95 protein-coding genes, 3 tRNA genes, 2 rRNA genes and 1 pseudogene (2 of these 101 running past the window's edge) are annotated in these 112,872 nt (G+C 33.9%); 41 read left to right on the forward strand and 60 right to left on the reverse strand.

Annotation, left to right across the window (positions count from 1 at the left end; translation table 11 throughout):
- Positions 1–1,421: the 3' portion of an alpha/beta fold hydrolase gene (locus tag A0O34_RS22105; protein ID WP_082891157.1), read on the forward strand. 226 nt of this gene lie to the left of the window's left edge; the window shows 1,421 of its 1,647 coding nt (coding positions 227–1,647); the start codon falls outside the window, past its left edge; the stop codon is at positions 1,419–1,421.
- 1 nt (position 1,422) lies between these two features.
- On the opposite strand, the gene A0O34_RS12765 is transcribed toward A0O34_RS22105, so the two are convergent.
- On the reverse strand, positions 1,423–2,286 hold the full coding sequence (locus A0O34_RS12765) for a glycoside hydrolase family 25 protein (RefSeq protein ID WP_066755177.1): 864 nt from the start codon (positions 2,284–2,286) through the stop codon (positions 1,423–1,425).
- Between the two features lie 65 nt (positions 2,287–2,351).
- On the opposite strand from A0O34_RS12765, the gene A0O34_RS12770 reads away from it, so the two are divergent.
- The 5 genes from A0O34_RS12770 to deoC all read left to right on the forward strand — a co-directional run bounded on the left by A0O34_RS12770 (position 2,352) and on the right by deoC (position 6,851).
- Positions 2,352–3,614 carry an NAD(P)/FAD-dependent oxidoreductase gene (locus A0O34_RS12770; RefSeq protein WP_066755181.1) on the forward strand — a complete coding sequence of 421 codons (1,263 nt, stop codon included), beginning with the start codon at positions 2,352–2,354 and terminating at the stop codon, positions 3,612–3,614.
- A complete protein-coding gene (gene trmD, locus A0O34_RS12775; protein WP_066755182.1) occupies positions 3,611–4,288 on the forward strand; it encodes a tRNA (guanosine(37)-N1)-methyltransferase TrmD in 678 nt (225 codons plus the stop codon). The genes A0O34_RS12770 and trmD overlap by 4 nt, the downstream gene beginning before the upstream one ends.
- A 373-nt stretch (positions 4,289–4,661) precedes the next feature.
- Positions 4,662–5,591, forward strand: coding sequence for an endonuclease/exonuclease/phosphatase family protein (locus A0O34_RS12780; RefSeq protein ID WP_066755184.1), 930 nt, complete (start codon positions 4,662–4,664; stop codon positions 5,589–5,591).
- Between the two features lie 39 nt (positions 5,592–5,630).
- The gene (locus A0O34_RS12785; protein WP_066755185.1) at positions 5,631–6,101 is read left to right on the forward strand and encodes an Lrp/AsnC family transcriptional regulator; all 471 of its coding nucleotides are present in this window, start codon (positions 5,631–5,633) and stop codon (positions 6,099–6,101) included.
- Positions 6,102–6,104: 3 nt separating this feature from the next.
- Complete coding sequence (deoC, locus tag A0O34_RS12790; RefSeq protein WP_066755186.1) at positions 6,105–6,851, forward strand: deoxyribose-phosphate aldolase; 747 nt, start codon at positions 6,105–6,107, stop codon at positions 6,849–6,851.
- A 56-nt stretch (positions 6,852–6,907) separates the two neighbouring features.
- Here the strand turns inward: deoC and dusB are convergent, their stop codons facing one another.
- On the reverse strand, positions 6,908–7,903 hold the full coding sequence (dusB, locus tag A0O34_RS12795; protein WP_066755187.1) for a tRNA dihydrouridine synthase DusB: 996 nt from the start codon (positions 7,901–7,903) through the stop codon (positions 6,908–6,910).
- Positions 7,904–8,103: 200 nt separating this feature from the next.
- On the opposite strand from dusB, the gene A0O34_RS12800 reads away from it, so the two are divergent.
- Positions 8,104–10,068, forward strand: a complete 1,965-nt coding sequence (locus A0O34_RS12800; RefSeq protein WP_066755188.1) for a T9SS type A sorting domain-containing protein — start codon at positions 8,104–8,106, stop codon at positions 10,066–10,068.
- Between the two features lie 75 nt (positions 10,069–10,143).
- Here the strand turns inward: A0O34_RS12800 and A0O34_RS12805 are convergent, their stop codons facing one another.
- On the reverse strand, positions 10,144–13,341 hold the full coding sequence (locus A0O34_RS12805; RefSeq protein ID WP_066755189.1) for a hypothetical protein: 3,198 nt from the start codon (positions 13,339–13,341) through the stop codon (positions 10,144–10,146).
- Positions 13,342–13,527: 186 nt separating this feature from the next.
- Between A0O34_RS12805 and A0O34_RS12810 the strand changes: the two genes are divergently transcribed.
- Together A0O34_RS12810 and A0O34_RS12815 are read left to right on the forward strand one after the other, a co-directional pair.
- Positions 13,528–14,298: a T9SS-dependent surface endonuclease, AS87_RS02955 family gene (locus A0O34_RS12810; RefSeq protein ID WP_066755190.1), complete on the forward strand. Its 771-nt coding sequence runs from the start codon at positions 13,528–13,530 to the stop codon at positions 14,296–14,298.
- A 199-nt stretch (positions 14,299–14,497) separates the two neighbouring features.
- A complete protein-coding gene (locus tag A0O34_RS12815) occupies positions 14,498–15,364 on the forward strand; it encodes a lamin tail domain-containing protein (RefSeq protein WP_066755191.1) in 867 nt (288 codons plus the stop codon).
- 55 nt (positions 15,365–15,419) lie between these two features.
- Here the strand turns inward: A0O34_RS12815 and A0O34_RS12820 are convergent, their stop codons facing one another.
- The 8 genes from A0O34_RS12820 to A0O34_RS12855 form a co-directional block, all read right to left on the reverse strand.
- Complete coding sequence (locus A0O34_RS12820) at positions 15,420–18,245, reverse strand: gluzincin family metallopeptidase (RefSeq protein ID WP_066755192.1); 2,826 nt, start codon at positions 18,243–18,245, stop codon at positions 15,420–15,422.
- A 57-nt stretch (positions 18,246–18,302) separates the two neighbouring features.
- On the reverse strand, positions 18,303–19,682 hold the full coding sequence (gene pyrF / locus A0O34_RS12825; protein WP_066755193.1) for an orotidine-5'-phosphate decarboxylase: 1,380 nt from the start codon (positions 19,680–19,682) through the stop codon (positions 18,303–18,305).
- Between the two features lie 220 nt (positions 19,683–19,902).
- The gene (locus tag A0O34_RS12830) at positions 19,903–20,250 is read right to left on the reverse strand and encodes a YkvA family protein (protein ID WP_066755194.1); all 348 of its coding nucleotides are present in this window, start codon (positions 20,248–20,250) and stop codon (positions 19,903–19,905) included.
- Positions 20,251–20,332: 82 nt separating this feature from the next.
- On the reverse strand, positions 20,333–20,872 hold the full coding sequence (locus A0O34_RS12835; protein ID WP_066755195.1) for a TlpA family protein disulfide reductase: 540 nt from the start codon (positions 20,870–20,872) through the stop codon (positions 20,333–20,335).
- A 172-nt stretch (positions 20,873–21,044) separates the two neighbouring features.
- Positions 21,045–21,608 (reverse strand): thioredoxin family protein, encoded by a 564-nt coding sequence (locus A0O34_RS12840; RefSeq protein ID WP_066755196.1) that lies wholly within the window; start codon positions 21,606–21,608, stop codon positions 21,045–21,047.
- 14 nt (positions 21,609–21,622) lie between these two features.
- Positions 21,623–22,693 carry a chorismate synthase gene (gene aroC, locus A0O34_RS12845; RefSeq protein WP_066755197.1) on the reverse strand — a complete coding sequence of 357 codons (1,071 nt, stop codon included), beginning with the start codon at positions 22,691–22,693 and terminating at the stop codon, positions 21,623–21,625.
- 50 nt (positions 22,694–22,743) lie between these two features.
- Positions 22,744–24,378, reverse strand: a complete 1,635-nt coding sequence (locus A0O34_RS12850) for an LIC_10190 family membrane protein (RefSeq protein WP_066755198.1) — start codon at positions 24,376–24,378, stop codon at positions 22,744–22,746.
- Positions 24,379–24,433: 55 nt separating this feature from the next.
- Positions 24,434–24,982, reverse strand: a complete 549-nt coding sequence (locus tag A0O34_RS12855) for a YMGG-like glycine zipper-containing protein (protein WP_066755199.1) — start codon at positions 24,980–24,982, stop codon at positions 24,434–24,436.
- A gap of 308 nt (positions 24,983–25,290) precedes the next feature.
- On the opposite strand from A0O34_RS12855, the gene A0O34_RS12860 reads away from it, so the two are divergent.
- Positions 25,291–25,740: a hypothetical protein gene (locus A0O34_RS12860; protein ID WP_066755200.1), complete on the forward strand. Its 450-nt coding sequence runs from the start codon at positions 25,291–25,293 to the stop codon at positions 25,738–25,740.
- A 395-nt stretch (positions 25,741–26,135) separates the two neighbouring features.
- Here the strand turns inward: A0O34_RS12860 and A0O34_RS12865 are convergent, their stop codons facing one another.
- The 9 genes from A0O34_RS12865 to thrA form a co-directional block, all read right to left on the reverse strand.
- Positions 26,136–26,963: a glycosyltransferase family 2 protein gene (locus A0O34_RS12865; protein ID WP_066755201.1), complete on the reverse strand. Its 828-nt coding sequence runs from the start codon at positions 26,961–26,963 to the stop codon at positions 26,136–26,138.
- Between the two features lie 652 nt (positions 26,964–27,615).
- Entirely contained in the window at positions 27,616–27,990 is a 375-nt protein-coding gene (locus A0O34_RS12870; RefSeq protein WP_066755202.1) for a hypothetical protein, read from the reverse strand.
- A gap of 409 nt (positions 27,991–28,399) precedes the next feature.
- A tRNA-Cys gene (locus A0O34_RS12875) sits at positions 28,400–28,470 on the reverse strand.
- 60 nt (positions 28,471–28,530) lie between these two features.
- On the reverse strand, positions 28,531–29,043 hold the full coding sequence (locus tag A0O34_RS12880; RefSeq protein WP_066755203.1) for an RDD family protein: 513 nt from the start codon (positions 29,041–29,043) through the stop codon (positions 28,531–28,533).
- A 35-nt stretch (positions 29,044–29,078) separates the two neighbouring features.
- A complete protein-coding gene (locus A0O34_RS12885; protein WP_066755204.1) occupies positions 29,079–30,443 on the reverse strand; it encodes a DUF4403 family protein in 1,365 nt (454 codons plus the stop codon).
- Between the two features lie 37 nt (positions 30,444–30,480).
- Positions 30,481–30,849, reverse strand: a complete 369-nt coding sequence (gene folB, locus A0O34_RS12890) for a dihydroneopterin aldolase (protein WP_066755205.1) — start codon at positions 30,847–30,849, stop codon at positions 30,481–30,483.
- A 5-nt stretch (positions 30,850–30,854) separates the two neighbouring features.
- Entirely contained in the window at positions 30,855–32,159 is a 1,305-nt protein-coding gene (gene thrC, locus A0O34_RS12895) for a threonine synthase (protein ID WP_066759699.1), read from the reverse strand.
- 25 nt (positions 32,160–32,184) lie between these two features.
- Positions 32,185–33,111: a homoserine kinase gene (locus A0O34_RS12900; protein ID WP_066755206.1), complete on the reverse strand. Its 927-nt coding sequence runs from the start codon at positions 33,109–33,111 to the stop codon at positions 32,185–32,187.
- A gap of 10 nt (positions 33,112–33,121) precedes the next feature.
- The gene (gene thrA, locus A0O34_RS12905) at positions 33,122–35,569 is read right to left on the reverse strand and encodes a bifunctional aspartate kinase/homoserine dehydrogenase I (RefSeq protein ID WP_066759701.1); all 2,448 of its coding nucleotides are present in this window, start codon (positions 35,567–35,569) and stop codon (positions 33,122–33,124) included.
- 65 nt (positions 35,570–35,634) lie between these two features.
- Between thrA and A0O34_RS22355 the strand changes: the two genes are divergently transcribed.
- The 5 genes from A0O34_RS22355 to A0O34_RS22360 all read left to right on the forward strand — a co-directional run bounded on the left by A0O34_RS22355 (position 35,635) and on the right by A0O34_RS22360 (position 36,766).
- Positions 35,635–35,796, forward strand: coding sequence for a hypothetical protein (locus A0O34_RS22355; RefSeq protein ID WP_157886013.1), 162 nt, complete (start codon positions 35,635–35,637; stop codon positions 35,794–35,796).
- Positions 35,797–35,877: 81 nt separating this feature from the next.
- Positions 35,878–36,090 (forward strand): bacteriocin-like protein, encoded by a 213-nt coding sequence (locus A0O34_RS12910; RefSeq protein ID WP_066755207.1) that lies wholly within the window; start codon positions 35,878–35,880, stop codon positions 36,088–36,090.
- A gap of 8 nt (positions 36,091–36,098) precedes the next feature.
- Positions 36,099–36,320 carry a bacteriocin-like protein gene (locus A0O34_RS12915; RefSeq protein WP_066755208.1) on the forward strand — a complete coding sequence of 74 codons (222 nt, stop codon included), beginning with the start codon at positions 36,099–36,101 and terminating at the stop codon, positions 36,318–36,320.
- Positions 36,321–36,384: 64 nt separating this feature from the next.
- A complete protein-coding gene (locus tag A0O34_RS12920) occupies positions 36,385–36,570 on the forward strand; it encodes a bacteriocin-like protein (protein WP_066755209.1) in 186 nt (61 codons plus the stop codon).
- Positions 36,571–36,598: 28 nt separating this feature from the next.
- Positions 36,599–36,766, forward strand: a complete 168-nt coding sequence (locus A0O34_RS22360; RefSeq protein WP_157886014.1) for a bacteriocin-like protein — start codon at positions 36,599–36,601, stop codon at positions 36,764–36,766.
- 53 nt (positions 36,767–36,819) lie between these two features.
- On the opposite strand, the gene A0O34_RS12925 is transcribed toward A0O34_RS22360, so the two are convergent.
- The 4 genes from A0O34_RS12925 to A0O34_RS12940 form a co-directional block, all read right to left on the reverse strand.
- Positions 36,820–37,320 carry a hypothetical protein gene (locus A0O34_RS12925; protein ID WP_066755210.1) on the reverse strand — a complete coding sequence of 167 codons (501 nt, stop codon included), beginning with the start codon at positions 37,318–37,320 and terminating at the stop codon, positions 36,820–36,822.
- On the reverse strand, positions 37,321–38,340 hold the full coding sequence (nadA, locus tag A0O34_RS12930) for a quinolinate synthase NadA (RefSeq protein WP_066759703.1): 1,020 nt from the start codon (positions 38,338–38,340) through the stop codon (positions 37,321–37,323).
- Between the two features lie 93 nt (positions 38,341–38,433).
- Positions 38,434–38,997 carry a guanylate kinase gene (gene gmk / locus A0O34_RS12935; RefSeq protein WP_066755211.1) on the reverse strand — a complete coding sequence of 188 codons (564 nt, stop codon included), beginning with the start codon at positions 38,995–38,997 and terminating at the stop codon, positions 38,434–38,436.
- A gap of 76 nt (positions 38,998–39,073) precedes the next feature.
- On the reverse strand, positions 39,074–39,931 hold the full coding sequence (locus tag A0O34_RS12940) for a YicC/YloC family endoribonuclease (RefSeq protein WP_066755212.1): 858 nt from the start codon (positions 39,929–39,931) through the stop codon (positions 39,074–39,076).
- Positions 39,932–40,147: 216 nt separating this feature from the next.
- Here A0O34_RS12940 and miaA point away from each other — a divergent pair, with 216 nt between their 5' ends.
- The gene (gene miaA / locus A0O34_RS12945) at positions 40,148–41,068 is read left to right on the forward strand and encodes a tRNA (adenosine(37)-N6)-dimethylallyltransferase MiaA (protein WP_066755213.1); all 921 of its coding nucleotides are present in this window, start codon (positions 40,148–40,150) and stop codon (positions 41,066–41,068) included.
- Positions 41,069–41,535: 467 nt separating this feature from the next.
- Here the strand turns inward: miaA and A0O34_RS12950 are convergent, their stop codons facing one another.
- The 4 genes from A0O34_RS12950 to A0O34_RS12965 form a co-directional block, all read right to left on the reverse strand.
- Positions 41,536–42,948: an efflux transporter outer membrane subunit gene (locus A0O34_RS12950; protein ID WP_066755214.1), complete on the reverse strand. Its 1,413-nt coding sequence runs from the start codon at positions 42,946–42,948 to the stop codon at positions 41,536–41,538.
- A gap of 321 nt (positions 42,949–43,269) precedes the next feature.
- Positions 43,270–46,452 carry an efflux RND transporter permease subunit gene (locus tag A0O34_RS12955; RefSeq protein ID WP_066755215.1) on the reverse strand — a complete coding sequence of 1,061 codons (3,183 nt, stop codon included), beginning with the start codon at positions 46,450–46,452 and terminating at the stop codon, positions 43,270–43,272.
- Positions 46,453–46,495: 43 nt separating this feature from the next.
- A complete protein-coding gene (locus A0O34_RS12960; protein WP_066755216.1) occupies positions 46,496–47,656 on the reverse strand; it encodes an efflux RND transporter periplasmic adaptor subunit in 1,161 nt (386 codons plus the stop codon).
- A 363-nt stretch (positions 47,657–48,019) separates the two neighbouring features.
- Positions 48,020–48,616 (reverse strand): TetR/AcrR family transcriptional regulator, encoded by a 597-nt coding sequence (locus A0O34_RS12965; RefSeq protein WP_066755217.1) that lies wholly within the window; start codon positions 48,614–48,616, stop codon positions 48,020–48,022.
- 303 nt (positions 48,617–48,919) lie between these two features.
- Between A0O34_RS12965 and A0O34_RS12970 the strand changes: the two genes are divergently transcribed.
- Positions 48,920–49,474: a thioredoxin family protein gene (locus A0O34_RS12970; protein ID WP_066755218.1), complete on the forward strand. Its 555-nt coding sequence runs from the start codon at positions 48,920–48,922 to the stop codon at positions 49,472–49,474.
- Between the two features lie 233 nt (positions 49,475–49,707).
- Here the strand turns inward: A0O34_RS12970 and A0O34_RS12975 are convergent, their stop codons facing one another.
- Positions 49,708–50,613, reverse strand: a complete 906-nt coding sequence (locus A0O34_RS12975; RefSeq protein ID WP_066755219.1) for an AraC family transcriptional regulator — start codon at positions 50,611–50,613, stop codon at positions 49,708–49,710.
- 122 nt (positions 50,614–50,735) lie between these two features.
- Between A0O34_RS12975 and A0O34_RS12980 the strand changes: the two genes are divergently transcribed.
- The 3 genes from A0O34_RS12980 to A0O34_RS12990 are packed head-to-tail and all read left to right on the forward strand — an operon-like array spanning position 50,736 to position 55,902.
- Positions 50,736–51,965 carry an MFS transporter gene (locus A0O34_RS12980; RefSeq protein WP_066755220.1) on the forward strand — a complete coding sequence of 410 codons (1,230 nt, stop codon included), beginning with the start codon at positions 50,736–50,738 and terminating at the stop codon, positions 51,963–51,965.
- A gap of 2 nt (positions 51,966–51,967) precedes the next feature.
- Positions 51,968–53,440: a trehalase family glycosidase gene (locus tag A0O34_RS12985; protein ID WP_066755221.1), complete on the forward strand. Its 1,473-nt coding sequence runs from the start codon at positions 51,968–51,970 to the stop codon at positions 53,438–53,440.
- 26 nt (positions 53,441–53,466) lie between these two features.
- Positions 53,467–55,902 (forward strand): TonB-dependent receptor, encoded by a 2,436-nt coding sequence (locus A0O34_RS12990; protein WP_066759705.1) that lies wholly within the window; start codon positions 53,467–53,469, stop codon positions 55,900–55,902.
- A gap of 346 nt (positions 55,903–56,248) precedes the next feature.
- Here the strand turns inward: A0O34_RS12990 and A0O34_RS12995 are convergent, their stop codons facing one another.
- Complete coding sequence (locus tag A0O34_RS12995; protein ID WP_066755222.1) at positions 56,249–56,887, reverse strand: MBL fold metallo-hydrolase; 639 nt, start codon at positions 56,885–56,887, stop codon at positions 56,249–56,251.
- 286 nt (positions 56,888–57,173) lie between these two features.
- Between A0O34_RS12995 and A0O34_RS13000 the strand changes: the two genes are divergently transcribed.
- On the forward strand, positions 57,174–58,388 hold the full coding sequence (locus A0O34_RS13000; RefSeq protein ID WP_066755223.1) for a type IX secretion system plug protein: 1,215 nt from the start codon (positions 57,174–57,176) through the stop codon (positions 58,386–58,388).
- Positions 58,389–58,476: 88 nt separating this feature from the next.
- On the opposite strand, the gene A0O34_RS13005 is transcribed toward A0O34_RS13000, so the two are convergent.
- The 5 genes from A0O34_RS13005 to A0O34_RS13030 form a co-directional block, all read right to left on the reverse strand.
- Positions 58,477–58,734, reverse strand: coding sequence for a hypothetical protein (locus A0O34_RS13005; RefSeq protein ID WP_066755224.1), 258 nt, complete (start codon positions 58,732–58,734; stop codon positions 58,477–58,479).
- Positions 58,734–58,964 (reverse strand): hypothetical protein, encoded by a 231-nt coding sequence (locus A0O34_RS13010; protein WP_157886015.1) that lies wholly within the window; start codon positions 58,962–58,964, stop codon positions 58,734–58,736. The genes A0O34_RS13005 and A0O34_RS13010 overlap by 1 nt, the downstream gene beginning before the upstream one ends.
- Positions 58,965–59,582: 618 nt before the next feature.
- On the reverse strand, positions 59,583–60,605 hold the full coding sequence (gene hemH / locus A0O34_RS13020; RefSeq protein WP_066755227.1) for a ferrochelatase: 1,023 nt from the start codon (positions 60,603–60,605) through the stop codon (positions 59,583–59,585).
- Positions 60,605–61,060, reverse strand: a complete 456-nt coding sequence (locus tag A0O34_RS13025) for a hypothetical protein (protein WP_066755228.1) — start codon at positions 61,058–61,060, stop codon at positions 60,605–60,607. The genes hemH and A0O34_RS13025 overlap by 1 nt, the downstream gene beginning before the upstream one ends.
- Positions 61,061–61,069: 9 nt before the next feature.
- Complete coding sequence (locus tag A0O34_RS13030; protein ID WP_066755229.1) at positions 61,070–61,948, reverse strand: NifU family protein; 879 nt, start codon at positions 61,946–61,948, stop codon at positions 61,070–61,072.
- A 153-nt stretch (positions 61,949–62,101) separates the two neighbouring features.
- Between A0O34_RS13030 and A0O34_RS13035 the strand changes: the two genes are divergently transcribed.
- Entirely contained in the window at positions 62,102–62,638 is a 537-nt protein-coding gene (locus tag A0O34_RS13035) for a gamma carbonic anhydrase family protein (RefSeq protein ID WP_066755230.1), read from the forward strand.
- 198 nt (positions 62,639–62,836) lie between these two features.
- On the opposite strand, the gene A0O34_RS13040 is transcribed toward A0O34_RS13035, so the two are convergent.
- Positions 62,837–63,292, reverse strand: coding sequence for a hypothetical protein (locus A0O34_RS13040; protein ID WP_066755231.1), 456 nt, complete (start codon positions 63,290–63,292; stop codon positions 62,837–62,839).
- An 84-nt stretch (positions 63,293–63,376) separates the two neighbouring features.
- On the opposite strand from A0O34_RS13040, the gene A0O34_RS13045 reads away from it, so the two are divergent.
- Positions 63,377–65,503 (forward strand): helix-turn-helix domain-containing protein, encoded by a 2,127-nt coding sequence (locus tag A0O34_RS13045; protein WP_066755232.1) that lies wholly within the window; start codon positions 63,377–63,379, stop codon positions 65,501–65,503.
- 24 nt (positions 65,504–65,527) lie between these two features.
- On the opposite strand, the gene A0O34_RS13050 is transcribed toward A0O34_RS13045, so the two are convergent.
- Positions 65,528–65,983 carry a hypothetical protein gene (locus tag A0O34_RS13050; protein ID WP_066755233.1) on the reverse strand — a complete coding sequence of 152 codons (456 nt, stop codon included), beginning with the start codon at positions 65,981–65,983 and terminating at the stop codon, positions 65,528–65,530.
- Between the two features lie 210 nt (positions 65,984–66,193).
- Between A0O34_RS13050 and A0O34_RS13055 the strand changes: the two genes are divergently transcribed.
- Positions 66,194–67,198, forward strand: coding sequence for an LLM class flavin-dependent oxidoreductase (locus A0O34_RS13055; protein WP_066755234.1), 1,005 nt, complete (start codon positions 66,194–66,196; stop codon positions 67,196–67,198).
- 68 nt (positions 67,199–67,266) lie between these two features.
- The gene (ribB, locus tag A0O34_RS13060) at positions 67,267–68,388 is read left to right on the forward strand and encodes a 3,4-dihydroxy-2-butanone-4-phosphate synthase (RefSeq protein WP_066755235.1); all 1,122 of its coding nucleotides are present in this window, start codon (positions 67,267–67,269) and stop codon (positions 68,386–68,388) included.
- A gap of 46 nt (positions 68,389–68,434) precedes the next feature.
- Here ribB and fmt read toward each other — a convergent pair whose 3' ends face one another.
- The 6 genes from fmt to folK all read right to left on the reverse strand — a co-directional run bounded on the left by fmt (position 68,435) and on the right by folK (position 76,303).
- Positions 68,435–69,382, reverse strand: coding sequence for a methionyl-tRNA formyltransferase (fmt, locus tag A0O34_RS13065; RefSeq protein WP_066755236.1), 948 nt, complete (start codon positions 69,380–69,382; stop codon positions 68,435–68,437).
- A 99-nt stretch (positions 69,383–69,481) separates the two neighbouring features.
- Complete coding sequence (locus tag A0O34_RS13070) at positions 69,482–71,383, reverse strand: RecQ family ATP-dependent DNA helicase (RefSeq protein WP_066755237.1); 1,902 nt, start codon at positions 71,381–71,383, stop codon at positions 69,482–69,484.
- An 83-nt stretch (positions 71,384–71,466) separates the two neighbouring features.
- Positions 71,467–72,921, reverse strand: a complete 1,455-nt coding sequence (locus tag A0O34_RS13075; RefSeq protein ID WP_066755238.1) for an OmpA family protein — start codon at positions 72,919–72,921, stop codon at positions 71,467–71,469.
- A 203-nt stretch (positions 72,922–73,124) separates the two neighbouring features.
- The gene (locus tag A0O34_RS13080; RefSeq protein WP_066755239.1) at positions 73,125–74,669 is read right to left on the reverse strand and encodes an OmpA family protein; all 1,545 of its coding nucleotides are present in this window, start codon (positions 74,667–74,669) and stop codon (positions 73,125–73,127) included.
- Positions 74,670–74,755: 86 nt separating this feature from the next.
- On the reverse strand, positions 74,756–75,865 hold the full coding sequence (locus tag A0O34_RS13085) for a flagellar motor protein MotB (RefSeq protein WP_066755240.1): 1,110 nt from the start codon (positions 75,863–75,865) through the stop codon (positions 74,756–74,758).
- 21 nt (positions 75,866–75,886) lie between these two features.
- The gene (gene folK / locus A0O34_RS13090; protein ID WP_066755241.1) at positions 75,887–76,303 is read right to left on the reverse strand and encodes a 2-amino-4-hydroxy-6-hydroxymethyldihydropteridine diphosphokinase; all 417 of its coding nucleotides are present in this window, start codon (positions 76,301–76,303) and stop codon (positions 75,887–75,889) included.
- Between the two features lie 19 nt (positions 76,304–76,322).
- Between folK and sppA the strand changes: the two genes are divergently transcribed.
- Entirely contained in the window at positions 76,323–78,080 is a 1,758-nt protein-coding gene (gene sppA / locus A0O34_RS13095) for a signal peptide peptidase SppA (RefSeq protein WP_066755242.1), read from the forward strand.
- 76 nt (positions 78,081–78,156) lie between these two features.
- Here sppA and A0O34_RS13100 read toward each other — a convergent pair whose 3' ends face one another.
- The 5 genes from A0O34_RS13100 to rpmB all read right to left on the reverse strand — a co-directional run bounded on the left by A0O34_RS13100 (position 78,157) and on the right by rpmB (position 80,145).
- Positions 78,157–78,411, reverse strand: a complete 255-nt coding sequence (locus A0O34_RS13100) for a GlsB/YeaQ/YmgE family stress response membrane protein (protein WP_066755243.1) — start codon at positions 78,409–78,411, stop codon at positions 78,157–78,159.
- Positions 78,412–78,477: 66 nt separating this feature from the next.
- Complete coding sequence (gene ftsY, locus A0O34_RS13105) at positions 78,478–79,431, reverse strand: signal recognition particle-docking protein FtsY (protein WP_066755244.1); 954 nt, start codon at positions 79,429–79,431, stop codon at positions 78,478–78,480.
- Positions 79,432–79,544: 113 nt separating this feature from the next.
- The gene (locus tag A0O34_RS13110) at positions 79,545–79,697 is read right to left on the reverse strand and encodes a DUF4295 family protein (RefSeq protein WP_066755245.1); all 153 of its coding nucleotides are present in this window, start codon (positions 79,695–79,697) and stop codon (positions 79,545–79,547) included.
- Between the two features lie 19 nt (positions 79,698–79,716).
- Entirely contained in the window at positions 79,717–79,899 is a 183-nt protein-coding gene (rpmG, locus tag A0O34_RS13115) for a 50S ribosomal protein L33 (protein ID WP_027373683.1), read from the reverse strand.
- A 3-nt stretch (positions 79,900–79,902) separates the two neighbouring features.
- Positions 79,903–80,145 carry a 50S ribosomal protein L28 gene (gene rpmB / locus A0O34_RS13120; RefSeq protein ID WP_054511814.1) on the reverse strand — a complete coding sequence of 81 codons (243 nt, stop codon included), beginning with the start codon at positions 80,143–80,145 and terminating at the stop codon, positions 79,903–79,905.
- A gap of 240 nt (positions 80,146–80,385) precedes the next feature.
- Here rpmB and A0O34_RS13125 point away from each other — a divergent pair, with 240 nt between their 5' ends.
- On the forward strand, positions 80,386–82,050 hold the full coding sequence (locus A0O34_RS13125; protein ID WP_066755246.1) for an FG-GAP-like repeat-containing protein: 1,665 nt from the start codon (positions 80,386–80,388) through the stop codon (positions 82,048–82,050).
- Between the two features lie 267 nt (positions 82,051–82,317).
- Here A0O34_RS13125 and lnt read toward each other — a convergent pair whose 3' ends face one another.
- Positions 82,318–83,952, reverse strand: coding sequence for an apolipoprotein N-acyltransferase (gene lnt / locus A0O34_RS13130; protein WP_066755247.1), 1,635 nt, complete (start codon positions 83,950–83,952; stop codon positions 82,318–82,320).
- Positions 83,953–84,007: 55 nt separating this feature from the next.
- Here lnt and A0O34_RS13135 point away from each other — a divergent pair, with 55 nt between their 5' ends.
- Entirely contained in the window at positions 84,008–84,427 is a 420-nt protein-coding gene (locus A0O34_RS13135; RefSeq protein ID WP_066755248.1) for a VanZ family protein, read from the forward strand.
- 42 nt (positions 84,428–84,469) lie between these two features.
- Positions 84,470–85,051 (forward strand): hypothetical protein, encoded by a 582-nt coding sequence (locus tag A0O34_RS13140; protein ID WP_066755249.1) that lies wholly within the window; start codon positions 84,470–84,472, stop codon positions 85,049–85,051.
- Between the two features lie 125 nt (positions 85,052–85,176).
- Here A0O34_RS13140 and proC read toward each other — a convergent pair whose 3' ends face one another.
- The 9 genes from proC to A0O34_RS13185 all read right to left on the reverse strand — a co-directional run bounded on the left by proC (position 85,177) and on the right by A0O34_RS13185 (position 96,223).
- Complete coding sequence (gene proC / locus A0O34_RS13145) at positions 85,177–85,980, reverse strand: pyrroline-5-carboxylate reductase (RefSeq protein ID WP_066755250.1); 804 nt, start codon at positions 85,978–85,980, stop codon at positions 85,177–85,179.
- Between the two features lie 23 nt (positions 85,981–86,003).
- Positions 86,004–86,567, reverse strand: coding sequence for a hypothetical protein (locus tag A0O34_RS13150; RefSeq protein WP_066755251.1), 564 nt, complete (start codon positions 86,565–86,567; stop codon positions 86,004–86,006).
- Between the two features lie 86 nt (positions 86,568–86,653).
- Complete coding sequence (locus A0O34_RS13155; RefSeq protein WP_066755252.1) at positions 86,654–87,802, reverse strand: cytochrome-c peroxidase; 1,149 nt, start codon at positions 87,800–87,802, stop codon at positions 86,654–86,656.
- Between the two features lie 3 nt (positions 87,803–87,805).
- Positions 87,806–89,293: a DUF6850 family outer membrane beta-barrel protein gene (locus tag A0O34_RS13160; RefSeq protein ID WP_066755253.1), complete on the reverse strand. Its 1,488-nt coding sequence runs from the start codon at positions 89,291–89,293 to the stop codon at positions 87,806–87,808.
- Positions 89,294–89,359: 66 nt separating this feature from the next.
- Complete coding sequence (locus tag A0O34_RS13165) at positions 89,360–90,589, reverse strand: DUF4876 domain-containing protein (RefSeq protein WP_066755254.1); 1,230 nt, start codon at positions 90,587–90,589, stop codon at positions 89,360–89,362.
- Between the two features lie 20 nt (positions 90,590–90,609).
- Entirely contained in the window at positions 90,610–93,363 is a 2,754-nt protein-coding gene (locus A0O34_RS13170; RefSeq protein WP_066755255.1) for a TonB-dependent receptor, read from the reverse strand.
- A gap of 144 nt (positions 93,364–93,507) precedes the next feature.
- Positions 93,508–94,521 (reverse strand): UDP-N-acetylmuramate dehydrogenase, encoded by a 1,014-nt coding sequence (gene murB / locus A0O34_RS13175; RefSeq protein WP_066755256.1) that lies wholly within the window; start codon positions 94,519–94,521, stop codon positions 93,508–93,510.
- Between the two features lie 4 nt (positions 94,522–94,525).
- A complete protein-coding gene (locus A0O34_RS13180; RefSeq protein WP_066755257.1) occupies positions 94,526–95,005 on the reverse strand; it encodes a hypothetical protein in 480 nt (159 codons plus the stop codon).
- 12 nt (positions 95,006–95,017) lie between these two features.
- On the reverse strand, positions 95,018–96,223 hold the full coding sequence (locus tag A0O34_RS13185) for a pyridoxal phosphate-dependent aminotransferase (RefSeq protein ID WP_066755258.1): 1,206 nt from the start codon (positions 96,221–96,223) through the stop codon (positions 95,018–95,020).
- 277 nt (positions 96,224–96,500) lie between these two features.
- Between A0O34_RS13185 and A0O34_RS13190 the strand changes: the two genes are divergently transcribed.
- The 7 genes from A0O34_RS13190 (at position 96,501) to A0O34_RS13220 (ending at position 105,418) form a co-directional block, all read left to right on the forward strand.
- Positions 96,501–98,996 (forward strand): fibronectin type III domain-containing protein, encoded by a 2,496-nt coding sequence (locus tag A0O34_RS13190; RefSeq protein WP_066755259.1) that lies wholly within the window; start codon positions 96,501–96,503, stop codon positions 98,994–98,996.
- Between the two features lie 110 nt (positions 98,997–99,106).
- Positions 99,107–100,933 (forward strand): T9SS type A sorting domain-containing protein, encoded by a 1,827-nt coding sequence (locus A0O34_RS13195; protein WP_066755260.1) that lies wholly within the window; start codon positions 99,107–99,109, stop codon positions 100,931–100,933.
- Between the two features lie 129 nt (positions 100,934–101,062).
- Entirely contained in the window at positions 101,063–101,518 is a 456-nt protein-coding gene (locus tag A0O34_RS13200) for a DUF1801 domain-containing protein (RefSeq protein ID WP_066755261.1), read from the forward strand.
- Complete coding sequence (locus A0O34_RS13205; protein ID WP_066755262.1) at positions 101,496–102,152, forward strand: YiiX/YebB-like N1pC/P60 family cysteine hydrolase; 657 nt, start codon at positions 101,496–101,498, stop codon at positions 102,150–102,152. Before A0O34_RS13200 ends, A0O34_RS13205 begins: the two co-directional genes overlap by 23 nt.
- Before the next feature lie 367 nt (positions 102,153–102,519).
- The gene (locus A0O34_RS13210; protein ID WP_066755263.1) at positions 102,520–102,831 is read left to right on the forward strand and encodes an NIL domain-containing protein; all 312 of its coding nucleotides are present in this window, start codon (positions 102,520–102,522) and stop codon (positions 102,829–102,831) included.
- 112 nt (positions 102,832–102,943) lie between these two features.
- Complete coding sequence (locus tag A0O34_RS13215) at positions 102,944–103,498, forward strand: LemA family protein (protein ID WP_066755264.1); 555 nt, start codon at positions 102,944–102,946, stop codon at positions 103,496–103,498.
- Between the two features lie 3 nt (positions 103,499–103,501).
- Entirely contained in the window at positions 103,502–105,418 is a 1,917-nt protein-coding gene (locus A0O34_RS13220) for a DUF2207 domain-containing protein (protein ID WP_066755265.1), read from the forward strand.
- A gap of 105 nt (positions 105,419–105,523) precedes the next feature.
- Here A0O34_RS13220 and murA read toward each other — a convergent pair whose 3' ends face one another.
- Both murA and A0O34_RS13230 read right to left on the reverse strand, forming a co-directional pair.
- Positions 105,524–106,831 (reverse strand): UDP-N-acetylglucosamine 1-carboxyvinyltransferase, encoded by a 1,308-nt coding sequence (gene murA, locus A0O34_RS13225; RefSeq protein WP_066755266.1) that lies wholly within the window; start codon positions 106,829–106,831, stop codon positions 105,524–105,526.
- Positions 106,832–107,515, reverse strand: a complete 684-nt coding sequence (locus A0O34_RS13230) for a DUF4290 domain-containing protein (RefSeq protein ID WP_066755267.1) — start codon at positions 107,513–107,515, stop codon at positions 106,832–106,834.
- Between the two features lie 189 nt (positions 107,516–107,704).
- Here A0O34_RS13230 and A0O34_RS13235 point away from each other — a divergent pair.
- The 5 genes and pseudogenes from A0O34_RS13235 to A0O34_RS13255 all read left to right on the forward strand — a co-directional run.
- Positions 107,705–109,140, forward strand: a pseudogene (locus A0O34_RS13235) (alpha-amylase).
- Between the two features lie 1,297 nt (positions 109,141–110,437).
- Positions 110,438–111,954: ribosomal RNA gene (locus tag A0O34_RS13240) — 16S ribosomal RNA — on the forward strand.
- Between the two features lie 234 nt (positions 111,955–112,188).
- Positions 112,189–112,262, forward strand: a tRNA-Ile gene (locus A0O34_RS13245).
- 82 nt (positions 112,263–112,344) lie between these two features.
- Positions 112,345–112,418, forward strand: a tRNA-Ala gene (locus tag A0O34_RS13250).
- Positions 112,419–112,580: 162 nt separating this feature from the next.
- Positions 112,581–112,872: ribosomal RNA gene (locus A0O34_RS13255) — 23S ribosomal RNA — on the forward strand; it runs 2,473 nt beyond the window's last position.
- The 16S and 23S rRNA genes sit together here with 2 tRNA genes alongside, the layout of an rRNA operon.

Below are 112,872 nucleotides of genomic sequence, written 5' to 3' on the forward strand. Positions count from 1 at the left end.
ACGAAAATTATTCAGAATCTGTTCAAAATTTTTCAAAACAAAATTCTCAGAAAGTTTTTCTAAATGAGAAAGTGAAAAATATTCAGGAAGTAAAACTTGTACCTAAGAAGTTAGTTGATAAAAACTGGGGCGTGAATACTAAGACAAAACATGTGATGTACTCAGTAAATCCACAATTTCGAAAAGAAGATTTCTTAGGAGAAACTGCCTTGGAATTTAATGCCAGCAAAAGATCTAAGATTAAAAATATCAACTTAAATATTGCAAGTTATAAATCAGATAAACCTGTTTTAATGCGTTACAGTATTTACAGCGAGAAAAACGGTTTTCCGGATAAGAATATTTTAGAGGAAGAAATTACGGTTCAATTAACAGAAGATATGATAAAAGACGGAGTTTTTTCGTTAGATGTTAATCATTATAATATTTGGGTTCAGGGAAAATTTTTCATTGGAATTCAATTTTTAAAGGAATTTGAAGGTAAAATAAATATCAGTGCGGCATTATTTCGAACAGGCTTTTTAAGAAAATTCTACGGAGATTGGGAGAAGATAACTTTGGCAGCTCCCGCAATAAATATTGATGTAAAAGTTGATAAAAATGGAAAGAATGTAAAAGATGAAACGGTTGCTTCTGATGAAAATCTTACAGACCTTATTCCTGATTTAAGCAAATATAATATGGAAAAAGAAAATTCTATTTACGGTAAAAATTCTTCTGTAGGAAAGGTTTTAAAGCTGAAAAATACAGATCTGTATTATGAAATATATGGTGAAGGTGAGCCTTTGATTTTACTTCATGGTAACAGTGGAAGTATTCAAGAATTTTATCAACAGATTCCCGAACTTTCTAAATATTATAAAGTAATAGCTATCGATACGAGAGGTCAGGGGAAAAGTACAGATTCATCAAAAACCGATTTTACCTATAAAATTTTCGCGGATGATGTAAAAGCTTTGGTTGATGAATTGGGCTTAAAAAAAGTAAATATCGTCGGATGGAGTGATGGCGGAAATACCGGTCTTGAGTTTGCTTTGAAATATCCAGATCATCTGAAAAAACTTGTAACAATCGGAGCTAATGTTTTCCCAGAAGGGGTAGATTCGCGACTTTTAAATAATATGAAAACTCAGCTTCAGGTTTTTCAGGCTGAAAATGATCCTGCCAAATTCAATGAAATACGTTTGCTGAAAATTATGCTGAAAGAACCGAATATCACGAAAAATTCTTTAAATAAAATTCAAAATTCTGTTTTTATAATTGCCGGAGAAAATGATGTAATCAAAAAAGAACATACGGAATTTATAGCGAAACAACTTCCAAATTCTGAGCTTAAAATCTATAAAAATGCGACACATTTTATTCCTTTAGAAAATCCGGAAGAATTGAATGCAGATATTTTAGAATTTCTGAGAAAATAATTTAATCTATCGTCAATCTTTTCAAAGACCACAAGCTGCCATTATAAATATCCAAATCTACCTTGGTATTGATTCCGTGAACGATTCCGCTTTCTGTAAACTGCCAGAAATCCCAATTGCCTTCTGGAGATGGAGTAGGAACATCATTGTAATTGGCCAGCCAAAGCGGATAATCATCAAATTCACCTTTTAAAAAATCTTTATAATAATGATAATAGGTGTAAATAATCGGCTTTTCGCCGTAAGTTTCCTCGATGATTTTACACCAAACTTTTAAATCTTCAATTAATTTTTTGTTGGTTTTTCGCTTCGGAATTTTCTCAATATCCAAAATTGGGGGAAGATCTCCGCTTTCTAATTTTACATTAGCCAAGAAATTATTCGCTTGAATTACAGGATCTTCATCAGCTCTGTAAAAATGATAAGCGCCACGAATTAATTCATTTTTCTTCGCCTGCTGCCAAAATTCTTCAAAATGTTTGTCGGCATTTCGGTTGCCCATTGTAGCTCTCATCACTACAAATTCCAGCGGAATGGTTTTATTTCCGATACTCAGGCTGTCCCATTTTATATCTTCTCGGTTTTGATAATGAGAAATATCAAATCCGTACGTTTTATCAAGATTATTGCTAAGAATTTTTTGAATTCTTAATGTTTCCTTTTCGTTATTATGGAGTTTTTTATGACTGAATTTATTAAAATATAAAGCGTAATAATAGCTTATCGATTGTTTTAAATACAATCCCGTTCCCAATAAAGCAACAAATAAAATGGCCAAGACAATTTTGCGACGGAAAAAATAATTTTTTCGCCTGTTGTCATGAATCTTTTTGGCAGTTTTTTTGGTGTACTTTTTTTGTGTCATAAAGTTTTGCAAAACTAACTTTTTAACGACTAAAATGCTAAATAAAATCAGTAAATTTGTATAATATGGAAACACGCGAAAAGATCATCATTATAGGAGGAGGATTTGCGGGATTACAACTTGCAAAAACGTTGAATAACAAGAATAAAAAGGTAATTGTTCTGGATAGAGTTAATCATCATATGTTTCAGCCGCTCTTCTATCAGGTAGCGTGTGGAAGGATAGAACCTTCCAATATTTCTTTCCCGTTCCGGAAAATTTTTCAGCAGTCAAGGAATACGCAGTTTCGTTTAACGGAAGTTCGGGAAATTGATGCTGCCAATAATAAAGTGATCACCGATGAAGCTGAATTCACCTATGATAAGTTAATCATCGCGACAGGTTGTAAAACTAATTTTTTCGGTAATAAAGATCTTGCGGGAAGAGCTTTCGGAATGAAAAATACTCAGGAAGCAATCGGAATCAGAAATCATGTTTTGATGACCTTCGAAAAGCTAATTATCGAAAAAAGTCGAAGCGACGACGGAAACTGGAATATCGTTATCGTAGGAAGTGGACCGACCGGAGTAGAATTAGCCGGAGCTTTCGCCGAAATGAAGAAAGAAATTCTGCCAAGAGATTATCCTTACATGAATTTTGATAATCTTAAAATCATTTTAATAAGTTCTACAGAAAAACCGCTTGCCGTAATGAGTCCGGAAGCTCAGTCTCAGTCTGAAAAGTATTTGAAAGATCTTGGAGTAACTTTCATGAGCGAAGAATATGTTACTGATTATGATGGTGATAAAGTTCATATGAAAAGCGGAAAAACTATTCCGTCAAACAACGTGATCTGGGCGGCAGGAGTTACCGGAAATGTTGTAGACGGTTTTCCGGAAGATAAATTAAACAGAAACAGATATATTGTAGATCGTTTTAATAAAATAAAAGGATACGATAATATTTATGCAATAGGAGATATTTCCTACATGGAAACTCCAAAATATCCACAAGGGCATCCTCAGGTTGCGAATGTGGCCATTAATCAAGCAAAAAATTTAGGTAAAAATTTCTTGAAGAAAAACTTCGGTGAATGGCAGGAATATGAATACAAGGATCAGGGATCTTTAGCAACCATCGGAAAACACAGGGCAGTTGTAGATTTACCATTTATAAAATTCCAGGGCTTTTTTGCGTGGTATTTTTGGATGTTTTTACATTTAATGTTGATTTTGAGTGTAAGAAATAAACTTGCCGTGTTCTTCAACTGGATGTGGAGCTACTTTAATAAAGATTCATCTTTAAGACTAATTATTTTACCGAATAAGAAAAACGAAACATTACAATGAGAATTGATATCATAAGCGTACTTCCCGAGTTGATGGAAAGTCCTTTTCAGACTTCTATTTTGAAAAGAGCAGTGGATAAAGGGTTGGTAGAAGTACATTTTCACCAATTGAGAAATTGGTCAATTAATAAGCACAGACAGATTGATGACGAGCCTTATGGAGGTGGTGCAGGAATGGTGATGATGATTGAGCCGTTGGATAAGTGTATCTCGGAACTTAAATCTCAGAGAGAATACGATGAAGTTATTTATCTGACGCCAGATGGAGTTACTTTAACTCAAAAAATATCCAATACGCTTTCTATTAAAAACAATCTGATCTTTTTGTGCGGACATTATAAAGGTATAGACCAAAGAGTGAGAGATCTTCATATTACAAAAGAAATTTCAATCGGAGATTATGTTCTTACGGGTGGTGAATTGGCTGCGTGCGTACTTGCGGACTCAATTATCCGTTTGGTTCCCGGAGTTTTGAATGACGAGCAGAGCGCTTTGACAGATAGTTTCCAGGATGATCTTTTGTCTCCGCCAATCTATACAAGACCTGAAAGTTATAAAGGTTTAGATGTTCCTAAAATTTTATTAAGTGGTAATTTTGCTAAGATTGAAGAATGGCGTCACGACGAGGCGATGAGGATTACTAAAGAAAAACGTCCTGATTTACTCTCGAAATAGTTACTTAAATTCGTTAATCAGAAACATTTTTTTCACTTTTAGAATAATTAATTCGAAAAATGGAATAATAATTGCAATAACTGCGATTAAGATTTAAATATGGTTGTATAATCCTATTTATAATAGATTATTATTCTAAATATTTTAAATTTTATATGCTGTTTTAGTTTTGTTTTATATAGTAAAACTTAAAAAAGATTAAAAATTTTAATTATATATTCGTATTCAGTTATTTTTATTATTAAATTATGGTTGTTTTAAGTATGAAATTAATGTAAATATATTGTAAATAAATTAACCATATTTGAAAAAAAATAATAAATTTACATATTGAAACTAAAGTATAAAAAATAAAGAATAGAAATGCGAGGCGATGGAGTTGTTCAGTTTTTACAATGTTGAAAATTTATTTTTACCCGATCCCACACCAATTCATAAATTGGATCCTACAAAATCAGGATTAAGAGGTTGGGACGACAAAAGATACAGGAACAAGCTTTTTAAAATTGCGCATGTATTTCAATTGATGAAGGAGGAAAATTGGGTATTACCATTTATGATAGGTTTGTCTGAGATTTCCGGAAGGAAAGTATTGGAAGATCTTGTAGAATTGGAACCCTTTAATTCAGAATATGGCATCATTCACTACAATTCTATGGATGAGAGAAATGTAGATGTTGCCTTATTATATGATAAAAATAAAGTAGAAGTAATAGAGTCAGAAACCATTACTTTCTTCTTTGAAATTATAGATAAAAACACAGAAAACTACGACACAACAAGAGATGTATTGTATTCTAAAGTGAAATATAAAGGAGAGATTATTAATGTCTTTATCGCGCACCTTCCCTCAAAGCGAGAAAAAGATATTAATAAACCAAAAAGAGCTTTTATATTGAACGAGGTTCGGGGGCGGATCTTGAATATAATAAATGAAAAGGAGCATGTAATCTTGTGTGGTGATTTTAACGAAAACCCAGATGATGAAAATTTAGTAAAAATTCTCTATGACAACGCCAGCGAAAAGGTATTAGAAAATCCTTTCCAGCAGTTGTTTTCCACAAGAAATTATTCTACTTTTCATTATAAATCCGGATTGCTGTTTGATCAGATTATATTATCAAAATCATTATTTGATAATGTAGGTTTATCATTTCAGGAGGCTGAAGTGTTCAACTCTGAGAAAATACGCAGTAGGAACAGGAATTTTGAAGAAAGACCCTTTCGAACTTATGCCGGTACACGGTATTTGGGTGGGTATAGCGATCATTTTCCGGTTTTTGTAAAATTTAGCGATTTATAACACAATGTAAAAACATAAATAATAAAAAAAGTAGAAAAAATGAAAAATTCAACAAACGCAAACTACCATTTAGATTCAATCGACAAAGAGATCATCTATATGTTGATGGATAATGCTAAAACTTCTTTAGCTCACATTTCGAAAAATGTAGGAATTTCAACAACCGCTGTACACCAGAGAATTAAGAAGCTGGAGCATGCAGGAGTTATTGAAAATTCAATCTCTTTTCTGAATCCTAAAAAGATCGGATATAAAGTAATTTCTTATATCGGTGTATTTTTAGATCAGCCAAGTCATTACCCTGAAGTTGTGAAGGCTTTAAAAGAAATCAATGAAGTAGTAGAAGCGCATTACACCACAGGAAATTACACGATTTTCTTGAAAGTTCTTTGTAAGGATAATGATCATTTGATGATGATTCTTAGCAAACTTCAGAAGTTAAAAGGAGTGACAAGAACAGAAACTTTCATATCTTTGGAGCAAGGTATTTACAGACAATTGAAAGTATAACAGATTATGAATATTGCTCAATATTTGGATTCAACATATTTGAAAACTCCTGCGCAATCAGGGATTTCAAACGAAGAAACTTTACAGAAAGACAAAGAACTTGCTCAGGAAGCTATTGATAATGGTATTCTTGCGGTAATGATCCGTCCGGATTATGTATCTGAGATCAAAAAGTATATTCAGGAAAGGAATTCAGATGTTATTGTAGGAACTGTAATAGGTTTTCATGAAGGAACTTATTCCGTTGATGAAAAACTTGCAGAAGCCTCAAAAGCAATACAAGACGGAGCAGACGAATTAGATTTTGTTATTAATTATAATGCTTATCTGAAAGGAGATCTGGAACTGGTAAAAGAAGAATTTGTAAAGTGTACACAACTGTGTATCGAAAATCAGAAGGTTGCAAAATGGATCATTGAGATCGCAGCTTTAACGGATGAACAGATTGCAGATCTTACTAAAAAGATTTCCAATTGGGCAGAAGAAAATTTCTCTGAAAATAATCTTTCGAATATTTTCGTGAAATCTTCAACAGGCTTTTATGAAACTACCGGTGGAAAGCCTAACGGAGCAACATTTGAAGGTGTAAAAATTATGCTTGATAATGCCGGAAAACTTCCTGTAAAAGCAGCAGGAGGTGTAAGAACTCCAGAAGATGCCGAGAAAATGATCAATATGGGAGTGAAAAGAATAGGAACTTCTTCAGCATTGGGATTAATTAAAAATCAGTCTTCTTCAGAAGGATATTAAAATATTTAATTTTAAATAATAAAAGAAAACCATCAAATATTTGATGGTTTTCTTGTTTATACTTGAGCTTGATGTTCTTCGTAAAAGGCTTGAGTTTGTTTAATTACTTCATCCATTTCTTCCAAAGTATATACTTCTAAGAATTTTCTTCTGAAATCTTTAAAATGAGGAATTCCACGGAAATAATTGCTGTAATGCTGTCTCATTTCGATGAGTCCTAATTTTTCACCTTTCCATTCTGCGCTCCATTCTGCATGTTGGCGAACAGCTAATAATCTGTCGAAGATTGTAGGTTCCGGTAAATGTTCTCCGGTTTTAAAGAAATGTTTTATTTCATTAAAAATCCAAGGATAACCAATCGCTGCACGACCAATCATGATTCCGTCGCAGGCATATTTTTGTTTGTATGCTAAAGCTTTTTCGGGAGAATCAATATCACCATTTCCGAAAATTGGAATTTCAATATTCGGGTTTTGTTTGATTCTTGAGATATGTTCCCAGTCAGCTTCACCTTTGTACATTTGACCACGCGTTCTTGCGTGTATTGTTAATGCCTTAATTCCTGTTTCCTGTAAACGTTCTGCAACTTCATCTATATTGATAGAATTACTGTCCCATCCTAAACGTGTTTTCACAGTTACAGGCAGGTGAGTAGAACTTACAACAGCTTTTGTAAGACGTACCATTAAGTCAATATCTTTTAAAACCCCGGCTCCGGCGCCTTTGCAGACTACCTTTTTTACAGGACATCCGAAATTGATATCAACAAGATCAGGGTTTACAGTTTCTACAATTCTTGCAGACATTGCCATTGCTTCTTCATCTCCACCAAAGATCTGAATGCCGACAGGTCTTTCATAATCGAAAATATCTAATTTTTTTCGGCTTTTCATAGCATCACGAATTAACCCTTCAGAAGAAATAAATTCTGAATACATTAAGTCTGCACCATGCATTTTACACAAGCGTCTGTATGGAGGATCACTTACATCTTCCATTGGCGCTAACAAAAGCGGAAATTCCGGCAGTTCTATGTTGCCTATTTTTATCATGATGCAAATTTACGAAATTATAAAACATTTAGAAAAGCACTTTTACTATGTTTAAGTTGGGAATAAAATATATGTTAAAAAATCCTAATTCATTGGTTTTTATTTAGTTTAAAAGTGATTTATTTGTGTTAAATTAATTTATTTTCATTTTTGTATGAATATTTTACATATATTTATAATCCAATTCAAATTACAATACCATGAAAAAAATTCTATTTTTTATTGCTGTAAGTGCTGCTGCGATAAACTTAAATGCACAAGTAAGTTTAGCTGCAACGTCAGGCACAACGACAGGAACATATACTACATTGAAAGACGCGTTTGACGCAATTAATGCAGGAACACATCAGGGAGCAATCAATATTAGTATTACAGCAAGCACCACGGAAACTGCGATGGCAGTTTTAAATGCTAGTGGAGGGACAACAAGTTACACTTCTGTTGCTATAAAACCTGCAACGGGAACTACTCCAACTATTTCAGGAAATTTAGCAAGTTCAACACTTGTAAGAATTCTTGGAAGTAATATTACATTAGATGGAAGTAATACACCCGCAGGAACAACGCGCGATCTTACATTTACCAATACAGCTACAACAGGACCGCAGGTTATTAACTTTATAGCTACCTCTGCGGCAGCTGCAAATACGAATATTGTTGTTAAGAATTTAAATATTGTTAATGGTATCAATACTTCTTCAGCTTTTATCATGTACGATGGAAACACAACACCTACAGGAGGATATTTTAATAATGTTACTCTTCAAAATAACTCCGTAAAAAAATCTTATATAGGAATGTATCTGTTTACAGCAATAGCCGCTGGTAACGGAGCAAATACATTGGTTACAGGCAATGACTTTAGTGCGACCGGAGTAGATGCAAACCGATTGGTAGGAATATATCTGCAAGGGTTAGACGGAGCAACAGTTACCAATAATACGATTGGGAATTTTGAAACCGCAAATGCCGAAATTAAAAGAGGGGTTTGGTTTGCAACAGGAACAGTGAACTCATCAATAACTTCAAATACAATTACGAATCTTGGATACACAGGTACGGCTGCAGGAGGAGCAACAGGAATTACGGTTACATCGGGAAATACAGGGGCGTCAGCATCTGCTAATGTTATCATTAGAAGTAATAATATTAATAATTTTACTTCAAGCGGAACAGGCACTATCTTTACCGGAATTTATGTAGCAGGTACAGCTACGAATGGTGTAATTATCGATAAAAATAAAGTTAGCGCCATCAAAAATACGAATATAAATGGCTACGGCTCTCAAGGGATTTATGTAGCTTCTACAAGTGTGACTGCAAATACTTTGATCTCAAATAATATTGTAAATGGCATTTCAGGATATGGGTACGCTTCAGGTGGTGGAGTAAACGATAACGGGAACGGAATTGTAGTCGGCGCAGGTGGAGGCTACAAAATATATTACAATACTGTTGTGATGGATGTGAGCCAGATTGTAGCAGGAAGGTCTTCTGCATTCAATGCTTTGTCTACTGTTACTGCTGCAGGAGCAATAGATTTAAGAAACAATATTTTTGTAAACAGCCAAACACAGACAGGCGACAGATATACAGTTTATTCAGGTTCTGCGAATACAATTTTCTCTAATATTAATAATAATGATTATTTTTCTTCAGGTACGAATCTTGGATTTATAGGTTCTGCAAGAGCTGCTTTATCAGATATCCAAACAGGTTTCGGAGGAAACGTGAATTCTCTTAATATTCTTCCTGCATTTGTTTCTGCTACAGATTTTCATTTAGCTTCATCGGGTAATTCTACTCTTGATAATAAAGCAACACCGGTTCCGGAAGTTACAGTAGACGCTGACGGTAATGCCAGAAATGCAACGACACCGGATCTTGGAGGTTATGAGTTTACTACAACTGTTTTAGCAGTACAGGATGTTGCTAAGAAGAAACTTAATTATTATCCAAACCCTGTGGTTGATTTTATCTCCATTAATGATGTGAATAAAATCAAAAATGTAGAAGTGTACAATACGGTTGGACAAAGAGTGATTGTTGAGAATGTAAATTCAGATAAAGCATTAATAGATATGAGAAAAGTACCTGCTGGAACTTATATCTTGAAAGTTAATTCTGAAAAAGAATCACAATCAATAAAAGTTATAAAAAGATAAAACCAAATAGAATTAAAATTATGACCCGGCTTTTAGTCGGGTTTTTTGTTTTTTTGAAGTGATTAATAATAAGTTTTAGAAACTCGCTTTCACTTGCATACTTCCGATATGTATGGTTCTGTCTCCGGAATTTCTTCCTTCGTAGTTTAAGTTCAATTGTAAGAAAGAATTGATCGCCTGTTGAATGAAAACACTCCAAACCTGATTCTTTCCTGGTTTTAAACCATCCAACATTTGGTTTCCAACGATACTGAAGTTATTTCCATTAAAATTATTATTAATGAAAGAGAAATTTCCTCTGATGGAAGTTTTCTTACGATCCCACTGTATCGTTCCTGTGATGTCAAATGCTTTCAATAGTTCCTCGCCGTCCATTCTTTGTTTTTGACGGAAAGCAGATGATAATTCAGCCTGAATAGCATCCGTAAATTTATACGTTGCTTTTGGCTTGGTCTCAAAATTATTCAGACGATAATCTCTCGTAGCAAACAACTGCGAAGAGTTTTGGATATCATGAACCGAGTTTTCCCAATCTACCCTAAATTCTTTATTAAACCAATATCCAACATTTAAGAAATGAGAAATCTGCTCTCTTTCTTCATTACTGAAATTGGCATTGATGAGGTTGTCGTTAGATATAAAACGGTAATTACCATTCCAGCCGGATTTTTCTGTTGGACTGAACTGAACCGAGGCTAATATATTTTGATTTTTAAGGATCTGATCGGCATTTTTTTCAAACGGATTTATCACCAAAACCTTATCTTTTTTGTAAAATGAGTTTTGAGAATTTAAGGAAATATTAAAGTTCCAGCGCTTTAAAAATTTATTTTCAGAATTAAAAACAATAGACGGATTTACAAATAAAGCCAACTGAATTTTATTTTTATTGGAAGGAATGTATCGCACAGAATTCGTGTAAACTCTTATATATTGTGCTAAATCCGAATATTCTGCAATTTCAAATTCATCAAGCTGTTGAACGCCATCGCCGTTGTAATCGGTCCATTTATAAATACCTTGCCCGTCTGTAACTTTTAAATATTGGAATTCTCTTTGCGCTTCCTGTCCGTTTCCTAATTCATAAAACGCCTGCAAACGCATACCGTTTCTGAAAAGCTGTTGATTATAAAGAATATTTCCAACCACAAAATCATTGTTTCTTGATGCGTCAATATCCTGATTTTGATAGAAGAATTTTCTGTAATGAATTAAAGCATTTAAAGTCGTTTTTTCAGTTTTGATGATCTGACTTTCCGCCATGAAACCTAAAATATTGTTCATATTTTGAAGTCTGTTGTCACGTACCGAGTCATTATCTCTCATGTAAACTCTGGCCAACAATTTCGTTCTCGTACTGTCACCGATTTTCTTCTGAACAAATAATTCTTTCCAACTGAAACTTGTAACATCCATCAATTGGGTGTCGTTGTATTTTTTCTCATTGTGTTCCATGCTTCCACCGACAGCCCAACTTCCTTTTTGACCCGTAAATTCAGTTGAAACGCCGCCTCTTATGAATTTTGTATCCTGCTGAATAGCATTCGTATTCAAATAAGATAAATTTCCTTTTGTGAAGAATTTTCCTTTGATCCATCCAAAATCCAGATCATTTTTCATTCCTTTATAAGAATCCTGTTCGTCCAGATAGTTGATGCGGTAGTTTAAGGTAGATTTATTATTCCATTTGTTTAAAAAGCTGAAAATAAATCTGTTTTGAGTTCTTCCGCTAAATTCCTGAGCCAAGTTGAAGTCTCTCGAGAATTCAACATCATTAATTCTGTCTAAAATATGGAATTGCTTATCTATATATTGATACTCGAAACTTGGAGTACCTTTCCAGTTATTTTTTGTGAATGTTTTATTCCCGAAAATACGTCCGGCATACCCAATATTCTGATCCGAATCTTTTGATGAGAATAAGTTTAAATCATAATTACTTAATGAAAAATCCGCTCCAATTTTTCCGTCTTTCAGTAAAAATTCTGAATTTACAGAATATACCTGAGATTTTTGTGGTGAAGGCAGTTTTCTAACGGCTCTGTAATCCCCCGCATTTGGTCCTACATATTCGAAAACACGACCGTTATTGGTGGTCTGTGTAATTTTATAATCTCCAAGATTGATCCCGAAATACGTAAACGAAACCTGATAAAGCGTTTCATTAGGATCAGTGGAAAATTCATAGAAACTTCCATTACCGTTTTGTGATAATTTGTATAGAATTTTATTGACATCATATTCGGTAATCACACCTGATGGAGCGTACATTAAATTAGGATCATTTCCTGCGTCGGCTAAGATCTGTTCGTCCTCTTTAGAAAGATTAAGCGCTAGTGGAGCATTTTTGTTATCATTTTCCATGAACCAGCTTAAGCCCACCTTCATTTTTTCTCTCTTATGCTCAAGTTTTCCTGTGAATAAATACCTCGAATAATTTCTATTCGCATAATTATAAGAAATAGTAATGAAATTTTGCTGGAAAATAGGTCTAAAACTGGTAAAAGTTACCTCACCTGTATTATAATTGATGATATAATCTTGGTTTTCACCACGCTTCATTAAAATACCGTCAATAAAAACCTGCTCAGAACCTGAGATCAACGTTATAAACTGTTCACCATTTTTACCTGTCAAGCGATAAGGGCCTTGGTTACCTTCAACCCCTTGAAAACGAACTCTATGGAACTCACTTCGAGCTACACCCATCGATACGTCTACAAAAGTTTTATTGTCCTTTCCAAATTCTGTCTGGAACTGAAGCCCCATGCTTCGTCTTTGATATTTTGCGAAATAGTTTTTAGATTCATTAAGATCAAGATGCCCGGCTCTAAGAATAGATTTATCCTTAATATTAAGCTGCATGTAGATCTTATCAAATTCCTCTAAAGTTTGCGTGTATCCATCAGCCTGAATAGGTAAATTATGATCCGAAATACTGGCTAAAATAGTTACGTCTTTAGAAAGTCTCCCCGAAATTTGCAGATCCATCGAACTTTGTACAGACTGCCCCTGATTGTTACCAAAAGTTATCCCTCTAATAATTGAACCTTTAGAATTTAGTTCTCCTAAGAATCTTTTTTTATCATTTTTAGCAAGTACAGCTTCGTCTACAATAATTCTGTTGCTGGTTCTTACAAAGTCTAACGTATCTTTTGTGAAAATATCCTGTTCAAGTCTTGCGGCGAGAATACTGTCCTTTTTTATACTGTCTTCCGGAATGTTGGGATTCTTCCACGAAAAAACCTGAGCATTTCCCAAGAATAGGCCCATGAAAAACAACGAGAATAATAGGATGAAATTCCGCAAGCTTTTAATAATAATTGGTAAAAATACTTAAAAAATGTTAATGGTAGGCCTTTTGGCATTATTAACAAAAAATTAACCTAATTATTGTATCAAATAGAAAAATCTATGTAATTTTGTCATGTAAATTATTAATAATTAAAAATTTAAGTTATGAAAAAGATCTTTACTATTTTGAGTATTGTAGTTATGTCCGCTGTTGCAAGTGCACAAACAGTATTTAGTGCTACATTTGATGATGTATCAGGAACAGGTGGAAATGATGGAGGATGGAGCGGAAGTGTAGCTGCTTCTGGATTTGCAGACGGATCTACATCTTACACAACGGGAGGAGCTTGGACTGTGGCAAAGGCTTACAAAGGTAATCAATGTCTTAAAATGGGAACAGGTTCTTTAAAAGGAACAATTACTACACCGTCAATCACTTTAACAGGAAACGGTACTTTAAGTTTCAGAGCTGGAGCTTGGAACGGAACAAGTGAAATTACTACTTTAAATGTCTCTGCTACTGGTGCTACATTAAGCCAGCCTACTGTAACTTTAGTTAAGGGTGCATTTTCTACTTATACTGTAAATATTACAGGTGCTACAGGTGCGGTAACTCTTACTTTTGAAGGAAGTGTAGCTGCAAACAATAGATTCTTTATTGATGATATCATTGTAACGACTGGTTCTTTGGCTACTGCGGATTTTGCTAAAGTAAAAGGAAGCTTCGTTAAAAACACTTTCGTTAAAAATGAAGGAATTACTTTCGGATCTCAGGCTAAAGATGTAAAAGTTTACAATATGTTTGGTCAAGTTGTAAAAACTGCTTCTGTAAAAGAAAACGAAACTTTAAACGTTGCTGAATTAGCAAAAGGTAGCTATATCGTTACAGGAACGGTAAATAACCAACCGGTTTCTCAAAAAATCTTGAAAGACTAATCTGAAATTTTTTTTAGATATAAATTTACTGCCATTTCTCTGAAGTGGCAGTTTTTGTTTTTGATAATAATATTTTTTATGATGAAAAGTGAATTATGATGAATATTTTTAATATTTAAGTGATTTATTTTAAATTTAATTCACTTATAATGGTATTATTTTTGCTTTTTATAATTTCATCACACAAAATCGTATTATCATGAAAAAACTTTTTACTATTATCGGATTAGTTTCAACGGTTGCATTAATGAATGCTCAGATTGTTATCAGCGAAATTTACGGCGGCGGCGGAAATTCGGGATCAACATTAAAGAATGACTTTATAGAACTGAAAAATATTGGTTCGGCGACAGCTACTTTAACAGGAGCAACCATTCAATATGCTCCGGCTGTTGGAGCTTTTACTCAATATCATAATTTACCGACTATCACTTTAAGCCCCGGACAGGCTTATCTTATTCAGGAAGCAACTGGCGGTGGCGGAACGGTAGATCTCCCAACTCCGGATTTTATCGCTACAACGGTTATTAATTTTAATGGAAATCCAAACCCATCGGTTGGAATTGGGATAGCCGTTACTTCTGGAAAAGTTGTTTTGGCTAGTAATGCCACGCAGGTTACAGGACCTACCGCTACAAATGTGTTAGATTTTGTAGGATACGGACCTACAGCAGATCAATTTGAAGGACCTGCGCCAGCTCCTTCACCAACCACTACGACTTCTATTACAAGAATCTCGGGTGACACTAACAATAATGTAGTAGATTTTACAATTGCAACGGCTTCTCCGGGAAATTCTTCTGGTGGAACTTTAGCGGTTTCGGATATTTATAATAATTCTAGAAAATTCAATTTCATACAAAATGGATTTGTTAAAGAAAATGAATTGATATTTGGAACTGAAGTGAAAAATGTAAAAATATACAACTCAGTAGGAGCAATTTTAAAATCAACTTCTACGAAAAATATTCTAAGTTTAGATGTTTCTGATTTGCCAAAAGGAAATTATATTGTTACAGGAATAATTAATAACGAACCTGTTTCTCAAAAAATATTAAAAGATTAGTTTTAAATAATTTTTGTACATAAAAAACAGCTGCCACTCGTAGCTGTTTTTATTTTTAATACCATCCTCTTCTCGCGGCATTGATGATTGATCCTAAATTAAGAACCAATGTATATCTAATTCTTCTCGCGTAATCTTTAAATGAAGGCTCGAATCCTAAAGAAGATTGAATAGGGAAGTATACTTCCAGAAAATCCGGAATTACTCTTACTTTTACTCCTGTGTCCCAAATAAACTTCGTGGGTTGATCCTTATTTTTATAAACTCCGGCATCTGCGTATACATGAAATATTTTCCAAACACTTGAATCTACATTTACAGAGGTGACCCACTTATTGACACTTCCGGGAATAAATGATTTGAAACCACCATCAGCCAAAATAAACTGCTGTGATAAAATCCCGCTGCTTGCACTTTGACCTAAAAGATTATAAGAAAAAGAGTAGTCTGAAACTCTGGAAATACCGTAATTGAAGGTATTATTTCTTGTTTCATTTCTCAGGAAATATCCTCCGAATAATCTTACGCTTAATTTTTGTTTTGGAGCAAATTCCCATCTGTAAAAAGCTTCTGCAGTGATTTTGTTGAAATCTTCCATTCCTTGCGTACTTACGCTTAAACTTTTTTCGTGAATCATCTGATTGTCAGAATATCCATAACCCACACTCCAAAGATTGTATTTGTCATAATCACGTTTAGCGATCATTGCCAAACTCAGATCTCTTTCAAAATAGGTATAAGAAAGACCAATTCCTCTGCTTACCGTACTTCTAGGGTTTTTCCTGAAATTGATATTAGAAAAAATAGACGCTTTTCTGTAGGCAAGATCATAATCATAATGAAAATAAGATCCCGAAACTCCAAAGGTTAAACTCCTTAGAATGCTTTCGGCGGGTAGAAAAGAGTAGGAAACAGATCCTGAACCTGTCAGTTTTCCTGTTCCTGTACTATAAGTTGGAGTTACAGAATACAAAAACTTTTGATCAAAAAAAGATTGATTTTTAAAATTAAATCCGATCAAAAATTTGTCATACGTATTATTAAAACGAACCCTCGGACTTACATAAATTTCATTGAATTCAGGATTCGGAATGTCTTTTATCAGTTTTAATTTGATTTTTTTTGTATTTGAAAAGAAGCCTTTTGCATAAAGAAAATTATCTCGGTACTTCGATTCAGGGAAAATAAAATCGTTGTTTAAAGTGATCTTGTAAATATCTAACGCTGGAATAGAAAACATTTTTGTATTTTCATTTTCATCTGTTTCTATCCAGTATTCTTTTTTCTCTTTTGTTTCCTTGGTCTCAGTTTCCAGTTTTACAGGAATTGAGGAAAGAGTATTTTTATAGATATTAATATTTAAAGAATCGTCTTCTTTTTTAAACTTTTTCAGTTTAAAATTAACCCTGTTTTTATGTTCGAGAAAATCAGTTAAATAACCTGTTGTTTTATCTTCCTGAGAAAGCTCTTTTAAAAAATCCTTTGGATTGATTTGTTTATCGGTGTTTTCAGCAATATAATTCTTTAATAAGTTATTGAATTTTTCATATCCCATTTTATCCGCCGAATAATTGAACAGACTTCCTGTTTCAAAACCACTGATCACCATGTCATTAAAATTACTTAAAACAGTAAATTTTTCATCAATTTTCTGGTCAAGATTTTGAGACATGATATATTGATAGGCCAAACCATAACGGTCGATCAACTTAACTTTTGAAGCATGGAAAAGTTTTAAAGGTTTTACGCCGAAGACTTTAGTTTCAGGTAAAGTTCCTAAAAGCTTAGTTTCTGCGTAAAATTTATTTAAATATTGAATTTCAAGATAAGATTTTAAACCATTTTTAAACCAATGATTGTCTTGCTTGTCTGTAATTATACTTTCGTCAAGAATTTTTTTAGCAATGATTCCGAAATAATCCATATCCGTTTTTTCAGCTTCAGTAAAAAGCCTGAATCTGAATTTTAAAAACGTAATGTCATTGTTCCCAAAAAAGTCTTCTTTATCTCTGAACTTGTCTGAAATAAATATTCTTTCAGGAATAGAACCTATTTTTTCTTTAATGAATTGTAATTGTAGCGGTAAATAAAATTCTAAATTCTGTTTTTCTTCCGGCTTTAAATTATATCCAAATTTTACTTCGGTATTAATATCCGAAGTCTTGATTTTTATGGAAGGAAATTCATTTTGAGAAATCAAAAATTCAGGATCAGAATCCAAATATCCTTTAAAAGAATTCATCTGGATCTGCTGAAGATTACTTTCAATAAAGTAATTTATTGGAATGTCAAAATTGACGGTCCAATACGTATTGAAGCTGATAGACTCTTCAATATCATGATAATTTCTCTGAGAAATATTGTCCGGATCAAAATGATCCGGAACAATAAAGAAATATTTTAAAGCTATATTTTTATCAGATGTTCCGTAGCCTGTAAATTTTTTATCAGGCAGCTGCATCTGATATTGTAGTTGTAATTTTACGCTTTCGCCAGGTTTTAAAGTCTTAGCCAAAGGAAGAAAAAGGTTCTCTTCTGAAATATTATCTACAGAAATATTCTGATTGTCAGAACTTTTAATGTTTAAACTTAAAAGTTTTCCTTGTTCTTCAGGTTTTGCGAAGTGCAGATCATTATTTCTGTCTTCCAGTTTTCTGTAAACGAGTGAAGTTCCTCTTTTTCTGTAAGCTGAAACCCAGTTTAAAAGTTTTACTGTATCGAGATCTTTTTCGGAATTATTGTAATAAACGAGTTCCTGATTAATGTTCAGCGTTTTTCTATCCGAAGACAATTTGGCTTCAATATAAATGCTGTCTTTCTGCGCAGAAACCTCTACAACACCCAAAAACAAAACAAGGCAAATACTAATACTTTTTTTCAAAATTCTGATAAAAGACCAAATATAACTTATTTTGAATATAAGTAGGGAAAGAAAAAATTAATTATGAGTTACTTTTTTCTCCAAAGAATTCACATACGCCCTCCAACCTTCATTTTTATATGTGATAGAAGCCTGTTCGGGATTATCAGACTTATAAATTCCTCTTCCTACAATGATAAAATCTGTGTGAAGCGTTTGAAATACATGCTCTGGAGTATTATATTGCTGCCCTTTTCCGTCACCTGAATCTGCCAAATTCACTCCTGGAGTAAATAATAAGATATCCTCAGGAATTGCGTTCTGAGAAACACCTCCAATTACATTTGGATGAGATAAGGCTATTTTAAGAGCTTCTTCTCTGTAGCTATTGGTTGTTAAAGTTCCTTTTGAAGACATTCCGATGATGGCAACAACGCCTACATTTTTGAAGCAGTCTAACGATTCAAAACCTCCGATAACTTGAGATGTCACAAAATCTGCCCAATCTGTAATTTTGAAAATTCCGCTTGTGAACTGTAATTCCTGAGTGTTTCCAATGTCGGCAAATTTTCTGTCTTCCATTAATAAGAACTGATATTTTGTAGCCAAAGCTTTTAATGGAACGATTGTTTTTTCGTAATCGAAATCAGAAATAATATCGATGTGCGTTTTTAATGCAATGATATTTGGACCTACTTTTTCAGCTAATTCCAACAATTCCTGAGTTGTGGTAACGTCTGCAGAAGCAATAAGGTTTGATTGTTTTGCTAAAGCTGTCTCTAATAATTTTTTAGAAACCGAATGCTGAGCATTTTGTAATTTCTGCTCGTAAGAAGATCTTGTCTTTTCTTCAAACTGAATATGATTTCCTTGAAGAAAATCCTGAATTCTTTTTACTTCTTCATCACTAAGATCTCCGGTTTCCTGAAGAATCTCGCAAACTTCTGAAATATTGAAAAGGGTATGAACTCTAAATCCTTTGCTTTCTAAAAGTTGTTTTCCGCCTTGCTCTCTGTCTAGAACGACAACGATATCGGCAACTTTAAGATCTTCTTGCTCGATTTCAGCAATTGTTTCTACTAAAGATTTTCCGGAAGTAATTACATCTTCTACCAAAAGACAGTTTTGTCCTTTCTGGTAAATTCCTTCGATCATTTTTTTAGTACCGTAATCTTTTGCTTCTTTTCTTTTGATAATCAACGGAATGTAGCTTTCCAAAGACATGGCTGTTGCCATCGGAAGTGCAGCGTAAGGAACTCCACAGATCAAATCAAAATTATCTAAAGGAAGCATTTCCAATAAATAGTTAGCAAGATTTTTTAAAATTTTAGGATCTGAGGCTAAAGGTCTTAAGTCTACATAAAACGGACTTTCAATACCACTTTTCAAAGTGAATCTTCCGAATTTAATGATACCTAGCTTGTAGCATTCCAAAAAGAATTCTTTTTTACTTTCCATTATTTTTTATTAGATGTTGCAAATTTAATGATTTGAAAGGGAACTTTAAAATGTGAAAGGTCAATTGTCAATTTTAGTTATTAATAGTCAATTTTGCTTTGCAAGTGAAAGGTCAATTGTCAGTGGTTGACTGCTATTTGCTACGTGTAAATTATTAAAATTGACAATTCACATTGAAAATATTTCACAAAAAAACCATTCTTTATGAATGGTTTTTATATTATTTTATTAATTGTGCGTCAATTACTTTAGTCTGACCCGAGCTGTATTCTTTTTCGGCTTCCCAAAGTAGAAACTTATCTACTTCTTTTACCAATTTAGGAATCGTTAATGATAAAACTGCTAAGTCGTCCAAAACTCCTAAAACAGGTATGGCAACTTCAGGCAGTAAATCTATAGGTGAGATCACATATACAAGACCTAATAAAGGTAGAATAATGTCAATGGAATTTACAGGATAAGCTCCTTTTCTCCACATTTTTATCATTCTGAATATATCAGGAATCTTTTTAACAAAACCTTTGTGGTTGATAGCTTCTTTTGCCAGATTTAATTTTGAATACTTCATTTTGTGTTTGTTTTTAAATAATTTCTCAACTATACAAATTTCGCAAATTCCGTACCAATTCAATAAAAATTTTAGTTAAATATTACTTAATAATATTATCAATGAATTGATGGGTAGATTCTGTGTTCCAGTCTCTTGAAGCATCTTCTTTTATCAGGATTCTTCCGCTTTTATCTAAAAGAAATGTGGTAGGAAATACTTTCGGCAATAGCTTTTCTGAGATTGGACTTTGAGCAATATAAACAGGAACGTTGTATTTGTTTTCTTCTAAAAACTTTCTCACAGCCGGCTCCTGGTCGTTCATTGCAATTAAAACAAAATCTACATTTCCTTTTCTTGTGTCATATAATTTTTGAATTGAAGGCCATTCTTTTCTACAAGGCGGGCACCAAGTTCCCCAAAAATTTAAGAAAATAGGTTTATCCTTAAAATTTTTAAGATTCGTACTTGGAACGTTGATTCCTTTTAATTCAATATCATAATCTTCTTCGCTGATGTGTACCGCACTTTCAATCGTTGCAATCGGGAAAAACATATCCTTAAGAGAGTTTTTTACTCCCGGAACAAAAGCGATCACACCGATAATTGCTATTAAGACTATATAAATTATATTTTTTTTCATTTTTACTTTTTAATAAAAATTGTAAATCTTAAACTTAGGAATTTAAATATTATATTTGTCATTCCGGAGGAATCTTAACAAAGTATTCAACAATAAATTTTTAACAAACTCAGCTTAGATTCCTACGGAATGACAAACTGGGCGCATTTTATTAGTAATTAAATTTTAATAATTAAAGCAATTCTAAAATCTCCTGAACAGCATCTTTACCTCTGTTTTTAGCATAGTACAATTGAAGATCATTATAAAATTGATCTTTTGTATATGCTTCCGGATCGGCTTTGTATTTCATTAATAATTCCTTTCCGAATTTCGGTCTTGGTCCCCAAGAATTTTTTACGTTAAAATCTTTATCCAATATAATAACTTTCGGAATAGATTCTGTTCCGTTGGTTTGAAATTGGCTGATCAGACTTTTATCGCTGTCTCTTAAAAATATTCTTACTTCGTTGTGACCTTCGAAAAATTTAACCAAAGCCGGAACGGTTGCACTTGCATCGCCGCACCAAGTTTCAGAAATAATTAGAATTTTTCCGTCGAAATTTTTAGATTCTAATTCTTTTAATTGTTCTTCATTCGGAGTGTACTTTTTTAAAGTTCTTTCCATTCTTTGAAGTCCCAATTCGTAATATTGTTTATAATCTTTGTCTTGTGGAGTGGTAGGATTTGCTAATCTTTCTTTTCCTGTATTTACATACTCTTCAAAAGAAATTCCTTTATCCCAGTAATTTTTCATACTATTAATTGATATTAAAAGTTATTGATATTTCTTGTTTTGTTGATCAAAAATAAGTCTGCCAATACAAAAGCGGCTAAACTTTCTACGACAGGAACAGCTCTTGGAACCACACAAGGATCATGTCTTCCTTTTCCTTCCACAATAGCCGGATTTCCATATTTGTCAACGCTTTCCTGAGGTCTTAAAATTGTAGCCACAGGTTTGAAAGCGACACGGAAATAAATATCCATTCCATTAGAAATTCCTCCTTGGATTCCTCCTGATAGATTAGATTTTGTCGTAAAATCTGTGTTGAAACCGTCGTTGTGCTCACTTCCTGTCATTTTAGCTCCGCAAAATCCGCTGCCGTATTCAAAACCTTTGCAGGCGTTAATATTTAACATTGCTTTTGCTAATTCTGCTTGAAGTTTAGAGAAAATAGGCTCTCCAATTCCTACAGGAACGTTTTTAATTACACAAGTAATCGTTCCACCAATTGTATTTCCTTCTTTTTTGATCTCTTTGATTCTTGAAATCATTTTTTCTGCAGTTTCTGCATCAGGGCAACGAACTTCATTGCTTTCAGTTTTAGAAAAATCTAAAGCCTGATACGGTTTTTCACAGAAAATATCGCCCACAGAAGAAACGTAAGCATTGATCTCGATATCTGATAAAAGTTGTTTTGCAAGCGCACCCGCAACAACCCAGTTGATTGTTTCTCTCGCTGAAGATTTTCCACCGCCACGATAATCTCTGATTCCATATTTTTGATCGTACGTGAAATCTGCATGACTCGGACGATAAGAATTAGCGATGTGATCATAATCTTTTGATTTCTGATTTTCGTTTTCGATGATAAAACCAATTGGAGTTCCGGTTGTTTTTCCTTCAAACATTCCTGAAAGAAATTTTACAGTGTCACTTTCTTTTCGTTGTGTAACAATGGCTGATTGACCTGGTTTTCTGCGATCTAATTCATACTGAACTTTATCAAGATCGATTTCCAAACCTGCCGGAAAATTATTGATGATTCCACCATAAGCCACACCGTGACTTTCTCCAAATGTTGTAAGACTGAGAAGATTACCTAAAGTATTGAACATGATACAAAATTACCGATTTTTCTCCACATAATAAAGTTTCCGGATTGGTTCTATTTATTGGTGTTTTCGATAGTATTGATAACGTTTTGGGCTTCTTTTTTCTCTTTTGGACTCATTTTTTTCCAGATAAATCCTTTTTTGATATTATTTTCATCAATAAGTTGCGGGAAAATTTCTGCTTTTACATCATCAGAAATATAACTTGTTGAAATTGCAGGAAGCTGAGTGTCAAAACTAAAAGAATATTTTTTTGATATATTAAACTTCAAATTTCCGACTTTTTGAGTACTAAAATTATTATAAATATAACTCGAAGGTTTGTATAATTGTTCTTTTTCAAACGTCCCCATGAATTTACTTAATCTGAAACTAGGTATATATTTTTGAATAAGATTCGGGAAAGATAAAAATCCGATGAAAAATATACTTAATGATGTAAAAACAAAAAATGCTTTCTTTTTAGTGAAATAATTAATGAACATAACAAAAAATATCACGAAAAAAACATCAATAAAGAATCTGTATTGTGCCGAAAATAGAAGAACTAAAACAGTTTTTATGATTAATGAAACACAAATTAATGTAATAATTTTATTTTTTTTAATAATTGTAAAACCTATAAAGACTAATAAGCTTACAATAAAAAAAATGTTAATTTTTGATTTAATTCCATTTAAGAAAAGCCAGTTTTTAATGTAATCTATTGTAGAAAATTGCTGAATTTCCTGATAAGAATATTGCATGTCATACGTCTTCAAAATAGCATATTGTGAGGAGATTTTTAAAACTTCTGGATTAGGTTTCCAGTTAACTCCCAAATCACCAATAGAAACCGGGAAAATTAGATAACCGAAAGTCCAGATGTTTTTAATGAAGAATAAAATAAGAATTGAACTTCCTAAAATTAAACTTTTAAAATTTGATTTAACAATGAAAATAGAGTAGAGGAAAGTTAAAATCGGAAGCCAGATCATTGTTGGTTTTATAGCAAAAACAAAAACTGAAAATGCTATTAATAATGATGTTTTTTTATTTCCCGAAAGAATTTCTTTTAAAATTATCAATGAAAAAATAATGACAGGCAAATCCGGGCTTGGGGATTGTGAAAATAATAGTAGAATTGGAATGAAACAGAGTTGAATCCAGCTTTTATTTTCAATAATATAAATTGCGTAAACAATCAATAAAATGGCATTAATTCTAAAAAATGGATCAGAAAAATTAGAAAATCCGGCCTGAAAAATATGCCAGATCGACATTTGTCCTAAAGTGAGATCCAGATTTGAAATTCCTTTTACTAATCCGTATTCTGTGAGCCATTTTATGGTCGGAACATAGTATCCGAAATGGTCTAATATATAAGGATAATAGGAACTAGCTAATAGGATGATAATTGAAATGAGTGCAATTGAAATTATATCTATTTTTGAAAAATCATAAAATTTTTGATATAATTTATCCTTTAAAAAATAGATAAGTCCAATGAGAATAGTAATAGTTTCTACATAAATATTTAAAGGAATAAAAAATGCAAGAATCATCCATAGTAAACTGATTCCCAGTATTCCGGAAAAAACTTTTGAGGAAATTCCTTCAAACAAAGAACCTGAAAAATTTTCCACAATTTTCCCGAAACCCAGCAAGGTTGGAATTATGAGAATTGTAGAAAGTAAAATTAAGATCATAAAAAAAGATTGCCTAAAAATAAGCAATCTTTTAAATTTATTGTGAAAATATTAATTATTTTGGTTGAACTCTACCGTCTTTTCTGTCACCGGCTCTACCGATCGTATATCCCGTTGCACCACCAACTACACCGCCAATCACGGCACCAAGACCTCTGTTTTTCTTAGCAATGATCGCACCTGCAGCGGCACCACCTACAGTACCGATGATGGTACCTTTTGCAGCTTTACTCATTCCTTTTTTCTTGGTTGCAGTTGTTCCTGTAGAACTGTTTCCGTTATCTGCATATGTTCCATTATTAGAGCTAGAACTTGATTCTCTGTCTCTGTAAATGGTTTTTGTTTCTCTTATCACTTGTGGTCTTGAATTATTAACTGTCGCAGTTTTAGCTTTTTGAACTTCAACTATACTATCAGCTTTTTTTTGAGCTTCATAAGCCATTTTTTCTTTTTCAATGGCTAATTTTTGTTTCTCTATATCCAACTGTTTTACCTGGAATTCGATTTTTTGTTGTTCAAGAGATTTTTCAGCTACTTGATCGTCTTTCTTACAGGCTGTCAATAAAAAAACTGACAAAAGCCCTGTTAATACTATATTTTTCATAACTCAAATTTTAATAAGGTTGTTTTAGTCGAATTGACTTTAACTGTGAGAATATTTTCAATTATGAAGCCAACCTTAAGTTAACTAATGTTAAATTTTCTAAAAATGTATTAAAATGTTATTTTGTTGATCGCAAAACAGGATTGGTGTTTCTTTAATTTTAAATTAATTTATTTTATAAGCACATTTTTCTAAGTAATTCTAAACGCTGAATTTATCTGTAATAATTTAATATAAACTAATGTTAACTGTTGATTTTCATTGAATTAATATAAAATTTATATTTTTGAATTACCAAATTATATTATATGAAAAATTCAATAGTTAAAATTTTAGCTTTTGCAGGATTAGCAATAATCTCTACAGGCTGTTCATCAAACGATGATTTTATGGCTGATTCTCAGACGAATTTGAATAATAAAACTTCAAAAGAAGCCTCGAAAACAAAGACTTATCATGTTCGTTACGGATTACTTTCCAGTACAGGAACTAAAATTCTTACCGGAAATTATGATGTGGGAAGTTTTATTGCAACAGATAATAACACAGGAGAGTCTTATGATACGTATGCAAGTGGTGGGTTTCAGTCTCTGCCGAAATATTATGACGGACTTCCTGCTGGAACTTACACCTTTACGGCGATGCAGGGACAAGGTGGTTGGGTTGGTTATGGCTCAGTTATAGGAGTAGTTTCCGATGCTCAAGTAGATGCTGATGGATATGTTACAGTTTATATTCCTATTGCATGGGAAGAATAATAAAAATTAGTTTATATTTGCAATGGTAAAATCTTAGTTTAGAAATATTATTTATAAAAAGTTATCTATAAGTAATTTTTATTCACTTGATTTAGAAATAAACAGTAAATTTAAGATTTTAAACTAAGCTCTTATTATAAAAGGATTGTAACTGTTTTTGTGTTTAAAAAACATACAATTAAAAAGATATTAATAAAGTAATGCGAATTGCTTTTTACGATATTCTATTCGGGTTTTCATTTCCGGATAGATTTTTTTCATCATTTGTGTTTTTACGGTCTCCCGCAAGGGAGACCTTTTTTGATGAATATTAATAATAGAATTATAGAAATAAGGAATAAATAATACGGTTAATATTTATTTTGGGAACAAATATTTTCATCGGTTTTTAGAATCTACATAAATGCGATATTAAATTTGTTTCTTATTCTGAATAATGGCGCCGTCTGGTATTCTAAAAGTTTATAGATCTCATCTGCATTTGTAAATTGGTTCGGAATGCTTTTGCCGTTAATTCTTTTAATTCCTCTTCGTTTCATAGCATCATGAATTACTTTCGCAAATGAGTCTTTAGCACTTTCTTTAGAATTGTGCTGAGAAATTCCATCTGCATGAAGTCTGTATTTGTATAGATCTTCATTGATAAATACGACATCTCCTAATTCAAGGATTTTAAGATATAAATCCTGATCTACCGCACTTTTTAAATGTTGATTGATTCCCTGAGTTTTAAGATAAGTTTCTCTTTTAAAAGTAAAGAAATGAGCAAATTGAATAGGACAGTTAAAAAAGTACATGTCATTAAAAATTCTTTTTGTAGCACTGAAAGTTTTCTGTGGATTAAGATTTTCATCACACAACATCATTTTGGAGTAGGTAGCAACAGTTTTATTATTGAATAAATATTCTTCAGCCGATTCTTCTAAAGCATTAGGGTAAAGTGCATCGTCGGGATCTAAGTAAGCACAAATTTCTCCTGTTGCATGCTTCATACACTCTCTTTTTGTGAAACCGCAACCTTTGTTTGACGAGTTTTGAAAAAACTTAAAGCGTTCATCATCCTGTATGATAGTCTTGATTGTTTCTACAGACTCATCAGTAGAAACGTCATCAACAATTATAACCTCCCAATTTGTATAAGTCTGATTAATAATTGAATTATAGCACTCTAAAAAGTATTTTCCGTTGTTATAATTTGCAATAAGAATCGATATTTTATTCATATTTAAGTGAATTATAATTTATATCCAAATTTATTAATTAAAAATAAAATAAATTATGATTTAAATCAATGTGTGTTTGTTAATAATTATATATTTTATAGTTATTAATACTTATAAAGTGTATTTTAATTATTATGGACATAAATAGTTTAATTGTATTGACTTATGAAGTAATTGCTGTAAATGATGTGTGATTGATAATTTATTATTATTTCTTTTAATAAATGTGATTTATAGAATTGAAAGATGATGTGAAAAATTAAGATTTAAATTTTATTTAAGATTTCAAAAAATAAAATTAGTACTAATTTTAGGAGTCTTAGCTACTGCAATTCTACTACATAAAGTTAGGTGTTCATTTTCAATTATTTATTTTGTATTTGCAGTAGTAATGCATTGTGATTTGTTGTTACAGTGTATTTCTAAAGTTGAATTAATACATGAAATTAAAATAATAGTTATTTATGCTATTATGAGTATGCCCATAAGAAAATGAATTTTCACTTTTTAACTTTGTTAGAGAATTAAATGGATTAATATCTTTCGATATAATTTTATTTCATCATTTGTGTTTTTTTAACCTCCTTCCCAGGAGGTTTTTTTGTTGAATGAAAGGATGTGAGAAAGTATTATTTAGGATAAAAACAGCCCCTTAATTGGGGCTTTGCTTTTGTATGTAAGGGTTGAAATATCCATTCCTATGGGATGTTAGTTTCTTGATTGAATTGTTTATGCTGTCAATAGTTATTTGTTCCAATTCATAACTAATAGGCTTATTATTTTTCAATAGCTTACCTGAAATAAATTCAGACATAATATCCTGAGAAACATTATTGTAAATGGTTGCACTTGTGACAAACTGTATCTTAGCCTTTCGATCTGAATCAGCATTAATGTCTACATTTGTTTCAGATATATTTTCATGCATAGAAGGTGGAATTGTTGTTTTGTAAATAATCACAGCTTCGTATTTGTCTCCGCAAGAGTAAATCAACGCTAGTGTAGATACTATTATTAATTTTTTCATTTCTTTAAATTTACCTAAAGAAAATTAATTTTTAAATATAAAAATTACGGTAAACCGTAAGCTCTATTTGATAATGGTTAATTCTTTTCCTTTAATTGCAAAGAAAAGGTTTTATAATTGATGTATTGATTTTACTTCAACTGAATCAAGATTGCTAAAATATAACATTCCGAAAAAGTTATCATTTTTATCCAATATTTAGAATATCAAGCTCGTAAGTATTAGGGTATATATTCGCTTTTTGGCATAAGTGTAAATCTAAATTATAAAAGATGCCGTTTGGTGAGCTTTAGACCAGAAATATCCCCACCCTTAAAATCAATGAAAAGAAAATATGATTTGTGGTTGGCAAAAATATTAACACACTTTAAAAACAAAAAACCTCCAATCAATTGATTAGAGGTTTTTGAGGTACCTAGCGGATTCGAACCGCTGTAGATGGTGTTGCAGACCACTGCCTAGCCGCTCGGCCAAAGTACCATGATTTACCATTTTTGAGGTGTGCAAATATAACAAAATATATTACGCTACAAAAGTTTTTTAAAAATTTTCTTTTGCACCAAGGCTGTTTATATCGTCTTTTGCCTGTTTTTCAGCAACATAATTTTTAATATTAATTACTCGCGTATCACTCCAGTTATCATGCCATCCATTTCCTCCTCCTAAAAAAGAGAGCGCATCAAACGGAACCAGCCTTGAAATATTTCGAATAAAGCACTCTTGAAGCGTAGGTGTTGTTCCTTCTGTTGTTAAAACCCTGGTTCCTGTGATATATTTCCCCACCGTTCTTCCTTTAGTAAAATACTCCATTACAAATAGATATATAAAATAGAATAATGATGTTACTACAATATCTTCAACTCTGCTTAATTGTGAAAGTTTATCAGTAATATTAATAAAAAACTCAATATTTAATAATTGATACATCAATACGGAAAAGGTTCCGAAAAGGAAGAATAAAATATAAACGACAATTCTGTCTATAATCAAATTAGCAAATCTGACACCTTTAGAAGCTCTGTTGTCTTCAATAATTCTTAAAATTTTTCTCATGGTTTAGTTATAGTTTTAAATTTAGTTTTTTTAATTTACATTCCGTTGACGATTAATTTTAAAGTAGCATTAATGTCAATAACGGCGGTGATTCCTGTTGGATTTAAAAGAATATTGGTTGGTTTTAGGCTGAATACCTTTCCTCTCATATTCAATCCTTTATAATATTCTTTATTAAAGGCTTCTTCAATGCTTTTTCTTGAACTTTCTTCGATCTCCTGAGTCGGAATTCCATATTCTTCCTCAATCATTTTAACAATTTTCCCTTGGAATAAAACGGAAGCTGTTTTTTGAAGAATATTCATGGTTTTCAGTTTAAACTTGGTATTAGACAAAACAATTTTTCTTTTCGTTTCGTCATACACCGGAATTCCGGAAATGATGGCTTTTCCTTTTATATAGCCGTCCGTTTGAGCTTCGATCATGATTTTATTATCCAGTCCGTATACCCTGATATCTGTGATTTTTACTTTTGAACCCTTTAAATCAAACTCTTTATTCAAAAAAGTTTTTCGTGCAATATTGGATGCTTCTGTAAAAGGAATATTTGCAGTCGTCTGAAGTGAAAATTTATCTGCAAGAACAGGAATTGAGTTAAAATTACTCGCCGTTTTTATAGGTTGGGAAGATTCTGGTTTGCTTCCTGTAAAAGTTTCAGAATACACATCAATTCCAATATTGGTATCGATCTGATTTCCGTAAAATTTTAATGGAGTAATATTAATATTGATTGGGGTCACTTTCAGCCAAGTATTATATTCTTCAGAAATATTGAAAGGTTGTGTAAAAACATTCCATGCCATCATCGCATATTGTTGAAAATTCAATTGCGTAGCCATCTGTTGGTCAAGGGTTTTACAGAATTTTTCCTGCTGTTCTTTTAAGCTTTTTTCAACTAAAGAAGTGATTGGGATTTTAATTTTTCCATAATCCAAAACAGGTTTTGTAACCCATTTAAAACCATTAGGTTGCGTATTGGTCACAATAGTCCAGTTATTTTTAAAACTTAAAGACGTGTTGAACGACATCACCGTTTCAAAAGTGGTGTTCTGATACGTGTAAACTCCCAAAGTTCCGATGCCTTTTTCTGCCCAGATTTTCAATGGAACTTCAATCAGTAAATTTTGATTGGTTCCTCCAACTACACGGATGGCACGGGTTTTCCAGACTTTTACCTTGAATTGATCATTGTTGTTGTCGGTGTAAGAATCATCCTGATAGATCAAATCTTTCACAGAAGCGTTGATCATATTATTGATTTCCGAAAGCGGAATAGTCACCGGCATCGTAATACTGGATTTTATTTTTGGAAAATTATACACCGCCAATTGATTATCAACATTAGTCTGCCCAAAAATATTGATACACGTTAATAGAAATAATATTTTAATGAATTTCAATTTCTTATGTTTTTTAGAATACGAAAATAAGGATATTTTAATTTTCAGGTTTAAAACTTTTTTCCAGTTCAATACTTGCGCCTTTCATCTCGCCTTTCATTGGGGGAGCTGTTTTGGTAATTTTTAATTTAATGTAAGAAATCTGAGAAAATTTTTCATGAATTTTTGAAATAATTCTTCCTGCAACATGCTCCAATAATTTTGATTTAATTTTCATTTCACCATGAACGATTGCGTTGATATCAGCATAACTGATAGTGTCGCTCAAATCATCCGATTCTGAAGCTTTCCATAAATCTGTGTGAAGTTCCAAATTCAATATATAGTAAGTTCCGATGATATTTTCTTCCGGCAGAACTCCGTGATAGGCATATATTTTTACATCTTCGAGATAGATTTTGCTCATTGCTTTTAATTTTTATCAAGCAAAATTCGTTTTAATTCTTCAAAATCTGCGTTAATTTCTACAGTTTTTTTCTCTTTCTTCATTAATTCAGCCAATGATTCAGGGACTTCAATTTTAATGTTAGTTGCTTTTTCTACCGCATCAGGAAACTTTACGGGATGAGCCGTACCTAGAATAAAGCCTTTTTTATCAGGATTTTCTTCTAAATATTTTTCTAACGAAGCAAAAGCAACCGCACTGTGTGGTTCCAAAGTATATCCGTAATTTTTGTAAACTTTTGAAATCGTTTTTAACGTTTCATCATCATTAATTGAATAACCTGAAATTGTGTTTTTAAGATCATTAAATTGATTATGAAAAAGTTCTAAAATTCGTGTAAAATTACTTGGATTTCCAACATCCATAGCATTTGACAAAGTTGCAACTGTATCTTTATATTCTAATTTTTGAATTTTTAAATAATTCGGGACAACATCATTTTCATTACAAGCTGCAATAAAATGTTCCACGGGCAGTCCTCTGAAATGAGCTAGAATTCCTGCGCAAATATTCCCGAAATTCCCACTTGGAACACAGATTACAGGATTTTCATGATTAAATTTTTGCCATTGTTTTAAAGCTAAAAGATAATAAATCTGCTGTGGAAGCCATCTCGCCACATTGATGGAATTAGCGGAGGTTAAAAATAAATTTGAGTTGATTTCTTCATCCGAAAATGCCTGCTTCACCATATTCTGACAATCGTCAAAAGTTCCATTGACCTCAATTGCCGAAATATTTTCACCCAATGCCGTCAATTGCTTTTCCTGAACCGGACTTACTCTGTTTTTTGGATATAAAATCACTACATTCACTCCCCGAGTTTTGTAAAAACCGTGAGCAACCGCACCTCCTGTATCTCCTGAAGTTGCCACCAAAACGGTAACTTTCTTATCTTCATCCTTTAAAAAATAGGAGAGACATTGACTCATAAATCGAGCGCCAATATCTTTAAATGCCAACGTCGGACCATGAAAAAGTTCTAACACAGAAATTCTATCATTAATTTTTTTCAACGGAATTTCAAAATTGATTGTTTCTGCAACTATTTCTTTTAATAATGACTCAGGGATTTCATCACCAACGAAATCTTTCATGCATATGAACGCAATTTCTTCATCTGAAAACTGATTTAAATTTTCAATAAAATCTTTTTCAAACTGAGGAATATTTTCAGGGAAAAACAAGCCTTTTTCATTTCCCTGACCTTTAATGGTGGCAGTTTTAAAATTAACCTGTTCTTTTTTATCTTTTAAATTATAGTAGATCATTGTCTTGATTTTAATTGAATTAATTCTAATCTTCATTAATGATTTCAATTCCCGCAGGATTGATTTTTGAAACATACACGAAACTTTCTATATTAATTTCATCATAAATCGATTTCATCATTTCAGCAATTTTCTCTGCAGTTTCTTCCTTTTCTGTCAACATAAAAATTGAGGGACCAGAACCTGAAATTCCCCCACCTAAAGCTCCAAGCTGTAAACTTTTTGCTTTAACTTCATCAAATTTCGGAATCAAAATACTTCGAACAGGCTCAATAATAACATCGTTGAGACTTCTTCCGATCAAAGCATGATCATTTTTTTCAATTCCGGCTACCAATCCTGCGATATTTCCCCATTGTTGTACAGCGTCTTTAAGTAAAATATTTTTCTTTAAAATTTGTCTTGCATCTGATGTTTTCACTTCAACTTGTGGATGTACCGCTGCAACAAATAAGTTTGGACAGTTTAGCGGAATAATATCAATTGGATCAGTTGATTTTACTAATGTTATTCCGCCCAAAAGGCAAGGTGCAATATTGTCTGCATGCCTTACACCGGAAGCTAATTCTTCTCCAAACATGGCAAAATGGATCATTTGATTTTGAGAAAAAATATTTCCTAATAAAGTATTAGCTCCAAAGGCGGCTCCGGCGGCACTAGCCGCGCTGGAGCCAAGCCCGCTTCCCGGTTTTATATTTTTATGAATAGTCACCTCAAAACCATTTTTAAGCTTCAAATGTTCCTGAATTTTTAACAGAACAACTCCAGCAACATTTTCTTCCGCTTTTTCAGGAAGTCCAAAATTATCTGTGTGTTTTATAATGATGTCGGGAGTTTCCAGTAATTTAAACTCCATTTCATCATAAGGTTGGTTGATTGCCATTCCTAAAATATCAAAACCACAAACCAAATTGGCAACTGTTGCAGGAACTCTTATTTTTATCTTTTTCATATTTTATTATTTAAATTGAACGAACGATATCTGCAAAAACTCCGCTTGCTGTTACTTCAGCGCCCGCACCAGCTCCTTTTACGACTAATGGTTGCTCAGAATATCGCAAAGTTTTTAGAATAACAATATTGTCTTTGCCGTAAAGATGAAACACGTCACTTTCCGGTGCGATGTGCTGTAGTCCGACTTTGGCTTTTCCGTCTTTAAATTCGGCAACATATTTTAAAATTTTACCTTCTTTTTTAGCTTTGTCTAATATGTTTTTAAAATGATCTTCATATTGAATCATCTTGCTGTAAAAATCATCAACACTTCCGTTCATACATTCTTCAGGAAGAAATTGGATGTTTTCTATTTCATCAAACTGAAGCGGATATCCGGATTCTCTTGCCAGAATTAAAATTTTTCGGGCAACATCTGTTCCTGCCAAATCAAGTCTTGGATCAGGCTCTGTAAAACCTTGTTTTTGTGCTTCGGCTACGACCTCAGAAAACGTTTTGCTTCCGTCATAATTGTTGAAAACAAAATTTAATGTTCCACTCAATACGGCTTGAATTGAAGTGATTTGGTCACCGCTTCTTATCAGATCATTAATAGTTCCGATAATAGGAAGGCTGGCTCCCACATTGGTTTCAAAGAAAAATTTGCAACTGTGATTTTTAGCAATATTTTTTAATGATTTATATTTTTCAAAGTCAGAGGAAGCGGCAATTTTGTTGCAGGCGACAATATTTATGCTTCTTTTTAATACTGTTTCATAAATTTTGGGAATTTCTGCATTGGCTGTTACATCTACAAAAACTGAGTTTCTAAGGTTTCTTGAAATAATTTCTTCTGCAAATTTTTTGATGGAAGCTTGTTCGCCATTTTCTAGTTTCTCATTCAATTCATTTTGTGAAATTCCCTGATCTGAAAATACCATTTTACGACTGTTGGAAATTCCTGCAATTCTTAAATTAATTAAAAGATTTTCCTGCAAATATTTATTCTGATCATAAATCTGCTGAATTAGTTTTGAACCAACATTTCCTGTTCCGCAAATATAAAGGTGAATCTGTTTTATTTCGGATTCAAAAAACTCTTCGTGAAGTACATTTACGGCTTTTTTAATATTTTTTTCTGAGATCACAATGCTTATATTTCTTTCTGAAGAACCTTGAGCAATAGCTCTGATATTAATTCCGTTATTTCCTAAACAACCGAACATTTTAGCGCTTACACCGCTCCTATTTTTCATATTTTCTCCGACCAGAGCGACAATTGAAAGTCCGGATTCTATTTTTACAGGAGAGATTCTTTTTAATTTTAAATCATCCTCAAAAGAAGAATTGATGGTATTTTCTGCATTAAAAGTATTTTTTTCATTGATCGCAATGGTAATCGAATGCTCCGAAGAACTTTGAGTAATAAGGATTACATTTATTTTTTCATAACTGAGACATTGAAACAATTTTGCCGAAATACCGGGAATCCCAACCATTCCGCTGCCTTCTAAAGTAAGAAGGGCTATGTTGCTCATATTTGAAATTCCGACTGCGACTTGCTGTTCTTCACCTTCTGAAATTTTAATGTTATGAGATATGAAAGTTCCTGAAGCTTCGGGATCAAAAGTATTTTTAATCCTTAAATCAATATTTTTCACCATTACAGGCTGAATTGTTGGTGGATAAAGAACTTTTGCTCCAAAATGAGAAAGTTCCATTGCTTCCTGATAAGAAATTTCCGGAATGGGTTTCGCGTTAGGAGAAAGTTTGGGATCTGCGGTCATCATTCCGCTTACATCAGTCCATATTTGGAGTTCTTCAGCATTGAGTAATGACGCAAATATTGAGGCAGTATAATCTGATCCGCCTCTTCCCAACGTTGTTGTATTTCCGTTGTGATCTTTAGCAATAAACCCGGGAACGACAGTTATTTGGTGTTGATTTTCTTCAAAATATTTAATTAAATTTCTTTCAGTAGCTTCAAAATCAACTTTTGCATTGGTGAAGTTGCTGTTTGTGATAATATGATCCGCAGAATTCATCCAGACAGCGTCCAATTTTTCAAATTTAAATCTTGCAGCAATAATATTTGATGATAAAAATTCTCCATAAGAGGTTATTTTATCTTTGGTACGACCTGTAAATTCACCTAAAACAAATATTCCGTTGCAAAGGTCTTCGATATCATTAAAATGTTTTTTTACAAAACTTAGCCATGCACTCTGTTCTAAAATCGGGATAAGTTCTTTTACAAGATTTAAATATTTTTCTTCAATTGTTTTGATGATGGAAAGATAGCCGTCATCATTATTTGAAGCCTGTTCAGCTGCTTTTATGAGCTGATCTGTTACGCTATGTAACGCTGAAACTACAACAACTATTTTTTGTGAAGATTCTTTTTTAATGATATTTTCTACTTTCAGAATATTTTCTGAATTGGCTACAGATGTTCCGCCGAATTTGAGGACTTTCATCATTTTTTGATTTTGAATTATTGAAATAGAATTTTTCACTCTTTAAAAAAAGAGCACGGGTGCCGATGATAATATGTGAAAATTTACCCCGTTATGGGGTAGTAGTTGTAGAAACAGAAGATACTTCAGAAGTAGAAAACTTCGGAATAGAAATATCAGATATGTTTCTTGTAAATTTCATTGTTGTAAAACAAATGTACAAATTATTTTTAAATATCAAAATGTAAAGGGAAAAGATTATTTTTCAATATAATGTGATTTATTAAAAATATTTATTAAATTTATAAGCTAAACTAAATCAAATTATTATGAAAAATCTAAAAAAATTAAACAGAAAGGATTTAGAACAAATCAATGGGGCAGGAGTGCCGCCAATTTCACATTGCAACGGTTGCCCGACAGGTGCCTTTGGACCAAATGATACTCATTCTTGTGAAGCGTATTGGGGACTTCCGGAGACTTGTAGAAAATGTGTTCTTGTTAATATGGAGTGTTTTGAACTAGTTCCAATATTAAAATAAATAATACTATGAAAAACTTAAGAAAATTAAACAGACAAAATTTAGAACAGATTAACGGAGCTGGAGTTTCACGTTGTGATGGATGTCCTAGTCATCTTGTTTTTGGCCCTGGAGGAGGATGGCCTGATACCTCTAGTGCTTCTTGTGAAGCCTATTTTGGTTTATCCGAAACCTGTAAAATGTGTGTGATGGTGAGTGTAGATTGCTTTGTTCAAATCTCTGCGATCTAAAAAGTGTTGTAAAAACTGGAATTTATATTTTAAACTAAACTAAACTAAACTAAATCAAAATATTATGAAAAATCTAAAAAAAATTAACAGAGAAAATTTGAAATCAGTTAATGGCGGTGCAACTTGTAATTATGCTTGCCCTCCAGGGCCTTACGGACCCGGGTTTCCAAGATCGTGTGAAGCTTTTGATGCTTTGCCGTCATGTTGTAAATCAAAAGTTTTAGTGAGTATGGATTGCTTTCCTCAATAATAACTTAAATATCAAATTCAAATAAACTATGAAAAATTTAAAAAAACTTTCAAGAACAGAACAAACGAAAATCCAAGGAGGTTTTACACAGGTTCAGATAGATGCTTGTGGAGGTGAAGCATATGTATGCTTCCGTGCAGGAGGATGGGGTTGTTGGAGAAAACCTGGAGGAACTTGTTATGCACCTATGGTTTAATAAAGAAAAAAGCACTGTAAAAACAGTGCTTTTGATTTTTAATTACTTTTTAACTATTGAGAATTAATTTTTTTCTTTGGAATATTTAACTTAGAACTTAAGTTCGGAAAATATTTTATCATCTCTGAAATGTTTTTTCCTGCAGTATCAATAAATTTCCAGAGCTTTCCATTATCTTTAGAAATACCTATTAAGTAATAGTCTCCTAAAATTTTACCTTTTGGAGTTTCCATTTCTATTTTTTGATGAACTACAGTTTGTAATTCAGCTTTATTATTTATAATATCTGAAACCTCAGAAAAAGTAACATCTTTAAAAGTATATCCCGCTTTTTCCATCTGATTTATGGCGTCCACAGAAGCATCAATCATTTTCTTTTTATTTCCATACATCTTTATTACTCCATCATAAACGTAATTACTAAAAGCGTCATAATTTTTTTCCATGAAGTATTTCCTCATGTCATTAGCTTGTTTAATAACGGTTTGTTTTTGATTTTGCGAAAAACCAAAAATAATGATACATAAAAATATAATTGAAAATACTTTTTTCATTTATTTTATACTTTTCGAAAGATCAAGCATTGCCTCAATGGGCTTTAATGCTCTCAAACGAAGTTCTTCGTCGATAAGGATCTCAGGTAATTCATATTTCATACATAAGTACAACTTTTCCATTGTATTACGTTTCATGTAGAAACATTCTGAGCAATTACAGCTTTCGTCAAAAACCAAAGCAGGAATCAATTCTTTATGCGGTGCACGTTTTCTCATTTCGTGAAGAATTCCTTCTTCTGTAGCAATGATGAACGTCTGGCATTCGTCTTTTTCCACATAATCTAACAGAGCAGAAGTAGAACCGATAAAATGAGCCAGTTTCAATACGGCTTCTTCACTTTCCGGATGTGCAATCATTTTAGCATTCGGATGATCTGCTAACTGTTGTGCAATTCTCTCCATAGAAAAGGCTTCGTGAACGATGCAGCTTCCGTCCCAAAGAATCATATCACGTCCCGTTTTTTTAGATAAATATCTTCCTAGGTTTTTATCCGGAGCGAAAATAATTGGTCGGTCTTTTGGTAAAGCTTCAATCACCGTTTCAGCGTTTGAGCTTGTTACAATAATATCACTTTCCGCTTTTGTTTCAGCGTTACAGTTGATGTAAGTTGCGATCAGAGCATTAGGATGCTGCTCACGCATTTTTCTCAAACCTTCTCCTGAACAACCGTCTGCCAAAGAGCATCCCGCCATGGTGTCTGGAAGAACTACTTTTTTAGTTGGGTTCAGGATCTTCGCCGCTTCTGCCATGAAATGTACTCCGCAGAATACAATCATATCAGCGTTGGTATCTTTTGCCTGTCTTGCCAATTGTAGAGAATCTCCCAAGAAATCGGCAATATCCTGAATCTCTCCAGGTTGGTAATAATGCGCTAAAATAACCGCATTTTTTTCTTCTTTCAATTTAAGAATAGCTTTCACCAATTCTTCTCCTTGAGGAATTACCAAATCTTTTATATCTAAAAATCCCCTTACCGGAATCGCAGATTTAGCTTTTTCTAATGTTTCGGTACTCATATCAACCTCAATGTTTTTACTCATTAGAAATTAGAAGTTAGAAATTAGAAGTTAGATTTAGCCTTCCGGCTTCCAGCTCCCATCTTCCGGCCTTTAATTCCCAATAAAATTTTTTATTAAACTTTCTATTTCTTCTTTTGCAATATCCAGATCGTTATTGATCACGATTTTATCAAATTCTTTTGCGTAAGACATTTCTTCTTCTGCCTTTTCTACGCGGGTTTTGATGGTTTCTGCATCATCTGTGTTTCTGGAAATCAATCTTCGTTCCAATTCTTCAATGGAAGGTGGTTCAATGAAAATAGATAAGGCTTTTTCTCCAAAATATTTTTTTAAAGAAATTCCGCCTTTTACATCAACATCAAAAATCACTACTTTTCCCTGATTCCAGATCTTTTCAACTTCAGATTTTAAAGTACCGTAATATTTATCAGTATACACTTCTTCAAATTCTACAAAAGCATCTTCCGAAATTTTTTGTCTGAATTCATCAGGACTTAAAAAATGATAATCCACTGCATGGGCTTCATTTCCTCTCGGTTGTCTTGTAGTACAAGAAATTGAAAATTGGAGCTCATTAAATATCTCCAAAGAATGCTTTACTAATGTAGTTTTTCCGCTTCCTGACGGCGCTGAAAATATGATAACTTTATTCATATGGTTGTTGGTTGATGGATTTTAGTTGATTGTTGCAGATAAAACAAACAACTATCAACCAAAAACTATCAACTAATTATAATACGTTTAACGTTTGTTCTTTAATTTTTTCCAAATCATCCTTCATCATCACGACCAATTTTTGGATCTCAGCGTGATTGGCTTTTGAACCTAATGTATTGATCTCTCTTCCGATCTCCTGAGAAATAAAACCTAGTTTTTTTCCGTTGAAATCTTCATTGTCCATTACTTCCTGGTAATATTTTAAGTGTTGAGTTAATCTTACTTTTTCCTCAGCAATATCTAATTTCTCTGTGAAATAAGCCATTTCCTGGTAGAAACGAGTTTCATCAACGTTTTCAAATTCTTTTAAAGATTTTTGGTAACGCTCTTTCACACTCTGGATTCTCACTTCTTCAAAAGGAATTACTTCAGATAAATATTTGTCGATATTTTTAATATTCTTCTCAAGTTCTTGGTGTAAGGTTTTTCCTTCCGTTTTTCTGAAATCTTCAAATTTGTCAACCGCATTATTAACAATTTTTGCTAAAGATTCCCATTCGCCATCCGTTAATTCGTCTGGTCTTGAAGTGATAGCATCAGGAAGTCTTACCGCCATTTTAAGGTACTCAAATTCTGGAGCATCAGAAGCAATATTTCGAAGCTCATTCATGTAAGAATCAATCAGTTTTCTATTGATTTTCACATCGTTGGATTCTTCAAGATTTTCTATATTGATATAGCAATCCACTTTTCCACGGATAATTCTATCGTTAAGAATTTTTCTGATCTCGAATTCTTTCTCCTTATAGCGTAACGGTATTTTTATATTTAAATCAAAGCTTTTGCTGTTCAGTGATTTAACATCCACGGTTATTTTTTTTCCTTCAAAAACATCTTCGGCTCTACCGAAACCGGTCATTGATAAAATCATAGTTTTTTATTGTCGTACAAAGATAAACATTTAAGTGTATGTGTTCTCACTATATTCAATTTTAACCACAAAAGTTACAAAAGAAAAGTTTGAAAATATTTAGTTTTCAAAAGCTCAAAAAAGTTTACGTTCCGCTTTTTTGAGCTTTTAAATATCTGAAAATCAAAGAAAGTTTTTGTGACTTAAACAAAAAATCAATTTTCGTAAATTAGCGCTGTGAAAAATAAAAATTTAATTTCTGTTGTAGGCCCCACCGGAATTGGAAAAACAAGATTGGCAATTGATTTGGCTAACCATTTCAGCACAGAGATCATTTCCTGTGATTCTCGCCAGTTTTTTAAGGAAATGAAAATCGGTACCGCCTCGCCTTCAAAGGAAGAATTAGAGCAAGCACCTCATCATTTTATTGGAAATCTTTCTGTTCAGGAATATTATTCAATCGGACAATATGAGGAAGATGCCCTAAAAAAACTCAACGAACTTTTCAAAAAATATGATACTGTCATTTTAGTTGGCGGAAGCATGATGTATGAAAAAGCGGTGATTGAAGGATTGAATGATCTGCCTGAAGCTAATGAAGAAAATCAAAGCAAGCTCCAAGAGATTTTAGATAAAGAAGGAATTGAAAAATTGCAGGAAATCCTGAAAGAACTCGATCCTGAGTATTTTGGTGTGGTAGATTTTCATAATCACCGAAGACTTTTCCGATCTATTGATGTTATTTGGCAGACCAATACAAAATATTCTGAATTAATTGCGGTTTCACAAGATTCAAGAGACTTTAATGTGATCCGAATTGGTATTGAAGCTCCCCGAGAAGAACTGTATGACAGAATTAATAGGAGAGTGGATATGATGATGGAAAAGGGTTTGTTGGAGGAAGCTAGAGGTCTGGAGAAGTTTAAAGGATTAACCGCTTTAAATACGGTTGGATATGCAGAATTATTCAAATATTTTGATGGAGAATGGGAGCTAGATTTTGCAGTTTCTGAAATCAAGAAAAACAGCAGAAGATATTCGAAACGTCAACTGACCTGGTACAGAAAAGCGGATGATATTCATTATTTGCAATTGGGATATTCTCAGGAGGATTTTGATGGTTTAATTGAGTATATTAATGGGGAAATTGGCAAGTAATTTTTTTTTAACGCAAAGATTTATTTTTAATTCTGAATATTTAAGGGAGCAAAGAATTGAATCAATGAAATTGATTCTTACGAAGCTATCTTCATCAGCGACTTTGTCGCTTTTCTTTGCTCACTAAAATATTAGTTTTTATATTAAAACTTTGCGTTTAAATTTAAACCATTAAGATTTTTATTAAGAGGTTAAGATTATTAAGGCATTATTTTATGTTGGTTTTCGCAAAGACGCAATTTTTTCAATTTGTATATATGAAAAAGGCGCAAGGATTTTATCTTCGATAAAATTTAATACGTTAAACTTGCTGAAAATCTTTGATTTTCTTGCGCCTTAAAACAGTCTTTTATTAAAACTTTGCGCCTTAGCGTTTCTCCAACCATTTTATTATCATTGAAGATATTTTAAAATAAAAAAAGTGCGATTCCGAAAAACCGCACTTCAAACAATATTAATTTAATTGACTACTTCCAACCGCCGCCTAGAGCTCGGTATAAATCTACAATACTGCTTAATCTCTGTCTTTTTACGGACGCAAGATTCAGTTCAGCCTGTAGAGAATTTCCCTGAGCTGTAATTACTTCCAGGTAATTTGCCATTCCGCCTTTGTAAAGCATTTCGGCACTTTTAATTCCGTTTTTCAACGTTGCAACTTGTTCGGTTGCTTTTTGTTCCTGAACTTTTAAACTTTCGTTTGAAACTAATGCATCAGAAACTTCACCTACTGCATTCAAAACAGATTGACGGAACGCTAACACGTTCTTCTCTCTCTGAATTTTAGCAACATTTAAATCGGTTTTCAATTGTCTTTTCTGGAAAATAGGTTGAGTTAATCCTCCCAAAACAGATCCGAACAATGAAGCCGGAATCTGAAACCAGTTATCAATTTTAAATGAATTTACTCCACCGTTTGCTGTAATTTTCAATGCAGGATACATATTTGCCTGAGCAATTCCTACCATTGAATTTGATTCCAACAACACCAATTCCTGCTGACGAACATCCGGACGACGACTTACCATTGCTGCAGGAAGTCCTGTAGAAATATTTTGAGGTAAAGAAGTGTCGGACATTTCGATGGTTCTGTTCACTTTATTTGGATTTTCACCCACTAAAATGCTTAGTGCATTTTCCTGAATCGCAATATTCTGTTCTAATTGAGTGATCAAAAGTTCCGTAGATTGCTTTTGAGCAGTTGCCTGCTGAACACCCAACGAAGTGGTATCGCCACTTTGCCACATCTTTTCTGTGATGGAAAGCGTGTTGTTGCTTAATTCTAAATTAGATTTTGCAATATTCATTTGTTTGTCAAGCATCAACAGATTATAATATCCTTGAGCAATCGCTGCAACAACCTGTGTCTGAATTGCTTTTGTCGCTTCATAAGTCTGCAGATACTGCATTCTTGAAACCTCTTGTTGATTTTTAATTTTCCCCCAAATATCAGCTTCCCAAGATAAATTAAAGGCTGCATTGTAATCTTCAACATGGCTTTGACCTAAAAATAAATTTAAGCTTTGTCCATTCATGCTGTTTTTTGACGGTTTTGAAATCTGTGCTGAAACCCCGAAACCAACCTCAGGATATTGAAGGTATTTTGCCTGTTTCAATCTTTCCTGTGAAGAAGCGACTTGCTTTAAAGCAATCTGAAGGTCATAATTATGGGTAATTCCTTTTTCAATTAAACCCTGTAAAATAGGGTCGCTGAAAAATTGTTTCCATTCCAGGTTGGCAACACTTGCTGTGTCTGCGGTTGCCGTGTATTGGAATTTCTCTGGAAGCTCAAGCTCTGGTTCTGCGTATGCCAATTTGGAGACACACGAAACCGAGCCTAAAGCCAATATAAATGTGAGAAAAATATTCTTTATTCTTTTCATATGGAGATATTTATTTTTATTAAAAGGTCATATGTAATCGCTGGATTTTGTTGAAATTTTCGTTTCCAAGTGATGGCGATTTCATAATTTTTAAACTTTTAATTGAATACAAAACTTTGAGAGTTTTTATTTTAAAACAAAGATGTCTTTAGTAGGAGAAAATACTTTGCTTTTATGATAGGAGTTTGAATAGTTGCTGCTCTATTTTTTGTTTTGACCACAGATTTCACAGATTTTCACAGATGATTGTGTTTATTTGTGAAAATATTTGTGTTGTTTGTGATTAAGCCAAATCTCTCAAAGTTTGTAAATCATTTTTTATTAATGAGCAGTTGCTAAAAGTTCTTCCTGTTGTTTTTGTTTTAACAGTCTTTTTTGTTTTCTGCTTGGCATTTTTTCATGTAAATATTGGAAGATCACATACATCACCGGAATGATGAAAATCCCGAATACAACTCCTGTAAACATTCCTCCAACTGTACTGATACCGATAGAGTGGTTACCTTTTGCCGCCGCACCCTGCGTCCAAACTAATGGAAGCATACCGATGATGAAGGCAAATGAGGTCATTAAGATTGGTCTTAAACGTAATCTTGAAGCCTGAAGAGCAGATTCAATTAATGATTTTCCTGCTTTTCTTCTTTGTACGGCAAATTCTACAATCAGAATCGCGTTTTTAGCTAATAATCCGACGAGCATGATCAATCCAACCTGAACGTAAATATTATTATCAATTCCGGCTAATCCTGTGAAAAAGAATACTCCGAAAATCCCTGTAGGAACAGTCAAAATAACTGCAAACGGAAGAATATAACTTTCATACTGAGCTGCCAGCAAGAAATACACAAATAAGATACTTAACATGAATACAAACGCTGTTTGTCCACCAGTTTTGATCTCTTCACGGGTAATACCTGTCCATTCGTAACCGTAACCTCTTGGAAGTGATTGTTTTGCTACTTCTTCAACTGCTTTAATGGCATCTCCTGTACTGTAACCAGGTTTTGGAGTTCCGTTAATTGTAACAGCATTGAATAAATTGTTTCTTGTCACAGTTTCAGGTCCGAAGGTTCTTTTTAAAGTCACTAAAGTCTTCACAGGAACCATTTCTCCTGTCTTATTTTTAACATAAATCCCCTCCAGAGAATTTGCATCCGTACGATAAGGAACATCTGCCTGAGCCATTACTCTGTAGTATTTCCCGAATCTGTTGAAATCTGAAACGAAGCTACTTCCGTAATAAATCTGCATCGTCTGCATCAATTCTGTTATAGAAACTCCTAATTGATTAGCTTTATCAGCATTAACATCAATTGTATATTGTGGATTTCCAGCTGCATACGTTGTAAAGGCGAATGCAATTTCAGGACGTTTCATTAATTCTCCGATAAATGCCTGAGTGGTTGTTCCCAATTGCTCAAAAGAACCGTTGGTTTTATCCTGAAGCATAAATTCAAAACCAGACACGTTACCAAAACCCTGAACAGTAGGGAAGTTGAAGAAGAATGCGTTGGAATCTTTCACCTGTGCAACTTTTCCTGTCAATGCAGCTGCAATTTGATCTGGATCTTTCATCTCGCCACGTTTGTCATAATCTTTAAGTTTAATAAAACCGGCAGAATAAGGAGAAGCGTTGGCGTTACTGATGAAGTTCATTCCATCGGCTACCCAAAGGTGGTTCGTGGCTTTTTCACCATTTACAATCTTATCGATTTGTTCAGTTGCTCTGTGCGTTCTTTCCAATGAACTTCCCGGAGGTGTATTCACAGCATACAAAACGAAACCTTGATCTTCGGTAGGAATAAACCCTGTTGGAGCTTTATTAATTAAGAAAATACTTGCAGCAATAATAAGTGCTAAACCTGAAACGGCTACCCACTTGTTTTTAATTAAAAATTTAAGGCTGTAAATATATTTTCTGGTCATTTTGTTGAAGCTTGCATTAAATGCATTGAAAAATTTCGCTCCAAAACCTTTTCTATGACCGTGTTCGCCATGTTCTCCCTGAGGATCATTTAATAATAATGCACATAAAGCTGGACTTAATGTTAATGCATTTACTGCTGAAATCATGATCGCAATTACCAAAGTAAAGGCAAACTGTCTGTAGAAAACTCCCGCAGGACCCTGCATGAAACCAACCGGAATAAACACGGCACACATCACCAATGTAATCGAAATAATCGCACCGGAAATTTCACTCATGGAATTAGTTGTCGCTTGTTCCACAGGCATTCCTGTCTGCTCCATTTTGGAATGGACGGCTTCAACGACGACAATTGCATCATCCACCACAATACCAATGGCGAGTACTAATGCAAACAATGTCAACATATTAATACTGAAACCAAATAATTGAAGGAAGAAGAACGTACCGATAATCGCAACCGGAACTGCAATCGCAGGAATTAATGTAGATCTAAAATCCTGAAGGAAAATATACACTACAATAAATACCAAGATAAATGCAATCACTAAAGTCTCTACAACCTGATGAATAGACGCATCCAAGAAATCTTTGGAGTTGTACATGATGATCGGTTTTACTCCTTTTGGAAGTGTTGTTGAGAACTGATCAACCTGTTTTTCAATTTCAGTTAAAATCTCGTTGGCGTTTGAACCTGCAGTCTGTAAGATGGCAAATCCGGCAACAGGTTTTCCGTCAACTCTGTTCGCTGCTGTGTAAGTATATGAACCGAATTCTACTCTTGCCAGATCTTTCAATCTTAAAAATGAGCCATCATTATTGGCTTTAATAGCAATATTTTCGTAGTCTTCGTTTTTGTTTAATTTACCTTTATACTTTAAAATATATTCGTAAGTTTCTTTACTTCCCTGTCCAAGACGTCCTGGAGCAGCTTCAAGGTTATGGTCTTTGATGGCTGCTAAAACTTCCTGTGGAGAAAGACCATTAGCTGCTAATCTGTCTGGTTTCAACCAAATTCTCATTGAGTAATCTCTCGTTCCGAAAACCTGAGCCTGTGCAACCCCTGGAATACGCTGAATTTGTGGAATTACATTGATTTTAAGGTAATTCTGTAAGAAAAGTTCATCATATTGCTTTGGATCATCACTGGATAATCCCATGAACATGATCATACTGTTCTGAACTTTCTGAGTTGAGATTCCCGCCTGCACAACTTCTTGCGGAAGCTGGCTCATCGCTTTTGATACACGGTTTTGAACGTTTACCGCAGCATTATCCGGGTCAGAACCTTGTTTGAAAAATACGCTCAAAGTCATTGATCCGTCGTTACTTGAGTTGGAAGTCATGTATGTCATGTTCTCCACTCCGTTTACTGCTTCTTCAATAGGAACCGCTACCGAACGGGCAACAACTTCTGCATTCGCTCCCGGATAAAATGCCGTCACCTGAACACTTGGAGGTGCAATATCCGGAAATAACGTCACCGGAAGGTTGAAAACCGACATCGCTCCCAAGAGTAAGAGTATGATGGAGATGACCGTTGAAAGTACCGGTCTTTCTATAAATTGTTTTAACATAAGAAGTTTATTTTTTTAAGTCTTCTGTTTTTGAAAAGGATGGTTACAAAGGTTTTGCTCTCAAAAGGCTATCAGAAGAAATAACTTTTGGCTGAATGGCAACACCGTCTTTCAATGCTCCGAGTCCTGTAAATACGATTTTATCTCCCACAGCAAGTCCTTCTGAAATGAAGTAATAGCTATCTGTTTTTCCAGAGATTTTTACAGGTTTTCCGGTTACTTTTTTATCCTTTCCAACTACATAAACGTAGGTTTTGTCTTGGATTTCAAAAGTTGCTTCTTGCGGAATAACAAGCGTACTGGTGAATAATTGAGGCATACGAACTCGACCAGTATTTCCTGTTCTCAACGTTCCGTTTGCATTCGGGAACACGGCGCGAACGCTTATTGCTCCTGTACTTTTGTCAAACTGTCCGTCAACAATGCTCATTTTACCTTTTTCTGGATACGTGCTGTTGTCTGCGATGACCAAGTCTACCATTGGCATATTTTTCAGTTTCTCGTTTAAAGTTGCTCCGGGATATTTATTTTGAAAAGCAATAAAATCCAGTTCGCTTAAAGAGAAATAGGCATAAATTTCGCTGATATCAGATAACAAAGTCAATGGACTTGGGTCTGTTCTTGAAATTAAACTTCCTTTTTTGTAAGGAATTCTTCCGATATATCCGCTAACGGGCGCTGTGATCGTAGTAAATCCTACATTGATTCTAGCTCCACCCACAGAAGCTTTCGCCTGAGCTGCAGCTGCCACGGCTGCAGCATAATTTGCTTTTGCAGTTTTCATCTGAACATCAGAAACTACTTTTGCAGCTACCAACGGCTGAAGTCTGTCAACCTCAACTTTAGCTTTCTGAATATTGGCATTGGCAACTTGTAAATTGGCTTGTGCCATATTCATTTGCTCACCATAAGCTCTTGAATCTATTTTAAATAAAGGTTGTCCGGCTTTTACATAAGCGCCTTCCTCTACATAAATTCTATCTAAATATCCGTCAACCTGAGATCTGATTTCTACATTATTTTTTCCTTCTAAAGCTGTCGGGAATTCCTGATATACTGTTGCAGGTGATGTGATTACGGTATAAACTGGCAATTCTGGTGCAGGTGGAGCAGCGTTTGATCCTTCGGCTGCCTTGGTGCAATTCTGTAAAAGGATAATACTTGAAATTAGTATGATAATCCTTATTTTTGCAAGTGTTTTCATTTTAAGTTTAAATTTTTAATGAAGTGTTAGATTAAGTAGTATTGTTTTTAATTTAAATTCCGTTATTTTTCCTAACAGTGTTAATGATTAGTTCAAAAAAAATTACAGAATTCTTAATATAGATGATATTATTGTTTACATAATTATAATTTTTTTAATGTTGGTTTTAATTTATAAATGATGTGTTTGGCGTTATTTTTCCTAACGGTGTTAATGGTAAGGAAAGAAAATTACATACAGTAATGCTATAAAATTAGTCTTCATTTTTAAAGTTTTTTCTTTTTTAGTTTTAAAAAAATTGAATAATGTTAATTATTCCGTGTTACTTTTCCTAACGGTGTTAATTTTTGGTTCAAAAAAAAATTACAAAGATTTAACAAAAGCCGCAACCGTTTCGTCTAATGTTGTTTTATTCATTGTAGAAGGGATATCATCGTTACGCATCATCATAATAGAGATCAAACCATGCACCGCAGAAAATAATGCGTGAGAGGAGTGGCAAGCATTATCAGGATTTGAACCTTTTTTCTTGATAATCTCATAAGTACAATCGTAGATCATGTCCTGAAACGAAGAAAATTCTTCTTTCATCAAACCTTTTCCGCTGCATTGCATTCCCAGCCCAAACATCAGTTGGTAATATTCTTTATTTTTAAATGCAAACTTCCAGTAAGCATCAACAATAGCTGTAATCTGCTCTTCTGGAGTATCATGCTTCTTTTGAGCCTTTAATAATTCTATATGCAGACAGTGAAAACCATTTATAGAAATTTCATACAGGATAGCTTCCTTGTTTTCAAAATAATCGTAAACTACAGGTGCACTGTATTCTATAGCGTCAGCAATTTTACGGATTGAAAGTGAGGCCCAACCTTCCGTTTTAGCCAAAGAAAAAGCCGCATCCAAAATATTGGCACGTATTGATTCTTTTTCTCTTTGACGACGTTCATGTAAGCCCATGATTTTTTATTTTACTAACAGTGTTAGCAAAACTACAAACTTTTAAGTATATCTTCCAAATGTATTTCACTATTTAAGACTGACTAAAGGTTTTAAAATAATTTTATAAATAGGTGAATGTAGTAAGAATGGGAGCTTAAGTAGATGATTTTGGAATTATTGTAAAAATTAATAGGATAAATAGCCTAAGTCGATTGAATGATAATTGTTTTTTTAAATCCCGTAACTTTCTTCTTCCCGCTTCAAGCTTCCTTACCTATATAATAAAAGAAATTTTTATCTTTGTGGCTAAATAAAAAAGATATGAATACTCCCTCAAATATGATCGCATTAGGAACAAAAGCTCCTTTTTTTGAGCTTCCGAATCCTTCAAAAAGTAATGAAATCCAATCATTGGATGATTTGAAAGGTAAAAAAGGAACATTGGTGATCTTTATGTGCAACCATTGCCCGTTCGTTCTTCACGTAATCGATAAATTGAATGAATTATATGAAGATTATAACGAAAGAGGAATAGAATTCATCGCGATCAACGCTAATAACGTAGAAAAATATCCGGATGATTCTCCAGAGAAAATGATCGAATTCCAAATTGAAAAGAACTTTGACTTTCCTTATTTATATGACGAAAGCCAGGCAATCGCAAAAGCATACGAAGCCGCTTGTACACCGGATTTCTTTTTCTTTGATGAAAAATTAGACCTTATTTACAGAGGACAAATGGATGACTCAAGACCTGGAAATAATAAAGATGTTACGGGTGAAGACCTTATTATCGCTTTTGAAAATCTTTTATTAGGCGAGCCTCAGGAAGATATTCAAAGACCAAGCATGGGTTGTAATATTAAATGGAAATAAATTTTAAATTGATAGTTGCGGGTTGTCAGTTGACGGCTTTGTAATTTGATGATAATATAAAGCTGTTCTTTTTGAGCAGCTTTTTTATTTAATATTGTTTAAAAAATATTTTTCACGAAAATGTTGTTCTAATTAATTGTAATTGTGTATTTTACACGGAGTTTAATGTTTTTTTTTATTAGCTTTAAAAGTTATTAACACGGTTATCCACAGAGTTATCCACAATTTTTGTTTTAAAAACTAGCCTTGATTTTAACTTCATTTTCAATCTTCAAGTCTACATTCACTTTACTAGGAGAATAATTTTTAATAAACTCAGAAGGCGTTTTTTGGGTGTATTTTTTAAACATTCTATTAAAATAAGTTACATTATTAAAACCGCAGCTGTAACTGCATTCTGAGATACTTTTATCCTGCGCCATCAGTAGGCAGGCCTTATTGATACGATATCGGTTCACAAATTCTGTAAACGTAATCTGTGTGGCTTTTTTGAAAAAATTACAGAAAGCGGGAAGGGTGAGATTGGCCAGTTTTGCAACATCTTCAATATTAATTTCTTTGTCATAATTATGTTCAACAAAGGTGAAAATATTTTCCAAACGGGTTTTATTTCTTGAAATGATCGTGTAAGGCATGATTTCCTTGTTTAAAAGTTCATAATCCTTACATTTTGAAAGTTCAAACAAAATTTCCAACAACAATAAATATCTTTTATAACCTTCAGATTCTAACATGAGTTTTAATCTTGGAAGCATTGATTTTTTGACCTTGGTATGAAATTGAATGCCATATTTTGAAAGCTCCAACAGGTTTTTAATAGATCTCGCTTCAACTTCTTGTTGCGGAAACTGCAAAATATCTTCATTGAATTGTAAAACAATTTCCTCGTGCGGGTCAATAGAGTTTAATCCAAATCCCGAGTGTGGAATATTAGAACCAATCAACACCAAATCACCGTTCGTATAATTGCTTTTGTGGTAGCCAACGTGGCGCGTTCCGTTCCCTGAAATCACGCACACAAGCTCAATTTCGGGATGATAATGGTATTCCCATTTAAATTCCGAAATAGGTGAGTTGTTATGAATTGTGCGAAAAGAGCTCTTTTCATCGGGGATCACTCGTTCAAATGTAACTTTCATTCAGTTAATCGTATTTTATCGACTAAAATAATAATTATATTAATATAGTTCAAATATTCATTTACTGTGTTAAATTAACGTTAACACAAATGCTTATATCTTAGCCACCAAGAAATTATTTAATGAAAAATTTCAACATAAAGGCAGTTTTATTTTTAAATTATTTTGTTTTTGCAATTCTATTGAATTCTGTGGGAACGGTAATTTTACAGATGCAGCAAAATTTCGGGATCTCGAAATCTTCTGCAAGTATTTTGGAGGGTTTTAAAGACTTGCCGATTGCTATTTGTTCGTTCATTTTAGCATCTTTTTTACCAAAAATAGGAATCAAAAAATCAATGCTGATTGCATTGTTTTTGGTGAGTTGCATGTGCTTTGTAATGCCTTTTTCTGATGATTTCTGGTTTTTCAAATTACTGTTTACGATTGTCGGAATTTCTTTCGCCTTGATTAAAATTTCGGTTTTCACATCTATCGGATTGGTGACAAATACAGATAAGGAACACTCAAGTTTTATGGGATATCTGGAAGGATTTTTCATGATTGGAGTGTTGGTTGGAAATGTTTTATTCAGTTTATTTATTGACGATCATAATTCGAAATCTACGCATTGGCTGAATGTCTATTGGGTGTTGGGAGCACTTTCTACACTATCATTTCTGTTTCTTTTCTTTTCAAAATTGAATGAAAATGAAGCAAAAAGCGAAAAAACAGACTTGTTGGGAGATCTAAAAAACAGTGCAAGTTTATTCAGTTACAGAAAAGTGTTGTTCTTTTTATTATGTGCTTTTCTTTTTGTTTTGGTAGAACAGAGTTTCCAAACGTGGACGCCGACTTTTTATAAAGAAATCCTAAAAGTTCCAACTTCGATGAGTATTCAGGCGGGTGCGGTTTTGGCGGGTGCTTTTGCGTTGGGAAGATTTTTATCGGGGTTTTTTTCGAAAAAATTCAGTTGGATTTACGTTGTTTCCTTTTGTGTAATTGGTTTTGCAATAAGTATTTTATTGGTTTTACCTTTAACTCACAATATTCATATCGACACAGGAACAACTTGGCTGAACGCTCCATTGGTTGTGTATTTATTTCCATTAATGGGCGGTTTGTTGGCTCCGATTTACCCAAGTATTAATTCTGTGATCTTAGCATCAATTCCAAAATATTTACACAGTGCAATGTCTGGTTTGATTGTCGTTTTTTCTGCCATCGGAGGAACAATTGGTTCGATAATTACAGGTTTTGTATTTGAAAAATTTAGCGGACAACAGGCGTTTTACCTTTCATTAATTCCACTTTCAATGTTGATTGTTTCGGCAATTTTCATGAATAAATTAAAAATAAATCCTAAAAAATAAAAATGAGTAATCAACTTTACATAAACGAAATTCAGGTTCTTTTTGATGATGTTCAAAGATCTAAAGTTTTTGAAGATCAAAAGATGATGACAGATGCGGTTCCATTATTTTCTATTGCTGAAATTAATTCAAAATATGAAAAGGAAAAAGATACAGACGGTTTTGATTTGAAAGCTTTTGTAATGTCAAATTTCGATTTTTTGGGCGCTAAAATTTCGATCACGAGAGAAAAACAGTTGCCAATTAACGAACATATCGAAAAACTTTGGGATGAACTGACAAGAACTGCTTACGAAGAAAAGGGAACATTATTAAAACTTCCAAAGCCTTATGTAGTTCCGGGAGGGCGTTTCAACGAGTTTTTCTATTGGGACAGCTATTTTATTATGCTTGGTTTACAGGTTTCTGGAAGAGTAGAAATGATGGAGAATATTATTGAAAGCTGTTCTTATTTAATTCAAACCGTTGGATTTGTGCCGAATGCGAGCAGAACTCATTTTTTGAGTCGTTCTCAACCTCCGTATTTTTCTTTGATGCTTGATTTGCTTTTTGAAACCACAAAAGACGAAAACATTTACATCAAATATCATGATACACTGGAAAAAGAGTATGCTTTCTGGATGAATGGTGAAGAAGGCTTGGAAAATGGTTCTAATACAAAAAGAGTTGTAAAAACAGTTGACGGAGATATTTTAAACCGTTATTACGACGCAGAAAACGAACCTCGTCCTGAAAGTTATTTAATTGATATTGAAGACAGCGAAAATACAGAAGGCGAATTTTACAGAAACATAAGAAGCGCCTGCGAATCGGGTTGGGATTTTTCCAGCAGATGGTTTGCAGATGGCGAAACAATACAAACAATAGAAACACTGAATCTTGCTGAGGTTGATCTGAACTGTCTTTTATGGCATTTGGAAAATACGTTAGCAAAATCTTCAGCGCTACAAAATTTAACAGAAAAGGAATTTTACTTTACTCAAAGAGCAGCAAAGCGAAGACAGATGATCGATAAATACTTTTGGGATGAAAACATGTATAAAGATTATCACACAAAAAAACACACAACAACACCATCTGAACATATTGCTGCTCTTTATCCTTTATTCCTTGGTTTGGCCAGTGAAGAACAGGCGAAATCTGTTGCAAAAAACATAGAAGAAAAGTTCTTGTATCAGGGCGGATTGGTTACCACAACCAAAAACTCAGGGCAACAATGGGATTTACCGAATGCTTGGGCGCCTTATCAATGGTTAGGTTTTAAATCAATGAAAAATTATGGATTTGATGATCTGGCCGAGAAAATTAAAAATAACTGGTGTTCGAATGTAGAACGAGTGTACAACAACACCGGAAAATTAATGGAGAAATATAATGCTCTGGATACAGAAACGATTGCCGGAGGTGGAGAATATCCAAATCAAGACGGTTTTGGCTGGACGAACGGTGTTTATTTAAAATTAAAACAAAATTAAAACTAACTATAAAAAATCATATGGCTATGAAAAAAAAATCGATCTTTTTAATTGCCGGTATTGCAACGCTTTATTTCAACAATGCGTATGCTCAGGAAACTCCACAGGATTCTACCAGATCGGCATCTATTGAACAAGTAGTAATCACTGGTAACTCAAATCCTAAAAAGAAAATAGAATCAAGTACCGCAATTTCTACCTTTAGTGCAAAAGAAATTCAGAAACAAAACCCGATTAGTGCGGCTGCTTTGCTACAAAGAGTTCCGGGGTTTGCCGTGGAAACTTCTGGTGGTGAAGTAGGAAACAACCTTTTTGCAAGAGGTATTCCTTCTGCAGGAGCTTATGAATTTGTGCAGGTTCAGGAAGACGGATTGCCTGTTTTCGAAGATGGAGCTTTGCAGTTTGCTAACGCAGATAATTTCTTCCGTGTTGATAATTCAGTGAGTAGATTAGAAGCTTTGAGAGGAGGTTCAGGATCTATTTTCGCAACGAATTCTCCTGGAGGTTTGATCAACTTTATTACAAAAGAAGGCGGTAACGACTTTAAAGGAACTGCAAAAATTGAGACAAGTACTTACGGTTTAATGCGTACCGATGTCAACTTGGGTGGCGCTTTGGTTCAGGATAAATTGTTCTTCAATGTTGGCGGGTTCTACAGAAGCGATGACGGAATCAGAAAAACTGGTTTTAAAGCCAATCAGGGCGGACAAATCAGAATGAATCTGAAATATGTTTTTGATAAAGGATACGCTAAAGTTTATTATAAAAAACTAGACGACAGAAATACGTTCTATCTTCCGATTCCTTTGGTAAGAGACGGAAATGATATAAAAGAATTTGGTGGTTTTGATGCTAATTATGGAACTTACAGCTACAGAACGATCAGTCAGTTAAATATTCCCCAAGCAGGCGGCGGATTTTTCAACAGAAATTTAGAAGATGGAATTCATCCGAAGGTTGATGTTTTAGGAGCTGAATTTAAATATGATCTTGGAAATAATTTCTCTGTTTTAAACAAAACAAGATATACCAATATCAATATGAATTATACGGGGATTTTCCCGGCTGGTGGGCCTCAATTGGCGTCTGATTTTGCTAAAGCAAATGGAATTGCCGGAAACAATTTCCAATATTCATCAGTAAGCTCAGGAGCAATTATGAATCCGGCTTATGTTCAGGAATTAGGATTCTGGGCGATTGATAAGCAGATGAATAACTTTGTAAATGACTTACAGTTCAATTACAAATTTGACAAAGGAAATGTAACGGCAGGTTTCTATAAATCAAACTGGAAATCCCACCAATACTGGAACTGGAGCAATATTCTAACAACAGCAACAGACAGACCGGAACTTCTTAATTTGGTTGATACTTCATTAACGCCAAACAGTGTTGGATATTCTAAAACTTATAATGGAGTTACAGATATGACTTTCCTTCAGAGAGATACACAAACTCAAGGAAGTTTGAATGATCTTTATGCAAATTTAGACTATAACATTACGGATGATTTAAGCGTAAATGCCGGACTTCGTTATAGTCATGATTATTATAAAGGAAATTTTGCTAATACAACGAGCGCTAATCTTAATAACTCAGGATTAACGACAGATGGAACTCATAGCTTTTTAACAACAACGGCGGATGACAATATGAGTGTTTTAGGAAATAAATACACGTATTGGAATTATAATATTGATAAAGTTTCTTTCACTCTTGCTGCAAACTATAAAATTAACAGAGAAAATGCAGTGTATGCTCGTTTTTCTAATGGTTTCAGATCTCCGAATGAAGAAGCGTATTATAATTATTTCTCCAACCCGACACCGGATCAGCCTTTGAAATCTGTATCAACCAATCAGTTTGAAGTAGGATATAAATATTATTCAAGAACATTTGATATTGCTGTAATTCCTTTTTACTCAACACTTAAAAACCTTTCGTTTACGGATGTTTTCTCTGATGGAACTTCAGAAAATACTTTTGCTAATACCAAAAACTTTGGGGTTGAATTAGAAGGATATGCAAGATTGTTTGATAATGTATTGGAACTTACCTTTAACGGAACAATTCAAAATCCGAAGTATGACGGCTTGGAAGCAGGAAGCGTTCTGGAAGGGAATGTAGTAAGAAGAATCCCGAAATTATATTTTAATATTTCGCCAGCCGTAAATATTACGAAGCAATGGAGAACGTATGTAAGCTATAATTATTATGGTAAACGTTTTCAGGATCAGACAAATCAAGATACTTTACCTGCATTTGGTGAAGTTGGAGCCGGAATGTCTTATCAGTTAGGAAAAATACGTTTTGCAGTTGATGGAACGAATATTTTCAATACGATCGGAATTACAGAAGGAGATCCAAGATCACAATCTGTACAACAAGCGGGTAGTACGACGATCATGGCAAGACCAATTATGGGTGCTGCTGTAAGAGCGTCAGTTGCATTTGACTTCTAAATAACTTAGTTTTTTTCATATCAAATTAAGAAACCGTCAGATTTTTTCTGACGGTTTTGTTTATCAATAGGAACGGGCTTTAGCCCGTTTATTTAAATTTAAAAATTCAATTGGCTTTAGCCAAAACTTATTTTGAAACACAAAAAACGCAAATACTTTCACAAATATCCACAATCATCTGTGTAAATCTGAGTAATCTGTGGGAGAAAAATTATACATTAAATTTATCATTTCGCAAAAAAGAAATTTGTTACATAGATTCTCCACTTTCGCTCATTCTGAATAACAATGTAGTTGTAAAAACTCTAAAACCCTAGAACTCTCCTACACTAAAACACTCAAACCCTTACTTCAAAAACGGATTATACTGTTTCTCAAAACCAATATTCGTAGGATTTCCATGACCTGAAAAAACCTGTGTTTCATCATCTAAAATGAAAAGCTTAGTTTTAATTCCATCAATTAATTGCTCGTAATTTCCTTTATAAAGATCGGTTCTTCCGATACTTTGTTCAAAAAGAACATCACCGGAGATCATGAATTTCTGATTTTCATTATGATAAACTACACTTCCCGGAGAATGTCCCGGAACATGATAAATTTTAAACTTTTCTCCGTCTAATTCTAATTTGTCACCCTCATTTACGTATTCTACATCAACTTTTACCGGATCAATTTGAAAACCAAATCTCATTCCGCTTGCTTGGAGCATATCTAATACTTCCTGATCTTCTTTGTGTAGACTTACAGGAACTTTAAATGTATCAAAAGCCCATTGCAAGCCTAAAACATGATCAATGTGAGTATGAGTCAACAATATTTTCTGAATTTTTAATTCATTTTCTTTAATGAAATTATCGATCGCTTTTGTTTCCTGTTCGTTCATATTTCCCGGATCGATCAACCAGGCATTTTTGTTTTCATTATAAACGATATAAGTATTTTCGCTTGCAAAATTGAATACGAAGCCTTGAATTTGAAGCATATGCTGAATGTTTTTATTAGGACAAATTTAACTATAATAGTTCTTGTTTAAAACACCTTAATGAGTTTTTAATTATTTAAAAATGCTTCGACTGCGTTCAGCATGACATCGCTAAAAAAATACGTTACAATAAAACAGTTAGTATTAGAAATGTCATGCTGAGCGAAGTCGAAGCATCTATTTTTTAATTTTAGCTATTAATTTTACATATTTAATAATTAGAAAATTGATAAGTCAAACAGATTTATTACAATGAAAATCCCATTTTTTCGTTATCTTCGTCATAATGAAAACTTTGCGCATACTTTTACTTTCTTTGAGTGGTTTGGTTTTTGGACAAAACATCCAAAGTATACAATTGTTCAACCCACAGACGAATGATGAAACTCCGGTGATCAACCTTAATCAGACCTTAGTTTTAAGCTTTGATGATCTTACAAATTCAAGTGATATTTTTAGATATACGATCAAGCATTATGACAGAAACTGGCAGGACGATAATCTCTTCTTTACAGAATTTGCCAATGGAAGTCTAAATGGTATGATTGATAAGTTTCAGTATTCATTCAATACACTACAGGCTTATACACATTATACGCTGACATTTCCTAATGACAAAATGCAACCGAAAGTTTCAGGGAATTTTGAGTTGATCGTTTATAAAGATTCTGCGGAAAAACCTCTTTTTAAAAGAAGATTTTATGTAGTTGAAGATAATGCGAATTTAGCTTTAAATATTTCAAGAATTTCGGATGCAAGAAATCCAAATGCGAACCAAAGAGTAGAAGTACAGGCGGTTTCAAAAGGTGGAGATCTTTCTTCTAATGTCAATTCAATGAGTTTGAATGTGATGCAGAATAACAATCCGAACGTTACGGTCAATAATTTAAAACCAAGTGCAACTTTAGGAAATAAATTACTTTTCCAGCAAATGAATCTTGTTTTTCCCGGAAATAATGAATTTTATTATTTCGATAACAAAAACATGAATTTGCCGGCAGATATGGTTCAGACAACAGAATTGAAAGACGGAGTGAATCAAACGTATCTTCATCCGGTTTGGGCTTTCCCTCTGAATTATCAATATCAACCGGACGTGAACGGAGCTTGGTATTACAGAAGAAACGACATCGGACTTGAAAGAAATGCCGAAAGAGAAGCAGATTATTCTTGGGTGTATTTTTCCCTGGAATCTGATCCTGTGGATAAAGAAATTTATGTGTTGGGAGGTTTTAATAATTTTAAACCAAGCAAAGAAAACCAAATGCAGTATGATGAAGCAGGGAAAAAATATGTTGCTAAAATATTCTTGAAGCAAGGTTTCTATAACTACATTCTGGCTACAAAAAATCCTGACGGTTCATTGAATTTCGGTGAAGTCAACGGTAATTTCTGGCAGACGGAAAATCTTTATCAGGCGTTTTTATATTATGCACCTTTCGGAAGAAGCTATGATGGTTTGATGGGGTATGGTGAGTTTAGAACTCCTGTGAGAAAATAAAAAACCTTATAGGTGTCAACTCCTATAAGGCCCTACATATAAAATAGTCCTGAAAAATGTGCTAATATTTTATTTAATCATTTTCAACTTAATTGATCTCCTTAAAGATTGCAGTAATAAATAAACGCTCTTCATCTTCAAAAATATAATGAATGTGAACGGGGAAGTTCTGCATGCTCATTTGTTGGAGTTCTGCTTCGGGATCTTCAGAATTTTCTACAATTTGTTGGATTGATTCTTTCAGATCTTCCAGAAAATAGGCTCCTTTATGTTCTTTTTCTGCATTGAAAACTCTCATAAGAAGTCTTATGTCATTCTTTGCAATGGAGGACAAAAATACTTTCATCAGGCAAAATTCTTTTCCAGCTCAGAAATATTTTCATAAAAATCAAGTTTTGTCTTCGGATTCTCATTGTGAAACTGAATTCTGTACAAAACTTCATCCATCTGAAACTGAGGAACGGAAAATCTATTCTGCATTTCTAGCTTTTCTACCATTCTTGCCAAAGTTTGAAGCAATTCGGGAGTGAAGCTTTCGATCTTGTGTTTTAAAATTTCGGCAGTTGCATTCATCATTTTTAATTTTTATGGTTAATGCTTTTCTTTTGATAGGGTAAAGTTAAGAAAAATATTTAAATTTTATAATTTTATTTAAAAATAATAGGGGGTTTTTGTTTAAAATTAACATTTATTTAAAATTAAATGTCAAAATACAGGGGGTCTGAAAATAATAATGTTTTTATTTTTATTTGAAGCTTTTTCCAGCTTTCCGCTATATCTTTTGGGTTACGGGCTCCGCTTTGCTCCGCCCGCAACCCAAAAGGATGCCGCTGCAATCCGGGCTAGGGTTGTAGTCGTCATTTTAAACGTTTGGAAAAAACACAAAGTTTGTCATCCTGGAAGGATCCAAGCATAGTATTAGAAAGCAAAGATTCGTGTTTAGATCCTTACAGGATGACAAACTTTATGGAAAATTACTTCAAAATATAAGTTGAAGGTGTCCCGTCACAGAATAAGCCAAAACTATTTTGGTTTAACAATTCCCATCGTGGGACGAAGAGAATTAAAATAGGTTGAGGTTTTCCGGGTTTCCGACGATAAGAAATTAAAAAGGTTTGAGCTTTCGGGAACTCCGACAACGCAAACCTATATTTAAACAAAAAAATAACCTCCGTTTCCGAAGGTTACTATATTTTAAACTAAATAGAATTCATTGAGTTTTTCCTCACACAAAGTTTTCACGACTTCGATCCAGCGATCTTCATCGTTCAGACAAGGAATGTAATGGAAATTTTCTCCACCTCCATGTAGGAACTGTTCTTTTCCTTCCACCGAAATTTCTTCTAAGGTTTCCAGACAATCTGAGACGAAGGCCGGACAAACAATTGCCAGGTTTTTCACTCCTTTTTTGCCTATGCTTTCTAGAGTTTCGTCTGTGTAAGGTTCCATCCATTTATCGTTTCCTAATCTTGACTGGAACGTAACCATTACTTTTTCTTTGGGTAATCCTAATTTTTTAATAACAGAATTGGTCACATCAAAACATTGGTGACGGTAACAAAACTGGTGACTCGGATTATCTTTACGCGAACAGCAATCGTTTAAATTACATGTTTTTGTAGGATCGGTCTTATAAATGTGTCTTTCCGGAACTCCATGATAAGAGAACTGTAGTGCATCGAAGTTTTCCGGAAGTTTTTCTCTGATACTTTCTGCCAGACAATCGGTGTAGATCTCTCTATTGTAAAAAGGTTGAATATAATTGATCTTTATATTAGGGAAGCTCTTTTTTCTAACTTCTTCTGCTTTATCGATAACGGTTTCCGTTGTACTCATCGCATATTGCGGGTACAATGGGAAAAGTACGATTTCGGTAACACCTTGATCAACTAATTTTTGAATTCCAGCTTCAATACTTGGCTGAGCATATCTCATCCCGATTTCAACAGGAACATCTACCAATTTTTGTAGCTTCTTCTGAATTTTCTCAGTGATCACAATCAAGGGTGAACCTTGCTCTGTCCAAACTGTTTTATAAGCTTCTGCAGATTTTGCAGGTCTTGTATTTAAAATAATTCCACGCACTAAAAGGGCTCGAAAAATCCAACGATAATCAATTACCTTTTCGTCCATCAGGAACTCGTCAAGATATTCCTTTACATCATTTACCGCCGTTGATCTTGGTGAGCCAAGATTTACTAATAGAATTCCCTTCATTATTTATTTAGATTTTCCAGTTGTCCATCAACAGTCGGACCATAGTTTTTCTTTAAGTGAAAAATATACACTTCTCTGGCAAGAATTTCCTCGTCTTTTGTTATTCCAAAAGTGGCAAGGTATTTATCGTCTTTCGCAGAGATTATTTTGGTGAACAGCGCAAAATATTCTTCAGGATGTTCACTTAGGAAATTTTCTCCCTTTGTTTTTTTTATTTCGTCCTGAGTTTCTTTGTCAAGCTTATAATAATAGTGAACATAATAATCCAGGAAAGTCGTATTCTTTTTATTAAGCTTATCAAAAACAACATCCATTTTTTGAAGGCTGTCTTTGGCTAAGTTAGATTTCACAAGATCTTCATGAAATCCTGCATTAATATTAGAATGCGACTCAGTCTCTTTCTTACATGAAAAAATACTTAAACTGAAACAAATTAAAAGAAGAAATATTCTCATATTTAATAATTATCCATTTACAGCTTCCACTCTTTCTACCAAATCGGGAACGAATTGTTTTAAAATACCTTCAATTCCGTTTTTCAAAGTAGCGGTAGAGCTTGGGCATCCTGAGCAAGCACCTTGTAAAAGCATTCTTGCTGTTTTAGTAGATTGAACGTATTCCATTAAAGAAATTTTTCCACCATCATTTTCTACAGCAGGAGCAACGTATTCATTTAAAATATCAGAAATTTTCTGCTCATCGTCAGTATAATCTCTATTGATGATCTTTTCTACAGGATTTTCGTGAGTTTGAGCTTCTATTGTTGAGATCTCACCGCCGTTTTGTAAATAGTCAGCGATCAATCCACGAACAGCCATCATTACTTGGTGCCATTCTACAGAATTATCTCTTGTTACGGCCACGAAATTATCAGAAATAAAAACTTCCTTAGTAAAATCAAATTCTTTAAAGATAGCCTGAGCCAAAGGAACTCCATCAGCTTGTTCTCTAGATTTTACTTCAACAAAACCTTCCAATAACAGTTTGCTTGAAACAAACTTCATCACCGCAGGATTTGGAGTCATTTCTGCATAGATTTGATACATTTCCTTTTTCTTTTGAAGGTAAATTCTTGGGTTGGCCAATAATTCATCTTCAATGATGTTTTTCAAACTTTCAACTACGTGTTCCCATTCTACAGTATCTTGTTTTGCTACGGCTACAAAATTTGCCGTAATAAAAATTCTTTCAACAAAAGGATAATTGAATAGTTCTTGTGCTAAAGGAATTTCTGAGATATCAGAATCTCTGTCCAGCTCCAAAGACCCGGGAATCAAGTTGTAGTCTGCTACAAATTTCATCACTTTTGGGTTTTCGGTTGGTTCTATAAGTATAGTATGCATTTTTTCGTTAAATTTGAGATACAAAAATACGGATTTAGAAGTTAGAAGCCAGAAGTTAGAAGTTAGATTTTTGCTATCAGCATCATTTAAAAATTGTGAAGTAAAAATTTAATTGCTAAATCGGCTCATTTTTCAAATTTTCAAAATAAAAATATGGCACTAATAAAAGAACTTTTAGGGAAAACACCGCAAATAGGAGAGAATACTTTTTTAGCTGAAACTGCAACAATCATCGGTGATGTTGTGATGGGTAAAGATTGCAGCATCTGGTATAATGCGGTGATAAGAGGCGATGTAAATTACATCAAGATGGGAGATAAAGTAAATGTTCAGGATAATGTAATGTTACATTGTACGTATGAAAAATATCCTTTAATTATAGGAAATAATGTTTCGGTGGGGCATAATGCTATTGTTCATGGATGTACGATTCAGGATAATGTGTTGATCGGGATGGGTTCTATTGTAATGGATGATTGTTTGGTAGAAGAAAATTCTATTGTTGGCGCAGGTTCTGTAGTGACGCAGGGAACACATATTAAATCTGGTGAAGTTTGGGGTGGTGTTCCGGCAAGAAAAATTAAAGATATTTCTGCACAGTTACTAGAAGGTGAAGTCAACAGAATTGCTAATAATTATGTAAAATATTCTTCTTGGTATAAAGAGAATGCGAAAGAAGTTGAAAGATAGTTTGGATGTCAATTGTGAATTGTGAATTTTCTTCGAAGTCAATTAACTTTGTTGTCAATTTTTTAACACTGTAAAATTCACTTGCAAAGCAAAATTGACCATTCACATTTTAATAATTCACAAAAAAGCATTGTCAAAATTGACAATGCTTTTTTTATCCTTAGTGAGAAAACTCCTGATTGAGTTCGAGTGTTTATTTTATTCTACAGGGTAAACAACCTCTGCTTTTCCGTTGATACATCTGATTCCTGCAGGTTCTCCAACCAATGAACAGTCTGATGTAATGTTATATTTTTTATTAAACTCAGCTTCTTTTGTGTTGTAGCTTTCGATTTTCGGTAAAATCTGAGCTTCTAATTTTGCAGGATAAGCGATATAAGATTTTGGCCCACCACAAGCTTTAGATCCTATTGGAGCAGGTTTCCATTCGTTTGTTGTAGCGTCTGTACATTTTTCTTTAGAAATTTCGGTATCAATTTCAGCTCGCAGTTTATCTAATTGTGCTTGATCATATTTTTGACTGCTTTCGTCAGCAGGTCTTTCTGAAATGTCTTTAGGTAAATTGGTATTAGGGTCAACTTTCGCTTTACATGAATTCAAAGCAAAAACTGAAAATAATACTAAAGTTGGAACCTGAATGAATAATTTTTTCATAAAATAAACTTTTTCTTTCCTCTAATTTTCAAAACTTGTGCCAAGATAAAAAATTCAAATTCATTTTCCGTAATTTTGCGGGCGATGAACAATCATTTTTTTGACTTAATAGAATATACCAACAGAAGCATTTTCTTAACAGGTAAAGCAGGTACAGGAAAAACAACTTTCCTGAACGATTTTGTAAAACGTACAAAAAAGAAGCACATTGTTGTAGCTCCTACGGGAATTGCTGCGATCAATGCAGGAGGTGTTACCATTCACTCGATGTTTGGGCTGCCTTTGCGAACCTTTTTACCGACAACCGACCGTATCGACACCAGTTTGGCGAATAATATTGCCGATCTGATGCCTCATTTTAAATATCGAAAAGATAAGCTTAAACTTTTACGTGAAGTGGAGGTTTTGATTATTGATGAGGTTTCAATGTTGAGAGCGGATGTTTTGGATATGATGGATTTTTCTTTACGATTTATCAGAAGAAACAGCCAGCGTTTTGGAGGCGTTCAGATGTTGTTCATCGGAGATTTATATCAGCTTCCGCCGGTAGTGAGAGACGAACATATTTTAAAAATGTTTTATAATTCTCCCTTCTTTTTTGATAGTCATGCGATCAAAGAGATTCCTTTACTGACGATTGAATTAACAAAAGTTTACCGTCAATCTGACGAAAGCTTTTTAGATATATTGAATGCGATTCGTGATGGAGATGTACGAAGCATAGATTTCGAACACCTTAATGAAAGATACGATCCTGCATTTGAAACAGGAACTGAATCTTATGTCTACTTGTGTTCTCACAACAGAATGGCAGATGAGATCAATCAGGAAAAATTAAAGGAAATAAAAGTGGATCCTTCTACTTTTGAAGCGAAACTTTTCGGTGAATTTAAAGAAAATCAGTTTCCCAACGAGCAATTTTTAGAATTGAAAATCGGAGCTCAGGTGATGTTTATCAGAAATGATATTTCCGGAGAAAAAAGATATTTTAACGGAAAGTTGGGCGAGATTTCCGCTTTAGATGAAAATGAAATTAAAGTAGTTCTCGACGGAAGTGAAAGAGAAATTACCGTAAAGAGAGAAGTTTGGGAACAGAAAAAATATTTTCTGGACACCGATAAAAATATTAAAGAAGAGGTTTTAGGAAGCTTCGAGCAGTTTCCAATAAAGCTGGCTTGGGCGGTTACGATCCATAAAAGTCAGGGATTGACATTTGATAAAGTAATTATTGACGCTGGAAAAAGTTTCACCGCGGGTCAGGTATATGTTGCCTTGTCACGTTGCCGAACATTGGAAGGAATTGTGTTGAAATCTAAAATTACGCCTGAAGTTATTTTTAAAGATAACCGAATTCTACAGTTTCAGGGATCTACTCTTGCCAACGATAATGTCGAGTCTATTTTAAATCAGGAAAAATACGATTACAGCATTAAAAAAGTGCTTCGTACCGTAGATTCAAGATGGATTTTGAATGAAGTGGAAGAATGGAATAAGCTTTCAATTGTTACAAAAAGTATTGATACAGTTAAAACCAATCAATTATATATCCAGTTAAAGCATGAGGTGACCCAATTGGGGAAAATTTTCGAAAAGCTTGAAAAAGTGATTTCCCAAAAAGTAAATAATTTCATTGATCAAAAAGAAGAATGGTCAGAGATTGAAGCCAAAACAAAAGGGGCGGTCAATTTCTTTTTTACTGAAATCAGAGATAAAGTTTTCAGTCCATTAAAAGAATTTTATGCTGAAATAAAAGGAGCAAAAGGTTTAAAACAATACAACGAAGAATTTAGGAATTGGCTGGAAGATATTGAAGAATATCTGAATAGTTTAAAAGAAGCTCATTTATTAGAAACTAAGCTTTTAGACGAAAAGAATGACAAAGAAGTCAGCATGAAAATTGCAAAAGTTCCTTCACAGGTTCTTACTTTTCAACTGTTTGAACAAGGGAAAACTATTGCAGAAGTTGCGTTTGAAAGAGGTTTAGTAAAAGAAACGGTAATCGGACATTTAGCAAAATTTGCAGAACAAGGATTGTTGGATATTTCAAGAGTGATTACGTCAGATAAGATCAAAGCTTTTGAAGATATGTTCTACAAAACTCCTCACGAAACATTGACGGAATGGAAAAATGCCTTACCAAGTAATTTTGAGTTTAATGAAATTAGGATTTTGATTAATCATTATAATTTTAAGAAGGAGAAAAATAAATAATTATATTCTTTTCACTGACATTTATTAAGGAACAATTTCATACTTAGTATTTTCATTATTTCCAAATATTTCATTTTGAATTTGCCTTGCCAGTTGTATGGTCTCCTCAATGTTAGTTTTTGTTTTAATGCATAAATAAGGAACTCCATCATTAACTTCCTCTCTATAGCTGTAATTATTTTTTATGGCAAAGTCTTTTATTTTTTTCAAGTAAGGAAGTTGAGTTTTTTCTATAGCTTCAAATTCTATATTAAATTTAATGTCATTTTCTTCATCTTTTGCAAAATAAATACAATCGTTTCCATTTGAATTAATACCAATAAATTCAAACTCAGTTTTATTTTGACTTAGTAAAACTAATTGTTCATGTAAATCATTAATTATTATTTGTTTAGGAGTAAATTTTTGTTTATTTTTTTCAATATTGGCATTAGTGGAAATTACTTTTAAATTATTTAAAATTGATTTGAAAATATTCATATTGAAATAAGACTGGTTCTGATTTTACAGTTGTTATCAAATATATGAAAATATGTTTTTTAATGCGTATAACAAAAGTTACGGAATCGAAACTTTATTTTCAATAGTTTTTCTCTCATCACACCCATCAGACTTATCAATTACAAAAAGTAACTAATGAAGTTTAGATGTTTTAAATTTGTTTGGTTTTTTAGACCAAAAATTTAAAATATGAAAAACTTTGAAATATCAGTATTAGACCTTGCGCCGGTAAAGCAGGGGAAAAGCATTCATGATAGTTTTCAGGACAGTTTATCTTTAGCAAACTTTACTGAAAATCTTAATTATAATAGATTCTGGCTTGCCGAACATCACAATATGGAAAGCATTGCCAGTTCTGCAACTTCAGTTCTTATTGGTTTTATCGCCAACGGAACAAAAAAAATAAGAGTAGGATCGGGAGGAATTATGCTTCCGAACCACAGTTCATTAGTCATTGCCGAGCAATTCGGAACATTGGAATCTCTTTTTCCTGGAAGAATTGATCTTGGATTGGGAAGAGCTCCGGGAACGGATGGTCTAACTGCTCAGGCTTTGGGTAGAAATCCCGCAATTATCAACGAACAGTTTCCAAGACAGATTTTAGAACTGCAAAAATACTTCTCTAAGGAAAATTCTAATGCATTGGTTCGCGCCATTCCGGGAGAAGGATTGGATATTCCGTTGTATATTTTGGGTTCGAGTACAGACAGTGCTTGGTTGGCTGCAGAATTGGGACTTCCGTATGCTTTCGCAGGACATTTCGCTCCTGAGCAAATGGAAATGGCTTTCAATATTTACAGAGAGCATTTTGAGCCTTCAAAACAATTGGATAAACCTTATATTTTAGCTTGCGTCAATGGAGTAGCAGCCGAAACGACAGAAGAAGCGCACAAACTTTCTACGACTTTATTTCAGGCATTTATCAATATTGTAAGAAACGATAGAAAACCTTTTTCTCCGCCTGTTGATGATATGGATGATGTTTGGTCACCAATGGAAAAATCGATGGTATTACAGAAGTTGAGATATACTTTTATCGGAGATCAATCTGAAATTGCAGAGAAGTTAAAAAGCTTTCAGGAAAAATTCAATGTAGATGAATTAATGATCAATTCTCATATTTACGATCATCAGAAAAGATTGGATTCTTACGACATTATCAGAAAAGCCAAAGACTCTTTATTCAAAGCGTAACAAACCATTTATATTAATTGGGAGATGCTTATTTTTATGAGTATCTTTGCAAAAATCTATAGTAAAAAATGTCTGATATTAAATTAAATACTATTCCTGAGGCTATTGAAGACCTTAAAAATGGTAAAATAATCATAGTAGTAGATGATGAAGACAGAGAAAATGAAGGTGATTTTCTTTGTGCTGCAGAACTTACAACACCAGAATTAATCAATTTTATGGCTGTTCACGGAAGAGGGCTAATTTGTATGCCGCTTCCTGAAAAAAGATGTGACGAGCTTGGTTTAGATATCATGGTAAGCCGTAGCAGTGATCCTAAAGAAACTGCGTTTACTGTTTCTGTTGACCTTTTAGGAAACGGAACTTCTACCGGTATTTCTGCAGGTGACAGAGCGAAAACGATTTTAGCTTTGATGGATGAAAATTCAAAACCAACAGATTTCATGAGACCGGGACACATTTTCCCGCTTCGTGCTAAAAAAGGAGGTGTTTTAAAAAGAGCCGGACATACTGAAGCTGCGATTGATTTGACTCAATTAGCTGGTTTAAAAGAAGGTGGTGTGATCTGTGAGATAATGAATGAAGACGGATCAATGTCTCGTTTACCGGATCTTCAGGTTTTTGCTCAGAAACATGATATGAAAATTGTTTCTATCGAAGATCTGATTCACTATCAGCTTAAAAAAGGAAACCTTATCGACAGATTGGAAGAAAGAAAAGTGAAAACCGCTTATGGCGAGTTTGATTTTTATGCTTTCAGAGAGACTTCAAACGAACAAATCCATTTTGCTTTAACGAAAGGAACTTGGACAGTTGATGAGCCTGTTTTGGTAAGAGTACAGTCTTCTGATTCTTATTTTGACGTGTTAACAAGATTAAATAATGGTGAAAAGCCTTTATTGGAAAAAGTAACAAACATGGTAAATGAGGCTGGAAAAGGTGCAGTTATTTTCATTAATAACGTTTCAAATTCTGAAAATACACTAAAAAAGTTACAACAATTCTTGGATTATCAGGATGGTCAGCAACAGCGTCCAACGTTGGCGTATAATTTCAGAGATTATGGGATCGGAACGCAGATCTTAAAGAATTTAGGAATCAATAAGTTTAAAGTAATCACTCAAAACCCTAATATTAAACCTCAGGTTGGAGGATATGATGTTGAGGTGACAGAGTTGGTTCAACTATAATGATATAGAAACCTTCAAGGTTTTTAAAACCTTGAAGGTTTATTTTTTAAGCCATTTTTATTTCGTCAAAATTTCTGAAACCGTTCAGAAAATCTTTGATATTCATTCTTTTCTTTCCTTCTAATTGTAATTCTAAAGGAAAATATATTCCGTCTTTAGTAAAGATTTTAAATTCATTTTTTGAAATATCTAAACTTCCGATAGTTTTTCCGTGATCTTCAATTTCAAATTTTCCGCCAAATATTTTTAATCCTTTTTCTTCTTCTCCAATTTTTAACGTCGTAAAAGCAGCCGGGTAAGGCGACATTCCCAATATAAACTGATGAACTTCTTTTGATGTTTTCGTCCAATCTATTCTGGTATCTTCCTTAAATATTTTATAAGCATTTTTAGGATGTTCAACTTCTGGCTGAGGCTTTTCCTGAATTGAATTTTCAGCTAAACCGTCTAAAGTTTTCACTACCAACTTTGAACCCATAACCATTAATCTGTCATGAAGTGCTCCTGCATTTTCATCGGGGAAAACATTTAATTCTTCTTGAAGTAAAATATTTCCTTCATCTATTTTTTCATTGATAAAGAACGTTGTGGCACCCGTTTTTTCTTCGCCATTAATAACAGCATAATTGATAGGTGCAGCACCTCTGTAATCAGGAAGAAGAGAAGCATGAAGATTGAATGTACCCATTTTAGGCATTTCAAAAAGAACTCTGGGCATCATTCTAAAAGCGACCACAATGAAAACATCGGCATCTAATTTTCTAAGTTCATCTAAAAATTCAGGATTTCTCAATTTTTCAGGTTGAAAAACTGGAATATTATTTTCTGCAGCAAAGATTTTTACAGGAGATTGATTGATCTTTTGTCCGCGTCCGCTTGCTTTATCGGCAACCGTTACAACACCTACAACTGCATGGTGAGATTTATGAACAGCTTCCAACGAAGTTTTTGCAAACTCTGGAGTGCCTAAAAAAACTACTTTCAATGATTTCATTTTGCAAAGATAGGAGTCTTTTGATTATTGAAAAATTAATTGATTTAAAAATTAAAAGATTCGTCATGGAAATATTACCCATTACCAATTACTCATTACCTATGCTAAAGCATATGTCCTAAAATTCAACATTTTTACTTTTCCTGAGTCTAAGAGATAAATCAGATTTTCTAAAATATTTTCTTTTGGATGGTAACTTAATTGTACAGAAAGTTCTTCGATTGTTGCAGGTTTTTCAGTTAATAATTTGACGATCTGATGGGAAATATTTTTCCCAAACATCGATTGTTTATTCTTTTCACAAACCGAACACTGACCACAATTCTTAGAATTTTTTTCTCCAAAATAAGCTAGAATAAGTTTCATTTTACAGTAGTCATTGCTTTCTGTGTAAAATTTCATTTCTTCCCATTTCTGGATCTTATTTCTTTGAATATGTTCAAACAGCTTCCAATAACCACTGTTGATGACTCTTTCATCTCTCGGTTTTAAGAATTTTACACTTGATAATGCGCCGTCTACATACTCAAGATAATTTTTCTGCTGTAATTCTTTAAGCCTTTCTTTTATTAAATGAATGCTTATTCCTAATTTATTGCTCACCTGCTGTTCGCTGAACAATACTTTATGTGTTGTAATCCCTGAAATTGTACGAAGCAAAAGTTCTATAAAATAGGCATCTTTTTTTGGTAGTTGCTCGATTTCATCTGCCTTTATCATTAATTCTACAGAAGACAGACTCTTATTATCATTAAAATAAATGATTTCCTGATTGTGAAGGAAATTCAAAACGTTTTTAATTTTTGCGGTCGATAATTTGGTGAAATTTTGAATTCCTGTAGCGTTTAACTGAAATGTTTTCTCAGGTAATTCATATTCTGCAACCTGGAAAATAGAGTAGAGGTAAGTAACGATTTTTAGAAATTCTGCTTTATTGGGAGTCTGATTTTTTAAGATCTGATCAAAATTTGATATTTCCTGTTGATTCCAAAGCATGAAGGCAAAACTATCTTTTCCGTCTCTTCCTGATCTTCCGATTTCCTGATAATAATTTTCAATTGATGGAGCAGGCGAGAAGTGGATCACAAAACGAACATTGTCTTTATCGATTCCCATCCCGAATGCATTAGTTGAAATTAAAACATGATTGTTATTTCTGTTCCAATGATTTTGTTTCGAGTTTTTCTCTTTTGTAGTTAATCCAGCATGGAAAAAATCTACATTTTTTAATTGATTTTTATGTAAATATTCAGTTAATAATTCAGCTTCCTTTCTTGTACGAACATATATAATCCCAGAATCATTATTATATTTTAAAATATTAAAAATTCGCTGAAATTTATCAGAAACCTCTTCTGTGAAAATTTTAATATTATCTCTTTTAAAACTTCTATGAAAAATCTGAGGATTTTTAAGTTCCAGTTTAGTTTTAATTTCTTCCAATACTTTTGGAGTTGCTGTAGCTGTTAAAGCCAAGCACGGAATTTCAGGATTATTCTTTCTGAATCCTTTTATGTTTTGATAACTGGGTCTAAAATCCTGTCCCCATTCCGAAATACAGTGCGCTTCATCTACTGCAATGAATGACATTTGTATTTCTTCAATATTTTGTAAAAACTGTTTATTCGTCAATCTTTCTGGAGAAACATAAAGAAGTTTTGTTAAACCGTCTTTGCATCTGTTATAAATCACTTCAGCATCAAAATCATCAAGTTCTGAAGATAGATATTCTGCTTCAATTCCACGAAATTTTAATTGATTGACCTGATCTTTCATTAATGCCAAAAGAGGAGAAATAACCAGACAAGTTCCTTCTTTTAATAAGGCCGGAAGCTGATAACACAAGGATTTTCCCGCTCCTGTAGGTAAAAGAACCAAAGTATCTTTTTCGGTAAGAACAGAATTAATAATTTCTTCCTGAGAATCTCTGAATTCATCATATCCCCAAAAATATTTCAGGGTTTCATATTTTAATTTTTGAAAGTCTTGTTGAGAAATCATGAGGTAAAAATAAGGAAAGTATTGTATTACAACAAAAAAAGTCACGCAATGCGTGACTTTAATATAATTAAATAATTAGTTTATTATTTAGCTTCAAAGTAAACTCTTCTGTTTGCTCTGTTTTTCCATTCCGGACACTTAGTAGCAGGGTCACACTCAGGGTATTTAAGGTCTTTTTCACCTTTACCGATAGCGTTTAATTTAGTAGACTCTACACCGTTTTTCACTAAGTAACTCTTAACACTATTCGCTCTTCTTTCAGATAATTTTTGGTTATAAGCATCAGAAGCTCTAGTATCAGTTGCACCAACTACATTATATGCTCCGTTTGAAGAATTAATATAGCTAACTGCATTGTTAAGAATAGGTGTGTTAGATGGTAAGATTCTATCAGAATTTAAATCAAATTCAATTCCTTCTAAAGTTCTTGTATCATCAGTTACAGGTCCTGTAGTTGTTGCTGTAGGACAACCGTTGTTTTCAACAGGTCCAGGAACAGTTACACACTTATCGTAAAGATCGATTACTCCATCTAAATCTGTATCAAGAGCTACACCTGCACCGTCAACTCTTGCACCGGCAGGAGTATCAAGTTGTCTGTCCCAGTCGTCGCAAACACCATCATTATCAGCATCTCCTTTTTTACAAACTTCGATATCCTGGTTTTTATTAGCCAATACATCTAATTTATAATAGATTTCCTGCAATGGGTCATGCCACATTAAGTGAGATTCGTGCTTTCCTAATTTTAAAGAAAGACCTAAAGTCGCGTTAAAGAAATTATCAGAAACTTGCTCTTCACGTTGGTTAACAGCACTGTATTGTGCACCTCCACCATCAAACTCATCATCACCAGTCATCACATACATTAGTCTACCTTCGATATCTAATCTTCTGTTAACTTTGAATTTAAGACCAGCACCAGCCTGACCGAAGAATGAACCTAATTTGAAAGGCTTAATTTCAGTCATTAATCTTTGTCCAGTCTCATCTTTTTGATAAGCTTTGTACGCTAAAGTACCAATACCCGCATATCCGTGTAATGCCCATCTGTATGGAGAATGATTATCAACTCTTCTTAATAAATTTGAGAAGTTGATATCTCCTAAGATAGAGATCGCATCATACTGAGTTCTACCTGCTACTTGCTGATATTTTGAAGCATCTGCAGGGGCAGCATCTTTAGTGTTGAACCAACCTTGTCTTGTTTCTCCTCTGTCATACTGAAGGTTAATACCAAAAGCATGAGTAATCGCTTTATCAATACTGATGTAAGCAGAATATCCAAAAAGATTTTTACCGTTACCGTTTTTAATTGATGTTAAATCCGCAGATTGAACCAAAGGAACACCGGCACCAATTGAAATTGCCCAATCGTTAAATCTCTTAGATTTCTGTGTAAATGGGGAAACATTAGCAGAGCCAGAAGAAAACGTATTCGGGTATTTTCCGTTCGAAGAAACTGCCGTTGAGTCTTGTGCATAACTTGCCGTAGGGACAGCCAATGCCAACGCAACAATTGCTAAACTTAATTTCATAGTGTATTTTTTTATTTAGTTAATTAAATGATTGTATTTTTCAGGATGAATATTTTTGCTAACATTTATTGGGTTAAATATTTAGCTGTTTTTAAGAACCCATTCTGAAAATTATGTAAATTTAATAAAAAAAAACCAGTTTATGGAAAAATAAAACCGAAAAGAACTTCTTTTCGGTTTTATTTTATTTATTATAAAGAAAATTACTTTTTCTTCTTTTTAGCAGGAGCTTTTTTAACTGCTTTTTTTGCAGTAGGAGTGTCAGTGTAATCTTTCTTTTGAATAGAATTCCACTCACCCGCATCCTCTATAGCTTTTACTGTAACTTTTCTATCAGCTAATCTTTCTGCATCAGAAGCAGTCGCAGGGATTGTTGCTTCAGCAGAACCTACACCTTTAGATTTAAGTACATCTGCAGAAACTCCTCTTGTTTCTAAAGCTACAACAACAGCCGCAGCTCTTTCCTGAGAAAGTTTTAAATTGTAACCTGCATTTCCTTTAATATCAGTATGTCCTGTCAGTAAATATTTACCGTCATTTTCTTTAATAATCTTAGCTGCCTGATCCAGTCTTTCATTAGATTCTGGTCTGATAGTAGCTTTATTGAAATTAAAGTATACATTCTTTAGTTCCTGTTCTACCGCCGTAGCAGTTACAGTGTTATCTTTTTTCACAGGACAACCGTTATTATCAACAGGTCCAGGAACAGTTACACACTTATCGTAAAGATCGATTACTCCATCTAAATCTGTATCAAGAGCTACACCAGCACCATCAACTCTTGCACCAGCAGGAGTATCAAGTTGTCTGTCCCAATCGTCGCAAACACCGTCATTATCAGCATCTCCTTTTTTACAAACTTCGATATCCTGGTTTTTGTTAGCCAATACATCTAATTTATAATAGATTTCCTGCAATGGGTCGTGCCACATTAAGTGAGATTCGTGTTTTCCTAACTTTAAAGAGATCCCTAAAGTAGCGTTGAAGAAGTTATCAGAAACTTGTTCTTCACGTTGGTTGATAGCACTGTATTGTGCACCTCCACCATCAAACTCATCATCACCAGTCATCACATACATTAGTCTACCTTCGATATCTAATCTTCTGTTAACTTTAAATTTAAGACCAGCACCAGCCTGACCGAAGAATGAACCTAATTTGAAAGGCTTGATTTCAGTCATTAATTTTTGTCCAGTCTCATCTTTTTGATAAGCCTTGTATGCTAAAGTACCAATACCCGCATACCCGTGTAATGCCCATCTGTATGGAGAATGGTTATCAACTCTTCTTAATAAGTTTGAGAAGTTGATATCTCCTAAGATAGAGATTGCATCATACTGAGTTCTACCTGCTACTTGCTGATATTTTGAAGCATTTGCAGGGGCAGTATCCTTAGTATTAAACCATCCTTGTCTTGTTTCTCCTCTGTCATACTGAAGGTTAATACCAAAAGCATGAGTAATCGCTTTATCAATACTAATGTAAGCAGAATATCCAAAAAGATTTTTACCGTTACCGTTTTTAATTGATGTTAAATCTGCAGATTGAACCAAAGGTACTCCGGCACCAATTGATACTGCCCAATCGTTAAATCGCTTAGATTTTTGCGTAAATGGAGAAACATTAGCAGAGCCGGAAGAAAACGTATTGGGATATTTTCCGTTTGAAGAAACTGCCGTTGAGTCTTGTGCACTAATAGCCGAGGGAAAGGCTAATGCTAGTACAGCAATTGCTAAACTTAATTTCATAGTGTATTTTTATTTATTTTATTAAATAATTTTGTTTTAAGTAAAGTGGATTTACTTAATTTTTTTAGATGTTTAAAAGTGATTGTTTATTTAGTAGGACAACCATTGTTTTCTGCAGGACCAGGTACAGTTACACACTTATCGTATAAGTCGATAACACCATCAAGATCCATGTCTAAAGCAACACCGGCACCATCTACTCTTGCACCAGCAGGAGTATTAAGCTCTCTATCCCAGTCATCGCAAACTCCGTCATTGTCATTATCACCTTTTTCACAAACAACAAAATCTGTTGAAGCATTTTCAAGAACATTTGTTCTGTAGTAAGCTTCCTGTAAAGGATCATGCCAAGCTAAGTGAGACATATGTTTACCTAATTTAAATGATACACCTAAATTAACTGTCCACATATTATCAGATCTTCTATCATTGATCGTGTTGTATCTCGAAACTGTAGAGTTAGGATTGTAGTCGTTTGGACTAGCCCATCCACCACCGTCGAACTCGTCATCACCACTGATGATGTACATTGTTCTAGCTTCGATGTCAATAAGTTTTGAAACATTATATTTCAAACCTAAACCAAACTGATAGTAAATTGAGTTAATGTCAAGTTTCTGATCAATAAACAAAGGAATTCTTGCGGGAGTCGTACTCCATCTGTACTCGTTGTTGTCGTGTAAAGATGTGTTATAGTTCATGAGTCCAATACCTCCATAACCATGTAATGCCCATCTGTAAGTAGAATGATTATCAACTCTTCTCAAAATATTTGAAAAGTTAACATCTCCTAATAAAGCAACTTGGTTATACTTGGTTTTTGCAACTCCTACACCAGCTAATTGTCCGGGTACACCGTCCAACATAGCTTTTTGATTTGTTTCACCTCTTTGGTAAATAATGCTTAAACCGAAAGTGTGTGTGATCTGCTTGTCTATACTTACGTAACTGTTATAACCCCAATTAACCTTTTTGTCATAAAATGACGTAAGATCTGATTGAGTCATAAATGCTGCACCTCCACCAACTGAAATACTCCAGTCGTTAAATCTTCTAGCCTTGTTGTCGAAAGTTTGGACATTGGCAGAACCTGAGGAAAAAGTATTCGGGTATTCGCTAGAGGAACTAACGGCGATACTGTCCTGAGCATAAGTAGCAATAGGCAAAGCGGCCAATAATAATAAACCTAATTTCATACAATATGTTTTATGTTTTATTTAAAAAAAATCTTTTAATAATATTCTAGAGAATTCCCGTTCAAAAAGATGTTTCTGATGAGGGACTTCTAACCTTTCTGATGTGAATTTCAATTCATCATATTTAACGATGTCAATATCTATTATTCTGTCGGCATAGCCTCCTGAAACCTTTGAATCGTTAACTCTTCCCATCTCAACTTCAATACTTTTAATAAAATCAAGTAGCTGAATTGGTGAAAGATGTGTGAATATAATTGATGCAATATTACAAAAAATATTGGAACTAACAAATTCTACAGGCTCAGATGTTAAAAATTCACTAATTTTTAATATATCATTACCTCCTTTTTTAATGTGTTCTAGGGCTTCTTGTAAATTTTTTTTTTTGTCTCCAATGTTACTTCCCAGTAACAAAACTACCTTATGCTGCGACATATTGGAAAATGATTGATTTATGAAAAGTTTTTTTAAAAATGTACTGGCAAATATAGTGGCAATTGTGATACTATGTGTCGTATTTTTCTTCTTTTTCATTATAATGCTTGTGTTTAGCGCAATGGGAAGTGACAAATCTGTAGAGGTGAAAAAGAACTCGGTCTTAACTATTAATTTAAAAACAAATATAATAGATAGCCCTACGGAAGAACAAACCGGAATATTTAATATTAATAATCAAAACAAAAGCGTTTTGATTTATGATGCTATCGAAGCCATCAACAAAGCAAAAACTGATGATAATATTAAAGGTATAAGTATTGAAGCTGATGATCTTCATGCCGGGATTACTCAGATAGATGATCTGAGAAATGCGATTCAGGATTTTAAAAAGAGCGGGAAATTTGTGTATGCTTATGGTAATGCGGTTTCTCAGGCTTCTTATTATTTAGGATCTGTTGCTGATCAATATTATCTGAATCCATCAGGGATGATCGAACTTAAAGGTCTTGCGACAGAAGTTACTTTCTTCAAAGATTTTGCAGATAAATATGGAATTGGTATTGAAGTTATTCGTCACGGTAAATTTAAATCTGCTGTTGAACCGTTTTTAAGAAACGATATTTCTCCTGAAAATAAGGAACAACTAGGTACTCTTTTAAATGATATCTGGAAAAATACTTCTACAAGAATTGCAGCTTCAAGAAAAATTGATACTGCACAATTCAGAACGGTTGTTGACAGTTTATATGGTATGATTCCTGAATTGGGATTGAAACACAAGCTTGCGGATAAATTAATTCAAAAAACAGAATATGATGAATTAATTAAATCAAAATTAAGTTTAAAAGAGAAAAATAAATTAAATAAGATCTCTTTAGGTAAATATATTGCTTCATATTCTGAAGACGATAAATCGGGAGATAAAGTTGCTGTTTTGTATGCATCGGGATCAATTAATAACGGAGACGGATACAACGATATTTATTCTGATAAGTATGTGAAGTACATCAAAGAACTACAGGAAAATGATAAAGTAAAAGCTGTTGTTTTAAGGATTAATTCTCCTGGAGGAAGTGCAAATGCTTCTGACGAGATTTTATTTGAGCTTCAACAGTTAAAAAAGAAAAAACCGCTTGTTGTTTCTTTTGGTGATTACGCGGCATCTGGAGGTTACTATATCGCAATGGCAGCCGACAAAATTTATTCTGAGCCAAATACATTAACGGGATCGATCGGAGTTTTCGGAGTTATACCTTACTTTAAAGATCTTGCCAATAAAAATGGAGTACGTTCTGATATTGTTGCTACCAACGCGAATTCTATGTATTACTCTTCTTTAAATGGAGTGAGTCCTTATGGAGTAAGTATGATTACAAGAAGTGTTGAAGGAACGTATAAAAGATTTGTACACTTCGTTACGAAAAATAGAAAACAGACTTTCGAGCAGATCGATTCGATCGGTGGAGGTAGAGTATGGAGTGGAACAAGAGCTAAACAGATTGGTTTGGTGGATGAATTGGGAACTTTAAACGATGCGATTAAATTTGCTGCACAAAAAGCAGGTTTGAAATCATCTTATAATGTTGCTTCTTTTCCTAAAAAGATGACTCCATTTGAGCAAATCTTTAATGATCTTAATGAAGACGAAATCTCTGCGAAGATCATTAAAAGTAAAATTGGTAAAGCAAACTATGAAATTTTGAATCAGATCACGAACGAAAAGTTACAGTCTGAGGTGAAAATGGAAATGCCTTATCAGATTAAAATAGACTAAATTATATTGTTTCATAAAATAAGCCGGATTTGAAATTCAAATCCGGCTTATTTGTTTTTTATCTATTATTTGATAACTAGCTTTTCTTCGTAGCCATTCCGTAGACCCAAAGAACGACCAACGCTCCTCCTACAGCCAATAGCATACTTCTGAAATCGAAACTGTCTGTAGTTCCCCATCCTAAAAAGCTACCTATAAATCCTCCTACGAAAGCTCCAACAATTCCTAAGATGATGGTCATTAACCAACCTCCGCCTTGTGTTCCAGGCATAATTAATTTTGCAATTGCTCCTGCAATAAGACCAAAAATGATCCAAGTTAAAATTCCCATAGTTTTAAAATTTTTAATTGTTAATATGAATGTGATTTAATAATTTAAAGAATTATATGATAATAATCACCTCTTCTTGAAAAAAGAATCTACAAATTCTGTACCATTAAACAATTGCAAATCTTGCATCTTCTCTCCAACGCCAATATATTTTACCGGAATCTGAAACTGATCAGAAATCCCGATCACAACACCTCCTTTAGCTGTACCGTCTAGTTTTGTCACTGCCAAAGCATTAACTTCAGTAGCTGCTGTAAACTGTTTAGCCTGTTCGAAAGCGTTTTGTCCGGTAGAACCGTCAAGAACCAGTAAGATCTCATGAGGAGCATCAGGAATAACCTTCTGCATTACTCTTTTGATCTTTGAAAGCTCGTTCATTAAGTTGATTTTATTGTGAAGTCTTCCTGCTGTATCAATGATAACAACATCTGCTCCCTGAGCTTGGGCACTTTGTACCGTATCAAAGGCAACAGAAGCCGGGTCAGACCCCATTTCCTGCTTTACGATCGGAACACCAACTCTTTCACTCCAAATCGTTAATTGCTCAACAGCAGCAGCTCTAAATGTATCTGCAGCTCCTAAAACTACTTTTTTACCTTCTGATTTAAATTGATGCGCTAATTTTCCGATTGTAGTTGTTTTTCCTACACCGTTTACGCCGACAACCATTATTACATAAGGTTTTTTTGAAGTATCAATATTTCCTGTTCCTGCGTGAGGATTTTCAAGCAATAATCCTGAAATTTCTTCACGAAGAATATTATCAAGCTCACTTACATTTACATATTTATCTCTGGCTACACGCTCTTCAATTCTTTCTATAATCTTGATGGTAGTGGATGCGCCTACGTCTGATGCAATAAGTATTTCCTCCAGATTATCCAGAACTTCATCATCTACTGTGCTTTTACCGACTACGGCTTTTGTTATTTTTTCGAAAAACCCCTGACTGGATTTTTCCAATCCTTTATCTAAAGTTTCCTTTTCTTCTTTTTTGAAAATATTTTTAAACCAACTCATATTAGAATTTTGATTGTATAATAAGATGTTGTATTATCTCTCTTTATTACAAAGATAACAAAAAAACTACCCAAAAAATGAGTAGTTTTTTTATATTGTAAATAAAGCTAAGCTTATTTTTTCAAATAAGCATCCACTTCGTCTGCATTCATTACTTTTTCTTCGAAAACGTAAGCATCTGATTTAGATGACTTCACCATTTTCACAACTTTAGTCATTTTTTTAGACTGTCCGCTTTGTAGGGTTGCTACTACTTTCTTTGCCATGGTAAATTATATTTATAAATTACTTGATTTCTTTGTGAAGGGTAGATCTCTTAAGAACAGGATTGTATTTTTTCAATTCCAATCTCTCTGTAGTGTTCTTTTTGTTTTTTGTAGAAATGTATCTAGACATTCCTGGCATACCACTTTCTTTGTGCTCTGTACATTCAAGAATTACTTGAACTCTGTTTCCTTTTTTTGCCATGATTTAGTTCTTTTTAATCAATCCGTTTCTAGTGCCTCTTTCGATAGCCTCTTCGATTCCAATCTTGTTAATCACTCTCAATCCATGAGCTGATACTTTCAGTGTAACGTGCTTATCTTGCTCTGGAAGGTAAAATTTCTTCTCTAATAAGTTAATTTCAAAACGACGCTTCGTTTTGTTATTAGCGTGAGAAACGTTGTTACCAACCATTGCACGCTTTCCTGTTATTTGGCAAATTCTTGACATATCTCGATGTTCTTATTTGTATAATATTTGAGGTTGCAAAATAACGAAGAATTTTTTAGATAGGCAAATGTTTTATAAAATATTTACAAATAACTGGTTGATTTATAATATTGATTTTACACGTAAGAATAAACTTCAGATACCATGGGCATTGAGCCTGATAAAATTCATATCAACTTTATTAAAGATCGATAAATTAATCTTATATCTTTGTTTTTAATTAATCTAAATAAAAATAAGATGAAGAGAATTTCTATTCTATTATCTCTGCTTCCGTTAAGTATGGTAGCACAAAATTTCACTGAAATTCAGACAAGTATGAATAACTTCTACTATCCGGCAAGTGATATAGGAGATATTGATAATGACGGATTACAGGATATTGTTGTAAACGGAGCGATAGATTCTGACGGTGACGGAAATGTAGATACCACTTATAATAAAATATACAAAAACAATGGAACAACCTTCATTCCGTATGCCGATCTGGGAGCAGATGCAACGCATTTGGGAGATATAAAATTCATTGATTATAATAATGATGGTCTGGCAGATATTATTTCTACAGGGTTAAGCTATATGGATATTGTGAATTATAAACATTACAGATTCAGAAATACGGGTTCAGGTTTTGTCAAAGAAGCTGATCTTTCGGGTAAAATCTACGGTTCAATGGAAGTTTTTGATTTTAACCATGACGGGTTGCAGGATTATGCATTGAATGGAACTCAGTATATCGATGGACTCGGATTTGTCAATAAATTAGATTATTATCAAAATACAGGAAATGGTTTTCAATTATTTCCCGGATGGATGGAAGGAACCCAAAACAGCAGTTTTAAAATGGTTGATCTGAATAATGACAACCTCTTAGATCTAGTAATATTAGGTTACGATGCGAACAGTGACGCTATGTTTAAGGTATATTTAAATATAGCAGGAACATTAACGCTTACTCAAACTCTTCCTCCTTTAGCAAGCGGGAAATTAGAATTTGCTGATTTCAATGCAGATGGTTTTCAGGATATCGTGGTTTCTGCGCAGGATGAAGAATATAAAGGATATCTAGCTGTTTTAATGAATGATGGAGCGGGACATTTAAATATTCAACAAATAAATACTCCGGAAATTTCAGATTCATCATTAAGTGTAGGAGATTTAAATAATGATGGATACTACGATTTCATTGTATCAGGAAATGACGAAAATAATGATGCTGTAGTGAAAGTTTTTACTTACAATCCAATCAATCAGAATTTTACAGAAAATACAACTACAGGTTTGTACAACTTAGGGGGTCCGGGTTTTGTGCATCTACTTGACTATAATAATGATCATCAACTCGATGTTTTATTGTCCGGATTTGATTGGGCAGATCCGGCAATGCCTTCATTAACTAAAATCTTCAAAAACCTTTCGTCTGAAACCAATGTAAAACCCGAACCTCCTACAAACCTGAATCTTACAAAAACAGGAAACAGATTTAATTTCTCTTGGACAGGCGCTTCAGATGATAAAACACCAGTGAATGCATTACGTTACGAAATCAAAGTCGGAACTACTCCAGGCGCTCAGAATCTTGCCAAATATGTCGTAACGACACCATCTTGGTTCTTAAATCTTGATCCGGCAATTCAGAATGTATATTGGAGTGTAAGATCCATTGATGCTTCAAAAGTGTATTCTGATCCGTCCACAGAAAACACATTAGGAACTCAAAGTATAAGTTTAGAAAGCCAATTCTCTATTTACCCAAATCCTGCTACGGAAAAGGTATTTATAAAAGGAAAAAAAGTTTCAGATGTTGAAATGTATTCGATAGATGGTAGAAAACTTAATGTGATGGTAAATAACGATCAGTCGATCAACGTTTCTCATCTTCCAAAAGGAGTTTATATTATTTAATTAAAAATAAAACAACAAGAAATCACCAAAAAACTCATTATTAAATAATTGAAATTTTTCCTTAATCAATGTGAAAAGTCAGACGTCCAGCTGGCTTTTCTTTCTCTACTTTTATTTTAAATGGCGACCCAGATTTTTCTGAGCCGCCATTTTATTTTTTATTAAATATGAATTAAGGATGAATTGTTTTTAATAATCCTTGTCAAGGTTCAAAACCTTGACAAGGATTACCGAAGTAAAGAACTATGTAAGTTGTGGACAAAAAAATTACGCTTTTTTCATTTTATTTTGAACTCTTTTAATCAAGAAATAAAACAACAAGAATCCCAATGCAAAAAACGAAAATCTCGTCAATAAATCTCCGCTTCTTGTGTAAAAAGTCTGCGTATCATACAAATTAATTTTAGCAAACAAAGTTGTTTTATCTCCATAAAAAGTATCTTCTACAATTTCTCCTTTTGCATTAATATGAGCCGAAATTCCACTGTTCGCGGCTCGGGCAATTTCTCTTCTTGTCTCAATTGCTCTTAATTTTGCATACGATAAAAGTTGTTTATGACCTTCCGAAACACCCCACCAAGAATCATTCGTCATGATCGCGAAGAAATTGGCTCCTTTTTTTACATAATCGGTTACAAATTCACCATAAATGCTTTCATAACAGATGATTGGGGCAATTTTTCCTTTGTTAAATGGATTTGAAAAAGCAACTCTTTCTTTATCTGTTCCTAACGAAGCAACTGTTCCACCCAAATTAAGCATTGCATCACCTAAAAGTGGTTTTAAAACATTCATATAAGGGAATATTTCAACACCGGGAACCAATTTTCCTTTGTGATAAACTTCTACTTTTTGATTCGGAACAATTTGAACTGCCGAATTATAACTTTCAACCCAAAGTGCAGGATTTAGCTGATATGCTTCTGTTGGTAACTTATCTTTTTTCGTATAAAAACGGTGCGAAGAAATTCCTGTTGAGAAAACAGAACCCGGATGTTTTACAAGGAAATCTTTAACATTATTTAAAAGTAAACTCTTTTCAAAAGCAGTCTCAGAAATAGAACCTCTTCCGGGAAGTGCTGTTTCCGGAGCGATATAATAATCGATTTTTCCTTTTGAATTTCTTTCGGCAAGACTTAAAAGGTCATTTTCTAACGTCAAACTGTCTGTAGAATATTTTTCTCCGTAAGGATCAAGATCGGGTTGAAGCATCAAAACATTCACCTGTCCGATTGGTTTTTCATTAAAATTATTGTATTTCGCAAAAGAAATGATCATTGGAACAACAATTAAAACAGCTACAATGGACGTATTGATAATTAAACTTTTTCTTTTTCTTCCTGCTTCCCAAATTCTTAAGGTGTAAAAAATAAGGACATTAATCACCAAGATCCAGAAACTTCCGCCTGTTGCTCCTAAGGTATCATACCATTGCACGAATTTTGGATAATCTGAAAATACATTTCCAAGATTTAGCCAAGGCCAAGTGAGTTCCCAATTCAGATGGAATTTTTCAAAACTCATCCAGATTGCTACGAAAAAAGCTAATCCCCAATAGGTTCCCTGAGCATTTTTATACCAATGATAACACTGAAAAACCAAAGAATATAACAAAGAATTAACCAACACCGGAAACACAACGGCCATCATAGAATGGCTTCCATCAGGGTTTTTTGCACCATATAACCAGCCTGTTGTTACAATATTCCAGATTACAAAACAGAGATAGGAAAGTCCGAAAACCACCCAGCTTTTTCTATTGAATTTGGAAAATTTTGAAACGCCATGTTCCATCATTAAAAGCGGAACAAGAGCAAAAAATATAAAGAACGGAATTCCGTAAGTTGGCCAAGATATAGACAACAGCATCGCCGAAATGAGCGTAAGTAAAACGTATTTCATTAATTTTATTTAACATACAAATTTAATGTTTTTGAAATGAATAAATTTGCAATTGATGTTAAAGAAAATTTACAAAATTATTATTGTTCCGTACACCTTGTTTTTACTGTATCTGATGTTTCTAGGAATGGGCAGATTTCAGTATGATGAGAATGTTGTGAGATTAAAGCCTGTGTTATCAACGATAGAGTTTATTCAAGGAACGATTCGTTGGGAAGATATTATCAGGATTGTTTTAGGAAATATAGTAATGTTTGTTCCTTTTGGTTTTCTGGGTTGGATTTTTCCTAAACTTAAAGAGCTGAAAAGCCTTCTTTTTTCCTTTATGTCAACAATTATTATCGTAGAAGCACTTCAGTATTTTACGAGAATGGGAATCTTTGAAACCGATGATATTATTCTTAATACGTTTGGGGTTTATTTGGGCTTTCTGATTTGTAGGTTTTTAGAAAATAAATTTAGTCGTTTCGTATAGTTTTTTTTCAGTATTCGTTACATTTGTTAAAAACAATTTAAGATGGATAAGAGAGGGTTTTTCGTAGAAGAGATTAAAAAAGAAATACTTGGCGATTGGAAAAGTATCGCAGTTGAAGTTCGTCCAAGTTCGTTTAAAAATGAAGATGGAACTTTAAAACCATTTTACTTAACAAGAGAATTCAGTTACTTGCCGGAAGATAAATTTCAATTGGAAATTATCAATTATGCCGATGCTTTCGGAGAAATTCCTTTGGTTAAAATGTTAATTAAAGGAGAAGTTGAATGGCAGGGCGATCATCCCGTTGCAGAAGGCGCACAAAAAGTAGATTTTACAGCCAACGAAAGTTATGAAGTTACACCGTTGATCCAGAATTTTGCTGATGTTCTGAATAATCTTGCAAAAGAGGGTTTTAATCAATGGGAAGTTGGTAAATCTCAAAATATTTTCAAGAAGAAATTTATTCCTTTTGGATTGAAAGAAGGAGATATTTTCAAAGAATACGATCTTATTTATCTTTATGAAGATATGCTATTTTGGGGTGCAAGAAATGTTGATGGAAGAGGTTTTGATACCGAAGAAAACCGTCCGACGAACTTGCAGATTCCGATGGTTAGAAAATAATTTTTTTTTGAACCATTAAGTTTTATTAAGAAGTTAAGGAACATCAAGCTTTTGATTCTTAAAGCTATTTTTAGGTATCGTCTTAAAAAATCTTAACTTCTTAATAAAACTTAATGGTTTAAATTCTATCCATTCAATTCCTTTGCTCGTTTTTCAGCATTTAAAATTCCGTTTTTTAGAATTTCTTTAAAATTATTTTCTTCAAAAGTTTTTAAAGCTGCTTCTGTTGTTCCGCCTTTGGAAGCAACGTCTTTTATTAATTCTTCCAAGTTTTTATCAGAATTATTAATTAAATGATAAGCTCCCAACATCGTTTGTTTTACGAAGAGTTTTGATAAATTTTCGTCAATTCCCATTTCCATTCCGGCTTTTATCATGGCGTCTACGATGTAGTAGAAATAGGCAGGCCCGCTTCCTGAAAGTGCAGTTACGCCATCCAATAGATCTTCGTTTTCCAAATAAACAGATCTTCCTGTAGAATTCAATAACCTTTCAATATTAATTAACTGACTGAAAGAAATTCCTTCTGCGGAAGTATAGCCTGTAATTCCCATTCCGAGAAGGGTAGGAGAGTTCGGCATTGCTCTTACAACGAGAGGATGACTTAATAATTTTTGGATTTTTTCGATCTTAATTCCTGCCATGATTGATAAAACCATCTGATTTTCTTTTAGTTTAAATCTGAAATTTTCAGCAACATTTTGAAAGTCCTGAGGTTTTACGGCAATGATGATTAAATCTGCATCCAATTCTTTTACGTCATCAAAAATTGAAATCATAGAACGTGGAAATTCTTCTGATATTTTTGATAATTTAGAATCATTTCTTGTAATAAGATGCAAACTTTCAGGCTTGATCAATTCATATTTTAAGAAAGATTTTGAAAAAGACAAGCCCATATTTCCGGCTCCGAGAATAGCTATTTTCATGTGTGTTTTTTATTAAAATGAGGTTATTCTTTCAAATATTTTCTAAAGGTCAAAGAATAATTATCATTAAAAGTAATGAATTCTAAATTTTTAAAAGAAATTTTGTGTGCTTTTTTATTAATTTTCCCACTTGGATCGTAATTCTTGATAATTACAAATTTCTCATTTACCTCTAGAATTTCACCAATTGAAAAGAGGTCTTTGTTCTTTTTTGTGCTATCAACAATGCAATGGAAATTTTGTTTTTTTATTGATTTAAACAATGATTCTGCATTTTTTAAAGAGGTATTATCAATAATTTTTTGATTGAATTTTATCAATCCTTCCTCTGAAAATATCTTTTCTGAAGTTTTATCAAACCTGTTATGACGAATGCTTGAGATTCTTTCATAAGGAATGATCTTGATCCCTGTTAATGTAAAATCATACGTTTCCTGAATCATTAAAAACTCATCTGATACGTTAAGAATGAACCCAACAACGTAGCTTTCAGGACTTTCTTCCGTAAGATAAATTTTCACATAATTACTTTTAGCAATGTGCTTTTGAATCAGTTTTTTAAATTCTTTTTCTGTTAATCCTGCCATGATGATATTATTTAAATGATTATATTTTTCAATATTGAAAAATATTGAAATTTTGACAAAAGTAGATCTTTTATGAAGATTAATTTTTATTCCACAGGAAATTCTGGTCTTCTCATCTTATATCTTGTTCCGGAAAGGCTTTGAAGAAACGAAACAAGAGCTTTGGTTTCTTCTTTTGTTAAATATAAAGGTTTTAATAGCGGATCTGTCATTGGATATAAAGGATCCAATTGTTTTTTCTCGGGGCTTGGGTCGATTTGGTGCATTCCGCTGTTGTAGACGTTTACTACACCTTCCAGATCATTGAATAATCCGTTGTGCATCCAAGGCTGAGTAAGCATCAGATCTCTTAATTGCGGCGTTCTGAATTTACCGGCATCTTCCGGCTTTTTAGTAATTTCGTATAACCCAAGATCCTGATATTTTTTCTTGTAATACGTCAACCCGATATTGTGGAAAGATTCATCGGTAAGATATTGTCCGTTATGGCAATTCATGCAACGGGCTTTTGTCCTGAAAATGTGCATGCCGTAGATTTCTTCATCAGACATTGCGTTGTATTTTCCTTCTAAAAATTTATCGAATCGGCTTGGCTGACTTTTAATTGTTTTTTGAAAATCTGCGATCGCTTTTACAATTTTGTCATATGTTACTTTATCGGTTCCGTATGCTTTTTTGAAGAGTTCTTTGTAACCTTTAACAGCTTGTATTTTTGCGGGTAAGGTTTTTACATCCATGGCCATTTCATGATGGGCGCTAAGTGGACCGGCTGCCTGTTCTTCTAATGTTTTTGCTCTTCCGTCCCAGAAAAAAGACTGGCGTTGAGCAATATTGTATAATGAAATGGTATTTCTGTTTCCCTGTAAATGATCATTTCCAAGCGCAACGCGTCTGCGGTCTGCCCATCCCATTTCAGGATCGTGACAAGAACTGCATGAAACCTGACTTGATTTTGATAATTTAGGATCGAAAAACAACATTTTTCCTAAAATAATATTAGGTTTATCTTGGTCGATAAAGAAAGCAGAATCGTTTTTAATGGGCGCAAACTCATTCCATTTTACTCCGTAATCAATAGTAGGTTTTGGCCAGTTGATGATTGCTTTTTTATAGCTTTTTACAATATCTTCAATGCTCGGATCCTGAATGTTTGACAAATCCTGATTGACCTTTGGTGTAAAACTCCACAATAACAATAAAACCAATCCTAAAACCCAATATATACCTCTTTTCATTCTCTAAAATGTTATTCCAATGCTTGCGCCTACAAAATTATTGTTTTTTTTCTGAATTTTTTGTGATTGATATTCTGCACTTACGAAGAATGCAGGTAGTTTTTCAAGTTTTAAATCATATCTTAATGAAGCTCCAACCGTAGTAATGTCACTTGCCTGAAATATATAATCCTGAAGAACCCACACGTCAACAGCGGCATTTCCTGTAGAAGCCAATGCATTAATAGATTTATTAACAACTCTTTTTGAGAAATAAGGTTGAAAGCTAAGTGCTTGATTTTCTTTAATTTCCTGTTTGTAATCTGCATTAATTCCGAAATAAGAATATTCAAATTTTTGTCCTGCATTTGGATATAATCTTCGTTCTTTAATTTCTTCATAACCATAAAATGGAGTAGCGGTTATTGAAAACTTGTCCTGATTGTATTGGTAGAAACCTTTTATCGTTGTTACATAATTTTCTCTTCGGTACGTTTTTCTTTTGAAAATTTGAGTCATGCTCACCGTATTCAATGAATAACCATACTCGGAACCTGTTTTTTTTGATGCATTATAATTTGCCAAAAGACCCACACGATGTTTTTCATTAAAATCAAAAAACTTAGCGCCTTCAATTTCAAAGGTTCTGTTTTCCAGATCTGAAATGTCATAATATGATGTTACATCACTATAACTTTTAATATTATTAGAGCTTCCTACGGTTGCCTGCAAGTAAAAATCTTTACCTTGTTTATTGGATATTTGCAATCCACCTTTTACACCAAATTCCTCAAAGCTTGTAACAGGATTTGTTCCACCGTTGAAAATGTTGTTTGAATATCCAAAACCTGTCATTTGATAGACGAAGGGTCTGCCCAATAAGCTTTGAAAGTAGATAGAGCTATTTTGAGTGTATTTATTGAATTCCCCAAAAACGCCCACTTCATATTCTCTGAAAACATTATAATTTACCCCGGCACTTATCCGTAAATCAGAAGTTGTACTTCTTAATCTAGGATCTCTTGAACGATAGCCTAATTGAGCTAAATAACTTATCTGCCCTGCAAAAGTCCAACGTTTTAGTTTCTGTAAATAACCTCCGGAAAATTCATAACGTTCTAATTTTAGATCTCCACCAACGGAATCGGAAGATATGTAAGGAGCGATACGTTCATAATCAAGATTTTCAGCCCGGATAAGATTTTTTAAGGTTAAGTTTTGATAATTTGCATTTCCCCAAACATATCGGTTAGGTTTCAATTTTTGAAATGATTTTGCCTCAACAGTCAAACCTTTGTCTCCACTTCCTAATTGTTGACGATAAGTTTTATCATTTTTATCATGATATCCAACATTAAATTCTGAGAACGAAATAGAACTATAACCCGACATAGCCGCCGGATTATAGTAATAATTAGTCTTAAAATTTCTTTCTATATTATACTGATTGTTGATAGTTTTAAAAAGACTAAGGCTATCCTGAGCTTTTACAGAAAATGTAAGTAGACTCATTAATAGTATATAGAAGTATTTTTTTATAGTAAGCATAACTTATTTTAATGAATGTCAAATAGTATCTTAATGTGTAATACCATTTTTTAAACTTGGTTCAGAATCTTTCACAAAGTCGTTTGTGGAATTATTTGTATCCATATAAAGATTCTTGTTTTCTGCCATTTTTCCTGTGATTTTACGTCTCACAGATTTTCCGTAACGTGTTGCGTCATTATCAATTGTTCCGGCAGCTGTCCATCCACCGTCAATACTTGCTGAAGTTAGTGTATGAATGAATTTCGTTGAGATACTGTTGTTCTCTCCATCTATTATCCAAGAATTTGGAATAGAATAAGCACTTTTTGAAGTTACACCTCCCGCACTGTTCTGATAAGTGTAATTATATTTGTGGTTGGTTAAGAATGTAGTTTCATTTTCACCTCCAGGAAAACGAGCGATTACATAACTTTCGAATCCTCTGTTGTGTAGGAAGAACATGTTGTAAGTCATTTGAGAATAAATAACTTTTACATTCGGAACTGAAGGATTGTCAACCTGTCCTAAAGTTGGGTTTGTAGAAGGGAATTCAAAGTTTGCATTGTGCAGATCGTAGGCATTGCTTGTATTTTGTCTGTGGTCGATCGCATTATCAGCAATTACAATAAAATCTCCTGATTCTACCGGATATTGAGTTCCGTTTCCGGGTAAAACCATTACTCCTTTTACTGCAAAATATTCGTTTACATTATAAGGTGTGGGGTTTTTGTCATCTGTTGTAAGGAATTCCGACTGCGCAAGAATCAAACCGTCTGCATATAATAATTTATCAGAATTATTTACAATTTTGAAATAACGACCCGAATTGTAGTTTTTACCATCCGTAGTCTTGATTCCTGTAAAGAATACTTCTTCAATAATAAAATCATTGTGGAATGCCTTGAAATATAAAGGGATATTAACGTTAGTAGCTAAAGTCGTGATATCTGCTTTACCGGTTCCTGCCGCAGCGGTTGCTTCCAGCTGAGTAGTTATTACCTGACCGTTTACTGTAATTTTATAAGAACCATAAGGCACTTCTATAGAAGTAGAACTTGCTTTTTGTGAGTTTTTCTTGATCACAGCACCCGTGTTTACTTCTTTAAGTTCAATATCCAAATTTTCATAAGAAGAAATATTCTCACCCGAAAAAGATAAAGTTAAAACTCCGTTTTGTGTAGCTGTTACTCCAAAATCATCATCACTAGAACAACATGTAACAGTAAGTGTTGCCGTCATCATTGCTACTAAACTTAATAATAAAACTCTTTTTTTCATGTTATTTTCTTTGATATATATTAAAAATTGTAGTTTAATTCCATTCCGAAATACGGAGTATTGGTTGATCTTCTGTAAATTTTCAGATTATTAAAAGTGTAAGGTGAACTGTAATTGAAAAGCCTGTTGACGAACAATGATGTTTTCAAAGCTTTATAAATACTTTTTGTTACTTTAATATTTCCTGTAATAGTAAAAGTATACAAAGTCGCCAGATTATCTGTAGTAGATACATTTCTTACCAGCCATTGTTTGTAGATATCTGTTCTGTCTACATCTGTGAACGGATGTTCAATTCCATCTGATCCGTAATAAGAAATTGGCTCGGCAATTCTGTTGTCATTTCTTCTGTTATCAAATAAACTTCCCTGAAATGAAGCAGAAACAATCATATCCAGACTTGGTAAGTAAGTATCGATGAGTAAATTGTAATTCATATTAGAATAAACATATCCATTATCACTTTTATAAATTCCGTAGTAAGGGAAAGGTTCTGTACCAACAGAGATAGTAGGTCTGTAAATAATAGGAAGTGAATTTCTATATTGAGTTTTGAAATAGGCTCCTGTTAATGTAAATCTTGTATTGATGGCTTTAATTCTTGGTGAAGTATACCCAAATTCAATACCTTGTTTTAATGTTGCGCTTCCGTTTTCAACAGTTTCATATTCATTGAAAAGACTTTTTACAACAAAAGGCACGTTGGTAAGGTTGGGGCCATTCGCTGTCCATTGATTAATGTCAACTTGCGAAGCATCATATTGTTTGTAAGTATGGACAACAGAGTTTTTCATATCACGGAACCCATTGGTCATATCTTCTTTGAAATAAGTAATAAAGAACTCATTGTTTCTATAACTTAAATCTAACCTGATCTCTTTTTTAATACTTTTTGCAGCCTCGATATTTTTATTTTCTCGCGATTGTACGTACGTCATGAAGTTTACATATCGATATTGTGGATCGTTACCGTAATAATTCAGCTGCGTATAATCCCAATATTCTTTGTTCGGATAAAGCATTAACAAAGTCGGTTGCTTGTAAAATAAACCATACCCTAAAGTAACATCCGTTTTCAAGGGAAAATTATTAATCATTAAATGTGGTAAGCTATACTGGAAATTCAATCTAGGCTCTGTGAAAACTTTTTTGCTGATGGCGTAAGAATTATCAATTCCTAAATTTTGCGAAAGTCTCAAACCGGCATATAGAGTAAACTTATGCTGATTGATCGCATAACTCATCTGATCTCCTGCAAAAGCCGCCAATAGGTTTGATGCCGGAATATCATTAAAAGCTCTTGGTCTGTCTATTCCCGATGCTGCTGAGGGAGGCGTTCTCATGTCATAAACCAAACCGTTCCCGTTATTTTTAGAATATCTCCAATCAAGTCCGGCTTCATAATCATGGGTGATTCCTGCTGTTTTTCTTGTTCCGTTTATTTTAAAAAGTGCTGAGATATCCAACGGTTTTCCTTCTGTCAAAAAATCTATAACATAACGTAGATCTGGAAAGAAACCAACATTTTCTCCTTGATCGTAAGCTAAAGAGAAAGATCGAGGGCCAGATAGTTGAACTAATTTTCTTTGTTCAATTTTCTCAAAACCTGCGCGGATGGCTGTATTTAAAGTCACCTTAGTAAAGAATGAACTCTTATCTAAATTGTAAATAAAGTTATTGGTAAAACTTATCTTTTTATTATTTGATTCATATCTGTCTATGTCTGCTGTTCCATTATCAGGATCTACTTTTTTCTTATCAATATTTACGGAAAAATCGATGTTTGATCTCCATTCTAAAGTTCTTGACCAAAGTGTTGAGATTTTCTTTGAACGAAGTGAAGCCGTGATTCTTTGATAATTTTCAAAATCATCAGTCGGTGTAGCTTTTGAATCTAAGAAATCTGCACTCGCGCTCAACTGCCATTTATCATTTATTTTAAACCCTTTTCCGACATAATATTGTTTACTGAAACCATCAGCTTTAAATCTAGCCTGAAGCGGTGATTGTCCGATTTTACGCTCAATTTTAATCAAACCTGAAGTTAGATCTCCGTAAGATGCAGAAGGAATTCCGCGAATAATTTCCACTCTTTCAATATCATTAGTAGAAATAGTTCTCATATCAATTCCTGAGTAGGCAGTTTCTCTGGCTTCTGGAGAATATCCAAACTGACTATGATCTACAGAAATCTGCATATCAGCATTTGAATTAATAATATTGTCATCCACCATGAATTGCACACCCAGCGATGAGGTTTTGTAGTCGTTGCTTGAAAGGCTACCCGGATTTTCACGAAGAATGGGTCTGTTTACTCCGCTTAAATTAGGTGCTTTTGCCAATCCGCCGGGAAGAAGTTCCATCAAATCTGAAAAACTTGAAGGCTGTAAATGCTCCATTGCTTTTCTGTCGATGACGGATTTTGTAGTTAATCCTTTTCCTTCTTTAGAAAAGACAACAACCTCTTCCAATTTATCGATCGGCTGAAGATTTATTGTTAAATTTTGCTGAGAAGCAAGCGTAATGTTCAGTTCTTTTTCCTGAAAATTCGGGTGGATTATTTTAATATGATGCTTACCATTTAACAAAGAAATATTGGCATTTCCATTATTATCTGTGGTTACAGAAGATTGGTCAACTGTAATAGATGCACCTTCTAATTCTTTATTATTTTCGTTGTAAACCGTAATGTTCAATTGTGATCTTCCTTCCTGAGCATATATGAAATGCGTACTGAAAATGAAGAAGAAAACAAAAGATAAAAATCTCATCATCCTAATTTTATTTATTCTAAAAAAAGCGAGTGCAAATATATTTATTATAAGTGCGTTACGATGATTTTATTTAGAATAAATTAAAATAAGTGACAAATGTCAGAAAAACGATCTGAATATTTTTTATAAAATCTTAAGATAAAGTTATATAATATTCACCTCTCTCTCTAGTTCTATACTGAATTTTTCTTTTACAGAATTAATGATTTCAGTTGAAAAATCGAAGATTTCTTGCCCAGTTGCATTTCCTGTTGCGTTAATAATAACTAAAGACTGCAATTGATGTGAAGCAACGTTTCCAATCTGTTTTCCTTTCCATCCGCATTGTTCGATCAGCCAGCCAGCGGGAACTTTTACAAATTCTCCGTTTGGATAGCCTTGAATATTTTCAAATTTTTGCTTCAATTCTTCAAATTGAGTTAAAGGAATGGTCGGATTTTTAAAAAAACTTCCTGCATTTCCGGTAACTTTTGGGTCGGGAAGTTTGCTTTGTCTGATGTTGATAACAGCTTTAGAAACATCCTGAATGGTTGGATTTTCAATTCCTAAATTTTCAAGTTCAGATTTTATTGCACCATATTCAGTTTTGATATTGTGATTTTGGATAGTTAATCTAAATGAAACCTCTAAGATCACATATTTTCCTTTTCCTTCCTGCTTAAAAATAGAATCTCTATAACCGAATCTGCATTTTTTAACATCAAAAGTTTCAATTTCTAAGGTTTCCAGGTTCAAAACTTTACAATCTACAAAAATATCTTTGATCTCAGTTCCGTACGCTCCGATATTCTGCATCGGTGAAGTTCCTACATTTCCCGGAATTAGAGATAGATTTTCAAGTCCGCCAAGGTTTTTATTTAAACAGAATAGGACGAATTCATGCCAGTTTTCTCCGGCTTTTGCAGTGACTAAAAATTCATTTTTATTTAAAACCTGTACAGCAATTCCTTTTAAGCTAAGTTTAATAGCTAATCCATCAAAATCTTTGGTAAACAAAATATTACTTCCGCCTCCAAGGAAAAGGAGTGGAAGGGTGTTCATGTTTGAGAATTTCAAAGCATCTTTTAATTCTTCAATTGAATGTACTTCAACAAAATATTTTGCTTTGGCTTCTACACCGAAAGTATTATACGGTTTTAGAGAAAAATTTTCGTGCATGGCATTATTTGTATTCTTTTGGAAGAATTTTTTCTAATTGATCTTTGAATTTTTGAAGCTGATAATAATGAATCGTATCATTATATGAATTGACGAATACATGAGAGCTTTTTGATGTTTTGATCTGAAAAGTTTCATCGATTCCGTCCTGAGCCTGTAAACTTTCTGAACTTTTGATTTTGTCCAGTGTTTTTATATCAATAGATGAGGTTAATTTTTTCCAGGTTTGCGGGTCAATGGCAGAATTCCATTTTTTATGGATTTTTGAAGAAGTCGCTCCCTGCGTCAGATTGATGGAATCTTTTGTTAGTTTAATAATCTTATAGCTTCCTAACTTTCCGCCAACATTCGAAAAACCAATGAATGTAATTTCATTCCTATTGTTATCAGTTTTTGGTTGGGTTTCTTTCTGACAAGAAAAAAATATCAGCAATAAAAATGTTGAAAATAACATCTTCAAAGTATTGATCTTTACTGCTGACATCTTTATTGAATATTAAAGGTGGAACTCTAATTTATATTTTTCAAGAGCATCTTTTAAAATTTCGGCACTTCTTATCAAGTCCTGTTCTTTTAAAACGTATGCGATTCTTACTTGTTTTTTACCTAATTCCGGATTGCTGTAAAATCCTCCGGCTGGTGCAACCATGATAGTTTCGTTATTAAGAGAATATTTCTCTAACAACCATTGGGCAAATTTTTCGGTATCATCTACAGGAAGCTCAGCAACACAGTAAAATGCGCCTTTTGGTTTTGGACAGATAACTCCGGGAATAGCATTTAGCTGATCAACCAACACATTTCTTCTGTGAGTATATTCTTCTCTTACTGCTCTGATGTAAGCTCCGTCATTCTGGTGAGCTGCTGTAGCTGCAATTTGTCCCAATAGAACCGGACTTAATCTTGCCTGAGCAAAAAGCATTGCCGCATCATGAATTTTTTTAGAACGCGTAAGCAGACATCCGATTCTTACACCACACATAGAGTAACGCTTAGATTCAGAATCAATGATGATACAATTTTCGCTTAATTCAGGGAAAGCAAGCATTGAAATTTGTTGTTTTCCGTCATACACATATTCTCTGTAAACCTCGTCTGAGATTATAACGATGTCATATTTTAAAGCAATTTCTGCTAATTTTTGAAGTTCTTCACGCGTGTAAAGGTAACCTGTAGGATTTCCAGGGTTACAAATAACGATCGCTCTTGTTTTGTCTGTGATTTTTTTCTCAAATTCTTCAATCGGAGGAAGTGCGAATCCTGTTTCAATAGTTGAAGGCACGGCAACAACATTTACATTAAAAGTGCTTGTAAATCCGTTATAGTTAGCGTAATATGGTTCCGGGATGATTACTTCGTCACCGTCATCACATAATGTTGAGATTGCGAAGTTTAAAGCTTCAGAACCTCCATTGGTTACGATGAAGTTATCGGGTGTAAGATCTGTGAAATCTAATGAATGATAATATTCTGTAAGCGCCTTTCTGTATTCAATATTTCCTTCAGAAAGAGCGTATTCTAATACTTTTAAATCAATGTTTTTTAAAGCGTTTAAAGCCGTTTCCGGAGTTTCAATATCAGGCTGTCCGATATTAAGGTGATATACTTTTACTCCTTTCTGTTTTGCTTTAAGGGCAAAAGGAACCAGTTTTCTTACTGGCGATGGCGGCATGTGTTGTGCTCTGTTTGAAATATTCGGCATTGTTCAAAAAATTTGTATGACAAAAATAAGATTTAATTCTTCAATAATAAAATAATGAATAAATGCTTATGAATCGAATTTTGGAATCGGTAGTATTTCTGTTATATTTTGATGAAATATTTATGTTAATTAAATTTTTAGTTTTTATTATTTATTTTAAAAATTTTAATTATAATGAGTTTAATATGTTATTTAATGTTATTTGTTTAAAATAAATATGTTAATATGTGTTTTATATTGTTTTTTTATTAAATTTACAGCGATAATTTTAAGTAATATGAAAATAAAACTATTTTTTGGAGCTTTAAATGCTATTGCTCTTTTGTCGACATCTTCTGTGATGGCACAAAATTTTCAAACGATGCCTATACAATCCGGCTATAATGCTGATGTAATTGCTAATGGAGTAGGCTCTTCTTCGATTTCTACCACTACGGATGTTGACGGTGTTTCTTTTGCTTTTGTAGCGAGAGATTTTCTGCTCACGTCTTCTAGTACTCCTCTCACATATGGTATACCTTCAGACGGGATGATTAATTCTGTGGTTGCAGGTACTCCGGGACTGAGTTATAAGCTTGGAGATTTGAGTGGTAACAATTCTTTAAGACTTCCAAGTGCGAATGATACCGGAACTTTAGTGTTTTCTACACCAAAGGCAGCGGTTACCTTGTATATGCTTTCAACAAGCGGAAGTGGAGCATCTACTGCTAATGTTGTCGTGACTTTTACAGATAATTCCACTCAAACCTTTACCAACGTAAGTGTATCTGACTGGTATGGCGGAACAAATTTTGCCATTCAGGGAATTGGTAGAATTAATAGAAATACAGATGCGTTAGAAGCAAACGCAACAAATCCAAGATTATATCAGAATGCATTGGCAATTGATGCAGCTAATCAATCAAAACCAATACAAAGTGTAGCAGTAACTAAAACTTCTACAGCCCAGGGATATACAAATGTTTTTGCATTCTCTGCTGAGGCTTTCTCAGATTGTGCAGCACCTGTTTTACAGCCTGTGGGAACTCTAACAGCGAATTCAGCTCAGGTTTCATGGACGGTACCAGCTACTACACAAGCTTCGGGATATGAAATTTACTACAGTACTTCAAATACAGCTCCAACAAGTGGTACAGCTCCGACTCTTACTAATATTCCGGGGACAAGTACAACAATAGGAAGTTTGTCTGCCAATACAGTATATTATTATTGGGTAAGAACAAAATGTAATAATACAACTGGTCAGAGTGTATGGTCATTCTCAGGAACATTCAAGACATTGTGCGGTCCTATGACTACTATGTTTGAAAACTTTGATTCTTATGGTACAGGAAATATTGTTCCGGACTGTTGGGCAAGAATTATTAACACTACGGGATCTCAAACAATTTCAACGACTTCACCGGCTTCGGGAACAAGAAATATCTATCAGTACAGTACTACTGCACAAAATTCTACGTATGTTGTGTTGCCTCAGTTTAGTAATATTAATGCAGGAACGCATTGGTTGAGATTTAAAGCGAGAGTAAGCACTTCACCGGGAACTTTAGATGTTGGATATGTTACTGATGCTACGAATTCAGCAACTTTCACATCTATCCAAACATTATCTATATCTAATATTGTATATACAGATCCAAATGCAGAATATAAAGTAATCGTACCTTCTTCCGTACCAGCAAATGCAAGATTGGCTATCATAAATAAAAATGACGGAAAATCTTACTATTGGGATGATGTTTATTGGGAAGCAATACCTTCTTGTCTTACGCCAACCGCAGTTGTTGTTTCTAATATGAGTACTGTTTCTGCTGACGTAACTTGGACGGCGCCTTCTCCGGCTCCGGCAAATGGATATGAGTATTTTATTTCTACAAACAGTACTGCTCCTACAGCGACAACGCCAGCTTCTGGAACTACGACTCTTACTACATTAAGTATTTCTAACCTTACTGCAAATACAACTTATTATATTTGGATACGTTCAGTTTGTAGTTCTTCAGATTCAAGTATATGGTCTTATCCGGTTACATTTAAAACATTATGTGGACCAGTGACATTGCTTTCTGAGAATTTTGATTCTTATGGAACAGGTGATGTTGTACCTGATTGTTGGATAAGATTGGCTGGAACAGGTAGCCAGACACTTACAACAACTACACCAGCTTCTGGTACAAGAAACGTTTACCAATTTACAGGTACTACTTCTACGCCTACAACGGTTGTTCTTCCGGTATTTAGTAATATTAATGCAGGAACTCATAAGTTGAGATTTAAAGCAAGAGTTACAGCTACCGCAGGAGCTTTGCTTAATGTTGGATATGTTACTAATACAGCGGATGCCAACAGCTTTGTATTACTTCAAGCTTTACCAATTTTGAACACTGCTTATACAGCTGCTAACTCAGAATATACAGTAACTGTTCCTTCTTCAGTTCCTGCCAATGCAAGATTAGCGATAAAGAGTCCTAGCGATGGAAAATCTTATTATTGGGATGATATTTTCTGGGAAGCTAATACATTAGGAACTTCTGAGGTTGGTACTAAGAAATCACTTTCTGTATACCCAAATCCGTTCAGAGATGTAGTATATATTTCTGATATGAAAGATGTGAAGTCTGTAACAGTTAATGATGTTTCAGGAAGAGTTGTTAAGCTTATTGATAATCCTGGAAAAGAACTTAATTTAAGTACACTGAATTCAGGTTTGTATTTACTATCAATCACTTTCAAAGACGGATCTAAATCAGTTACGAAAATTATTAAGCAATAAAATTTTTAGACTTAAATAAACAGGGAAGGCAGTTATATTTTATATATAGCTGTCTTTTTTACTTTTATATTGATGTCTTTTTTCGTATTTTCGGCTGAAATATTAATACCATGATAAAAAAGATATTTTCTATGGCATTATCTGTTACGGCTCTTTTTTCTGTGACAGCTTTGATGGCTCAACAACATTTTCAAACAGTACCTTTTCAATCCGGATATACGGCTGATGTGATCGCTAACGGTGTAGGTCCTTCCATAGCTTCTACAACAAATAATGTGGATGGAACTTATTATAATCTTGTTGCAAATGATTTTAAACCAACTCCAACAAGTATACCTCCTTCTTATGGATTACCAGCAAATGGTACTATTAGTTCAGGACTATCTTCAACCCCTGGATTAAAGTTCCAACTTGGAGATTTAAATGGAAATAATTCTTTAAGGCTAGTTAGTAATATTCCGGGAGCGATTGACAATTCTGGGACTTTGGTATTATCTAATCCAGTGGCGGCAGTTAAACTTTATATGCTTGCTACTAGCGGACAGGGGACTGCTCAAGTAACAATAACAGTTAATTTTACAGATAATACAACTCAATCCTTTACAGAACAGGAGATTCCATTCTGGAATAGCACCAGAACAAATTATGCAATTAGAGGCATAGGGAGAGTTAATAGAAATACAGATGTGCTACAAACCTTTCCAGAGGATCCAAAGCTCTATCAAACTGTTCATAATATTGATGTAGTGAATCAGACTAAGTTGATTCAAAGTATTACAGTAAAGAAAACTATTAATGAAGGAGTAGCTAATATCTTAGCTTTTTCTGTGGATGCTTATACGGATTGTGTAGAACCTATCACACAGCCTGCAGGAGCTATTACTTCAGCCTCAGCGCAGATTTCATGGACCATCCCTACCGGTACTCAGGCAGTAAGTCATGATATTTATTATAGTACAAGTCTGACGGCTCCTACCAGCAGTACCACACCTAATTATTCAGGTGTAACGGGAGTAACTTATACCATTGGAAATTTGTCTCCTAATACCAAGTATTATTATTGGGTGAGAACGAATTGTAATGGTATGATGAACCAGAGTCAATGGTCGTTACCAAAGTATTTTACTACGTTATGTGGTGTTACTGCTCTTCCATATACTTATGATTTTTATTATTTTAATAATTTTGAGTTTAAAACATGTTGGAATAATGCTTTATCAGGAGGAACTCCTGCTACAGGACCTACAGGTACTGCTTATGGCTGGCATAGGAACCCTTTCTTAAATATTGAGAATAATAATTGGGCAGCAACAGTTGTTATAGATGGTGTAAATAAGATTTCATGGACTACAACTCCACTTTTTGATTTTTCTGCGGGTGCATATAAGGTGAAGTTTAAGTATGGTTTAACACCTTATGGATCACCTTCTGCAACTCAAATGGGAGTCGACGATGTTGTACATTTTATGATTTCGAATGATGGTGGAAATACATGGACAATACTAACAACTTGGGATCATAATAATAGTCCTTCAAATACTCCTAATGAGTATACTTATGACATACCTGGCAGTATCAGTGCAACTACAAGATTTGCCTTTTATGCTAGCTCAGGAGCAATTAACGATCATTTTAGTATTAGTTTTTTTGTAGATGACTTTAGTGTTGAAAGTAATGCTCCACTAAGTACTTCGGAAATGAGTAATCCGTCAAAAAAGACAGCAGTTCATCCTAATCCTTTTAAGGATGTTTTATATTTATTAGATACTAGGGAATTGAAAAATGTAAGTGTCGGAGATGCATCAGGTAGAATTGTAAAAACATTTGAAGGTTCTGGAAAGGAACTTAATTTAAGTATGCTGAATGCGGGAGTATATTTTGTGACTGTCATATTCAAAGACGGTTCAAAATCAACTACAAAAGTTATTAAGCAATAATAAACTTTAAATTTAAAAATAGAAGGCAGTTATATTTTATATATAGCTGTCTTTTTTTATTTAATTAAAATTGTAGGATAAGGTTCGTATAAATTTTGTTATTTTGAAAATTGTAAAAACCGAATTAAAATGCAAATTAAAGCAGATTCTGTAGAAGATTATATTTCGAAAATTCCTGAGGAAAGACAAGAAATATTCAAGAAAATATTTGATACGATAACCGATAATTTACCTGAAGGTTTTCAGAAAGGCGTAAGTTATGGAATGGTTGGTTGGGATGTTCCTTTGGAAACTTATCCTGCGGGATATCATTGTACGCCGGGTTCACCGCTTCCGTTTATGGGACTGGCGTCTCAAAAGAATTTCATCGCGTTTTATCATATGGGAATGTATGCAAAACCGGAATTATTAGATTGGTTTGTAGCCGAATTTCCAAAACATTCTAAAAGAAAACTCGATATGGGAAAATCATGCGTCTGTTTCAAGAAAATGGATGATATTCCGTTAGAATTATTAGCTGAGGTGAGCAAAAAAATGACTGTACAAGATTGGATTACTATTTATGAAACAAATTTTAAGAAATAAATTTTTACTAAAAATACTTGTAGCTATTTTTCTTTTAAACTTAATTATAAATTGTAAAAACACACAAAGTTCAGGGTTGAAAAATGGCGATTTACTTTTTGTTACTGCAAAAGAAACAGGATTATCAGGGGCAATTAATAATGTAACTCAAAAACAGAAAAGCACGTCTTTTGATCATATCGGAATTTTAGAAAAGAAAGGAAATGAAGCATTTGTTCTTCATGCCGCTCCAAAAGGCGGTTCGCAAAAACAAAATTTGAAAGATTTTCTGAAAGATCAGGCGAATGATGGACAAAGAGTCGTTTTGTATCGTTTAAAACCCGAATACCAAAATACAATTCCTGCTGCCATTCAAAAAGCAGAAAGTATGTTGGGAAAACCTTATAATTTCAATTATATCTTAGATGAAAACTCTTATTACTGTTCAGATTTTATTGAAAGAGCTTTTCGAAAAGACAATATTTTTAAATTAGAACCTATGACTTTCATTGATCCTAAAACAGGAAAAACCAATGAATTTTGGGAACAATTCTACCAAAAGAAAAATCTTAAAGTTCCGGAAGGTGAGTTAGGTTGCAATCCAAACGGATTGGCCGCATCAGATAAATTGGAAAGAATAAAAGAATTAAAATAATTAGGAATAAGGAATAAGGAATAAGGAATAAGGAATAAGGAATAAGGAATAAGGAATAAGGAATAAGGAATAAGGAATAAGGAATAAGGAATAAGGAATAAGTTTAAAAATAAATTTCTTCTTAAATATTCAGATATTTATAAAACAGTACATATCAATAGGAACGGGCTTTAGCCCGTTTTATTTTTGCCAAAATTCCAAAGGCTTTAGCCAAAACTTAAAAAACTTAATAAATAATGTGTTAAAATTCAAAATTAGTAGTCTACTAATTTGGTGGACTAATATTTTTTTATATTTTTGTCAAAGATTTAAAACAAATGAGATGAATTAAATCAAGAACAGTCTAACCAAAAAAAAATATTTAGTTATGATTACACCAAATCCAACTGTGCAGATTTTACACAACAGAATTAATCTGCAAAAAAAAGAATTGATATTAGAAATAGAGTTAAATGGCAAGATGAAATTCGAGCATTTAATGAATACTATTTATAATCAGTTCGGAATTTGTCACAAGGTGTTATCGGCTAATGTGGAGTACGTTAACGGGCGTAGTTTTGGTTCGGTTCAATTATATATTAATGTAACTTCAGAAGAATATCAGGAACTTGAGTTCTTTCTGAATAAAAATAAACTTCTAAATACGACTGTAGAATATCTCTGCAGAAAGTATTTTTAGGGGAGGTTCATATAGTTTTAATTACGAAAGTGTTCAGTTTACTGAGCGCTTTTTTTATTTTAAATTATAATTAAAAAAAGGTTATTTTTAAGCTAAATTAAAATCGAAATCTATGATCATTCTAATTATTGTAATCGCATTAGCTGTAATATTTCTTCTTTATGGAGTTTCCATTTATAACCAATTGGTAAAACTGAGAAATCTGGTTCAGGAAGCTTGGAGCAGTATCGATGTAATGCTTAAAAAACGTCACGATCTTATCCCGAACCTTGTAGAAACGGTAAAAGGTTACGCAACCCACGAACGCGAAACATTGGACAGTGTGACAAGAGCAAGGGCTCAGGCTGTAGGCGCAAATTCGGTAGAATCTAAGGAAGCTGCAGAGAAAAATCTGAATCAGGCAATGATGAATTTATTCGCTGTTGCAGAGCAATATCCGGATTTGAAAGCAAATACTAATTTCCAACAACTACAATCTGAACTGACTTCCATAGAAAACGATATCGAAAAATCAAGAAGATATTACAACGGAACCGTTCGTGATAACAATACATTGGTAGAATCTTTTCCTAGTAATATTATCGCCAACATGTATAAATTCGTGAAATCTCCGTTCTTCGAATTAGAAAATGCTGCGGAAAGAGAAGTTCCAACTGTAAAGTTTTAAAGAATGAAAAAGTTTTTAGTACTTTTTTATTTGCTGACTTTTACGCTCGCTTTTTCGCAGGAAGAAGATAGTTTAAGTGAGAACAAAAATGGAATTGAACGGATCACTTCTTTTCATTCTGATATTAATGTTGATAAAAAATCTGCGCTGAATATTACAGAAAACATCAACGTCCACAGTCTTGGAATTAATATCAAACGTGGAATTTACCGTGCGCTTCCTTTGTCGAGAAACTTAAATAACAAAACTCAGAAAGTAAAATACGATATCATCTCCGTTAAAAAAGATGGAGTAGAGGAGGATTATCATGAAGAAACCGGAGATGGTTATCTGAAAATATATGTCGGAAATAAGGATGTAATTCTAAGTCCGGGCGATTATAAATATGAAATAAAGTATAAAACAGAAAATCAGATCGGATTTTTTGATAAATACGATGAGGTATATTGGAACGTAAACGGCACAGTCTGGGATTTTGCAATAGATACAATTTCAGCAAAGGTAACCCTTCCTGATGGCGCAAAAATTCTTCAAAATTCATGCTACACGGGTTCTTACGGAAATAATTCTCAAAATTGTAGTTCTAAAGTTTTGTCTGATAATTCGATGGAATGGTCTGCAACTAATTTAGCTCCGAATGAAGGATTGACAATTGCCGCAGGATTTCAAAAAGGAATTATGATTCCACCGCCACCGCCAACTTTTCTCGAAAAATTTGGAATTTTAATCGGTGGAATTATCATATTATTTGGATTGATTTTCTATTACTATTCAACATGGAGAAAATATGGTGTTGATCCGCAAAAGCCAACAGTTTATCCACAATTCAATGTTCCGGAAGACCTTTCACCGGCTTCAATGGGATATTTGGAAAATGAAAGTTTTAAAAATAAATTTCTAACCGCCTCAATCGTCAATCTTGCTGTAAAAGGTTATTTAAAAATAGTTGAAGGCGAAGATTCGGGAATTTTAGGTTTGTTCAGTACAAAAACATTTACTTTAAATAAATTAAAAGAGCCCGATCAGGCTTTACCAAAGGAAGAAATCAACTTAATGAATACTCTTTTCACGGGAAATGATACCTTAAAGTTTGATGGAAAATATAATTCAAAAATTGAAAATGTTGTTAATAGCTTCAAAGGAACATTGGCATTTCAGCATGATAAATTTTTAAATGAAGGAAATAATTTTTCAAAAGTTGTTGTGCCGATTTTAATCATGACGGTTGTATATGCTTTAGGTTTATTTATAAGCTATAAAATAGATCCGGAGCCAGAAAAAATGGCTGGTGGAATAGCTGTATACGTTATTTCTTTAATCATATTTTTTGTAGTATCATTTTTGTCAAGCAGAGTTTCATGGAAATTTTTAATTCCTATTCCAATCTTTGTTATCATTGGATTGATTGGTTTTATTAAACTAGGAAACGGCGGAAGTGAACTTATTAATTTTGGTATTTGTTACTTCTTTATTATTCTAGGATTTACTTCTTTGATGATTTATCAATATGTAATTAAAAGACCGTCAGAAGAAAAATTGAGACAAAAATCTTTAATTGAAGGCTTCAAAATGTACATGGGAGCAGCTGAAAATGAACAGTTGAAATTTCACAATCCTCCTCAAATGACACCACAGGTTTTCGAAACATTACTTCCCTTTGCAATGGTTTTGGGAGTGGATGATATTTGGGGAGAGAAATTTGATACGATGGTTAAAAACATGGCGAACGGAACGGAATATGTTCACGCTTGGTATATTGGAAGTTCGATCAATCATTTAAGCTTTGGAAATACACTGAACTCAAGTCTTACCAATTCCATAAGATCTGCAGCTACGCAACCGTCAAGCTCAAGCAGCGGTTCCGGTGGTGGCGGATTCTCCGGTGGAGGTGGCGGAGGCGGTGGAGGCGGAGGCTGGTAATCCGAACTTCTCAAAAAAATAAAAAGCGTTCAAAATTTTGAACGCTTTTACTTTATAATACAGGCTAAAAACGAATATCTAAATTCTAACCTCTAGTTTCTTATCTTAAATTCTTTCAATATCAGCTCCGATTGCTTTCAATCTCCCGTCAATATTTTCGTAACCTCTGTCGATTTGCTCGATATTGTGGATAATTGATTTTCCTTCCGCAGAAAGTGCAGCAATAAGAAGTGCATTTCCGGCTCTGATATCTGGAGAAACCATTGTTGTTCCTCTTAATGGAGCTTCTTGATTAAGACCGATCACAGTTGCTCTGTGCGGATCACAAAGAATGATCTGCGCTCCCATGTCGATCACTTTATCAACGAAGAATAATCTTGATTCAAACATTTTTTGATGAACCAAAAGACTTCCTTTTGCTTGAGTTGCCACCACTAAAATAATAGACAACAAATCCGGAGTGAACCCCGGCCAAGGCGCATCAGAAATCGTTAAAATAGATCCGTCAATGAATTTCTGGATCTTATAATTTTCCTGAGCAGGAATATAAATATCGTCATTGCTTTGTTCAAGCTGAATTCCTAGTTTTCTAAATGTGTTTGGAATAACGCCAAGTTGGTTCCAGTTTACATTTTTAATGGTAATTTCAGATTTTGTCATAGCAGCAAGACCGATCCAAGATCCGATCTCAACCATGTCTGGAAGCATTGTATGTTCAGTTCCGTGAAGGTGGCTTACCCCTTCAATTGTTACTAAATTAGAACCAATCCCTGAAATATTGGCACCCATTCTGTTCAGCATTTTACAAAGTTGCTGAAGATAAGGCTCACACGCTGCGTTATAAATTCTTGTTTTACCTTTTGCCAAAGCTGCTGCCATTACGATATTGGCAGTCCCTGTTACAGAAGCTTCTTCCAATAAAATAAATTTACCGTTAAGTTCCTTAGCTTTTAATGAATAAAAGAATTCCTCTTCATCATAATGAAATTCTGCGCCAAGTTCTACAAGTCCTTGAAAGTGAGTGTCTAATCTTCTTCTTCCGATTTTGTCACCACCAGGAGTCGGCATATAAGCTTCACCGTATCTTGCCAACATAGGTCCCATTAGCATGATAGAACCACGAAGTTTTGCTCCGTCTTTTTTGAATTCGTTGGATTTTATATAATCGAAGTTTACTTTATCAGCCTTGAAAGTGTAATCACCATGTCCGTTTTTGGTTACTTTTACACCAAAATCTCCAAGAATTTCAATCAGTCTATTGACATCATGGATATCCGGAATGTTTTTAATTCTTACCTCTTCATCAGTTAATAAAACTGCACACAAAATTTGAAGAGCTTCATTCTTAGCTCCCTGTGGAGTAATTTCACCTTGCAGTCTTTTTCCTCCTCTTATTTGAAATGTTCCACTCATTTACTTTCTGTTATTGTTGTTAGTGTTGCTTCTGTTATTGTTATTATTGTTGTGCCTTCTTTTATTGGGCTGGTTTTGGTTTCTGTTATTATTACTGTTGCTTCTGTTATTGTTGTTTCGGTTGTTGTTGGTAGTATAGTAGATCTTACTCTTTTCAAGAGATTCTATATTGGTAAGATCCAACCTGTTATCCGAAAGCTCTTTCAAATGACGGAAAATCACATCATCAGTAACATGCTCTTTATTATAAACATTATAAGATTTCTTCATATTATTGGCAATTACCTCCTTCAAAGCTTCTTTTTCGTCGCCAGGTTCTAGTTCTATTGCTTTTTCTATTAATTGAAGAATACTTTTTCCGTAAAATTTAAAATCTCCCTGTAATTTAGGGTATTCCATTGTTTTTGGTTTCTCTGCCAATTGCTCTCTTGTAGGAAATGGATATGGTGAATCTACATCCAGATCATAATTAGCTAAAATAAAAAGATGATCCCAAAGTTTATGTTTATAATTGTCTTCATCACGAAGTTGTGGGTTTCTTTGACCCATAAAATCGATGATCGCCATCGCCATTTCGCTTCTTTCATCCCTGTCAGAAAGCTCTTTGCAACGCTCAACCAACTGTTGTATTATTCTGCCGTATTCGGGCATATGAAGCTGGGTTTTTTGGGTATTGTATTCCATAGTATGCAAATATATGGATTAATGGAAAAATTGTACCGAAAATCTTCAAAGTTTATGATTTTTTAATGAAGATCCAAATAATGTATTGATAGAGTTTATTATTTAATACAAAAATTATTTCACGTGAATAAGAATTTATTTCAATAAAAGTGTAATTTAGTTATTAGTTTAATAATTAAAACATTGTATATGAAAAAAACACATTTCTTACTTTCTTTTTTTGCATTAGGCTTTATTAATTCTTGTCAGAATAACGACGATATTGTTGATAAGAAGCCTGAACAATTAGAGATTAATAACAAAACAGTAAATGTTACCACTCACGATGGTAGACCTTTCAGTACCGGAAGTGCTAGTTCAGTAAATGGAAAATTTGTTTCGGATTCCGGCGGTGGAGTCTTAATGCAGGGATTTTATTGGGATGTTCCTGATGGCGGAAATTGGTGGAACACTGTAAAAACTAAAGTAACTGATTGGTCAAATGCAGGAATTGATGCAATTTGGCTTCCCCCAGCTTCAAAAGCTCAAAACGGAGCGTACTCAATGGGCTATGATCCAACAGATTATTATGATTTTGGAAATTTTAACCAAAATGGAAGCGTTGAAACCCGTTTCGGGTCAAGAATGGAACTGGAAGCATTAATTACAAAAGCACATACCGAAAATATGCAGGTTTATGCAGATATCGTAATTAATCATAACAGTGGCGGTCAATCTCAGGCAAATCCTTTTACAGGAACAAACACATGGACAGATTTTTCAGGTGTTGCATCAGGAAAATTTCCTAGAAGCTACAATGATTTCTACAAAAACTCTTACGGAAATAATGATAAGGAGCTTTTGGAGGCTTCCCGGATTTATGTCATGCAAACCCTTACGTTCAGGACTGGCTTTGGGGCAGAGATGATTCTGTCGCAAAATATTACAAAAACGTAATGAAATTTGATGGCTGGAGATTCGATTATGTTAAAGGTTTCGGTCCATGGGTTGTCAATACCTGGAATGCCAATGTTGGCGGATTTTCTGTCGGAGAATTATGGGATTCTAATGTGAATACTCTGGAATGGTGGGCAAATAATGCTAACAGTTCTGTTTTCGATTTTGCAGCCTATTATAAAATGGATGAAGCCTTCGATAACGGAAACCTAAATGCATTAAACGACGATATGATGTGGAAGAGAAACCCTTACAAAGCCGTAACCTTTGTTTCAAACCACGATACGGATATTATCAATAATAAAATGTTGGCTTATGCTTATATTTTAACTCATGAAGGCTATCCTACGATTTTCTATAGAGATTACGAAGAGTGGCTGAATAAAGAAAGATTAAATAACCTGATCTGGATCCACAACAACAAAGCAACCGGAAATACTTCAATTCTGTATACGGATAACGATGAATATATTGCCAGACGTAACGGTTACAACGGCAATCCAGGATTGGTTGTTTATATTAACAGTTCATCAAGCTGGCAGGAAAGATGGATCCAAACCAATTGGGCAAGTCAACAAATTAAAGACTTCACAGGAAGCTCAACTTGGTATCCAACGACACAAGGCGATAAGTGGGTGAAAATTCAATGCGCCCCGAACAGCTATTCTGTTTGGTCATTGAATCAATAAACACCAGCTAAAATATTTTCCCACAGATTACAAAACTTACAGAAAAATAATCTGTGGGATTAATAGAGATCATTTCAATTTTTTAGTATCATATATATAAGGTATAACAGAGTAATTAAACTCTGCTTTTTTGTTTCCCAGATATCATTGCGAGAAGCGAAGCGCCGAAGCAATCTCAACGCCTCCAACTCTCCAAACTCTCTAACCCTTTAACTCTCCAACTCAAAAATTTCAGGAGCTTCATCCGGCTTTCCGCTCTATCTTTTTGGTTACGTCCTGCGCTTCGCTTCGGCCGCCCCCAAAAAGGATGCCGCTTCAATCCGGGCTAGGGGATAAGGGCGTTCTTATTTCTGTTTCTCGTCATAGAATTTTCCCCAGACATTAATCGTTTATCAATCCACATCCTTTCTTCCATATTTCCTTTCCCCAATCCTAAAATTGATCTATAAAGCTATAGACTCATACTCTCCCACTCTCATCCTCTCCAACCCTCCCACGCTCAAACCCTAATTTTAAGATCTGTGCCAATCTGTGAAAATCTGTGGGAAATAAAAAAGCATCCTCAAGCATAGCCTCTCACGAATTCAAACCTGTTAGGTTTTCAAAACCTAACAGGTTTATTTGAACATTTTCTATAGCACACCTTATATATAGTATACCTATTATATAAAAAGGAAATCCTTTCAAGTCCCATTAAAAGCTCCAAAACCCATCCGAACGCGCATTCCCAGACCTTTCAAAAATATAATCGAATCCTGTGGATAACTACGGCTTAATCTATAAATGAAACTATATCAATAAATTAGATTGAGAACTTCTCCACAATACGAGTTTTATATGAACATTATGTTAAATGTATTTGGAATGATGGGTAAAAAGGTGCTACTTTTGCGGCACTGAAAAACGCGAGTTAATTGGTAGCGCAGAAGGAGGTAATAGAGTATAAAGACTACGGACAAAACAAAAAATAAACTTTAGATTTTTAGTAAATAAAAGTTGTGAGTTTTAAAAAGATTTGTATCTTTGCAGTCCGGTAAAACGGGAGCAGAGGAGTAGAAGATTGGGATATGAAAGAGGAGATTTAGGGTTAGTTAAAAAACTTTAAATTAAGTCAAAAATATTTTGGTCAATTAGAAATAAATAATTACTTTTGCACACGCAAATCTATACTGAAAACGACAGAAAATTAGGTATAGTAAAAAGCGGAAGATACAAGAAGATCATTGAAAAATAGATATAACAACCAAGTAAGGAAAAGACTAGAACGTTAATAACTTTGAGTGAGTCAGACAAACATACAATGGAGAGTTTGATCCTGGCTCAGGATGAACGCTAGCGGGAGGCCTAACACATGCAAGCCGAGCGGTAGAGATCTTTCGGGATCTTGAGAGCGGCGTACGGGTGCGGAACACGTGTGCAACCTGCCTTTATCTGGGGGATAGCCTTTCGAAAGGAAGATTAATACCCCATAACATATTTGATGGCATCATTAAATATTGAAAACTCCGGTGGATAGAGATGGGCACGCGCAAGATTAGATAGTTGGTGAGGTAACGGCTCACCAAGTCAGTGATCTTTAGGGGGCCTGAGAGGGTGATCCCCCACACTGGTACTGAGACACGGACCAGACTCCTACGGGAGGCAGCAGTGAGGAATATTGGACAATGGGTTAGCGCCTGATCCAGCCATCCCGCGTGAAGGACGACGGCCCTATGGGTTGTAAACTTCTTTTATACTGGGATAAACCTACTTACGTGTAAGTAGCTGAAGGTACAGTATGAATAAGCACCGGCTAACTCCGTGCCAGCAGCCGCGGTAATACGGAGGGTGCAAGCGTTATCCGGATTTATTGGGTTTAAAGGGTCCGTAGGCGGGCTCGTAAGTCAGTGGTGAAATCTCATAGCTTAACTATGAAACTGCCATTGATACTGCGAGCCTTGAGTAAGGTAGAGGTAGCTGGAATAAGTAGTGTAGCGGTGAAATGCATAGATATTACTTAGAACACCAATTGCGAAGGCAGGTTACCATGTCTTAACTGACGCTGATGGACGAAAGCGTGGGGAGCGAACAGGATTAGATACCCTGGTAGTCCACGCCGTAAACGATGCTAACTCGTTTTTGGGCTTTAGGGTTCAGAGACTAAGCGAAAGTGATAAGTTAGCCACCTGGGGAGTACGTTCGCAAGAATGAAACTCAAAGGAATTGACGGGGGCCCGCACAAGCGGTGGATTATGTGGTTTAATTCGATGATACGCGAGGAACCTTACCAAGGCTTAAATGGGAATTGACAGGTTTAGAAATAGACTTTTCTTCGGACAATTTTCAAGGTGCTGCATGGTTGTCGTCAGCTCGTGCCGTGAGGTGTTAGGTTAAGTCCTGCAACGAGCGCAACCCCTGTCACTAGTTGCTAGCATTAAGTTGAGGACTCTAGTGAGACTGCCTACGCAAGTAGAGAGGAAGGTGGGGATGACGTCAAATCATCACGGCCCTTACGCCTTGGGCCACACACGTAATACAATGGCCGGTACAGAGGGCAGCTACACAGCGATGTGATGCAAATCTCGAAAGCCGGTCTCAGTTCGGATTGGAGTCTGCAACTCGACTCTATGAAGCTGGAATCGCTAGTAATCGCGCATCAGCCATGGCGCGGTGAATACGTTCCCGGGCCTTGTACACACCGCCCGTCAAGCCATGGAAGTCTGGGGTACCTGAAGTCGGTGACCGTAACAGGAGCTGCCTAGGGTAAAACAGGTAACTAGGGCTAAGTCGTAACAAGGTAGCCGTACCGGAAGGTGCGGCTGGAACATCTCATTTTAGAGCGTCTTTAGACGTTAAACAAAATACAAAGTACTTAAATGTACAAATTGTACTTACTTAAAGAACGTTTTAGTTTTTTACTCGGTTGATTTATATTAAAAAAATACAAAACCCACTAGAAATTAGTATCAGGGAGGAGAGATTTTAGTAAAAGAAGTTAGAGGTTAGATATTAGAGGTTAGTTTTCAAACTAACAACTAAAAACCGACAACCGACAACTAAAATTAATGAAGTCTCGTAGCTCAGCTGGTTAGAGCGCTACACTGATAATGTAGAGGTCGGCAGTTCGAGCCTGCCCGAGACTACTAATTAAAGCGGTAAGCAATAAGCTTTAAGCAGTAGGCATTTTGCCTAGAGCTTGTAGCCTATAGCCTACAGCACCTAGAGGGGGAATTAGCTCAGCTGGCTAGAGCGCCTGCCTTGCACGCAGGAGGTCAAGGGTTCGACTCCCTTATTCTCCACAGTTTTGTGAGTTTGATTTAAAAGTAAGATGGATAGAGCCAAAACAAATATTCATTTATCAGACGAGCAGAAAGAATTTAAAGATCATTGACATTAACGGTAAAAATATCACAAAGAGAAAACCGAGCACTTGCGAGTGCTTGAGTAATTAATAAAATAGGAAAGAAATCGTTAAGGGCGTATGGCGGATGCCTAGGCTTTCAGAGGCGAAGAAGGACGCGGTAAGCTGCGAAAAGCTGCGGGGATCGGCACACACGAATTGATCCGCAGATGTCCGAATGGGGCAACCCGGCATGTTGAAGACATGTCACTCCAATTTATTGGAGAGCAAACCCGGAGAACTGAAACATCTAAGTACCCGGAGGAAAAGAAATCGAAGAGATTCCGTAAGTAGTGGCGAGCGAACGCGGATTAGCCCAAAAGTCTTTATATATTTAAAAGAATGTTCTGGAA

The organism is Chryseobacterium glaciei (assembly GCF_001648155.1).
Classification (GTDB): domain Bacteria; phylum Bacteroidota; class Bacteroidia; order Flavobacteriales; family Weeksellaceae; genus Chryseobacterium; species Chryseobacterium glaciei.

Bases quoted from the DNA above. Each gene is read 5' to 3' on its own strand.
- A0O34_RS12765 (WP_066755177.1), bottom strand. From the start codon at position 2,286: ATGACACAAAAAAAGTACACCAAAAAAACTGCCAAAAAGATTCATGAC.
- A0O34_RS12770 (WP_066755181.1), top strand. From the start codon at position 2,352: ATGGAAACACGCGAAAAGATCATCATTATAGGAGGAGGATTTGCGGGA.
- trmD (WP_066755182.1), top strand. From the start codon at position 3,611: ATGAGAATTGATATCATAAGCGTACTTCCCGAGTTGATGGAAAGTCCT.
- A0O34_RS12780 (WP_066755184.1), top strand. From the start codon at position 4,662: ATGGAGTTGTTCAGTTTTTACAATGTTGAAAATTTATTTTTACCCGAT.
- A0O34_RS12785 (WP_066755185.1), top strand. From the start codon at position 5,631: ATGAAAAATTCAACAAACGCAAACTACCATTTAGATTCAATCGACAAA.
- dusB (WP_066755187.1), bottom strand. From the start codon at position 7,903: ATGATAAAAATAGGCAACATAGAACTGCCGGAATTTCCGCTTTTGTTA.
- A0O34_RS12800 (WP_066755188.1), top strand. From the start codon at position 8,104: ATGAAAAAAATTCTATTTTTTATTGCTGTAAGTGCTGCTGCGATAAAC.
- A0O34_RS12805 (WP_066755189.1), bottom strand. From the start codon at position 13,341: ATGGGCCTATTCTTGGGAAATGCTCAGGTTTTTTCGTGGAAGAATCCC.
- A0O34_RS12810 (WP_066755190.1), top strand. From the start codon at position 13,528: ATGAAAAAGATCTTTACTATTTTGAGTATTGTAGTTATGTCCGCTGTT.
- A0O34_RS12815 (WP_066755191.1), top strand. From the start codon at position 14,498: ATGAAAAAACTTTTTACTATTATCGGATTAGTTTCAACGGTTGCATTA.
- pyrF (WP_066755193.1), bottom strand. From the start codon at position 19,682: ATGGAAAGTAAAAAAGAATTCTTTTTGGAATGCTACAAGCTAGGTATC.
- A0O34_RS12830 (WP_066755194.1), bottom strand. From the start codon at position 20,250: ATGAAGTATTCAAAATTAAATCTGGCAAAAGAAGCTATCAACCACAAA.
- A0O34_RS12835 (WP_066755195.1), bottom strand. From the start codon at position 20,872: ATGAAAAAAAATATAATTTATATAGTCTTAATAGCAATTATCGGTGTG.
- A0O34_RS12840 (WP_066755196.1), bottom strand. From the start codon at position 21,608: ATGAAAAATTACTGGGATAAAGGAATTTCTTTTGAAGAGTATGTAAAT.
- aroC (WP_066755197.1), bottom strand. From the start codon at position 22,693: ATGTTCAATACTTTAGGTAATCTTCTCAGTCTTACAACATTTGGAGAA.
- A0O34_RS12850 (WP_066755198.1), bottom strand. From the start codon at position 24,378: ATGATCTTAATTTTACTTTCTACAATTCTCATAATTCCAACCTTGCTG.
- A0O34_RS12855 (WP_066755199.1), bottom strand. From the start codon at position 24,982: ATGAAAAATATAGTATTAACAGGGCTTTTGTCAGTTTTTTTATTGACA.
- A0O34_RS12860 (WP_066755200.1), top strand. From the start codon at position 25,291: ATGAAAAATTCAATAGTTAAAATTTTAGCTTTTGCAGGATTAGCAATA.
- A0O34_RS12865 (WP_066755201.1), bottom strand. From the start codon at position 26,963: ATGAATAAAATATCGATTCTTATTGCAAATTATAACAACGGAAAATAC.
- A0O34_RS12870 (WP_066755202.1), bottom strand. From the start codon at position 27,990: ATGAAAAAATTAATAATAGTATCTACACTAGCGTTGATTTACTCTTGC.
- A0O34_RS12880 (WP_066755203.1), bottom strand. From the start codon at position 29,043: ATGAGAAAAATTTTAAGAATTATTGAAGACAACAGAGCTTCTAAAGGT.
- folB (WP_066755205.1), bottom strand. From the start codon at position 30,849: ATGAGCAAAATCTATCTCGAAGATGTAAAAATATATGCCTATCACGGA.
- thrC (WP_066759699.1), bottom strand. From the start codon at position 32,159: ATGATCTACTATAATTTAAAAGATAAAAAAGAACAGGTTAATTTTAAA.
- A0O34_RS12900 (WP_066755206.1), bottom strand. From the start codon at position 33,111: ATGAAAAAGATAAAAATAAGAGTTCCTGCAACAGTTGCCAATTTGGTT.
- thrA (WP_066759701.1), bottom strand. From the start codon at position 35,569: ATGAAAGTCCTCAAATTCGGCGGAACATCTGTAGCCAATTCAGAAAAT.
- A0O34_RS22355 (WP_157886013.1), top strand. From the start codon at position 35,635: ATGATAATATGTGAAAATTTACCCCGTTATGGGGTAGTAGTTGTAGAA.
- A0O34_RS12910 (WP_066755207.1), top strand. From the start codon at position 35,878: ATGAAAAATCTAAAAAAATTAAACAGAAAGGATTTAGAACAAATCAAT.
- A0O34_RS12915 (WP_066755208.1), top strand. From the start codon at position 36,099: ATGAAAAACTTAAGAAAATTAAACAGACAAAATTTAGAACAGATTAAC.
- A0O34_RS12920 (WP_066755209.1), top strand. From the start codon at position 36,385: ATGAAAAATCTAAAAAAAATTAACAGAGAAAATTTGAAATCAGTTAAT.
- A0O34_RS22360 (WP_157886014.1), top strand. From the start codon at position 36,599: ATGAAAAATTTAAAAAAACTTTCAAGAACAGAACAAACGAAAATCCAA.
- A0O34_RS12925 (WP_066755210.1), bottom strand. From the start codon at position 37,320: ATGAAAAAAGTATTTTCAATTATATTTTTATGTATCATTATTTTTGGT.
- nadA (WP_066759703.1), bottom strand. From the start codon at position 38,340: ATGAGTACCGAAACATTAGAAAAAGCTAAATCTGCGATTCCGGTAAGG.
- gmk (WP_066755211.1), bottom strand. From the start codon at position 38,997: ATGAATAAAGTTATCATATTTTCAGCGCCGTCAGGAAGCGGAAAAACT.
- A0O34_RS12940 (WP_066755212.1), bottom strand. From the start codon at position 39,931: ATGATTTTATCAATGACCGGTTTCGGTAGAGCCGAAGATGTTTTTGAA.
- A0O34_RS12950 (WP_066755214.1), bottom strand. From the start codon at position 42,948: ATGAAAAGAATAAAGAATATTTTTCTCACATTTATATTGGCTTTAGGC.
- A0O34_RS12955 (WP_066755215.1), bottom strand. From the start codon at position 46,452: ATGTTAAAACAATTTATAGAAAGACCGGTACTTTCAACGGTCATCTCC.
- A0O34_RS12960 (WP_066755216.1), bottom strand. From the start codon at position 47,656: ATGAAAACACTTGCAAAAATAAGGATTATCATACTAATTTCAAGTATT.
- A0O34_RS12965 (WP_066755217.1), bottom strand. From the start codon at position 48,616: ATGGGCTTACATGAACGTCGTCAAAGAGAAAAAGAATCAATACGTGCC.
- A0O34_RS12970 (WP_066755218.1), top strand. From the start codon at position 48,920: ATGAATACTCCCTCAAATATGATCGCATTAGGAACAAAAGCTCCTTTT.
- A0O34_RS12975 (WP_066755219.1), bottom strand. From the start codon at position 50,613: ATGAAAGTTACATTTGAACGAGTGATCCCCGATGAAAAGAGCTCTTTT.
- A0O34_RS12980 (WP_066755220.1), top strand. From the start codon at position 50,736: ATGAAAAATTTCAACATAAAGGCAGTTTTATTTTTAAATTATTTTGTT.
- A0O34_RS12985 (WP_066755221.1), top strand. From the start codon at position 51,968: ATGAGTAATCAACTTTACATAAACGAAATTCAGGTTCTTTTTGATGAT.
- A0O34_RS12990 (WP_066759705.1), top strand. From the start codon at position 53,467: ATGAAAAAAAAATCGATCTTTTTAATTGCCGGTATTGCAACGCTTTAT.
- A0O34_RS12995 (WP_066755222.1), bottom strand. From the start codon at position 56,887: ATGCTTCAAATTCAAGGCTTCGTATTCAATTTTGCAAGCGAAAATACT.
- A0O34_RS13000 (WP_066755223.1), top strand. From the start codon at position 57,174: ATGAAAACTTTGCGCATACTTTTACTTTCTTTGAGTGGTTTGGTTTTT.
- A0O34_RS13005 (WP_066755224.1), bottom strand. From the start codon at position 58,734: ATGAAAGTATTTTTGTCCTCCATTGCAAAGAATGACATAAGACTTCTT.
- A0O34_RS13010 (WP_157886015.1), bottom strand. From the start codon at position 58,964: ATGATGAATGCAACTGCCGAAATTTTAAAACACAAGATCGAAAGCTTC.
- hemH (WP_066755227.1), bottom strand. From the start codon at position 60,605: ATGAAGGGAATTCTATTAGTAAATCTTGGCTCACCAAGATCAACGGCG.
- A0O34_RS13025 (WP_066755228.1), bottom strand. From the start codon at position 61,060: ATGAGAATATTTCTTCTTTTAATTTGTTTCAGTTTAAGTATTTTTTCA.
- A0O34_RS13030 (WP_066755229.1), bottom strand. From the start codon at position 61,948: ATGCATACTATACTTATAGAACCAACCGAAAACCCAAAAGTGATGAAA.
- A0O34_RS13035 (WP_066755230.1), top strand. From the start codon at position 62,102: ATGGCACTAATAAAAGAACTTTTAGGGAAAACACCGCAAATAGGAGAG.
- A0O34_RS13040 (WP_066755231.1), bottom strand. From the start codon at position 63,292: ATGAAAAAATTATTCATTCAGGTTCCAACTTTAGTATTATTTTCAGTT.
- A0O34_RS13045 (WP_066755232.1), top strand. From the start codon at position 63,377: ATGAACAATCATTTTTTTGACTTAATAGAATATACCAACAGAAGCATT.
- A0O34_RS13050 (WP_066755233.1), bottom strand. From the start codon at position 65,983: ATGAATATTTTCAAATCAATTTTAAATAATTTAAAAGTAATTTCCACT.
- A0O34_RS13055 (WP_066755234.1), top strand. From the start codon at position 66,194: ATGAAAAACTTTGAAATATCAGTATTAGACCTTGCGCCGGTAAAGCAG.
- ribB (WP_066755235.1), top strand. From the start codon at position 67,267: ATGTCTGATATTAAATTAAATACTATTCCTGAGGCTATTGAAGACCTT.
- fmt (WP_066755236.1), bottom strand. From the start codon at position 69,382: ATGAAATCATTGAAAGTAGTTTTTTTAGGCACTCCAGAGTTTGCAAAA.
- A0O34_RS13070 (WP_066755237.1), bottom strand. From the start codon at position 71,383: ATGATTTCTCAACAAGACTTTCAAAAATTAAAATATGAAACCCTGAAA.
- A0O34_RS13075 (WP_066755238.1), bottom strand. From the start codon at position 72,921: ATGAAATTAAGTTTAGCAATTGTTGCGTTGGCATTGGCTGTCCCTACG.
- A0O34_RS13080 (WP_066755239.1), bottom strand. From the start codon at position 74,669: ATGAAATTAAGTTTAGCAATTGCTGTACTAGCATTAGCCTTTCCCTCG.
- A0O34_RS13085 (WP_066755240.1), bottom strand. From the start codon at position 75,865: ATGAAATTAGGTTTATTATTATTGGCCGCTTTGCCTATTGCTACTTAT.
- folK (WP_066755241.1), bottom strand. From the start codon at position 76,303: ATGTCGCAGCATAAGGTAGTTTTGTTACTGGGAAGTAACATTGGAGAC.
- sppA (WP_066755242.1), top strand. From the start codon at position 76,323: ATGAAAAGTTTTTTTAAAAATGTACTGGCAAATATAGTGGCAATTGTG.
- A0O34_RS13100 (WP_066755243.1), bottom strand. From the start codon at position 78,411: ATGGGAATTTTAACTTGGATCATTTTTGGTCTTATTGCAGGAGCAATT.
- ftsY (WP_066755244.1), bottom strand. From the start codon at position 79,431: ATGAGTTGGTTTAAAAATATTTTCAAAAAAGAAGAAAAGGAAACTTTA.
- A0O34_RS13110 (WP_066755245.1), bottom strand. From the start codon at position 79,697: ATGGCAAAGAAAGTAGTAGCAACCCTACAAAGCGGACAGTCTAAAAAA.
- rpmG (WP_027373683.1), bottom strand. From the start codon at position 79,899: ATGGCAAAAAAAGGAAACAGAGTTCAAGTAATTCTTGAATGTACAGAG.
- rpmB (WP_054511814.1), bottom strand. From the start codon at position 80,145: ATGTCAAGAATTTGCCAAATAACAGGAAAGCGTGCAATGGTTGGTAAC.
- A0O34_RS13125 (WP_066755246.1), top strand. From the start codon at position 80,386: ATGAAGAGAATTTCTATTCTATTATCTCTGCTTCCGTTAAGTATGGTA.
- lnt (WP_066755247.1), bottom strand. From the start codon at position 83,952: ATGAAATACGTTTTACTTACGCTCATTTCGGCGATGCTGTTGTCTATA.
- A0O34_RS13135 (WP_066755248.1), top strand. From the start codon at position 84,008: ATGTTAAAGAAAATTTACAAAATTATTATTGTTCCGTACACCTTGTTT.
- A0O34_RS13140 (WP_066755249.1), top strand. From the start codon at position 84,470: ATGGATAAGAGAGGGTTTTTCGTAGAAGAGATTAAAAAAGAAATACTT.
- proC (WP_066755250.1), bottom strand. From the start codon at position 85,980: ATGAAAATAGCTATTCTCGGAGCCGGAAATATGGGCTTGTCTTTTTCA.
- A0O34_RS13150 (WP_066755251.1), bottom strand. From the start codon at position 86,567: ATGGCAGGATTAACAGAAAAAGAATTTAAAAAACTGATTCAAAAGCAC.
- A0O34_RS13155 (WP_066755252.1), bottom strand. From the start codon at position 87,802: ATGAAAAGAGGTATATATTGGGTTTTAGGATTGGTTTTATTGTTATTG.
- A0O34_RS13160 (WP_066755253.1), bottom strand. From the start codon at position 89,293: ATGAGTCTACTTACATTTTCTGTAAAAGCTCAGGATAGCCTTAGTCTT.
- A0O34_RS13165 (WP_066755254.1), bottom strand. From the start codon at position 90,589: ATGAAAAAAAGAGTTTTATTATTAAGTTTAGTAGCAATGATGACGGCA.
- A0O34_RS13170 (WP_066755255.1), bottom strand. From the start codon at position 93,363: ATGATGAGATTTTTATCTTTTGTTTTCTTCTTCATTTTCAGTACGCAT.
- murB (WP_066755256.1), bottom strand. From the start codon at position 94,521: ATGCACGAAAATTTTTCTCTAAAACCGTATAATACTTTCGGTGTAGAA.
- A0O34_RS13180 (WP_066755257.1), bottom strand. From the start codon at position 95,005: ATGTCAGCAGTAAAGATCAATACTTTGAAGATGTTATTTTCAACATTT.
- A0O34_RS13185 (WP_066755258.1), bottom strand. From the start codon at position 96,223: ATGCCGAATATTTCAAACAGAGCACAACACATGCCGCCATCGCCAGTA.
- A0O34_RS13190 (WP_066755259.1), top strand. From the start codon at position 96,501: ATGAAAATAAAACTATTTTTTGGAGCTTTAAATGCTATTGCTCTTTTG.
- A0O34_RS13195 (WP_066755260.1), top strand. From the start codon at position 99,107: ATGATAAAAAAGATATTTTCTATGGCATTATCTGTTACGGCTCTTTTT.
- A0O34_RS13200 (WP_066755261.1), top strand. From the start codon at position 101,063: ATGCAAATTAAAGCAGATTCTGTAGAAGATTATATTTCGAAAATTCCT.
- A0O34_RS13205 (WP_066755262.1), top strand. From the start codon at position 101,496: ATGAAACAAATTTTAAGAAATAAATTTTTACTAAAAATACTTGTAGCT.
- A0O34_RS13210 (WP_066755263.1), top strand. From the start codon at position 102,520: ATGATTACACCAAATCCAACTGTGCAGATTTTACACAACAGAATTAAT.
- A0O34_RS13215 (WP_066755264.1), top strand. From the start codon at position 102,944: ATGATCATTCTAATTATTGTAATCGCATTAGCTGTAATATTTCTTCTT.
- A0O34_RS13220 (WP_066755265.1), top strand. From the start codon at position 103,502: ATGAAAAAGTTTTTAGTACTTTTTTATTTGCTGACTTTTACGCTCGCT.
- murA (WP_066755266.1), bottom strand. From the start codon at position 106,831: ATGAGTGGAACATTTCAAATAAGAGGAGGAAAAAGACTGCAAGGTGAA.
- A0O34_RS13230 (WP_066755267.1), bottom strand. From the start codon at position 107,515: ATGGAATACAATACCCAAAAAACCCAGCTTCATATGCCCGAATACGGC.